The organism is Bradyrhizobium sp. LCT2 (genome assembly GCF_009931255.1).
Classification (GTDB): Bacteria; Pseudomonadota; Alphaproteobacteria; order Rhizobiales; family Xanthobacteraceae; genus Bradyrhizobium; species Bradyrhizobium diazoefficiens.
The window spans coordinates 2687299-2799711 of sequence record NZ_CP034432.1; the positions used below are offsets into that span (position 1 = coordinate 2687299).

At 65.1% G+C, this 112413-nt stretch carries 115 protein-coding genes, 2 pseudogenes and 1 riboswitch (1 of these 118 only partly in view); of the genes and pseudogenes, 81 read left to right on the forward strand and 36 right to left on the reverse strand.

The window, feature by feature from the left end; genetic code table 11:
• Positions 1–1438, forward strand: the 3' portion of a protein-coding gene (locus EI171_RS13190; RefSeq protein ID WP_161533551.1) for a porin. It extends 146 nt beyond the left edge of the window; only the last 1438 of its 1584 coding nucleotides appear in the window; its start codon lies beyond the left edge, outside the window; its stop codon occupies positions 1436–1438.
• A 1105-nt stretch (positions 1439–2543) separates the two neighbouring features.
• Here the strand turns inward: EI171_RS13190 and EI171_RS13195 are convergent.
• The 6 genes and pseudogenes from EI171_RS13195 to EI171_RS13220 all read right to left on the reverse strand — a co-directional run bounded on the left by EI171_RS13195 (position 2544) and on the right by EI171_RS13220 (position 9630).
• The gene (locus tag EI171_RS13195; protein WP_161533552.1) at positions 2544–3191 is read right to left on the reverse strand and encodes a MarR family winged helix-turn-helix transcriptional regulator; all 648 of its coding nucleotides are present in this window, start codon (positions 3189–3191) and stop codon (positions 2544–2546) included.
• Positions 3192–3675: 484 nt separating this feature from the next.
• A pseudogene (istB, locus tag EI171_RS13200) lies at positions 3676–4442 on the reverse strand (IS21-like element IS1631 family helper ATPase IstB).
• Between the two features lie 4 nt (positions 4443–4446).
• Positions 4447–6202: pseudogene (istA, locus tag EI171_RS13205) on the reverse strand (IS21 family transposase).
• 545 nt (positions 6203–6747) lie between these two features.
• On the reverse strand, positions 6748–8073 hold the full coding sequence (fliI, locus tag EI171_RS13210; protein WP_011089623.1) for a flagellar protein export ATPase FliI: 1326 nt from the start codon (positions 8071–8073) through the stop codon (positions 6748–6750).
• Positions 8074–8109: 36 nt separating this feature from the next.
• Positions 8110–8838, reverse strand: coding sequence for a flagellar basal-body rod protein FlgF (gene flgF / locus EI171_RS13215; protein ID WP_011089622.1), 729 nt, complete (start codon positions 8836–8838; stop codon positions 8110–8112).
• Between the two features lie 3 nt (positions 8839–8841).
• Positions 8842–9630, reverse strand: a complete 789-nt coding sequence (locus EI171_RS13220; protein ID WP_028175215.1) for a DUF1217 domain-containing protein — start codon at positions 9628–9630, stop codon at positions 8842–8844.
• 142 nt (positions 9631–9772) lie between these two features.
• On the opposite strand from EI171_RS13220, the gene motA reads away from it, so the two are divergent.
• The 37 genes from motA to EI171_RS13405 all read left to right on the forward strand — a co-directional run bounded on the left by motA (position 9773) and on the right by EI171_RS13405 (position 40538).
• Complete coding sequence (gene motA / locus EI171_RS13225) at positions 9773–10669, forward strand: flagellar motor stator protein MotA (RefSeq protein WP_028175216.1); 897 nt, start codon at positions 9773–9775, stop codon at positions 10667–10669.
• Complete coding sequence (locus tag EI171_RS13230; protein WP_011089619.1) at positions 10666–11607, forward strand: flagellar motor switch protein FliM; 942 nt, start codon at positions 10666–10668, stop codon at positions 11605–11607. The genes motA and EI171_RS13230 overlap by 4 nt, the downstream gene beginning before the upstream one ends.
• Positions 11588–11902: a hypothetical protein gene (locus EI171_RS13235; protein ID WP_011089618.1), complete on the forward strand. Its 315-nt coding sequence runs from the start codon at positions 11588–11590 to the stop codon at positions 11900–11902. Before EI171_RS13230 ends, EI171_RS13235 begins: the two co-directional genes overlap by 20 nt.
• Before the next feature lie 76 nt (positions 11903–11978).
• A complete protein-coding gene (gene fliN, locus EI171_RS13240; protein ID WP_011089617.1) occupies positions 11979–12353 on the forward strand; it encodes a flagellar motor switch protein FliN in 375 nt (124 codons plus the stop codon).
• A 2-nt stretch (positions 12354–12355) separates the two neighbouring features.
• Entirely contained in the window at positions 12356–13396 is a 1041-nt protein-coding gene (locus EI171_RS13245) for a flagellar motor switch protein FliG (protein WP_161533553.1), read from the forward strand.
• 13 nt (positions 13397–13409) lie between these two features.
• Positions 13410–14495, forward strand: coding sequence for a flagellar biosynthesis protein FlhB (gene flhB, locus EI171_RS13250; RefSeq protein WP_161533554.1), 1086 nt, complete (start codon positions 13410–13412; stop codon positions 14493–14495).
• A gap of 65 nt (positions 14496–14560) precedes the next feature.
• Positions 14561–14953 carry a flagellar basal body rod protein FlgB gene (gene flgB / locus EI171_RS13255; protein WP_161533555.1) on the forward strand — a complete coding sequence of 131 codons (393 nt, stop codon included), beginning with the start codon at positions 14561–14563 and terminating at the stop codon, positions 14951–14953.
• Between the two features lie 11 nt (positions 14954–14964).
• On the forward strand, positions 14965–15381 hold the full coding sequence (gene flgC / locus EI171_RS13260) for a flagellar basal body rod protein FlgC (protein WP_011089613.1): 417 nt from the start codon (positions 14965–14967) through the stop codon (positions 15379–15381).
• Between the two features lie 2 nt (positions 15382–15383).
• Entirely contained in the window at positions 15384–15713 is a 330-nt protein-coding gene (locus tag EI171_RS13265; protein WP_011089612.1) for a flagellar hook-basal body complex protein FliE, read from the forward strand.
• A gap of 17 nt (positions 15714–15730) precedes the next feature.
• Entirely contained in the window at positions 15731–16519 is a 789-nt protein-coding gene (gene flgG / locus EI171_RS13270) for a flagellar basal-body rod protein FlgG (protein WP_011089611.1), read from the forward strand.
• Between the two features lie 13 nt (positions 16520–16532).
• Positions 16533–17009, forward strand: coding sequence for a flagellar basal body P-ring formation chaperone FlgA (gene flgA, locus EI171_RS13275; RefSeq protein ID WP_161533556.1), 477 nt, complete (start codon positions 16533–16535; stop codon positions 17007–17009).
• Positions 17006–18136, forward strand: a complete 1131-nt coding sequence (gene flgI / locus EI171_RS13280) for a flagellar basal body P-ring protein FlgI (RefSeq protein WP_028175222.1) — start codon at positions 17006–17008, stop codon at positions 18134–18136. Before flgA ends, flgI begins: the two co-directional genes overlap by 4 nt.
• A 67-nt stretch (positions 18137–18203) precedes the next feature.
• Positions 18204–18965: a MotE family protein gene (locus EI171_RS13285; RefSeq protein ID WP_161533557.1), complete on the forward strand. Its 762-nt coding sequence runs from the start codon at positions 18204–18206 to the stop codon at positions 18963–18965.
• Positions 18966–19661 (forward strand): flagellar basal body L-ring protein FlgH, encoded by a 696-nt coding sequence (gene flgH / locus EI171_RS13290; RefSeq protein ID WP_011089607.1) that lies wholly within the window; start codon positions 18966–18968, stop codon positions 19659–19661.
• A 42-nt stretch (positions 19662–19703) separates the two neighbouring features.
• Positions 19704–20147 carry a flagellar basal body-associated FliL family protein gene (locus EI171_RS13295; RefSeq protein ID WP_028175224.1) on the forward strand — a complete coding sequence of 148 codons (444 nt, stop codon included), beginning with the start codon at positions 19704–19706 and terminating at the stop codon, positions 20145–20147.
• Positions 20144–20884 carry a flagellar type III secretion system pore protein FliP gene (fliP, locus tag EI171_RS13300; protein WP_011089605.1) on the forward strand — a complete coding sequence of 247 codons (741 nt, stop codon included), beginning with the start codon at positions 20144–20146 and terminating at the stop codon, positions 20882–20884. The genes EI171_RS13295 and fliP overlap by 4 nt, the downstream gene beginning before the upstream one ends.
• Before the next feature lie 265 nt (positions 20885–21149).
• On the forward strand, positions 21150–22091 hold the full coding sequence (locus EI171_RS13305) for a flagellin (protein WP_011089604.1): 942 nt from the start codon (positions 21150–21152) through the stop codon (positions 22089–22091).
• A 272-nt stretch (positions 22092–22363) separates the two neighbouring features.
• Complete coding sequence (locus EI171_RS13310; RefSeq protein ID WP_011089603.1) at positions 22364–23308, forward strand: flagellin; 945 nt, start codon at positions 22364–22366, stop codon at positions 23306–23308.
• A gap of 305 nt (positions 23309–23613) precedes the next feature.
• Positions 23614–25242: a flagellar basal-body MS-ring/collar protein FliF gene (fliF, locus tag EI171_RS13315; protein ID WP_028175225.1), complete on the forward strand. Its 1629-nt coding sequence runs from the start codon at positions 23614–23616 to the stop codon at positions 25240–25242.
• The gene (locus tag EI171_RS13320) at positions 25239–25934 is read left to right on the forward strand and encodes a hypothetical protein (protein ID WP_161533558.1); all 696 of its coding nucleotides are present in this window, start codon (positions 25239–25241) and stop codon (positions 25932–25934) included. The genes fliF and EI171_RS13320 overlap by 4 nt, the downstream gene beginning before the upstream one ends.
• A 6-nt stretch (positions 25935–25940) precedes the next feature.
• A complete protein-coding gene (locus EI171_RS13325; RefSeq protein WP_161533559.1) occupies positions 25941–27278 on the forward strand; it encodes a MotB family protein in 1338 nt (445 codons plus the stop codon).
• Positions 27275–28468 carry a chemotaxis protein gene (locus EI171_RS13330; RefSeq protein WP_028175227.1) on the forward strand — a complete coding sequence of 398 codons (1194 nt, stop codon included), beginning with the start codon at positions 27275–27277 and terminating at the stop codon, positions 28466–28468. Before EI171_RS13325 ends, EI171_RS13330 begins: the two co-directional genes overlap by 4 nt.
• Positions 28465–29772 carry a flagellar hook-length control protein FliK gene (locus tag EI171_RS13335; protein ID WP_161533560.1) on the forward strand — a complete coding sequence of 436 codons (1308 nt, stop codon included), beginning with the start codon at positions 28465–28467 and terminating at the stop codon, positions 29770–29772. The genes EI171_RS13330 and EI171_RS13335 overlap by 4 nt, the downstream gene beginning before the upstream one ends.
• Positions 29723–30304 carry a lytic transglycosylase domain-containing protein gene (locus EI171_RS13340; RefSeq protein WP_161533561.1) on the forward strand — a complete coding sequence of 194 codons (582 nt, stop codon included), beginning with the start codon at positions 29723–29725 and terminating at the stop codon, positions 30302–30304. Before EI171_RS13335 ends, EI171_RS13340 begins: the two co-directional genes overlap by 50 nt.
• A 90-nt stretch (positions 30305–30394) precedes the next feature.
• On the forward strand, positions 30395–31627 hold the full coding sequence (locus EI171_RS13345) for a flagellar hook protein FlgE (protein ID WP_161533562.1): 1233 nt from the start codon (positions 30395–30397) through the stop codon (positions 31625–31627).
• Positions 31628–31658: 31 nt separating this feature from the next.
• A complete protein-coding gene (gene flgK / locus EI171_RS13350) occupies positions 31659–33134 on the forward strand; it encodes a flagellar hook-associated protein FlgK (protein WP_161533563.1) in 1476 nt (491 codons plus the stop codon).
• Between the two features lie 3 nt (positions 33135–33137).
• Positions 33138–34196 carry a flagellar hook-associated family protein gene (locus tag EI171_RS13355; protein WP_011089594.1) on the forward strand — a complete coding sequence of 353 codons (1059 nt, stop codon included), beginning with the start codon at positions 33138–33140 and terminating at the stop codon, positions 34194–34196.
• A 66-nt stretch (positions 34197–34262) separates the two neighbouring features.
• Positions 34263–34607 carry a flagellar biosynthesis regulator FlaF gene (flaF, locus tag EI171_RS13360; protein ID WP_028175231.1) on the forward strand — a complete coding sequence of 115 codons (345 nt, stop codon included), beginning with the start codon at positions 34263–34265 and terminating at the stop codon, positions 34605–34607.
• Positions 34607–35017 (forward strand): flagellar biosynthesis repressor FlbT, encoded by a 411-nt coding sequence (flbT, locus tag EI171_RS13365; protein WP_011089592.1) that lies wholly within the window; start codon positions 34607–34609, stop codon positions 35015–35017. Before flaF ends, flbT begins: the two co-directional genes overlap by 1 nt.
• Positions 35018–35032: 15 nt before the next feature.
• Positions 35033–35455, forward strand: coding sequence for a flagellar hook assembly protein FlgD (flgD, locus tag EI171_RS13370; protein WP_011089591.1), 423 nt, complete (start codon positions 35033–35035; stop codon positions 35453–35455).
• Positions 35452–35718: a flagellar biosynthesis protein FliQ gene (fliQ, locus tag EI171_RS13375; protein ID WP_008130649.1), complete on the forward strand. Its 267-nt coding sequence runs from the start codon at positions 35452–35454 to the stop codon at positions 35716–35718. Before flgD ends, fliQ begins: the two co-directional genes overlap by 4 nt.
• Before the next feature lie 77 nt (positions 35719–35795).
• Positions 35796–37877, forward strand: a complete 2082-nt coding sequence (gene flhA / locus EI171_RS13380; RefSeq protein ID WP_110117233.1) for a flagellar biosynthesis protein FlhA — start codon at positions 35796–35798, stop codon at positions 37875–37877.
• Entirely contained in the window at positions 37874–38626 is a 753-nt protein-coding gene (gene fliR, locus EI171_RS13385; RefSeq protein ID WP_028175233.1) for a flagellar biosynthesis protein FliR, read from the forward strand. The genes flhA and fliR overlap by 4 nt, the downstream gene beginning before the upstream one ends.
• A gap of 5 nt (positions 38627–38631) precedes the next feature.
• On the forward strand, positions 38632–39051 hold the full coding sequence (locus tag EI171_RS13390) for a hypothetical protein (protein WP_028175234.1): 420 nt from the start codon (positions 38632–38634) through the stop codon (positions 39049–39051).
• Positions 39048–39527, forward strand: a complete 480-nt coding sequence (locus EI171_RS13395) for a rod-binding protein (RefSeq protein WP_028175235.1) — start codon at positions 39048–39050, stop codon at positions 39525–39527. The genes EI171_RS13390 and EI171_RS13395 overlap by 4 nt, the downstream gene beginning before the upstream one ends.
• 43 nt (positions 39528–39570) lie before the next feature.
• Positions 39571–40083, forward strand: coding sequence for a hypothetical protein (locus EI171_RS13400; protein WP_011089587.1), 513 nt, complete (start codon positions 39571–39573; stop codon positions 40081–40083).
• Complete coding sequence (locus EI171_RS13405) at positions 40080–40538, forward strand: hypothetical protein (RefSeq protein WP_011089586.1); 459 nt, start codon at positions 40080–40082, stop codon at positions 40536–40538. The genes EI171_RS13400 and EI171_RS13405 overlap by 4 nt, the downstream gene beginning before the upstream one ends.
• Before the next feature lie 214 nt (positions 40539–40752).
• Here the strand turns inward: EI171_RS13405 and EI171_RS13410 are convergent, their stop codons facing one another.
• Entirely contained in the window at positions 40753–41523 is a 771-nt protein-coding gene (locus EI171_RS13410; protein WP_028175236.1) for a response regulator transcription factor, read from the reverse strand.
• Between the two features lie 822 nt (positions 41524–42345).
• On the opposite strand from EI171_RS13410, the gene EI171_RS13415 reads away from it, so the two are divergent.
• The gene (locus EI171_RS13415; RefSeq protein ID WP_161533564.1) at positions 42346–43296 is read left to right on the forward strand and encodes a hypothetical protein; all 951 of its coding nucleotides are present in this window, start codon (positions 42346–42348) and stop codon (positions 43294–43296) included.
• A gap of 13 nt (positions 43297–43309) precedes the next feature.
• Here EI171_RS13415 and EI171_RS13420 read toward each other — a convergent pair whose 3' ends face one another.
• Entirely contained in the window at positions 43310–43888 is a 579-nt protein-coding gene (locus EI171_RS13420) for a MarR family winged helix-turn-helix transcriptional regulator (protein ID WP_011089582.1), read from the reverse strand.
• Between the two features lie 665 nt (positions 43889–44553).
• On the opposite strand from EI171_RS13420, the gene EI171_RS13425 reads away from it, so the two are divergent.
• Positions 44554–45441 (forward strand): dienelactone hydrolase family protein, encoded by an 888-nt coding sequence (locus tag EI171_RS13425; protein WP_161533565.1) that lies wholly within the window; start codon positions 44554–44556, stop codon positions 45439–45441.
• A gap of 110 nt (positions 45442–45551) precedes the next feature.
• Here the strand turns inward: EI171_RS13425 and EI171_RS13430 are convergent, their stop codons facing one another.
• A complete protein-coding gene (locus tag EI171_RS13430; protein ID WP_161533566.1) occupies positions 45552–46820 on the reverse strand; it encodes a serine hydrolase in 1269 nt (422 codons plus the stop codon).
• Between the two features lie 117 nt (positions 46821–46937).
• Positions 46938–47789 (reverse strand): SDR family oxidoreductase, encoded by an 852-nt coding sequence (locus EI171_RS13435; RefSeq protein ID WP_161533567.1) that lies wholly within the window; start codon positions 47787–47789, stop codon positions 46938–46940.
• 156 nt (positions 47790–47945) lie between these two features.
• On the opposite strand from EI171_RS13435, the gene EI171_RS13440 reads away from it, so the two are divergent.
• Positions 47946–48662, forward strand: coding sequence for an HAD family hydrolase (locus EI171_RS13440; RefSeq protein WP_161533568.1), 717 nt, complete (start codon positions 47946–47948; stop codon positions 48660–48662).
• A 67-nt stretch (positions 48663–48729) separates the two neighbouring features.
• Here the strand turns inward: EI171_RS13440 and EI171_RS13445 are convergent, their stop codons facing one another.
• Both EI171_RS13445 and EI171_RS13450 read right to left on the reverse strand, forming a co-directional pair.
• Positions 48730–49137: a nuclear transport factor 2 family protein gene (locus tag EI171_RS13445; RefSeq protein ID WP_028174485.1), complete on the reverse strand. Its 408-nt coding sequence runs from the start codon at positions 49135–49137 to the stop codon at positions 48730–48732.
• A gap of 100 nt (positions 49138–49237) precedes the next feature.
• Positions 49238–50722 carry a mannitol dehydrogenase family protein gene (locus EI171_RS13450; protein ID WP_161533569.1) on the reverse strand — a complete coding sequence of 495 codons (1485 nt, stop codon included), beginning with the start codon at positions 50720–50722 and terminating at the stop codon, positions 49238–49240.
• Between the two features lie 144 nt (positions 50723–50866).
• Here EI171_RS13450 and EI171_RS13455 point away from each other — a divergent pair, with 144 nt between their 5' ends.
• The 6 genes from EI171_RS13455 to uxuA all read left to right on the forward strand — a co-directional run bounded on the left by EI171_RS13455 (position 50867) and on the right by uxuA (position 57089).
• Positions 50867–51688 (forward strand): FadR/GntR family transcriptional regulator, encoded by an 822-nt coding sequence (locus tag EI171_RS13455; protein WP_161533570.1) that lies wholly within the window; start codon positions 50867–50869, stop codon positions 51686–51688.
• An 87-nt stretch (positions 51689–51775) separates the two neighbouring features.
• Positions 51776–52735 (forward strand): sialic acid TRAP transporter substrate-binding protein SiaP, encoded by a 960-nt coding sequence (locus EI171_RS13460; RefSeq protein WP_161536997.1) that lies wholly within the window; start codon positions 51776–51778, stop codon positions 52733–52735.
• A 112-nt stretch (positions 52736–52847) separates the two neighbouring features.
• Positions 52848–53426 carry a TRAP transporter small permease gene (locus EI171_RS13465; RefSeq protein WP_161533571.1) on the forward strand — a complete coding sequence of 193 codons (579 nt, stop codon included), beginning with the start codon at positions 52848–52850 and terminating at the stop codon, positions 53424–53426.
• Positions 53427–53430: 4 nt separating this feature from the next.
• Positions 53431–54837: a TRAP transporter large permease gene (locus EI171_RS13470; protein WP_011089571.1), complete on the forward strand. Its 1407-nt coding sequence runs from the start codon at positions 53431–53433 to the stop codon at positions 54835–54837.
• Positions 54834–55883 (forward strand): L-idonate 5-dehydrogenase, encoded by a 1050-nt coding sequence (locus tag EI171_RS13475; RefSeq protein WP_028174490.1) that lies wholly within the window; start codon positions 54834–54836, stop codon positions 55881–55883. The genes EI171_RS13470 and EI171_RS13475 overlap by 4 nt, the downstream gene beginning before the upstream one ends.
• Positions 55884–55898: 15 nt before the next feature.
• Complete coding sequence (gene uxuA / locus EI171_RS13480; protein WP_161533572.1) at positions 55899–57089, forward strand: mannonate dehydratase; 1191 nt, start codon at positions 55899–55901, stop codon at positions 57087–57089.
• A gap of 47 nt (positions 57090–57136) precedes the next feature.
• Here the strand turns inward: uxuA and EI171_RS13485 are convergent, their stop codons facing one another.
• Positions 57137–58075 (reverse strand): LysR family transcriptional regulator, encoded by a 939-nt coding sequence (locus EI171_RS13485; protein ID WP_028174492.1) that lies wholly within the window; start codon positions 58073–58075, stop codon positions 57137–57139.
• A gap of 211 nt (positions 58076–58286) precedes the next feature.
• Here EI171_RS13485 and EI171_RS13490 point away from each other — a divergent pair, with 211 nt between their 5' ends.
• The 6 genes from EI171_RS13490 to EI171_RS13515 all read left to right on the forward strand — a co-directional run bounded on the left by EI171_RS13490 (position 58287) and on the right by EI171_RS13515 (position 64203).
• The gene (locus EI171_RS13490) at positions 58287–59369 is read left to right on the forward strand and encodes an ABC transporter ATP-binding protein (protein ID WP_161533573.1); all 1083 of its coding nucleotides are present in this window, start codon (positions 58287–58289) and stop codon (positions 59367–59369) included.
• A 35-nt stretch (positions 59370–59404) separates the two neighbouring features.
• Complete coding sequence (locus EI171_RS13495) at positions 59405–60121, forward strand: HAD family hydrolase (protein ID WP_110117220.1); 717 nt, start codon at positions 59405–59407, stop codon at positions 60119–60121.
• A gap of 16 nt (positions 60122–60137) precedes the next feature.
• Positions 60138–61445, forward strand: a complete 1308-nt coding sequence (locus EI171_RS13500) for an FAD-binding oxidoreductase (RefSeq protein WP_161533574.1) — start codon at positions 60138–60140, stop codon at positions 61443–61445.
• Between the two features lie 28 nt (positions 61446–61473).
• Positions 61474–62523, forward strand: coding sequence for an ABC transporter substrate-binding protein (locus tag EI171_RS13505; protein WP_202633145.1), 1050 nt, complete (start codon positions 61474–61476; stop codon positions 62521–62523).
• 85 nt (positions 62524–62608) lie between these two features.
• Positions 62609–63421, forward strand: coding sequence for an ABC transporter permease (locus EI171_RS13510; RefSeq protein WP_038965674.1), 813 nt, complete (start codon positions 62609–62611; stop codon positions 63419–63421).
• Positions 63418–64203, forward strand: coding sequence for an ABC transporter permease (locus EI171_RS13515; protein WP_110117217.1), 786 nt, complete (start codon positions 63418–63420; stop codon positions 64201–64203). Before EI171_RS13510 ends, EI171_RS13515 begins: the two co-directional genes overlap by 4 nt.
• Before the next feature lie 159 nt (positions 64204–64362).
• Here EI171_RS13515 and EI171_RS13520 read toward each other — a convergent pair whose 3' ends face one another.
• Entirely contained in the window at positions 64363–65013 is a 651-nt protein-coding gene (locus tag EI171_RS13520) for a TetR/AcrR family transcriptional regulator (protein WP_028174499.1), read from the reverse strand.
• A gap of 207 nt (positions 65014–65220) precedes the next feature.
• Between EI171_RS13520 and EI171_RS13525 the strand changes: the two genes are divergently transcribed.
• The 4 genes from EI171_RS13525 to EI171_RS44735 all read left to right on the forward strand — a co-directional run bounded on the left by EI171_RS13525 (position 65221) and on the right by EI171_RS44735 (position 69222).
• Positions 65221–66561 carry an MFS transporter gene (locus tag EI171_RS13525; RefSeq protein ID WP_161533575.1) on the forward strand — a complete coding sequence of 447 codons (1341 nt, stop codon included), beginning with the start codon at positions 65221–65223 and terminating at the stop codon, positions 66559–66561.
• 17 nt (positions 66562–66578) lie between these two features.
• Positions 66579–68087: a carboxylesterase/lipase family protein gene (locus tag EI171_RS13530; RefSeq protein ID WP_161533576.1), complete on the forward strand. Its 1509-nt coding sequence runs from the start codon at positions 66579–66581 to the stop codon at positions 68085–68087.
• A 23-nt stretch (positions 68088–68110) separates the two neighbouring features.
• A riboswitch (SAM riboswitch) is annotated at positions 68111–68189 on the forward strand.
• A 47-nt stretch (positions 68190–68236) separates the two neighbouring features.
• Positions 68237–68983, forward strand: a complete 747-nt coding sequence (locus EI171_RS13535) for a metallophosphoesterase (RefSeq protein ID WP_011089558.1) — start codon at positions 68237–68239, stop codon at positions 68981–68983.
• 80 nt (positions 68984–69063) lie between these two features.
• On the forward strand, positions 69064–69222 hold the full coding sequence (locus EI171_RS44735) for a hypothetical protein (protein WP_165448172.1): 159 nt from the start codon (positions 69064–69066) through the stop codon (positions 69220–69222).
• 45 nt (positions 69223–69267) lie between these two features.
• On the opposite strand, the gene EI171_RS13540 is transcribed toward EI171_RS44735, so the two are convergent.
• Genes EI171_RS13540 through EI171_RS13550 form a run of 3 tightly spaced genes read right to left on the reverse strand, consistent with a single transcriptional unit; the run spans position 69268 to position 71047 of the window.
• Positions 69268–69996, reverse strand: a complete 729-nt coding sequence (locus EI171_RS13540; protein ID WP_161533577.1) for an aspartate/glutamate racemase family protein — start codon at positions 69994–69996, stop codon at positions 69268–69270.
• Between the two features lie 39 nt (positions 69997–70035).
• Complete coding sequence (locus tag EI171_RS13545) at positions 70036–70176, reverse strand: hypothetical protein (protein ID WP_244647694.1); 141 nt, start codon at positions 70174–70176, stop codon at positions 70036–70038.
• 34 nt (positions 70177–70210) lie between these two features.
• Complete coding sequence (locus EI171_RS13550) at positions 70211–71047, reverse strand: transporter substrate-binding domain-containing protein (protein WP_011089555.1); 837 nt, start codon at positions 71045–71047, stop codon at positions 70211–70213.
• A gap of 113 nt (positions 71048–71160) precedes the next feature.
• Here EI171_RS13550 and EI171_RS13555 point away from each other — a divergent pair, with 113 nt between their 5' ends.
• The 8 genes from EI171_RS13555 (at position 71161) to EI171_RS13590 (ending at position 79015) form a co-directional block, all read left to right on the forward strand.
• Positions 71161–72078 (forward strand): NAD(P)-dependent oxidoreductase, encoded by a 918-nt coding sequence (locus EI171_RS13555; protein WP_161533578.1) that lies wholly within the window; start codon positions 71161–71163, stop codon positions 72076–72078.
• Between the two features lie 147 nt (positions 72079–72225).
• Positions 72226–73887 carry a thiamine pyrophosphate-binding protein gene (locus EI171_RS13560; protein WP_028174504.1) on the forward strand — a complete coding sequence of 554 codons (1662 nt, stop codon included), beginning with the start codon at positions 72226–72228 and terminating at the stop codon, positions 73885–73887.
• Positions 73888–73890: 3 nt separating this feature from the next.
• Positions 73891–75156, forward strand: coding sequence for an FAD-binding oxidoreductase (locus tag EI171_RS13565; RefSeq protein ID WP_110117211.1), 1266 nt, complete (start codon positions 73891–73893; stop codon positions 75154–75156).
• A 9-nt stretch (positions 75157–75165) separates the two neighbouring features.
• Entirely contained in the window at positions 75166–75909 is a 744-nt protein-coding gene (locus EI171_RS13570) for an aspartate/glutamate racemase family protein (protein ID WP_161533579.1), read from the forward strand.
• A gap of 120 nt (positions 75910–76029) precedes the next feature.
• Complete coding sequence (locus EI171_RS13575; RefSeq protein ID WP_231166568.1) at positions 76030–76719, forward strand: GntR family transcriptional regulator; 690 nt, start codon at positions 76030–76032, stop codon at positions 76717–76719.
• A 325-nt stretch (positions 76720–77044) separates the two neighbouring features.
• Complete coding sequence (locus tag EI171_RS13580; protein WP_161533581.1) at positions 77045–77587, forward strand: thiamine pyrophosphate-binding protein; 543 nt, start codon at positions 77045–77047, stop codon at positions 77585–77587.
• A complete protein-coding gene (locus EI171_RS13585; RefSeq protein WP_161533582.1) occupies positions 77587–78177 on the forward strand; it encodes a thiamine pyrophosphate-dependent enzyme in 591 nt (196 codons plus the stop codon). The genes EI171_RS13580 and EI171_RS13585 overlap by 1 nt, the downstream gene beginning before the upstream one ends.
• A gap of 58 nt (positions 78178–78235) precedes the next feature.
• Positions 78236–79015 (forward strand): SDR family NAD(P)-dependent oxidoreductase, encoded by a 780-nt coding sequence (locus tag EI171_RS13590; protein WP_161533583.1) that lies wholly within the window; start codon positions 78236–78238, stop codon positions 79013–79015.
• A gap of 194 nt (positions 79016–79209) precedes the next feature.
• Here EI171_RS13590 and EI171_RS13595 read toward each other — a convergent pair whose 3' ends face one another.
• The 3 genes from EI171_RS13595 to EI171_RS13605 are packed head-to-tail and all read right to left on the reverse strand — an operon-like array spanning position 79210 to position 82979.
• Positions 79210–80004: an IclR family transcriptional regulator gene (locus EI171_RS13595; protein ID WP_161533584.1), complete on the reverse strand. Its 795-nt coding sequence runs from the start codon at positions 80002–80004 to the stop codon at positions 79210–79212.
• A 19-nt stretch (positions 80005–80023) separates the two neighbouring features.
• On the reverse strand, positions 80024–81757 hold the full coding sequence (locus EI171_RS13600) for an FAD-dependent oxidoreductase (RefSeq protein ID WP_161533585.1): 1734 nt from the start codon (positions 81755–81757) through the stop codon (positions 80024–80026).
• Between the two features lie 7 nt (positions 81758–81764).
• Positions 81765–82979: an ABC transporter substrate-binding protein gene (locus tag EI171_RS13605; protein WP_011089543.1), complete on the reverse strand. Its 1215-nt coding sequence runs from the start codon at positions 82977–82979 to the stop codon at positions 81765–81767.
• Between the two features lie 113 nt (positions 82980–83092).
• On the opposite strand from EI171_RS13605, the gene EI171_RS13610 reads away from it, so the two are divergent.
• On the forward strand, positions 83093–83341 hold the full coding sequence (locus EI171_RS13610; protein WP_039185869.1) for a hypothetical protein: 249 nt from the start codon (positions 83093–83095) through the stop codon (positions 83339–83341).
• A gap of 27 nt (positions 83342–83368) precedes the next feature.
• Positions 83369–84667 carry an MFS transporter gene (locus tag EI171_RS13615; protein WP_161533586.1) on the forward strand — a complete coding sequence of 433 codons (1299 nt, stop codon included), beginning with the start codon at positions 83369–83371 and terminating at the stop codon, positions 84665–84667.
• A gap of 9 nt (positions 84668–84676) precedes the next feature.
• Here the strand turns inward: EI171_RS13615 and EI171_RS13620 are convergent, their stop codons facing one another.
• Together EI171_RS13620 and EI171_RS13625 are read right to left on the reverse strand one after the other, a co-directional pair.
• Positions 84677–86167 (reverse strand): hypothetical protein, encoded by a 1491-nt coding sequence (locus EI171_RS13620; protein WP_246740537.1) that lies wholly within the window; start codon positions 86165–86167, stop codon positions 84677–84679.
• A 215-nt stretch (positions 86168–86382) separates the two neighbouring features.
• Entirely contained in the window at positions 86383–86679 is a 297-nt protein-coding gene (locus EI171_RS13625) for a hypothetical protein (RefSeq protein ID WP_038965684.1), read from the reverse strand.
• Positions 86680–86961: 282 nt separating this feature from the next.
• Between EI171_RS13625 and EI171_RS13630 the strand changes: the two genes are divergently transcribed.
• Positions 86962–87753: a fumarylacetoacetate hydrolase family protein gene (locus EI171_RS13630; protein WP_028174516.1), complete on the forward strand. Its 792-nt coding sequence runs from the start codon at positions 86962–86964 to the stop codon at positions 87751–87753.
• 264 nt (positions 87754–88017) lie between these two features.
• Entirely contained in the window at positions 88018–88440 is a 423-nt protein-coding gene (locus EI171_RS13635; RefSeq protein ID WP_161533588.1) for a hypothetical protein, read from the forward strand.
• A gap of 10 nt (positions 88441–88450) precedes the next feature.
• On the opposite strand, the gene EI171_RS13640 is transcribed toward EI171_RS13635, so the two are convergent.
• The 4 genes from EI171_RS13640 to EI171_RS13655 are packed head-to-tail and all read right to left on the reverse strand — an operon-like array spanning position 88451 to position 91781.
• On the reverse strand, positions 88451–89194 hold the full coding sequence (locus EI171_RS13640) for an IclR family transcriptional regulator (protein WP_060908720.1): 744 nt from the start codon (positions 89192–89194) through the stop codon (positions 88451–88453).
• A 37-nt stretch (positions 89195–89231) separates the two neighbouring features.
• Positions 89232–90083 carry a CoA ester lyase gene (locus EI171_RS13645; protein WP_161533589.1) on the reverse strand — a complete coding sequence of 284 codons (852 nt, stop codon included), beginning with the start codon at positions 90081–90083 and terminating at the stop codon, positions 89232–89234.
• Positions 90083–90598, reverse strand: coding sequence for a MaoC family dehydratase (locus EI171_RS13650; protein ID WP_323922755.1), 516 nt, complete (start codon positions 90596–90598; stop codon positions 90083–90085). The genes EI171_RS13645 and EI171_RS13650 overlap by 1 nt, the downstream gene beginning before the upstream one ends.
• Entirely contained in the window at positions 90579–91781 is a 1203-nt protein-coding gene (locus tag EI171_RS13655; RefSeq protein ID WP_161533590.1) for a CaiB/BaiF CoA-transferase family protein, read from the reverse strand. The genes EI171_RS13650 and EI171_RS13655 overlap by 20 nt, the downstream gene beginning before the upstream one ends.
• A gap of 226 nt (positions 91782–92007) precedes the next feature.
• On the opposite strand from EI171_RS13655, the gene dctP reads away from it, so the two are divergent.
• The 5 genes from dctP to EI171_RS13680 are packed head-to-tail and all read left to right on the forward strand — an operon-like array spanning position 92008 to position 97414.
• On the forward strand, positions 92008–93036 hold the full coding sequence (gene dctP / locus EI171_RS13660) for a TRAP transporter substrate-binding protein DctP (protein WP_161533591.1): 1029 nt from the start codon (positions 92008–92010) through the stop codon (positions 93034–93036).
• 35 nt (positions 93037–93071) lie between these two features.
• Positions 93072–93626 (forward strand): TRAP transporter small permease, encoded by a 555-nt coding sequence (locus EI171_RS13665; protein ID WP_011089532.1) that lies wholly within the window; start codon positions 93072–93074, stop codon positions 93624–93626.
• 12 nt (positions 93627–93638) lie between these two features.
• Entirely contained in the window at positions 93639–94928 is a 1290-nt protein-coding gene (locus EI171_RS13670; protein WP_011089531.1) for a TRAP transporter large permease, read from the forward strand.
• A gap of 40 nt (positions 94929–94968) precedes the next feature.
• The gene (locus EI171_RS13675) at positions 94969–96135 is read left to right on the forward strand and encodes an acyl-CoA dehydrogenase family protein (RefSeq protein WP_011089530.1); all 1167 of its coding nucleotides are present in this window, start codon (positions 94969–94971) and stop codon (positions 96133–96135) included.
• A gap of 31 nt (positions 96136–96166) precedes the next feature.
• Complete coding sequence (locus tag EI171_RS13680; RefSeq protein WP_161533592.1) at positions 96167–97414, forward strand: acetyl-CoA hydrolase/transferase family protein; 1248 nt, start codon at positions 96167–96169, stop codon at positions 97412–97414.
• A 53-nt stretch (positions 97415–97467) separates the two neighbouring features.
• On the opposite strand, the gene EI171_RS13685 is transcribed toward EI171_RS13680, so the two are convergent.
• The 10 genes from EI171_RS13685 to EI171_RS13725 form a co-directional block, all read right to left on the reverse strand.
• Positions 97468–99042: an AMP-binding protein gene (locus tag EI171_RS13685; protein WP_161533593.1), complete on the reverse strand. Its 1575-nt coding sequence runs from the start codon at positions 99040–99042 to the stop codon at positions 97468–97470.
• A gap of 33 nt (positions 99043–99075) precedes the next feature.
• A complete protein-coding gene (gene upp / locus EI171_RS13690; RefSeq protein WP_028174525.1) occupies positions 99076–99711 on the reverse strand; it encodes a uracil phosphoribosyltransferase in 636 nt (211 codons plus the stop codon).
• A gap of 164 nt (positions 99712–99875) precedes the next feature.
• The gene (locus EI171_RS46425) at positions 99876–100004 is read right to left on the reverse strand and encodes a hypothetical protein (RefSeq protein WP_018641127.1); all 129 of its coding nucleotides are present in this window, start codon (positions 100002–100004) and stop codon (positions 99876–99878) included.
• A 90-nt stretch (positions 100005–100094) separates the two neighbouring features.
• The gene (locus tag EI171_RS13695) at positions 100095–100481 is read right to left on the reverse strand and encodes a hypothetical protein (protein ID WP_028174526.1); all 387 of its coding nucleotides are present in this window, start codon (positions 100479–100481) and stop codon (positions 100095–100097) included.
• Between the two features lie 17 nt (positions 100482–100498).
• Entirely contained in the window at positions 100499–100687 is a 189-nt protein-coding gene (locus EI171_RS13700; protein ID WP_028174527.1) for a hypothetical protein, read from the reverse strand.
• Between the two features lie 110 nt (positions 100688–100797).
• Positions 100798–101193, reverse strand: coding sequence for a hypothetical protein (locus EI171_RS13705; RefSeq protein WP_161533594.1), 396 nt, complete (start codon positions 101191–101193; stop codon positions 100798–100800).
• 27 nt (positions 101194–101220) lie between these two features.
• Complete coding sequence (dapA, locus tag EI171_RS13710; protein ID WP_161533595.1) at positions 101221–102138, reverse strand: 4-hydroxy-tetrahydrodipicolinate synthase; 918 nt, start codon at positions 102136–102138, stop codon at positions 101221–101223.
• Between the two features lie 25 nt (positions 102139–102163).
• Positions 102164–102418, reverse strand: a complete 255-nt coding sequence (locus EI171_RS13715; protein WP_060908712.1) for a hypothetical protein — start codon at positions 102416–102418, stop codon at positions 102164–102166.
• Positions 102419–102549: 131 nt separating this feature from the next.
• Positions 102550–102810, reverse strand: coding sequence for a hypothetical protein (locus tag EI171_RS13720; RefSeq protein WP_060908711.1), 261 nt, complete (start codon positions 102808–102810; stop codon positions 102550–102552).
• A gap of 40 nt (positions 102811–102850) precedes the next feature.
• Positions 102851–103318 carry a hypothetical protein gene (locus tag EI171_RS13725; RefSeq protein WP_161533596.1) on the reverse strand — a complete coding sequence of 156 codons (468 nt, stop codon included), beginning with the start codon at positions 103316–103318 and terminating at the stop codon, positions 102851–102853.
• Positions 103319–103751: 433 nt separating this feature from the next.
• Between EI171_RS13725 and EI171_RS44740 the strand changes: the two genes are divergently transcribed.
• The 7 genes from EI171_RS44740 (at position 103752) to EI171_RS13755 (ending at position 112305) form a co-directional block, all read left to right on the forward strand.
• Complete coding sequence (locus EI171_RS44740) at positions 103752–103910, forward strand: hypothetical protein (RefSeq protein ID WP_162185871.1); 159 nt, start codon at positions 103752–103754, stop codon at positions 103908–103910.
• 11 nt (positions 103911–103921) lie between these two features.
• Positions 103922–104011, forward strand: coding sequence for a K(+)-transporting ATPase subunit F (locus EI171_RS13730; RefSeq protein WP_038965694.1), 90 nt, complete (start codon positions 103922–103924; stop codon positions 104009–104011).
• 112 nt (positions 104012–104123) lie between these two features.
• Entirely contained in the window at positions 104124–105827 is a 1704-nt protein-coding gene (gene kdpA / locus EI171_RS13735; protein ID WP_161533597.1) for a potassium-transporting ATPase subunit KdpA, read from the forward strand.
• 50 nt (positions 105828–105877) lie between these two features.
• Positions 105878–107992 carry a potassium-transporting ATPase subunit KdpB gene (gene kdpB, locus EI171_RS13740; RefSeq protein WP_161533598.1) on the forward strand — a complete coding sequence of 705 codons (2115 nt, stop codon included), beginning with the start codon at positions 105878–105880 and terminating at the stop codon, positions 107990–107992.
• Positions 107993–108169: 177 nt separating this feature from the next.
• On the forward strand, positions 108170–108775 hold the full coding sequence (locus tag EI171_RS13745; RefSeq protein ID WP_161533599.1) for a K(+)-transporting ATPase subunit C: 606 nt from the start codon (positions 108170–108172) through the stop codon (positions 108773–108775).
• Positions 108776–108895: 120 nt separating this feature from the next.
• Positions 108896–111619: a sensor histidine kinase KdpD gene (locus EI171_RS13750; RefSeq protein ID WP_161533600.1), complete on the forward strand. Its 2724-nt coding sequence runs from the start codon at positions 108896–108898 to the stop codon at positions 111617–111619.
• Positions 111616–112305, forward strand: coding sequence for a response regulator (locus tag EI171_RS13755; RefSeq protein WP_011089514.1), 690 nt, complete (start codon positions 111616–111618; stop codon positions 112303–112305). Before EI171_RS13750 ends, EI171_RS13755 begins: the two co-directional genes overlap by 4 nt.
• The last annotated feature ends 108 nt before the right edge of the window (positions 112306–112413 follow it).

Consider the following 112413-nt stretch of genomic DNA (forward strand, 5'->3'; position numbering starts at 1 on the left):
CCCGGGCACCGACACCTGCATCAAGCTGGGCGGCTATTTGCGTGCCGACGCGAACCTCAATACCAACTCGGACTTCAATCCGAACCAGGGCGGCGTTGCCGGTGCTCGCAACCGCCTGATGAACTACTACACCTTCCGCGCTCGTGAAGACCTGAACATCGACACCCGCACCGCGACCGAGTACGGCGTCGTCCGTACCTTCTTCGACGGCGTGTTCACCTGGACGACCGGCAACTATACCCCCACCGGTTCGGCAACGGGCGGCACCCAGTACAGCGGTACGCTCGGTCTCAATGCTGCGGGCACCGGCCTCGTCGGTTCGAACGGCTCCGGCTCGGTGAACGGCACCGACGGCAACACCTCGGCCGGTGCGCTCGGCGTGTACTACGCCTTCATCCAGTTCGCCGGCTTCACGATGGGTAAGGCCGTGTCGCAGTTCGACGCGCCCTGGACCAACTATCCCGGCAACATCACCGACAACCTCGTCGGTGGCTCCGGCACCGTTACCGGTGTGACCCAGTTCACGTACACGGCCGACTTCGGCCAGGGCGTGACGGCGTCGTTCTCGGCTGAAGATGCGACCCAGTACTATCAGGCCGGCAACCTCAACATGACCGGCGCGACCGCGGCCGGCATCATCGGCGGTTCGTACGGCACCAACGCCATCGGCGGCTCGCGTTCGCCGAACCTCGTCGGTCAGGTGCGTGTCGACCAGGCCTGGGGCCTCTTCCAGGCGTCTGTGGCTGCGCATGACAACCACGTCGGCTACTACGGTGCGAACGAGACCACCGGCCACCCCGACGACAAGTGGGGCTGGGCGGTTCAGCTCGCTCTCTCGATCAAGAACATCCCGACCGGCGCGGGTGACACGATCAACATCCAGGCCGTCTACACCGACGGTGCGACCCGCTACAACTTCCAGAATCTGTCGGGCAGCTCCTACGCGCTGTACGGTAATTCGGGCGTTGCTGGCGCCTACGGCAGCATCGGCTTCGCCAACGCTCCCGACACGGTGTTCGTGACCGGCAGCTCGCAGGAAACCGTCAAGACCTGGGGCTTCCGTGGCGCTTACACCCACAACTGGGATGCGGCCTGGAACACCGCGATCTACGGCGCTTACGCTCAGGCGCAGTTCGGCACCTTGGCCAAGACCACCCTCTGCGGCGCCGGTGGTGCTGGCGGCGTGTTCGGTGGCCTGGCTGGTGTCACCTCGTGTAACCCGGACTTCGCGATTGGCCAGCTCGGTCTCGTCACCCGCTGGACCCCGGTCAAGAACCTGACGTTCTCGGCCGACCTCTCCTGGACCCATCTCGACCAGAAGTACTCCGGTACGGTTGGCGTCACCCCGAACGTCGTGACCGCCAAGCCGGCCGCGACCTACGAGCTGAAGGATCAGAACTCGATCGCCATGATCCTCCGCGCTCAGCGCAACTGGTAAGATCTATCGAGCCACGCGAACGAACACCCGGCGGGAAACCGCCGGGTGTTTTTTTGCGCCTGGATTGCTTCCGCCTTCGCTAGAGCTTCGGCGGACAAGTCGCTGCGCTCGCAATGACGAGGCGGAGACCGCCTCGTTTGCCCGACGGCAAAACACCCGCAAAGCTGTCAATCCGCCTCGACAAAAATATTCCACTTTACCGAAATTCGGATTTGTCGTATGTGTCGCCCATCCCGGTTTGACCTTGAGGGGCGATCTTGTGTCGTCACGTTTCGCGAGCCGGGCTGCGGTGGACGCGGCAGCGTCGGCACGACATGGTGCGGGCAGGGCGGGTAGTCCCTGTGAGCCCGAAACCGCGTGCGGATGAGCGGCGCTGAAAGCTCGTCTCGCCAACATTTTTCCCGCGACGTCGACAGCGCGGGAGAACCCTGTGGCGGTCGGCGAATGCGCGTACGGCAAAACCGTGTGGTCCTGGCCGTCGTTGCTACGGTCAAGCCTTTCGCGGAGGTGCACGCGAGCCCGACCGGGCGGACGGCATCGTCAATTCGCGGGGTGAGGGAGGCCAGAAGGAACTCGGCTCCCGGGAGATCACGGCATAAGCCGTCAGACCACTGCGCAGGGAAGGCCGAGTGTTTTGGCTGCACCTGTATGCCGCTGTGCATCTTTTCATGCGCTACACGCGCACAGCGGACCGTGGGTGCCAGCCGGCACCCGGCCTTCCCTGCGCCCTCTTGGCTGAAAGAGGGTGGAGCGATGAAGCAAAGCTCGGGCGAAATGCGCCGCGGGGACGTGAAGGCGTGTCTGCGAGTCGAGAAGCGAGCCAGAAGATGACGACGATTCGTCTTGCTCCGTCCTTGCGAGCGCAGCGACTTGTCCGCCGAAGCCTTAGCGAAGGCGGAAGCAATCCAGAGTCTTTCCGCGGAGGGATTCTGGATTGCTTCGCTGCGCCCGCAATGACGATGTGGAAACTACGGGCGCTTATCTCTCGCCGTTGTGCGGGGATGACGGAGCTGATACTGCCGTCATTGCGAGCGCCGCGAAATCTTACGCAAGCTTTGGCCGCGCCATCGGTGCGGAAGTTGCGCTCAGGCTGCGGGCCTTCGCCTCATCCCTGGCTCGCCACGCGCGCACGGTCGAGATGCGCCTCGATCTTCGGGCGGTCGCGGGTGCGCTCGAAACTGGTGCAGAGCAGCTCGGTCTCCTCGAGCGAGACGGGGGCGCGATACAGCCGGCACATGAATTCGGCGGTTGCGCGTCCCTTCGCGGCGGCCGGGCCGATGCCAGGGCTGCGTTCGGCGAGAAACATGCAGTCCCGGCAGATGCTGGCATCGAGCCGCTGGTGAGCTGCGTCGAGGTGATTGAGGATCTCCCGCAGCGAGTCGCGCAGCCTGATGCACTCCTCGGTTCCGAGCGCCGTGACCGCATTCACCACGTGGTTGATCGGGTCGTGCTGGCTCAGGCACTTCTCGCCCTGCGCGGTGACGTGGAGCACCACGGAACGCTTGTCCTCGTGCGAGGGCTTTCGCACCAGGAAGGACCTGCTCTCGAGCGTCTTCACGATCTGCGATGCAGTCGCCCTGGTGGAGCCGATGAAGCCGGCGAGCGCGGACGGTGTGCGCGAAAACCTGTTGGCGCGGCCGAGAAAGCGCAGCGCCATCCATTCCCGATCGCGCAATCCATGCTGATTGCCTTCGAAATACCAAGCCCTCGCCGCCTGGACCAGCAGCTCGACGGCCTCTCGTGCCAATGGCATGGATTTACCTCGTCCCCGGAACTTCGTCTGCGGCGTCCCGAAGCCGCCTTGCGCCCTGGTTCGCGATTAATTCGAAAGAGGTCAGACCTCCGGAGATGCCCGATGAGTACGTCGTGCCCGATTCCTGCTCGAAGGCACGGACCGCAACGCGCCCGAGCTGAACCAGCGCGCGTCGCGTCGTCCGGAGCGACAGGCCGCGTCGCCGATGACATGCCAATCGCGTCGTCGTCGCACGGGAGCCCGAGTTGCCGTCACGAACGGACGATGGACGGGAATTGTTCAACCGAAGCCCCTGAGTTCAAGTCACAAGCAGACGTTTCTTGATATTCCGCCGAAACGATGAATGAGCTTCTCAACAAAATCAAGTAGAGACGCTCTCGGAGACTGGATGTCGTTGCAGGCGAATGTAACCCGCGGGTCACTTCAAATTCCTCCGGGTGTGGTCAGTCAAATTCCTCCACCCGCGAGGCAGGACAAGGGACTGTTAGTTTGAGTTTGTTTCCCGGGCAAGAGCTTCAGCGGCTTCTTTGAGCCGATAGCTGCGTCCGTCGAACTCAAGCAGATGGCAATGATGCATAAGGCGATCGAGGATCGTCGTGCTCATAGTGTTGTCCCCAAGGTATGCCCCCAATCCTGCACGACGCGATTGGAGGTGACGATGACGCTGCGGCGCAGTTTGTAGCGCTGATGGATCAGGGTCTGCAGCAAAGTGCCGGCGTCGTCGGGGATGGCGCGTGCGAGGAATAGATCGTCCAGCACGAGGAGATCGCAGTCGATGATGGTTCGCAGCCGGACCTCGCGTTGTGCCGGAGAGTTCAGGGCGTAGCGGTGGAAGAAGTCGTCGGTCTCAAGATACTGGACCTTGTGGCTTTGCAGGATCGCCTGATAGGCAATCGCCTTGGCGATGTGCGACTTCCCGGTGCCAGGTTTGCCGACAAGCAGAGCGTTCTCGCCAGCGGCAATGAACGCCAGGGTGTGGAGCTGGAAGCAGGTCTGACGTGGCAGTTTGGGATTGAAGGACCAGTCGAACTCGGCGAGCGTCAGCTTTTCGTCGAGCCCGGATTGCTGGTATCGCCGCTCGATAAGACGGGACTGACGACGGTCCAGTTCATCCTGCAGGATAAGGGAGAAGGTCTCGAGGAAGGGCTGGTTGGCGCCCTGCGCCTGGAGCACGCGCGTCTGCAGCGTGTCGCGGACACCCGACAGGCGCAGCTGTCGTAGGCAACGCTCAATTTCCGGCATGGTCATCATGTGGCTAGGTCTCCAGTTTAAGGTGAGAAGGTGCAGCGGGAGCGCTCGTGGCGCCGGAGCTGGCCGGGGTTGCGCAGGCGACACGAGCGCGGATTGCCGTGGCGTGATCGTCGTGAGCCTCGGCCTGCCGACCATTATCGTCGGCGTCGCGCCGCACAGCGCGGCTGAAGAGGTCGCCGTATTCCGCGGGGGTACGGATCAGCGGATGATCCTGGGTGAGCGGCGATGCCGGCTGTGGCGTCACTCCAACCTGCTCAATCGCCTGTTCGAACAACCGCTCGACGGTCGCACGCACGTGCTTGTAGCGGTAGATGCGGTTGTCGATGGCGTGCGCGCAGGCCTGCTCGACCAGCCGCGCCGGATACTTCCGGCCCAGCCCGACAATGCCCCACATCGCGCGCTGTCCGGGGCGCCCCTCGGTGTCGAACACTTGCTGGCATAGCGCCCTGGTCTGCGGCCCGATGCGCTCGGCGCTCGCCAGCAGCACGGCGGTTTGCCGCGACGGATTGAACGGCCGTTCGCTGGTCGGCAGGACAACAGAACCGGGGTGCGTCATCCGGGAATGAACACGCAGCAGCGCACGGGTGTGGCGATCACGGATCTCGATCGTGGAGGCGTAGATCCGCACCACGACCTGACTGCCGATCGGCGCGGGCCGCGCGGCGTAATAGCTGTTGTCGACGCGTACGGTGGTGTCGTCGCAGACAGTCCGGACGACTTCGGTGAAGATGCGGAAGGGAGCGACAGGCAGCGGCCGCAGGTGCGGCTTCTCTTCCTGGAACATCGCCTCGACCTGACGGCGCGTGCTGCCGTGGATGCGCTTGGAGGCCCAATTCTCCTCCCAGTGCCTCAGGAACTCGTTCTGGGCTTCCAGTGTCTCGAAGCGCCGTCCGGCCAGCGCGGTGCCCTGGGTATGTTGAATCGCACTCTCGACGCAGCCTTTCCGATTGGGATCGGCCACCCGCGCGGGATCGGCGACCACGGCGTAATGAGCCAGCATCGCGCTGTAAATCGGGTTGAGCTCGGGCTCGTACAAATCCGGCTTGAGGACGCCTTCCTTCAGATTGTCGAGCACGACATAGCTGGGGACCCGCCAAAATACCGGAACGCCTCTTCGTGGAGCTGCGCCCAGACGTGTTGGCTGGACTTCCAGACCACCCGCCGGAAGCTGCGCCGCGAGTAGCGCAGCGTCATCACAAACAGGCGGGGACGGCGGTACCGGCCGCTCCTGGGATCAATCGTCAGAGCGCCCTCGCCATAGTCGACCTGGGCCTCCTCGCCAGGCAGGAACTCAAGTCGATCAAACTGCTCGGGATCGCTGTGTCGCAACGTGCGCACAAACCGCTTGACGCTCTGATAGCTGGACGGAAAGCCAAATCGATCGACCAGGTCCTGGTAAATCGCCTGCGCATTCCGCTTCAGGCGGACCTGTTCTTCGATCCATGCCCGATGCGGTTCGCAGGCCGAGCGGGCCAGGCTGCAGGCGGCTGTCGCTTCCGACACCCAAAAGCCGGTGGTCGGGGTGGGGGAATTTGGTCGTCCGCGCTCACCGTGCCGGTGGTCACTTCCCCGGGGGAATTTGCCTCCGCACCAGCCCGCAGCGCCCGGTAACGCCGGATCGTCTTGCGATCGACCCCCGTCAGCCTGTGGATCTCGCGCTGGCTGGCGTTGCGATCAAGTAATGTAAATACCGTGCTTTGCAGATGTCGCTTCAAGACGTTCAACTCCCCGGCCCCTTGCTGGCTAAAGGGGTCGAACATAAACGTCCTGCCTGACCGGCTACTGCTGTTCAGCGGCGCTGACGGCGATCATCAGGTGGGGGAGTTTCAAGTGACCATACCCGGGGGATTTTGACCGACCCACGGGGATGTAACGTTCAAGACAATCTCGCTCTTAGGGACACATGGTAGTGAACGCAATACGTTGTCCTACGGGCAGCATGCCCGCAAGTATACGACGGTTTAATTGCAGGGCACGTCGTTGTCCGCCGTTGATGCAAGTTGATGGAAGCTTGTGCATGACAAAAGCTGATGCGCGTTGATGAGTCATCCACAACTTGTGCAATGCGTCCGGAGAATCGCCGAGAGAACTTGTAGGGATTACACGCGGCGGTTGTTCCGCTCGCGGAGCCGTCTCCGCTTCCGTCGCGGCCGCCCGATGAGTCATCCGAACGGTTGATGCGCTCACGACGGGTCGCGGTGGCGGTGATGGGGGGGATGCGCCGGCCGCGTGACTGGATGCGCGACCGACTGTAGAAACAATGAGAAGGGCGAGATCGCGGGCGCGTCGCGCGCCGTCTCACCTGCTACTCGCCCTTGAGCATGTCCCTCAGCTCGCGGAACGGATCTGCGCTCGGCTGAGCCGATGCGTCTTGCCGCATTGCGCTGTAGATTCTCGGAACCAGGTCGATCGCCTGGTCGAGGCCCGAATCACGTCCCGACTGGTATCCGCCCATCAGGCGAAGATCGCGCGTGTCCTCGTATTTGGCGATCATGGTGCGCAGCTTGCTCACCAATTCGCGCTCTTCGGGGTCCCAGACGTTATGGGCGAGGCGGGAGACCGAGGCCAGAACGTCCACGGCCGGATAGCGCGCCTGGTCGGCGATGTGCCTGGAGAGCACGATGTGCCCGTCGAGCGTGCTGCGGATGGTGTCGGCGATCGGCTCGTTGTGATCGTCGCCGTCGACCAGCACGGAGAAAATCCCGGTGATCGTTCCGGATCCCTCCTCGCCGGGGCCGGCGCGCTCCAGAAGGCGCGGCAGGTCCGTGAAGACCGTCGGCGCGTAGCCGCGCGCGACCGCGGGTTCGCCGGCGGCGAGCGCGACCTCGCGGGCGGCGTGGGCGAAACGGGTGATCGAATCGACCACGAGCAGAACCGATTCGCCCCGATCGCGGAAATATTCGGCTACCGCCATGGCCGTCTTCGGCGCCAGCCGCCGCATCATCGGGCTTTCGTCGCCCGTCGATACGATGGTGACCGCACGATTGCGATTGGCGCCCAGCACGTCCTCGATGAATTCGCGCACTTCGCGGCCGCGCTCGCCGACGAGCGCCAGCACGACGGTGTCGAAGCCCTGGCTGCGGGCAAGCATCGCGAGCAACGTCGATTTGCCGACGCCGGAGCCGGCAAAGATGCCGACGCGCTGGCCGGCGCAGATCGGGGCGAACAGGTCGATGACGCGCACGCCGGTGCGCAGCGGCTTGTGGACGCGCGCGCGCTTCATGGCCGAGGGCGCCTCGGCCTCCGCCGAGACGGCGCGCGATCCTGGCGTCAGCGGACCTTGTCCGTCCAGCGGGGCGCCGAGCGCGTTGATGACGCGGCCCTTCCAGCTCGGATCGGGCGCGAAAGACAATGGCGGCATGCGGTAGGCGACGGAACCGAGGCCGCCGGCAAATTGCCGGTCGAACGGCTTGGCGATGATGCCCTCGCTGTCGATCCGCACCACCTCGCCGATCTGGGGCTTGCCGCCGGAGTTGACGCCGATGAGTTCACCAAGCCTGACGAAGCGCGACAGGCCGGAGACACGGAAATGCGTCGGCGCGATCTCGGAGATCGCGCCGCTGACGCTTGCCAGGGGAGTGCTCTGCTGAAGCTCCAGCAGCGCCCACTCGAGTTGCCGAAGAGCGTTCAAAGAAACCGTCCACCCTCATTGCGCACGGGGCGCACTCTACTTGCCGGGCTCGCCCAGCGTCCGGATTGCGTTCTGGAGCGAGCTCTCGGTGCCCTCGATCATCGAATTGGTGCCGTCGAAGGCGCGCGAGGCCGCCATCAGCTTCGTCAATTCCATCATCGGATTGGCGCCGGAGCCCTCGACATAGCCTTGCTTGAAGCCGTCGCGGGAGAAATCGGCGATGGCGGTCGCAGGCCGGTCGGGCGTCACGCCCGAATTGCCGTAGCGCTCGAGATTGGCATCAGTGGGAATGTTGAACAGGCCGATGGTGCCGATCTCGTTGTTGTCCTGGGTGATCGCGCCGCTGCGTGCGATCGAGACCGGCCCGCCGTTCGGGTCGAGCGTGATCTGCGCGCCGCCGGCATCGATGACGGGGAAGCCGGCCACCGTCTGAAGGTCGCCGTTGGCGGCGATCTGGAGCCGGCCGTCACGCGTATAGACCGTGCCGTTCGGGCCGGCGAAGGCGAGCCAGCCCTGACCGACCACGGCGACGTCGAGCGGATTGCCGCTCTCGGTGATGTTGCCGGTCTCGCGCGAAATGATGTTGTCGCCGGGCGAGGAGAACGCGACCGGGTTCGCGCCGGCCTTGGACAGCACGGTCTCGAACTTCACCACGTCGGTGCGGAACGCCGCCGTGTTGACGTTGGCGACGTTGTTGGCGATCGTCTGGAGGCGCTTTTCGAGGGCGACCTGCGCCGACAATCCCACATAGAGAGCCGATTGCATGACTTACTTCCCGAACCGGATGGATTGAAGCTTCGTGAGCATGTCGGTATCCAGGCTGGCCGACGTCGCCGCGCCGCCGATCAGGACCAGCGCGGGGTTGGTCGAGTTGTCGCTCTGGGCCTGGGTCGCGTCCCACATCGCCGCGAAGCGCTGCACGAACTTGGTGACCTTGGTCGGGTCTTGGAAATCGGTGAGGTCGATCTTGTCCGTGATCATCTTGGCCTGGGCATCGATGTCGGACGAGCTGATCGTCGACGACCAGCCCATGGCGGTCTGGACGACCTGGGTCAGCGCCTTGTCGGCGAGGATCTGGTAGGCATTCGTGATCGTGGACGCCTTGCGGGTGAAATAGAGCGCCAGCCGCAGGCCTTCGTTCTGGTCGCCGGCCTTCTGCTCCATCGTCTGCGTGACGTACTGGGTGGCCGTGCCGGTCGTGGCTGCGGTGGTCTGGGTCGCCTTGTCGCCGAGGGCGGCGAAATTGAAGGCGGTGGCGAATTCCCGGTAACGGGCGTCGGTGAGCTTGTTGGCGAAGGCGTCCTTGTTCGAGACCCCCTCGGTCAGCACCTTGCGCATGAACGCCTTGGCGTAGGTCATGTCGCTGAGGCCATAGGCCTTCATGGCATAGGTGTAGAGGCGGTAGTCCTTCAGGAAGTCGTCGATCGTCTTCACGTTGCCGATATGGCTGAGGAAGTAATCGGTCTCGCGGCTGACATCCGGCTGGGTCGCGACCTGCGTCATCGACTTGCCCAGGTCCTTGGTCAATCTGGTGTAGTCCGCGATCGTGGATAGCATGACCCGCGCCCCTCTGGTCGCCATTGCGACATCGTCCCAAGCTGCCGTGAATTGCTTGCGCGGGGCTGGCGAGCGGGAAGCCAGCTTCGCGCAAGCGTCGCCGACTAGATATTCCCGGTGGGATCGGCGATGGAGTGGCGCGTTGCTCAGTTTCGTGGGGATTTTCATCACGGTGGCGGCGCTGCTTGGCGGATTTGCCGCCATGGGCGGGCATCTGGCCGTGCTGATGCAGCCGTGGGAGTTCGTGATCATCATGGGCACCGCGGTCGGCACCTTCATCGTCGCCAATCCGTGGAAGACGGTCGTGGATACCGGGGTAGCCTGCATGCAGGCCATCACCGGCGCGGTGCCGGGCCAGCGCTACTATCTCGACCTGCTCGGGGCGCTGCATGCCCTGATGCGCGAGCTGCGGGGCAAGGGCCGCAACGAGGTCGAGGCGCATATCGACGACCCCGCGTCCTCCGAGATCTTCAAGGCGTTCCCGAGCGTGCTCGGTGACCCGTCGCTGCTCCAGTTCATCTGCGACTATGTCCGTCTCATCATCATGGGCAATGCGCGCACGCACGAGATCGAAGCGCTGATGGACGAGGAGATCCACACAATCGTGAAGGGCAAGCTGGCGCCCTACCATTCGCTGGTGACGGTCTCCGAGGCGTTGCCGGCGCTCGGCATCGTCGCCGCGGTGCTCGGCGTCATCAAGGCGATGGGCGCGCTCGACCAGTCGCCGAAGTTGCTGGGTGGCTTCATCGGCGCCGCCCTGGTCGGCACCTTCGCCGGCATCTTCCTGTCCTACGGCATCATTTCGCCCTTCGCGATCAAGATCAAGATGACGCGCGAGAAGAAGTGCCGGCCCTACATCATCGTCAAGCAGACGCTGCTGGCATTCATGAACGGCGCCATGCCGCAGATCGCGGTCGAGCACGGCCGCAAGATGATCTCGAGCAGCGAGCGTCCGTCGATCGATGTCGTCGAGAACGAGACGATCGCGGGTCCGAAGGCTGTCGTGGCTGACGCTGAACCGAAGGCGGCACGCGCATGACGATGGAAGACGTCGAGGTCGATCAGCGGAAGCAGTTGCCGAACTACCTGCTGGACGCGGCCGGCATATCGATCGAACGCATGCCGATGCTCAATGTGATCTTCGATCGCATGGCGGCATCCTGCACCGACAGCCTCCAGCCGATGGCGGGAACGCCCTGCTATTTCTCGGTCAACGGCATCACCAATGATCGGGTCGGCGACATCATCAAGGACTACGAGGCCAACGCGGTCGCCGCCGTGCTCTATGCCGAGCAGTGGGACTCCCGCATCATCATCATGCTCGACCGCGACTTCGTGTTCACGATGGTCGAGGCGATGTTCGGCTCCGATGGTGCCGAACCGCCGCTCGACGTCGAGCGCTCGTTCTCGAACATCGAGATCCGCCTGGTCCAGGCGCTGTTCGAGCGCTTCGCCAAGGCGCTGCAATCCGCCTTCGCCGGCACGTCCAACGTCACCTTCCGTGTCGAGCGGGTCGAGACCGCGATGGCCTCGCTGGCGATCGGGCGGAGCGGCAACATGTCGATCTGCGCGAACATCATGCTGCAGGCGCTCTACCGCGGCGGCCAGATGTTCCTCATCATTCCGCACTCCGCGCTCAACCCGCTGCGCCAGAAGCTCGCCCATGTCGTCGTCAGCGACGGCCGTGCGTCCGATCCGCGCTGGCGCGAGCAGATGGAGAGCGAGGTCCACCGCACCGAAGTGACGTTGAGCGCGGTGCTCGATGAGAAGATGGTGACCCTCGGCGACGTCGTGAAGTTCCAGGTCGGGCAGGTGCTCGAGCTCGAAGCCACGCCGCGCACGCTGGCCCGTCTCGAAAGCAACAACCAGGTGCTGTTCTGGTGTCAGATCGGCCAGCTCGATGGCTATTACGCCATGCAGGTGGCAGATCCCGTGGATCAGAAACGGGAGTTCGTCGATGATATCCTATCTCGTTGATGCGGTGCTGCTGATTGCGCTTGCCTTCACCAGCATGCGGGTGACGCGGATGCACCGCGAGCTGGCGCGGCTGCGCAGTTACCAGGGCGAATTCTCGACCATCGTCCACGAGACGGCGGGCGCCTTCGACACGGTCATCACCGCGGCGCATGATTCGACCGCAAATCTCGGACGGCTCGCCAACGTGCTGAGCACGAAGATCGACCAGGCCCACGAGGCGATCGCGGCGCTCGACGCCAGGAGCGGGCTCGCGTCCGCAGCGACCGGGAGCGGCGCCGACGTGAACAAGCACTGAAGCCGGGGCCAGCGAACCAGATACGACCGGAACGCCGTGGCGCTCCGGGAGCGGAAATACCAAGAGGCGATACCAAATGGCGCAATCCTTCGACTATGAGTCTGCATCTGCATCGGAAGAGACCGAGACGTCTCCGCTGGAGCGGCTGGCCGAGATCGCCGCGCGCACGGCGGAGGAGAGCGGCAAGTTCGCCAATGTCGATGCCATCCTGCGCATTCCCGTCACCATGCAGGTGGTGCTGGGTTCGGCTACCATCCCGGTGGCGAACCTGATGAAGCTCGGGCGCGGCGCGGTGGTTCCGCTCGACCACCGGGTCGGTGAGCCCGTCGACGTCGTCGTCAACGGCCGTATCGTCGCCCGCGGCGAGGTGGTCGTCGTCGAAGAGGACAATTCCCGCTTCGGTGTCTCGCTCACGGAGATCGTTGGACCGCTGGGGCAGGGTGATACCTGACCATGGCGGCACAGGTCGGCATCGCTCCCATCAAGCAGCGAGGCGTTGCCACGCTGGGCGGAACGGAGAAGGTCGCGGCACTCCTGCTGGCCATGGGCCGGCAGGCGGCCGCGAGCGTGCTCGCGCAGTTCGAGCCGCAGGATATCCGCATCGTGACCAAGGCCGCGGCCGAGCTGCGGCCGATCACCGCGCAGGAGCTGGAGGGGATCGTCGAGGAGTTCGCCCAGCAGTTCTCGATGGGTGCCAACATTCTCGGCACGCTCGGCGGCCTCGAGGCCGTGCTTGGCGACGTGCTACCGGCCGACCAGGTCTCGGCGATCATGACGGACCTGCTCGGCAATTCGAGCCGGTCGGTGTGGGATCGTGTCTCGTCGGTGTCGGAAAATTCGCTGGCCACCTACCTGTCCAAGGAGCATCCGCAGACCGCGGCCCTCATCCTGTCCAAGGTCAAGCCGGCCTGTGCCGCCAAGGTGATGAGCCAGTTGCCGTCCAGCCTGCGCAACGAATTGATGCGGCGCGTGCTCAGCCTCAAGCCGATCGCCGACGACGCGATGAAGGTTCTCGAGAAGACGCTGCACGAGGACCTGACGCTGAACTTCGCCCGCAACCTCGGCGCGGACACCTATGCCCGCGTCGCCGACATCATCAACAAGATGGAGCGCGGCCACATCGAGGACATGCTGAAGAGCCTGTCGGAGAAGCGGCCGAAATCGGCCGAAGTGCTGAAGGAGCTGCTGTTCACCTTCGACGACGTGATCCACCTGACGCCGAAGGCGCGCACCATGATCTTCGATCAGGTGCCGACCGATCGCATCGTCATCGCGCTGAAGGGGACCGACAAGAACTTCCGCGAGCTGATCCTGTCGTCGGTCGCATCGCGCGTCCGCCGCGTCGTCGAGCACGAGCTCGCGATCGGCGAACCGTCGAACCAGCGCGAGGTGCTGGAGGCCCGGCGCGTGATCACCGATCTCGCGCTCGACCTCGCGGAGAAGGGCGAAATCGAGCTCAACCCCGAGCAGGAGGATGAGCTGGTCTTCCGCTGACCGCTGAACGGGCATGGCAGAAACAACCGATCAGGAGAGCAAGACAGAAGAGCCGACCGAGAAGAAAGTCCGCGATTCGCTCGAACAGGGCAAAATTCCGGTCTCTCGGGAGGCTTCCATCTTCGCGTCGATGGCGGCGCTGATGGTCATCCAGATGTTCCTGATCGGCCAGGGCGTGCAGCAATTGACGCCGACCCTGAAGAGCCTCCTCGACGATCCCGAGGGCTTCCCCCTCACCACCGGGGCGGACGCGCAGAACCTCCTCACCGTGGTGGGACTCGAGGCGCTGCGATTCCTGGTGCCGCTGCTGGTCGTTTTGCTCGTGTTCGGGCTGGCATCGTCGCTGCTGCAAAACGCGCCCAACCTGGTGCTTCAGCGCATCATGCCGGACCTTTCGCGAATCTCCCCGGTGAGCGGCTGGAACCGGCTGTTCGGAACGCAGGGTCTCGTCGAGTTCGCCAAGTCGCTGTTCAAGCTCGCCTCGGTGACCGTCGTCGTCGCCTTCGTGCTGCGCTCGTCCGAAGCGAAGGCGTTCGAGGCGATGTACACCGACCCCGTCGCGCTTCCGGAGATGATCCTCAACATCGCGATGCGGATCGTCTCGGCGATCTGTATCGCGACCATCGTCCTGGTCGCGATCGACCTCGCCTGGGCGCGCTTCCACTGGCGGCGCGAGCTGCGCATGACCCGGCAGGAGATCAAGGACGAGCACAAGCAGGCCGAAGGCGACCCGCTGGTCAAGGCGCGCCTCCGCTCGCTGGCGCGCGACCGCTCGCGACAGCGGATGATCGCCTCCGCATCGCGCGCGACGCTGGTGATCGCGAACCCGACGCACTTTGCGATCGCACTGCGCTACAACCGCGAGGAAAACCCGGCGCCGCTCGTGGTGGCCAAGGGCATGGACGTGATCGCGCTGAAGATCCGCGAAGTCGCGGAGAAGAATAGAATCCCCGTGATCGAGAACAAGGTTCTGGCGCGCGCGCTCTACGAGGCCGTTCAGGTCGATCAGGTGATTCCGGCCGAATTCTTCCGGCCCGTCGCCGAGATCATCTACTTCCTGCAGTCGAAGCAGACGACCCGGCCCGAGAAGGTCCAGTAGATTTCCGAGGATGGTGCTTCGCCCAACAGCTTGACGAAAGCTTAACGCCCTAGGCTTCTCCTCGAATGGACCAGAATGGGACTGTCGTGGGACCGCTTTATCTCTTCGAACTCGCATCGTCGCAAGCGCGGTACCTCGAACTCCGCCAGTCGACCATCGCCACCAACGCGAATACGCCGGGCTTCAAAGCGCGCGACGTCGAGCCGTTCAACAAGGTGCTCGACGGAATGCCGGTCAGGCTCGCGACGACGTCACCGACGCACATGCAGCTTTCCGCGACCGAGACCGACACGCGCGCGACCTCCAAGAAGGACAGCTGGGACGTGGTTCACTCCGGAAATTCCGTCAGTCTCGAGCAGGAGATGATCAAGGGCAACGACGTCAATCGCGACTACTCGATGAACTCGGCGGTCGTGCGGTCGTTCCACCGAATGCTGCTGTCGAGCGTGAAGACCTGAGGTGAATTGACATGCTGGACTCATTGAGCGCCTCCCTGACGGTTGCGAGCTCCGGGCTCGAAGCGCAGTCGACGCGCATGCGCATCGTCTCGGAAAACCTCGCCAACGCGACGTCGACGGGACGGACCGCCGGCGCCGATCCGTATCAGCGCAAGACGATCACCTTCGATGCCGCGATGGACCGTGCCTCGGGCGCGCAGCTCGCGAAGGTCAAGGAGGTCGGCGTCGATACCACGCCGTACCGCGTGGAGTACGATCCTGGGCATCCCGCCGCCGACAAGTCCGGCTACGTCAAGCTGCCGAACGTCAACATGATGATCGAGATGGCCGACATGCGGGAAGTCAACCGGTCCTATGAAGCCAATCTCCAGGTCGTGAAACAGGTGAGGTCGATGCTGGGCATGACCATCGACCTTCTGAGGAGCTGACAATGCTTGAGGCAATTTCGTCCACGGCGATCTCCGCAGGCCAGGCGGCGAGCCGCGCAACCGAGACGCAGGCGATCGCGCCCGCGGCGCCGACCGCGATCCAGTCCGGCGGCGACGTCGGCTTCGATTCGGTGATGAAGCAGGTGACGACGGACGCGATCGGCACGCTGAAGGCGGGCGAGGCGGCGTCGATCTCGGCGATGCAGGGCAAGGAATCGACGCGGCGCGTCGTCGAGGCGCTGATGTCGGCCGAGCAGGCCTTGCAGACGGCGGTCGCGGTTCGCGACAAGGTCGTGCAGGCCTACCAAGAAGTCGTTCGTATGTCGATTTGATCTGAAGGAGTCACATTGTGAAATCGCTTGCCATTGCGGCCACGGGCATGAATGCCCAGCAGACCAATATCGAAGTCATCGCCAACAACATCGCCAACATCAACTCGACGTCGTACAAGCGGGCGCGCGCGGAGTTCACCGATCTGTTCTACCAGATGGACCGGATGCAGGGCGTCGCGAACGTCAACGGCTCGTCGCCGATTCCGGAAGGCGCCAATCTCGGCCTCGGCGTCAAGTCGGCGGCGATCCGCAAGCTGCACATCCAGGGCGCGCTCACCCAGACCGGCAATCCCTACGACCTCGCGATCAACGGCCGCGGCTGGTTCCAGGTGCTGGGCCCGAACAACGAGGTGCAATACACCCGGGCGGGTTCGTTCAACACCAATGCCAACAGCCAACTCGTCACCACCGACGGCTACCTGCTGGATCCCGCAATCACGATCCCGCAGGGGACGGTCGAGGTCACGGTCAACCAGACCGGACAGGTGTTCGCCAAGCTGGACACGGAAGTGAACCCGCGGCAGATCGGCCAGCTCAACCTCGCCAACTTCGCCAACGAGGCGGGCCTCGAGCCGCTCGGCAGCAATCTCTATCGCGAGACCACGGCGTCCGGCACGCCGGTCGTCGGACTGCCGGGCGATGCCGGCTACGGCAAGATCAACCAGAAATATCTCGAGGCCTCGAACGTCGATCCGGTCAAGGAAATCACCGAGCTGATCTCGGCGCAGCGCGCCTACGAAATGAATGCCAAGGTCATCCAGGCCTCGGATGAAATGGCCTCGACCGTATCGAAGGGCCTTCGCTAGTTCCGGTGTGTCCATGTTGAACAGGGTGGGCCTGATCGTGCGCGGGTTGGCCGCCGTGCTGCTGGTTCTCGTCTCGGCGCGCGTCGCTGCAGCCGAGGAGAAGCGGCTTCCCGTGCCGGCCGTGTCGATCCGCGCCGGCGAGCTGATCCGGGACGACATGATCACGGAGCGCGCCTTCGCGCCGAACCTGCTCGGCGTCGCCCAGTTCATCGAAGGGCGCCAGATCCTGGTCGGTCGCATGGCCCGGCGCGCGCTGCTGCCGGGCCAGCCTATCCCGACCAACTCGGTGGAAGATCCCTGGACCGTCGCCCGCGGCGCCATGGTCAAGGTCGTCGTCGAGGACAGCGGCCTGTCGATCGTCACCTACGGCTCGGCGATGCAATCGGGCGCCGCCGGCGCACTGATTCCAGTGCGAAACACCGACACCGGCGTGATCATCAGGGGCGTCGTCCAGCCGGACGGCACCGTCAAGGTCGTGGACGGATCATGACCAGGCTCCTGCTTGCGCTCATCCTTGTCGTTTCCGCGGCCAGCGCCCAGGCCGCCGTCCGCATCAAGGACATCGCGGACATCAAGGGATTGCGTGAAAACCAGATCGTCGGCTACGGCCTCGTCATCGGCCTGAACGGCACCGGCGACACGCTTCGCAATGCTCCGTTCACGGAGCAGTCCCTGCAATCGATGCTCGAGAACATGGGTATCAATGTCAGGAACGAGACCACGAGCACCACCAACCCCGCGCGCCCGACCACCCTGCGCACGCGCAACGTCGCCGCCGTGATGGTGACCGCGGACCTGCAACCTTCGATCGGGGCAGGCGAGCGGATGGACGTGACCGTGTCGTCGCTCGGCGATGCGACCTCGCTGCTCGGCGGCACGCTGGTGATGACGTCGCTGCGCGCGGCGGACGGCGCGGTCTATGCGGTGGCACAGGGCGCGGTCACGGTCGCCGGCTACAGCGTGGGAGGTCAGGCGCAGAACGTCAGCCAGGGCACCCCGACCGCGGGCCGCATTCCGAACGGCGCGCTAGTCGAGCGAGAGGTGCAGGGAAGCCTCCATGAGATGGAATTCCTGGTGCTTGAGCTCAAGAACCCGGACTTCGTCACCGCAACGCGCATCCTCGATGCAATCAACCGCTACGCCGGCGGCCGCTATCGCGCGCAGATCGCCTTCGAGCGCGACTACCGCACCATCGTCTTGTCGAAGCCGCGCCATATCGGCCCGGTCCGCTTCCTCGCCGAAATCGGCGAGCTGACGGTCGAGCCGGACACGCCGGCGCGGGTGGTGATCAACGAGCGCACCGGCACGGTGGTGATCGGACGGGACGTGCGGATATCGACGGTTGCGGTGACGCACGGCAATCTGACCGTCCGCGTCACGGAGATGCCCGTGGTGTCGCAGCCGGCGCCGTTTTCGCGCGGGCAGACGGTGGTCGTTCCCCAGACCGTGGTCGAGGCCAACGAGGCCGGATCGCAGGTGGCGATCCTGAGCGGCGTCGATCTCCAGCGCCTGGTGCGTGGATTGAACCAGATCGGCCTCAAACCATCGGGCATCATCGCGATCCTCCAGGCGATCAAGACGGCCGGCGCGCTCCAGGCCGATGTCATCGTCCAATGACGCATAAGCGTCGTGCAAGCTTGGTCGCTCAATGCTCAGGTCTCGACCGAGAATCGCACGCGGCCCGATGTTGAAGCTGGATCACAAAGCCAAACTCCTCCTCCTGGCCGCGGCGCTTGCGAGCGCTTCGCCCGTGCTGGCGCTGGATGAGGCCAGATCGTCGAAGCCGCTCAACCTGCTTTCCTTCGCGCGCGCCCGCGCGCCCGGACCGCAGAAGCCGCGCGCGCCGATCCAGGGTGACAATGCGGCCACCCGGGCGACGGCGTGGGCGGCCGAAGATACCGGACCGGCGATCACCGGTGCGGTGCCGGCTTCCGAGACGCCTGCACCGGCGCCAGCGCCTGCACCCGCGCCGGTACGTCCGGCCAAGCCCGGCAGTGTCACGGCGCCGCCAAAGCCCGCACCGCCGCAGGCCGCTGCGACCGCGGACAACGAGGTCGCGCTGTTCTGCAGCAACGTGGCCGATCCCGCCGTCGATGCGAGATTGGCCTGGCAGCTCAAGGAGCTGGAGAAGGCCGAGACCCAGCTCCGCGAGCGGATCGCCGAGGTCGAGGCCAAGCGCGCCGAATACGAGAAGTGGATGGCGCTGCGCGACGACTTCCTGAAGAAGGCCGAGGCCCAGGTCGTCGAGATCTACTCGCGCATGAAGCCGGACGCCGCGGCCACCCAGATCGCCGGCATGGCGGACGAGACCGCCGCCGCCGTGCTCGCCAAGCTCAGCCCGAGGAGCTCGAGCGCGATCTTCAACGAGATGGATACGGCGCGCGCCGCGCACCTCGCCGATTTGCTCGGCGGAATGCGCCGCGTGGATGACGGAAAGACCAAATAGATGAAGAATCTGATCCTCATCCTGCCGCTCTTGATGCTTACCGGATGCGTCGGTGATCCGGCGGACGCCCTGACCGGCCCGCGCTTGTCGCCGGTCGGAAGCGGCCTGAGGACGCAGGCCGACCCGATCCCGGTGACGCCGCGCATGCGCACGCCGGTCAGCTATCGCTCGACCTGGGACGACGGCACCGATCTCTACCGCGATCCCCGCGCCCGGCGCACCGGCGACGTCGTGACGGTGATCATCTCGATGCAGGACAAGGCCAAGCTCGACAACAAGACCGGCCGCTCGCGCGATTCGCAGATCAAGTTCGGGCTCGACTGGCTGATGGACGTCGCAGGATGGGCCGACAAGGGGCAAACCACCGCCAACCTCAGCACCAACACCCAGATCAAGGGCAACGGCCAGATCGATCGCACGGAGGACATCAAGCTGTCCATCGCCGCCATCGTCACCGACGTGTTGCCGAACGGCAATATGATGATCAGCGGCTCGCAGGAGTTCCGCGTCAACACCGAGATGCGCGTGCTCAATGTCGGCGGCATCGTGCGTCCGCGCGATATCTCGCGAACCAACACGATTTCCTACGAAAAGATCGCGGAGGCGCGCGTGTCCTATGGTGGTCAGGGAAATCTGTCGGATGTGCAGCAGCCTGGATGGGGACATCGGATCTATGACGCCGTGGCACCGTTCTGAGGTTCGCGCCGGCCGGGCCGCGTCGCGAGGGCAGGGGACGTGATGCGCCTGATTGCCGCCATCGTGGCGCTGACCCTGGTCGCGATCGGTGCCGGCGCCCTTGCCGGCCTGCATCTGTTTGCAGCCGCCGAGCGCGTCGCCGACGCGAAGAAGAGCCCTACGCCGCCGCCGCTTGCGTCGAGCTACGCCGGCAGCGCGCGGCTTCGAAAACTGTCCCCGATCGTGACCAATCTCGCCGCGCCGGCCAACAACTGGGCCCGTGTCGAGGCCTCCATGGTGACCGACAGCATGAGCGACGAGGACGCCGGCATCCTGGCCGCCCATATCAGCGAAGACATCGTCACCTATCTGCGATCGGCCTCGGCTGCGCAGTTCGAGGGATCGCGCGGGCTCCAGCATCTGCGCGATGACCTCGCCGAGCGCGCCAATGTCCGCTCGTCGGGCAAGGTCCGCGAATTGATCATTGAGACGTTGGTGATTCAGTGAAATTGAGAGTCCTGCTGCTCGCGTTGATTCTGGCGGTGCTGCCCGAAATGGCGTTCGCCCAGATTCCGGACCTCAACTCCCTGCTGCCGCCCGGCAACGGCTCGACCAGCGGCCGCATCATCCAGCTGATGGCGCTGATCACGGTGCTGTCGGTGGCGCCGGGACTGCTCATCATGGTGACGAGCTTCACGCGGTTTGCGGTGGCGCTGTCGTTCCTGCGCTCCGGTCTCGGCCTCCAGACCACGCCGGCCAATCTGGTGCTGGTCAGCCTCGCGCTGTTCATGACGTTCTACGTGATGGCGCCGACCTTCGACCGCGCCTGGGAGACCGGCGTCCAGCCTCTCATGAAGAACGAGATCTCGGAGGAAGAGGCTTATCTGAAGATCACCGATCCGTTCCGCGAGTTCATGCTGGCGCACGTTCGCGACAAGGATCTCCAGACCTTCGAGGCGCTCGCCGCGGAGAGCTTTCGCAAGAAGTTCGACGACAAGCGCATCGATTTGCGCGTCATCATTCCGGCCTTCATGATCTCCGAGCTCAGGCGTTCGTTCGAGATCGGATTCCTCATCATGCTGCCGTTCCTCGTGATCGACATGATCGTGGCGACGCTGACCATGTCGATGGGCATGATGATGATGCCGCCGACGATCCTCGCGCTGCCGTTCAAGATGCTGTTCTTCGTGCTGATCGACGGCTGGAACCTGCTGGCCTCCGGACTGGTGCGGTCGTTCTCGTAGCGGCGGCGACCGCCGGCCGGCCGGGTCATGGTTAGCAAGAAGTACCGACTTATGGTTACCGGAGGGTAATGGTAACCATATGATATTGCTGAGAAATTCAAGCTGATCTTAATCTCGGCGCAAGATTTCGCGTGCTAGCAATGCGTCACGGCGGGTTGGACCCCACCCACAACAGTCCAAAGGCATGATGCCGCCCCTCCGTACCGGTGAAAGCCCGGTATGTCCCCTCGTGAAAATGTAACGCGTACATAAAGGGACATTCGCAATGTCAAGCCTGCTTACGAACTCGACCGCCATGACCGCGCTCCAGACCCTGCGGTCTGTCAGCTCGCAGCTCTCCACCACGCAGACCCGCATCTCCACCGGCCAGCGCGTGTCGACCGCTTCGGACAACGCTGCCTACTGGTCGATCGCAACCTCGATGCGCTCCGACAACGCGGCGCTCTCCGCGGTTTCCGACTCGCTCGGTCTGTCGGCTGCGACCGTCGACACCGAATACACCGCTCTGAACACGGTCATCGGTGACAAGGACTCCGGCCTGACCAAGCTCCAGGCGCTGCTGGTCGAAGCCAAGACCGCCGGTATCGATCGCTCCAAGATCCAGGCCGACGTCACCCAGATCCAGAATCAGCTGAAGTCGACGGCCGACTCGGCGACGATCAACGGCATCAACTGGCTGAGCATCGACACCACGCCCTCCTCGTCCACGGCCACGCCGACGAGCTTCAACCTCGTGTCGTCGTACTCGCGTGTCGGCAATACGCCCACCATCGGCTCCATCACGGTGACGACCGCCACCTACGCGCTCTACACCACCGGCGGCTCATCCACCACCGGCATCCTGGATGCGGTGGTCGGCGGCTCCACCGGCGCGTCCGTCTCCTCGATCAACATCGGCGCGCTGACCGACTCGGCGACCGACCAGACCAAGCTCGATGGTTACATCGCGCAGGTCACCGCTGCGATCGGCTCTGTCGCCTCGGCCGCCGCCAATCTCGGTGCCGTCAAGAACCGCATCTCGACCAACACGGAATTCGTCAAGAACCTGATGGACTCCGTGGATCGCGGTGTCGGCCAGCTCGTCGACGCCGACATGAACCAGGAGTCCACCCGCCTTGCGGCCCTCCAGGTCCAGCAGCAGCTCGGCGTTCAGGCGCTCTCGATCGCCAACAACAGCAGCCAGAGCATCCTGTCGCTGTTCCGCTAAACCTCAACTCATCTGGGGGAGGGCCGCGCTTCTCGCGAAGCGCGGCCCTTTCTTTTGTCAGGCGTGACGCCGCGTCGACGCCATGGCTCGGTGTTGCAACCGAGTCACAGGGCCACAAGCCTCGCACAAGCTTCGGCGGGTAACCTCACCGCTACGACAGATTGGGTCCATCACACGCATTGCCGTGGCCCAAAGGCATGATGCCGCCCTGTCGTACCGGTGCAAGTCCGGTATGTCCCCAAACTCAATTCAATCGTCAAAGGGACATCAAAATGGGTTCTAGCCTCCTCACCAACTCGTCTGCAATGACCGCGCTGCAGACCCTCCGCAATGTCAGCACGCAGCTCGCGACCACGCAGAACCGGATCTCGACCGGTCAGCGCGTCTCGACCGCTTCGGACAATTCGGCCTATTGGTCGATCGCAACCTCGATGCGCTCCGACAACGCCGCGCTGTCCGCAGTCTCCGATTCGCTCGGTCTGTCGGCCGCGATGGTCGACACCGAATACACCGCTCTGAACACGGTCATCGGCGACAAGAACTCCGGCCTGACCAAGCTCCAGGCGCTGCTGGTCGAAGCCAAGACCGCCGGTATCGACCGGACCAAGATCCAGGCCGAGGTCACCCAGATCCAGCAGGATATGAAGCTCAAGTCCGACTCGGCAACGATCAACGGTATCAACTGGCTGAGCATCGACATCACGCCCTCGTCGTCCACGGCCACGCCGACGACCTTCAACCTCGTGTCGTCGTACTCGCGCGTCGGCGGTACGCCCACCATCGGCTCCATCACCGTGACGACCGCCACCTACGCGCTCTACACCACCGGCGGCTCATCCACTACCGGCATCCTGGATACGGTGGTCGGCGGCTCCACCGGCGCGTCGGTTGCCTCGATCAACATCGGCGCGCTGACCGACTCGGCGACTGACCAGACCAAGCTCGACGGCTACATCAACCAGGTCACCGCTGCGATCAACTCGGTCGCCTCGGCCGCCGCCAATCTCGGTGCCGTCAAGAACCGCATCGCGACCAACACGGAATTCGTCAAGAACCTGATGGACTCCGTGGATCGCGGTATCGGCCAGCTCGTCGACGCCGACATGAACGCGGAATCGACGCGCCTGCAGGCGCTTCAGACCCAGCAGCAGCTTGGCGTTCAGGCGCTCTCGATCGCCAACCAGAACAGCCAGAGCATCCTGTCGCTGTTCCGCTAAGCCGCGGCTTCGAAAACGACCGTGCTCCCTCGGGAGCACGGTCTCCGCCATGAACGGCGGATATGACGGCACAAGATGTGCCCGCAATCGATCCCCTGACGCCAGATTTCAAGTAACACGCCGCAGCCGATCGCACCGCGGTGCATCCGGCCGTGCACCTGTTGCCGATCCTCGCGATAGCGTCCCCCGACTTCTTGTAAAATTACAACGCCTCGCCCGCGAACCGACACATTCGTGTTCCTGCGCAACCTTCAGACAAGGTTGGCAGCGGAATGTCCCATATGTTCGCATTGGTACGAGGTCATATGCTGTTCAGTCGTGCGCAGATACAGCAACTGCTCAACAATCTGCTGGAGCTTGGGCCGCGACGCCTGATGGCCCTGGGATTGATCGGCTTTGCCGTTCTCGTCACCGTCGTCGGCGGCGCCTATTATCTGAGCCGGCCTGAATTCGAAACGCTCTATACCGGCCTCTCCCGCGAAGATGTGACGCGCATGGGCGCTGCTTTGCGCGAGCAGAATATTGCCTTCGACGTCAATACGGCCGGAGACGCGGTCTCGGTGCGTCCGAGCCAGACCATGCAGGCGCGAATGCTGCTCGCCGAGAAGGGGCTGCCGACCAGCGCCAATTCCGGTTACGAGCTGTTCGACAAGATCGGCTCGCTCGGTCTGACCTCGTTCATGCAGGAAGTCACGAAACTGCGCGCGCTCGAAGGCGAGATCGCGCGCACGGTGCAGTTGATGAAGGGCGTGAAAGCGGCGCGGGTGCATATCGTGATGCCGGTGCGCGGCTCGTTCCGCGCGACGCAACAGCCGCCCTCGGCGTCGGTCGTGCTCCGCACCGACGGCGCGATCGAGGCTCGTACGGCGCAGTCGATCCGTCATCTCGTCGCGGCCGCCATCCCCGGCATGAGCCGCGACAAGGTGACGGTGCTGGATGCCGACGGTTCGATGCTGCTGGCCGAAGAGGACGAAGCCACCGCTGCCCCGACCAAGATGGCAAGCCTCCAGAAGACGGTCGGCGGGATGGTTCAGGAGAACATCCGCAAGGCGCTGACGCCGTATCTGGGTCTCGACAATTTCGAGGTGAGCGTCGCGCCGCAGCTCTCCACCGACAAGCGGCAGACCAACGAGACCGTCTACGATCCGGAGAGCCGCGCCGAGCGTTCCGTGCGGAACGTGCGCGAGAAGGAGTCGTCGCAGAACGCCGACCGATCGACGCCGACCACGGTGCAACAGAACCTTCCCGACCAGCAGGTCAACGCCGGCGGCAGCAAGAACTCCAGCGAGGACAAGACCCGTCGCGAGGACGTCACCAATTTCGAGGTGTCGTCCAAGACCACGACGACGGTGAGCGACGGCTATCTGGTCAAGAAGCTCTTCATCGCCGTGCTGGTCAACCGCGCGCGCCTCGTTGCCGATCTCGGCGACAAGAGCAATCAGGCCATCGTCGACAGCAAGCTCGCCGAGATCAGCCAGCTCGCGGCGACGGCCGGCGGACTGGACAAGCAGCGCGGCGACCAGATCCAGGTCACGGCCGTCGACTTCATCGAGGGCTCGCGCGAACTGGCGCCGGTGCCGCCGATCAGCTTCGTCGAGATGATCAACAAGCAGCTCGGCAGCGTCATCAACGCGGTGACGATCCTGGCCGTGGCTTCGATGCTGGTCTGGTTCGGCCTTCGCCCCGCGGTCAACGGCATTCTGACCCACCGCGCGGCGCAGGAGCAGACCGAGGCGGCGGAGGCCGCTGAGCTTGAAGCTGCCACAGCCCTTGCATTGGCCGAGAGCCAGGACCCCGAGCTCAACCTCGTCGAGGACCTCGAAGGCAAGATGCAGCGCACGCCGCAGAAGCGACTGGAGCAGATCGTCCGGCTCGATCAGGCGCAGGCAGCAGCGATCCTTAAAGACTGGATGCGACGCGAGGAGGCGGCATGAACGCGGCAATCGGAAAACTCCTGACGCAGTTCGACGCGAACGGCCGGGTCAAGTCGTCGCCGCCGCCTCCGCCGCCCAAGATTCAGGACGTGCTGACCAGGCCGAAGGAAGTCCGGTGCGAGCCTCAATCTCAACCGCAGCCTCAGGCCCAGTCGCAGCCTCAGTCGCCGCCTCCGGCGCCCGCGACGGAAGCCCCGCCGGTCAATCTCCTGGACGATGCCTATCGGCGCGGCCATGCCGCCGGCGTCGCGGAAGGCGATGCCAGGGTTGCCGAGGAACGGGTGCGCAGCGCGATCCGGCTCGGCGAGGAGCGGGCCAAATGGTCCGATCAGCAGGCGGTCGCGATCGTGAGCGGCTTCGAGGCGGCTTGCCGCGAGATCGAGACCAACATTGCGAGCTCCGTTGCCCGAATATTGCTGCCGTTCCTCGCCGATGCGGTCCGCGACAAGGCGATCGGGTCGCTGGTCGAGCAAATCGCGGCGCTGACCGGCAATTCGCCGGTGCCGGTATTCAAGATCACCGGGCCGAGCGAACTGCTTGACCTGGTGAAGACGCAGCTTGAGACGGCCCGGCGAACGGGCATCGAGTACGAGGCCGCCGAGACTTTCGAGGTCCGTGTCGTGGCCGACCAGACCGTGATCGAGACGAAGATCGCGGCCTGGAGCGACCGCCTCAATGAGGCGCGCCGGTAGCCCGCCATGGAGGAGGTCAAGCAAGAGCTCGTGATCGTCCGCCGGCGCAGTGCCTTCGCCGAGGAGGCGCATCATGGTGGCGTATGGAAGATCGCCTATGCGGACTTCATGACCGCGATGATGGCGTTCTTCCTGGTCATGTGGCTGCTCAACGCGCTCAACCAGGACCAGAAGCAGGTGGTCGCGAGCTATTTCAACCCGATCAAGCTCGCGGAGAACGCACCCGCCCCGAAGGGCCTCAAGGATCTCTCCAAGAAGGAGCCGACGACGTTCGAGGGTCAGGACGGCAGGCGTCAGCCGGCTGGGCCGAGCGAGGAGCGGCGCGGTGACTCCCCGACGGCCGAGAAACCGCCCTTCTACGAAGAGAAGGTTCTGTTCCGCGATCCCTATGCGACGCTTGCCGAGATCGCCAATAGCGCGAACCAGGCCTCGGGCCAGCGCCGCGCCGGCGCCCTGACGTCCGCGGAAGAGGACGGCCTCAAGGGCGGCGACGCCTACCGCGATCCCTTCGATCCCGGCTATTGGAAGCTGGCGCCGCAGGCGTCCAAGGATTCGGATCGCATCATCGAGAGCGAGCCCAAGCCGAATGCACCCGTGCGCGACAACGCGACCGGGACGGGCCAGGGCGAGCCGCAGGCGCGCCGTTCCAAGACGGACGATGCCGGCGGAAGCGTGGCGCCGAACGCCGATGCCTCGTCCGCAAGCCTGTCGCCGCTGCTGCCGCCGGGGCCGGCGCCGGCGCCATCGCCGTCGCAGTCTTCGCGCGAAGGAAGCGCGCAGGCGAACGCGCAATCGGGTGCTCAGGCCAGTGCCGCTGCGCAAGGGCGTCCCGGCGATACGCCGAAGGATTCCGAACCGCGCGACGCCGCGCAAACGCAGCAGCCGACCGTCAAGCAGCTCCAGTCCGCGATCGCGGAAGCGCTGTCGGACATCAAGGCGGGCGCCGGACCGGCGGCCGAGGTGCGTCAGGTCGAGGAAGGTCTGCTGGTCAGCCTGACCGACGATGCGAGCTTCGGCATGTTCGCGGTCGGCTCGGCCGAGCCGAGGCCCGAGCTCATCCGCGTGATCGACAAGATCGGGCCGCTGCTGATGAAACGACAGGGCATGATCATCGTCCGCGGCCACACCGACAATCGGCCGTACAAGTCGGAGACCTACGACAATTGGCGGCTGTCGACCGCCCGTGCGCAGATGGCCTATTACATGCTGGTCCGCTCCGGCGTCGACGCGCAGCGGATCGAGCATGTCGAGGGCTACGCCGACCGGCGGCCGAGACTTCAGAACGACCCGGCGGCCGCGCAGAATCGCCGGATCGAGATCTTGATCCGGGAGAAGCGCCCTTGATCAGGCCGCTCCTCCGTGCCGCCCTGCTGGTGCTGCTGCCGTTCGCGGCGGCACGCGCGTTGGCCGATCCGGCGCCGGCTCCGGCGTCGACATCGGGCGAGCCCTATGAGCTCGTGCGCGCATTGCAGGCCGTGCAGGACGGTATCGCCAACGGCGACACCGCGGCGCATGGCAGCCACATCGCGCTGATCCGGCAGATCGGCGAGAAATTTCTCGCCGCCGATGCGAGCGTGTGGAGCAACGCGCAGAACGGCCAGGCCGTCGTCATCTACCTGCTCAGCGGCGGCGCCCCGCAACTGGTCCGCAAGCTGCCGCGCGACAAGATGAATGTCGACGGACGGCTGTTCGATGGCGCGCTCGCCTATGTCGAGGGCCGACAGGACGAAGCGCGCGAGCTGCTCAAGGACGTCAAGCCCAGGACGATTCCGTCGGGCCTGGGCGGACAGGTCGCGCTGGTCCAGGGCGCGCTGTTCGCTCGCACCGAGGCCTCGCTCGCGATCGAGCGTCTGGACGATGCGCGCCTGCTCCTGCCCGGCACGCTGGTGGAGGAGGCGGCGCTGCGGCGCGAGATCCTGCTGGTCGGGCAGGCCGAGGATTTCGACAAGTTCGAGTTCCTGACGCTGGCCTATATCCGCCATTACCGCAACTCGATCTATGCCGGCGATTTCTGGCAGCGCTTCTCCACCGGCCTGACGCAATCGAGCCTCGCTCTCGACGAGCGCCGCTTTGCGCGGATCGTCACCATGCTGGAGCAGATCGATCGCGGAAGCCGCCTCAAGCTCTATCTCGTGATCGCGCGCTCCGCGATGGTGCGTGGACGGATGGCCGTGACCCGGCTCGCCGGCGAGCGGGCGCTGACGCTCAGCGCCGATGCCTCGGCAGAGCGCGAGCGTGCGCATTTTTTCCGTGGCGCCTCGCGGGTACTCACCGACGAATATGACGGCGGCCTCGCCGAGCTGAAGGCGCTCGACCGGTCGAAGCTGCCCGAGCGCGATCTTCCTCTCCTGAATGCAACGGTCCAGCTTGCGCTCGATGTGCGCAAACCGTTCGCGAGCGGATCTGCCGCCACCGCCGACAAGCCTCCGGCCACGCCGGCGCGTCTCGATCTCGCATCGTCGACCGCGACCCTCGCGCGTGCGCGGAAGGAGCTCGGCGAACTCGAACTTCTCACCAGGGATCGCCGCCCATGACCAAGCTCAGCGGAACCGCCGGACAGGCTTTTTCGGGGCTCGCCGAGAGTCTCAATATGCGCGGGACGTCGCGCTCGGCGAAGAGCGCCGGGACGAAATCGCAGGCTGATTCGTCGTTCAACGATCTGCTCCACACCGTCTCGAACCTGGCCAAACGGGCGCTCAAAGACGAGGGCAGCGATACGGCCGTGAAGGCGGGAACGCTGCGCACGCGCCTTTCGCATCCGGCCGAGAAGGACGAGACGGTGCATGATCGCACCGAGGCGGCCGACGAGACCAAGTCCAGTCACAAATCGTCCGACGAGCCGGAGACGCAAGATCCGCTCGACCAGGCCGCGAAGGCTGACGTTTCGAGCCGGCCGGGCATTGCCGCGATCGTCGGACAGGAGCTCGCCGCCGTGCCGGCCGTGAAGCTGCAATCGCCCGCGGGGGACAGGAAGGATGCGTCGGCGCGCGACGGGCGTTCCTCCACGAAGGGCGAGGTTCAGGCGACGGGCATGGCGAAGGCCGCCGCCGCCGATTCCGCGCCGCTCTCGGCAGGTCCGACAGGCGCGCGCTCACAGGCCGCGGCCTCGCAGGCGGCAGCCGCGCAGCAGGGCAACGAGAGTTCGTCAAAGGCAATGCCCGCGACGTCGGGCTTCGAGGCCGTCACGGCCAATGTCGAACGCGCCGTCAAGGCCTCGGCCCGGGACGCATTGCCGGAGGCGACCAAGGTCACCGTGGTCCAGCAGGAGACCCATCTGCCCCCGGCGCAGTTCAACGCTCCGCAACAGGTCGCCAATGCGGTGGTCGCCGAGCTGAAGGAATCCTCGGCGCCGACGGCGTCCGCAGCCCCCGATCTCGCCGGGTCCCAGACCAATGCGCCGGACCAGCCGCTCAAGATCCTGACCGTCAACCTCGAGCCGCCGTCGCTCGGCAATGTCACCGTGCGCCTCCGCCTCGTCGGCTCGGAGGTCTCCGTCCACCTCGCGGCCGAGCGCAAGGACACGAGCCAGATGCTGGACCAGCAGCGCGACTCGATCCGCGAGCTGATGCAGTCGGCCGGCTACGTCGCCGACGTCGCCCCCGTCCAGCATGGCTCGCTGGACGGATTCCAGAGCGGCTCCGGCCAGTCGCAGCCGCAGCTCTCGGGCCAGCAACAGCCCTCGTCACAGTCGCAAGGCACGTTCGACGGCGCCGGCACGTCGTCGGGACAATCGGACGGCGATGCGAGACAGGCCCGGCAGGAGCGCCAGTCCAACCAGGAGACGCGTCATGACCAGGACGTGGCGCCGCAGATTCGTCGCGGCCCTGTTTATCTGTAACGCCAGCGCCGCCGAGGCGGCCGCCGACAGCGCGCGCCCCTGCGAGCGCGAGATGGCGCGTGCGGCCCAGCAGCACGGGATTCCGCTCGGCATTCTCTATGCCGTCGGCCTCACCGAGACCGGACGGCGCGGGGCGCTCTATCCTTATGCGCTCGGCGCCGACGGTCAGACCGTGTTCGCCAAGGACATGGAGGACGCGATCGCGAATTTCGAGGCGATGCGAGCCAAGGGCATCAAGCTGATCGACCTCGGCTGCATGCAGATAAACCACTACTACCACGGCGACAAGTTCACCTCGGTGCGGGCGATGTTCGATCCCGCCCGGAATGTCGACTACGCCGCGCGCTTCCTGAAGGAGCTGAAACAGCGCGAGGGAAGCTGGACCATGGCGGTCGCCCGCTACAATGCGGGCCCCAACAACCAGCCGGCGCAGAAGCGCTATGTCTGTCACATCGTCGCTCATCTCGTCTCGAGCGGTTTCGGCGCGTGGACAGACAAGGCGCGCTCGTTCTGTCAGCCGAAAACGACCTGACAACATGAAGTTGTGCACGGTTCCCAATCATCAGCCCCGCGCAAGCAAGAACCCTCATTGTAGCTGCAACCTACCAAAGGAGCCCAATTCATGAGCCTGTATGGTGTTATGCGCACCGGCGTTTCCGGCATGTCTGCGCAGTCCAACAAGCTGTCGACGGTCTCGGACAACATCGCGAACGTCAACACGACCGGCTACAAACGGGCTTCCACCGAGTTCTCCTCGCTGATCCTGAAGAGCGGATCGGGCAATTACGATTCCGGCGCCGTCGAGACCACCGTGCGCTATGCCATCAGCGACGCCGGCCATACGCAGTTCACCACGTCGACCACGGACCTCGCCGTCCAGGGCAACGGTTTCTTCGTGGTGTCGAACGCCGCCAACACGCAGCAGTATCTGACGCGGGCCGGCTCGTTCGTGCCGGACGCCCAGGGCAATCTGGTCAACGCGGCCGGCTACTACCTTCTGGGACAGCCCGGCGTCGTGAGCAACTTCTCGCAGAACAGCCTCACTGGTATGCAGATCGTCAACGTCGCGCAGGTCTCGCAGGTGCCGGTGCCGTCGACGGCGGGGACACTCACGACCGGCAATCTGGATCCGAAGGCGGCTGTCATTGCTGGCCCGCCCGGTCCGGCGTCATATTCATCGAAGAGCTCGATCGTGGCCTACAACAATATCGGCCAGGCCGTTACGCTCGACGTGTATATGTCCCACACGGCGACGGCTGCCGGCTTGGACACCTGGCAGGTGCAGCTCTATAACTCCGCGACCGGTGCCTCACTCGCTCCCGCAACCACCTTCACCTTCGATACCACGGCGGTTGGAAAAGGTAAGCTGGCCGCGTTGAGCCCGACCGGTCTCACCGTGACCGTCCCCGGCGGCGCGTCGCTGGCCTTGGACCTGTCGAACATGACGCAGGTCGGAACCGACTTCAGCTTCAAGGCGAACGTCAACGGCAGCGTCCCCGCGCCCATCGACAAGGTTGACGTCGACACTGCGGGCCACGTGACGGCGATCCTCAAGAACGGGCAGCAGCTGACGCTCTACACGATCATGCTCGCGGACGTCGCGAGCCCCGACAATCTGACGCCCGAGCCGGGCAACGTCTATTCGACCAATATGAAATCCGGCAACGCGCAGGCCGGGAATGCCGGCACCGGCGGGCTCGGCACGGTCCAGTCCGGCGCGCTGGAAGACTCCAACGTCGACCTCGCGGACGAGCTCACCGGGATGATCGAGGCCCAGCGCGGCTTCACCGCGAACTCGAAATCGTTCCAGACCGGTTCCGACCTGCTCGACGTCGTCGTCAACCTGAAGCGCTGAATTCAGCGCCCATTCCGGGCAAGAGCAAATCATGTCGCTTACCGCCGCTCTCGACTCCGCCCGCGCTTCGCTCATGGCGTCGGGCATCCAGTCCTCGACCATCTCGCGCAACATCGCCGGTGCCAGCGCCGCCGGCTATTCGCGCAAGATCGCCGTGCTGGACAATCTGCCCGGGGCCGGCGTCTATGTCGCGGCGATCCAGCGCGCCGCCAGCTCAGGTCTCTACAACAACGTCCTGACCGCGACCTCGTCGTCGGCCAAGCAGGGCGCGATCTATGACGGTCTCCAGAAGATCGCATCTGCCACGGTGGACGATACGGAGCTCGACCAGTCGCCGACGGCGCAGCTCAATGCGCTGAAGAAGGCGCTGCAGCAATATGCCAACGCCCCCGACAACACCACGCTGGCGCAGGCGGCGATCACGTCCGCCAAGGACATGGCGACGGCGCTCAACCAGGCGACCAATACCGTGCAATCGGTCCGTGAGGGCGCGGACGCCGACATGGCGACCTCGGTCGCCAACATCAACCAGCTCCTTACGCAGTTCGACAAGGTCAACAACGCGGTCGTGAGGGGGACGATTGCCGGTGACGACGTCACCGACTACCTCGACCAGCGGGACAGCATCGTTTCGAAACTGTCGGAGGAGGTCGGCGTCTCGATGTCGATCCGCGCTAACGGCGACGCTGCGCTTTACACCGATAGCGGTGTCGTGCTGTTCGACAAGACGGCGCGAACGGTCAGCTTCACGGCGACCAACATCTATACGCCGGGCACCACCGGCAATGCGGTCTATATCGACGGTGTGCCGGTAACCGGCGCCAATTCGGTGATGCCGCTGAAGTCGGGTAAGCTCGCCGGCCTCGCTCAGCTGCGTGACCAGGACTCCGTCACCTATCAGAGTCAGCTCGACGAAATCGCGCGCGGCCTGATCAACACATTCAGGGAGAGCGATCAGACCGCGGCGGCGCTGCCCGACGTTCCCGGTCTCTTCACCTATCCCGGCGCGCCGGCGATACCGGCGAGCGCCACCGTCTCGGTCGGCCTTGCCGGCCTGATCAGTGTCGCGGCGTCGGTCGATCCGGCGCAGGGCGGCAATCCAAATCTGCTGCGTGACGGTGCGATCAGCGGTAACGTTGCTTACCGATACAACACCGCCGGCAACGCCGGCTACTCGGCCCGGCTACAGCAGCTCATCGGGGGCATGGATGCGTCGCAGCCGTTCGATGTGACCACGCAAGGCAAGCCGAGTGGCAGCTTGATCGACTTCGCGTCGTCGTCGACGAGCTGGATCGAAAACCAGCGCAAGACCGCGGACTCCAACGTAACCTACCAGAAGACGCTGCTCGACCGCAGCACCGCGGCGCTGTCCAACGTCAGCGGCGTCAACATGGACGACGAGATGTCCTTGATGCTTCAGGTCGAACGCACCTATTCGGCCTCGTCGAAGATCATCTCGACCGTCGACCAAATGTTGCAGAGCCTGCTGGCCGCCGTGGGGAATTAAGCCATGATGAGCGCGAACTACATCTCGACCTTGATGCTGTCTTCGTCGTTGAGAACCTCGATCACGAACAACCAGGCTGCGCTGAGCAAGGCGTCGAAGGAGGCGACCACCGGCCGTTTCGCCGATGTTGGCCTCGAGCTTGGTGCCACGACGGGAGGCGACCTCACCCTGCGGGCGGACTGGAGCTTCGCCGATCAGCTCGTCGATACCAACGAGCTCGTCTCGGGACGCCTCGACGTGACGCAAACCCGGATCACCCAGCTCGGCACGACCGCAACGTCCTTTCTCAAGGACCTGATCGCGGCCCGCAGTACCGACAATGGCGGGCGGATCGTCCTGCCGCCTGCGTCCGCCAACCTCCAGGATCTGATCGGCGCGCTCAACGTCTCGTATAACGGCTCGTATCTCTTCTCGGGCATCAACACGCAGAACATGCCGATCACGGCCTACGCCACGGGCTCCGCCAGCAAGAACCAGGTCGACGCGGATTTCGCCGCAGCGCCGCCCACGGGCTTCGGATTTCCGCAATCCTCGGCGAGCGTGAGCAGCATTACCCCGGCCCAAATGCAGACCTTTCTCAACACCACCTTCGATGCCGAGTTCGCGAGCCCGGCCTGGAATACCAACTGGTCATCGGCCACTGACCAGGTCATGCAAAGCCGTATCTCCACGACCGAGGTCGCCGATACGTCCGTCAGCGCCAACCAGACCGGCTTCCGCAAGCTCGCCGAGGCCTACACCATGATGGCGGATCTCGGGAATGCAAAACTCAGCCAGGAGACGTTCCAGGTCGTCGTGGACAAGGCCATCGGCCTCATTGGTGGTGCGATCACGGACCTCGCCACGCTCGGCGGCGGCGTCGGCACGGTCCAGCAGCGGATCACCTCAGCAACGAACAAGCTCAAGACGCAGCAGGACATTCTGAACAATCAGATCGTCGGTATGGAGAAGGTCGACCCAACCGAGGCATCGGTCCGGGTCAACACCTTGCAGACCCAGATCCAGACGGCGCTGGCGCTGACCTCGCAGCTCCAGAAGATCAGCCTCATCAACTATCTCTGAGCCAAGGCTCATTGCAAGGTTCGCTCCTTTTGTCTTGCTATTCGGTTTCCCCGCAGAGTGGTCCTGATGACGTTTGAAGCCTATGAAGCTGTCGTTGAAGAGAGCGGCTATCAGGAGAGAGGCCGCGAGCGACAGGCGCTCAGCCTCGGCATCGACCGGCTCGAGCGGATCGAGAAGGGGCCCTTTAGTTTCGAGGATCTGGTCCAGAGCCTGCTCTATGTGCGCCGGCTGTGGACGATCTTCATCGAGGATCTCTCGCACCCGGAGAACGGCCTCCCGGACAAGCTGCGCGCCGACATCATCTCGATCGGCTTGTGGGTCATCAAGGAGGCGGATCGCCTTCGCGAAGAGAAGTCGGGCGACGTGATGCAGCTCATCGAAATCAACCGCCTGATCCGAGACGCACTTTAATGAAGATCTCCTTGCGGGCGGGCGAACGGATCTACATCAACGGTGCGGTGCTGCGCGTGGACCGCAAGGTCTCCGTCGAGCTCGTCAACGACGTGATGTTTCTGCTCGAGGGGCAGATCATGCAGGCCTCCGACGCCACCACGGCGATGCGGCAGCTGTATTTCATCGTCCAGCTCATGCTGATGAACCCCACCGATGTCCGCGATGCCTCGGCGCTCTACGGCCAGCATCACGCGGCCCTGGTTGCGGTGTGCGAAAGCCGCGAGATGCTGGACGGGCTTGTCGCGATCGACGAGCTGGTCGGGGCAACCCGTTACTTCGAGGCGCTGAAGCGGATCCGGGCGCTGTTCCCGGTGGAGCAGGCTATCCTGGCCGGCGTCGCCACCGACATCCCATTCGAGGCTGCCTGACAGCGGAGAGGCTACATGAACGTCACCAGCGCGACCGACAGCACCAGCAAGTCGTCCAGTTCGACCAGCTCCACGACGTCCACGTCGAGCAACAGCGTCGACTACAATACCTTTCTTCAACTTCTCGTCGCCGAGATGAAGAACCAGGATCCGACCAATCCGATGGATACCTCGCAATATATGAGCCAGTTCGCCCAACTCTCGACGGTCGAGCAGGCCATGCAGACCAACACCAAGCTGGATGCGCTGCTGTCTTCGCAGTCGTTGTCGCAGGCCGACGGGCTGATCGGAAAGACCGTCAGCTTCACCGACGCGACCGGAGCGACCTTCTCAGGCAAGGTCAAGTCGATCTCCATCAACAGCGACGGCTCCGTCGCGACCCTCGAGAACGGCACGAAAGTCGCGGTCGGGCCTGGCCTCACGATCAGTCAGTCATGAACGAGAGAGACGCCCTCGACATCGTCCAGGCGGCGATCTGGACCATCATCGTCGCCTCGGGGCCTGCCGTCGGCGCGGCGATGCTGGTCGGCACCATCATTGCACTGATCCAGGCCCTGACCCAGATCCAGGAGGTCACGCTGACCTTCGTTCCGAAGATCATCGTCATCCTGGTGGTCGTCGCCATCTCCGGCTCCTTCATCGGCGCGCATCTCTCTACCTTTACCGAGATGGTCTACTCGCATATCGAGCGCGGCTTCTGATCCGCGGGCCGACCGGCCACCACCCTCGCGTAAGCTTTGCACGGCAGATTACCGGGCGGACCCTCTGCCGGTGACTCATGGCCGATACGTTAGCTGCTAGCCTGCCAAACCCGCGACGACTCGGGGCGGATGCCTTTTTTGCGGGCGGCATCGTGGCCATGCTCACGATCCTGTTCCTGCCGATACCGCCGATCCTGATCGATCTCGGCCTGGCGTTCTCGATCGCGCTGTCGGCGCTGATCCTGATGGTCGCGCTGTGGATCCAGCGGCCGCTCGACTTCTCCGCATTCCCGACCGTGCTGCTGATCGCAACGATCCTGCGGCTGGCGCTCAACGTCGCGACCACCCGCCTGATCCTGTCGCGCGGCGGGGAGGGCGAACAGGCCGCGGGCCATGTCGTCGCCGGCTTCTCGAAATTCGTCATGGGCGGCGACTTCGTCATCGGCCTGATCATCTTCGCGATCCTGGTCACGGTGAATTTCGTCGTGATCACCAAGGGTGCTACGCGTATCGCGGAAGTCGGCGCCCGTTTCACCCTGGACGCCATCCCCGGTAAGCAGATGGCGATCGACGCGGACCTGTCCGCGGGCCTGATCGACGACAAGGAGGCCCAGCGCCGGCGCCGCGAGCTCGAAGAGGAGAGCGCGTTCTTCGGCGCCATGGACGGTGCTTCGAAATTCGTCCGCGGCGATGCCATCGCCGGCCTGATCATCACCGCGATCAACATCTTCGGCGGCATCATCATCGGCGTCACCCATCACGGCCTGACGCTGTCGCGCGCGGCCGACGTCTATACGAAGCTCTCTGTCGGCGACGGCCTGGTGTCGCAGATGCCGGCGCTGATCGTGTCGCTGTCGGCGGGCCTGCTTGTTTCCAAGGGCGGCACCAGGGGCTCGGCGGAGCAGGCCGTGCTGCGGCAGCTCAGCGGCTATCCGCGCGCGGTGTCGGCCGCCGCATTGATGATGTTCGTGCTCGCCATCATGCCGGGGCTACCGATGGCGCCGTTCGTGCTGCTCGGCGGCGTCATGGCCTTCGTCGGCTACACGCTGCCCAGGCGTCAGGCGGCGCGGGATCGGAAAGAGGATGCGCGCAAGGCCGACGAGCGCGCCCAGACCGCGGCCAAGGAATCGGTCAAGGAATCGCTCAAGACCGCCGAGATCGAGCTGGCGCTCGGCGGTCATCTTTCGGTCCATCTGCTGGGATCGCGCACCGAGCTCGGCCATCGCGTGGCCAAGATCCGCAAGAAGTTCGCCAAGCAATACGGCTTCGTCATTCCCGAGATCAAGCTCACCGACAATCTGTCGATCGATCCCAAGGGATACCAGATCCGGATCCACGACACCCGCGTCGCGCATGGCGAGCTCAGGCTCGGCGAGGTGCTGGTGCTGGTCGACAAGGACGGCAAGCCCGACGTGCCCGGCGAGGAAGTGATCGAACCCGCCTTCGGCATGAAGGCGTTGTGGGTGACGGAGGCTTTCACCGACGAAGTCAAGCGACAGGGCTGCAAACCGGTCGACAATCTGTCGGTGCTGCTCACGCATCTGAGCGAGGTGATCAGGGCGAATCTCGCCCAGCTCCTGTCCTACAAGGACATGCGCGGGCTGCTCGACCGGCTCGATCCCGAATACAAGCGCCTGATCGAGGATCTCTGCCCGTCACAGATCTCCTATTCGGGCCTGCTGGCGATCCTGAAGATCCTGCTGGCCGAGCGCGTGTCGATCCGCAATCTCCACCTGATCCTCGAGGCGATCGCCGAGATCGCGCCCCATGTGCGGCGCTCCGAACAGGTGGCGGAGCATGTCCGCACGCGGCTTGCCCAGCAGATCTGCGGCGACCTCTCCGACAGCGGCGTGCTCAACGTGGTCCGCCTCGGCAATCGCTGGGATCTCGCCTTCCACCAGAGCCTGAAGCGCGACGCCAAGGGGGACGTCGTCGAATTCGACGCCGATCCGCGCCTGATCGAGCAGTTCGCGACGGAAGCCAGCGCCGCGATCCGCAAGTTCACCGAGAACGGCACCAGCGTGGTGCTGGCGGTGACCCCGGAGGCCCGTCCCTATGTCCGGATGATCCTGGAACGGGTGTTCCCGACACTGCCGGTCCTGTCGCATGTGGAGGTCGCGCGCAGCGCCGAGATCAGAGCGCTCGGAGCCATATCGTGATCAGCAGCCTCGCCGACAGCGTGCTGGTGACCTTCATCGTGTTCTGCAGGATCGGCGCCTGCCTGATGTTCGTGCCCGGCTATTCCAGCGTCAACGTTCCGGCCCAGGTCCGCCTGTTCATCGCGCTCGTCACGACGTTTGCACTGACGCCAATCCTGATCGCGGTCCTGAAACCTCTGACGGACCAAGCGGCGCCGCTGACGCTGGCACTCCTGATCGGCACCGAGGTCCTGGTCGGAAGCGTCATCGGCCTCGGCGGGCGCGTGTTCTTCCTGGCGCTTCAAACCATGGCGACCGTGATGGCAAGCGCGATCGGGCTCAGCAATATCCCGGGCACGCCGATCGGCGACACCGATCCGGCGCCGGCTCTGGTGCCGCTGATCATGGCGTCCGTCACCACGCTGTTCTTCATGACCGACCAGCACTGGCAGGTGCTGCGCGGGCTGATGAACTCCTACGACGTCTGGCATCCCGGTGCGAGGCTCGGCGGCAGCATGGCGCTCGACCAGCTGGTCAGCCGCCTGTCGGAGGCGTTCGTGCTGACGCTGCGGATCGCCAGCCCGTTCATCGTCTATTCGGTCATCGTCAACCTCGCGGTCGGCCTGATCAACAAGCTGACGCCGGCGATTCCCGTCTACTTCATCTCCGTGCCGTTCGTGCTGTTCGGCGGCTTCCTGCTGCTCTATCTCACCAGCGACGAGCTCCTGACGCAATTCATGCTGGGCGTCTCGTCCTGGCTGTCGGAATGACCGTCATGAGGTCGCGCGCAGACAAGCTCGGTCGGATGGTCTCGCTCGTGAAGCTCCAGCTCCGGCTGTCCGAATGGCAGCTCGCGCACTTGCGGCAGCAGGAGCGCAGCCTGCAGGACGAACAGGAATGGCTGGTCGGGGCGCTGAACGAGGGCAAGCCGCCGGCGGGGTCGTCGAGCGCGTCGATCGCGCGGCGCCTCAACAGGACGAGCGTCGGCGCGCGCGCCGTGAATGAGCAGGCTTCGCGGCAGCTCGACCAGGTTCGTGCGGAGAGCCGGCGCGTGAAACAGCTCGAGGAAGTCGCCAAGGCGGCGCTCGCGGACAAGCTTCGCGAGGCGGAGAAGCGCTCGCTCGAGGAGATGACGGGAACAAGCCTCACCGTGCGCGAGTGGACGCCACGGCCAGCCAGCCGGAACAAGACATGATCGTGACAGCGACACCCGACCTCGTTCTCGACGTTATCGAGGCCGCCGATCCCGTGACGCAACGCGCGGCGACCGCGAAGCTCGATGCGCTGAAATCATCCGCCGCCGATTTCGCCGCGACGATGGACGCGGAGGCCGGCAAGGCCGCGGCGGCTGGTGCCGATCAATCCGCGGCGAAGGTTTCCGAAGCGCAGTCGGGTGCGGTGAACGGGGCGCCGGTGCAGGTGATCAAGGCGCCAGCGTCCGGCGAGGTCTATCGGAAGTTCGAGGCGTTCATCCTCCAGACCTTCGTCGAGACGATGCTGCCGAAGGAATCCGAGGAACTCTTCGGCAAGGGGACCGCCGGCAGCGTCTGGAAGTCGATGCTGGCGGAGCAACTCGGCAACCAGCTCGCGAAGGGCAAGGGCATCGGCATTGCGAGGCAGCTTGCCGGCGCGCATCCGGCGGGGCCGGACGTGACGGGGAAGGCCGGATGATGATCCGAGGAATGGGTGACAGAAGTTGAGGGGTGAATTTCCAATGCAGGCACAAGAAGGCGCGGCGGTCCTGGTGATGGAGCAGCCGGTCGTGGACGCCGAGGCGATGACGGTTGAAGCGGCATCGAGCAATGCGCTGTTGCCCGTGCTGCTGCCGAATGTCGGCGGCGAGGCGGTGGTCGACAGGGCCGAGGCGGCGAGAGCGGACGAAGTGCGCGGCCTGCTGGCGGCGATCCGCAGGCTCGAGAGTATCGTCGAGGAGGAGACGGTTGCGCTCGCGACGGGCAAGAAGATCGATTTCGACGATTTCAGCGCCCGCAAGAGCCGGAGCATGCTCGAGTTCGTCCGCCTGATGCGGGCGCGGATGCATCTCGGCAGCGAGGTCGAGATCACCGAGGAGGTCCAGCGGCTGCGCGAGAAGCTGGAGCGGAATCGTTCCATCCTCGAAATGCATTACGACGCGGTGCGCGAGGTCGCGACCATCATCGTCAAGGCAATCAAGGATGCCGATTCGGACGGCACCTATACCGGTCGCGCAACGCAGGACGGAAAATGATCAGACTCGTGCTTGCCGGGCTCTGGGTCTGCATCCTCACGGCAGGCACGAGCTACGCCGTGGCCTATTGGAAGGAAAACGGCAGCCTGCTGCCGGCAAAGGACGCATATCTCGACGGGCTCCAATACCAGAAGACGCGGGCGCTGAGCGTGCCCATGGTCGAGAACGGCAATGTGCAGGGCTACATCGTCGCGCGCTTCGTCTACACCGTGGAGGCGCGGACCATGCACCAGCTCAACGTTCCGCCGGAGCCGTTCGTCGTCGACGAGGCCTTCCGCAGGATCTATGCCGACGACCGCCTCGATTTCAGGAAGCTCGCGCGCTACGACCTCTCCATCCTCACGACGGGCATCAAGCAGCGCGTCAACGAGCGGATGCAGGCCGACGTCGTCCAGGACGTCCTGGTCGAGGACTTCAACTACGTCTCGAAGGAAGAATTCCAGCAGAAACCCTAGCGCATGGCCCGGACAGGCGCGAAGCGGCTTTCCGGAAGGATCGTGCTCGACCAGGAGACCAAAGCGCGCCCCCGATCTCGCAGCGCTTTGGTATGGCGGCGCCTCGCGCCGCGGGGCCTTGAGTTCTGCCGTCTCAGCCGCTGAAGGTACAACGGCCTCTGCGAAGGTGCTCCGCAGAGGCCGTTGTCGTTTTTCGCGGCAGCGCTCAGCCGCGTCAGTTACCGGCCGGATAGGCCGCCGGGGCGATGTGCGCCCGGTTGAGGAGGATGCCGACCTCGTCGAGCTCCTGCATCGGCACGTCGACGGTCTCGCCGGCGGGAATGTTGAGGCGGTATCCGACATAACGCCGGGCCACGATCGCGTCGAAGCCGAGGCGGTCGCGGAGCTTCTTGCGCAGTTTGCTGACGTGGCTCTCGATCACACTCTCGTCGAAGGTCGACTCGAAGATGCCGTAGACCGCGTTGAAGATCTGCGTCTTGGTGATCCACTTGCCGTGGTTGCTGACCATATATTCGAGAATACGCAATTCACGGCGGGGCAGGGTGAGGGCGTGGCCCGCGATCTCGGGGTCGCGCCCGTTGAAGAAGACCTGGATCCTGGTCTCGCAGGGTCTCGGCAACTCGCCCACCCGGCGGCGCGCGATCGCGGCCGTTCGGGCGAGGATCTCGCGCAGGTGAATCGGCACGTACACGACGTCGTCAACGCCCGATTCGAACAGCTCCAGCGTGTTCTTGAGCATCTTCTGGCCGCTCATGGCGATGATGGGAGCCGAGGAGCGCTTGCGCATCGCCCGCGGCAGGCTTCCGCGGGCGTCGCAATCCCCGAGGAGGAAGGCGTCGACCGCTGCCAGGTCCGATTCACTCGCAGATTGCAGCCAGTCCCAGAATTCTCCGGAGGAGAAGCCGATCGACGATACGCCTTCGCGAACGAGCCCTCCAACGTAGCTGTTCGTGACGCTCTCACGATCATCAACGATAATATACATCAGTCTTTCGCCCCTGTTTCGCACTTATCGCGGCCGGTTGGTTGTTGTGATGCCCGGCTCGGCGACCATGCTGTTTGACGATATTTCCATCCCGCGAACCGTTGTTATGGTTTCGATATTCGCGGGCAGCCCTACGCATTCAGTGCCTGCGTTTTCCGCGGGCCTGTTACTTCGACTCGATACTGAACGCTTACTGCGTGAGGCTCGGCGGGTGTCTTACGGATCACCTCGCGGAGCGGATTGAGACAGCGACCTAGAACAGTTGCGCCAAGTTGCTTATCGCGTCCGAACGCTACTGAACCTTGCCGATCTCCTCGCCAACTGGCGAGAATCACTTGGATAGGACCGTAACAATTGCCGATTTCCGATCAAGCGCGCGCATCAAAGCGATTGCTATGTGTGTTTGATGCTGTTGGTTTGTTTCGAGTTGTTTCTTGATATATTCAATCGCATCAGTTGATTTGGATTTTGAACTAGTTTTGCACCGTGACGGATCTATAGTTCCGCATCCCCGTATAATCACAGCTATTTCGGGTGGTGCTGCGGGGTAGGCGTATGGAGGGGTTTTCAACCCCGGATTGACTCTCTCCACCGGTTTTCCACATGCGACAATTCGACTCATGTGTGGCGAGGCGACTCCAGCTTGGCGAAATCTTGGCGAGGGTGTGTCTTTCGAGTCGCACTCTCGCCACGTGCGTGACGCGTTTGACTCATGCAACGTCGCATCGTGCGTGATGAAAAGTTTTCGATGCGCACGTTTCGGGCAAGCTTCGACAAATAAATTCGTCGTTCGATAGATCTAACCGAACGGAGCATTCTCGCATGTTGTCCGATGGAAAAGCTCGTCCCAACGAGACCGCTGACGTTTCCTCGGCGGCGAAGCCGGCTCCGGAGCCACGCAATACAAGGGACAGCGCGACGCAAACGGCCAAGCCTGCCGCGAGCGCAAAGCGTGCGTCGGCTGCGGCGAGCGACGAAGCGCTGGCGAAAGAGGCGCTCGAGGGGCTGAAGCGCATTCGCGCCAAGGCGCGCCTCGACAAGATGGCGATACCCAAGCCCGCGCCGGTCGTGATGAAGCCGGCCGTGATCGTGGCCAAGCCGCCGCCGCCCCGTCCGACCTGGGTCGCGCCGCTCGCAACGTTGGCGGTCGCCGCCATCCTGGTGGTCTGCGCCTGCACCGGTGTGATCGCCTATCTCACCACGCAGCCCGCCCAGAACAATGTCGCGGTCAATACGGAGATCAGGAATCTGCGCGAGACGGTCGCCCAGCTGCGCAAGCAGGTGTCGGGCGTGTCCGAAAATCTCGACGGCCTGCGCACCGCGGTCGATCAATCGAGCAAGGCGACCAACGATCGCTTCGGCAGGTTTGCCGAGAATCTGGACCGCATCGAACGGGTGAGCTCGTCCTCGACGGTCAAGCTCGACAAGCTCGCCCAGGCGCAAGCCCAGGCTCCGGCGCCGACAGTGGCGCAATCGCAGCCGTCGTCGCAGGCCGCGCCGATGATGGCTTCGCTCGCAGCGCCCGAGGTCACGGGCTCGGTGTCTCCCTCCGAGCGCGCATCTGTGCCGCGGAAGGTGGTCAAGGGCTGGTCGGTGCGCCAGGCCTATGAGGGGATTGCGATCCTGCAAAGCCCGAACGGCGTCATCGAGGCCGTGCTGGGGCAGCAGGTGCCCGGCCTTGGCCGCATCGAGGAGATCCGGAACGAGAACGGGCGCCTTGTGGTCGAATCCAGCGGGGGCGTGATCTATTCGTCGCGCAAGGCGACGCCGTGATCGAGCGCCGCCTCTATTGGCGGTGATGCTCGAAGCTGGTGCATAGCAGATCGACCTCCGGCTCCGCGATTGGCGCGCGAAACAGGCGGCAGCTGAACTCGACCGTCGTCTTGCCGTCCGCCGCGGTGCGATCTTCCCGGAGGAAGATGCAGCGCTTGCAGACGTCGGTATGGTGCCGCTGCTCGGCCGCGTCCGACTGGTCCAGCACGTGGCGGAGCGCGTCGCGGAAGCGGATCTTGGCCTCGTCGTCGAGCACAGCAATCGCCTCGACGAGAACGTTGACGGGATCGCGCGCCAGGAACTTCTTGCCCGGCTGCGTGACGCTCAGCATCACCGACCGCTTGTCCTTGGCCGAGCGCTTTCGCTCGAGATAGCCGAGCCGTTCCAGCTCACCGATGATGAACGAGGCGGTGCCGCGCGTGGTGCCGACGTAACTCGCGAGCGCCGAGGGCGTGCGGGAAAACCGGTTGGCGCGGGAGAGGAAGCGCAGCGCCATCCACTCGCGATCGCGCAAGCCGTGCTTGGTGCCTTCGAACCAGAGGATTCGTGCGACCTGCTCCAACAGTTCAATCGATTCGCGAGCCAAATTCATTTCACTTCCAAGTCGGATAAAGCTTTATTCAACTGAGCCTTCGGGGGAGCGCAATCGGGGTGGACGAGAATGAAACCCGCGGGCGATCCTTGGTCGGACGGCGCGCCCACTGGGAAGACGTCCTCCGTTTCCGGAGATGGAACTTCCGGCCGTGGAACTAGAGCGTCACAAAGAAAGTTCGAGTAAACCGCGCGGCTCAACTCTTCTGAAAATTTCAGTCAAATGACGGCGGCTCGCGTGCGGGATTCCGATAGCTCGCAACATCCCGGCAACATGATGTGTCGTTGCGGCCACCATGCAGCCCATTTGTTGCGGCGATTCGTTTCGAATTGCGCGAGGGGGCGGAGCGTCTGCAGCTTCTGACCGCGTGAGGTGCGGCGGAAGAACCCCTATTTTCGGTTAATGGATGTTGCGCCGCAGCGCAGCCACGCGGTTAAATCGGGCACACGATCAAATCCGGAAAGCTTGCGCGTGGCCTTGCGCGGACGATCGCCGGCCAGCGGCATCATCTCGATTCAGCTCAGGCAGGACATGGGGGAGCGGCGTCAGGGACATGCCTGAAGACCGCATGCTCGCAGGCTGGTGATTTGCGTTTCCCCGGCGACTCTTGGCGAATGCGTCGCCCCCCGGGGGTACCATTGCAGGCAGCAGGAAGGGATAGACTGATGAGTTTCGAAACGATCATGACATCCGACGTCGTCGGGCTGACGAAAGTTGCCCCGGTCTCGCGTCGCGGATTCATGAGCGCCACCGCGGCCGTCGCCGCCGGCTACACGCTTGCGGCAGGTCCCGTCCGTGCCGAGGTGATCGCGACGGATACCAAGGGCCTCCAGGCCGGCGACGCCAGGATCAAGGTCGGCTCCGAGGAGATGCCTGCCTATTTCGCCCGCCCCGCCGGCAACACCAAGGCGCCGGTGATCATCGTGGCGATGGAGATTTTCGGCCTGCACGAATACATCAAGGACGTGACGCGGCGCCTGGCCAAGCTCGGCGCATTCGCAATCGCGCCCGACTATTACTTCCGCAAGGGCGTCGACCTGACCAAGGTGACCGACATCAAGGATCTGTTGGCGGTCGTGAATGCCAAGCCGGACGCCGAGCTGCTGTCCGATCTCGACGCGACGGTGGCGTGGGCGGGATCGCAGGGCGGCGATACCGCCAAGCTCGGTATCATCGGCTTCTGCCGCGGCGGGCGCACCGTCTGGGAATATGCCGCTCACGGCGGTACTCTCAAGGCGGGTGTCGCCTTCTATGGGACGGTGGTCGACCCCGCCAATCCACTGTGGCCGAAGAGCCCGCTCCAGCTCGCACCCGAGATGAAGACGCCGGTGCTCGGCCTCTATGGCGGCGCCGATACCGGCATTCCCGTTGCGCAGGTCGAGCAGCTCAAGGCGGCGCTCGAGCAGAACAAGAAGACGGCCGAATTCAAGATCTACCCCGAAGCGCCGCACGGCTTCCATGCCGACTACCGCGGCAGCTACCGCAAGGACGCCGCGGAAGATGCCTGGAAGCAGGCCGAGGCCTGGTTCAAGAAATATGGCGTCCTGAGCTGACGCCGGAGCATGATCCGGAAAAGTGTGCAGCGGTTTTCCGACAAGATCATGCTCAAGCAATTCAAGAGGGCGGCCCCCACGGCCGCCCTTTCTGTTTCAGCGTGCCGATCTCACTTCACCATCGCGCCATAGACGATGTCCTGGACCTGCTCGCGATAGTATTTCCTGAGCTCACCGGGCGCCGCCGTTCCAACCACCACGACGAGACGCTCCTTGGGATCGCAGAAGAACTGCGTTCCGAACGCGCCGTTCCAGGTGAACTCGCCGGGGTTGCCGGGGACCGACGACACCCCTTCGCCGGTGCGGACCGCAACCGCGAGGCCAAAGCCGAAACCGGCGCGATGCGGCTCGATGACCGCCACGTTGTTCTTGATCTCGGGGCCGAGATGGTTGGTCGTCATGTGATGCACGGTCTTCGGGCTGAGGATGCGCTGGCCGTCGAGCTCGCCGCCGTTGAGCAGCATCTGCCCGAAGCGGATGTAGTCGCCGACCGTCGCGAACGAACAGGCGCCGCCGCAGTCGAACCTGGTCGGCGTGTCCAGCAGCTTGATGGCTTGCGGCTTCCCCGTCAGCGGATCGTTGGCGAACGGGCGGGCGAGGCGAGGGCGCTGCGCGTCGGTCGGGTGGAAGGTCGCGTCCTTCATGCCGAGCGGCTGCCACACATTGGCGGCGAGATAGTCGCCGAGCCGCTGTTCGCTCACCTTCTCGACGACGGCGCCGAGCACATCGATCGAAAAGCCGTATTCGAACTCGGTCGAGGGCTGATGCGCCAGCGGCAGCTTTGTGATGCGGTCGATGAAGGCCTGCGTGTCGCCTTCGATCGCCGGCGCGACGCCATCAGGGTATTGCCGCGCCACCGGGCTCGAACTGTCCGGGCGACCGCCATACATCAATCCGGACGTATGCCGGTAGAGATCGTGGATGAAGATCGGCGAGGCCTGCGGCTCGAGCTTGAGCGAGCCGTCGGCCTGCTGAACGCCGACCTTCATGTCGGCAAAGCCGGGATAGTAGTCGGACAGCCTGGCCTGGAGCGGCAACTGGCCCTTCTCCATCAGCGTCAGGCCTGCGACTGCGGCCATCGGCTTGGTCATCGAGGCCAGCGCGAAGATCGCGTCGACCGACATCGGCGTGCCCTTGTCCGGATCGAGCAGGCCATAGGCCTTGTAGTGCACGAGCTTGCCGTCACGCGCCACTGCGACGACGGCGCCGGGCACGCGCTTTGCGGCGATTTCGCGGGCGAAGAAACTGTCGAGCCGTGCAAGACCCTGCTTCGAGAAACCGGCGTCGTCAGGATTGGCTTCGGGCAGCGGTGCGGCGCGCGCTGCACCGAATGCGATGACGGCAGCCGCCGCCGCGATCATGGCGATCGTCTTCTTCATTGTATCCTCCCAAGGCGAGCTCGTTTCGTTGTGGCTCGCGCGGCACCTAGATCACGATCGCACTGGGGCGAAGTCAAGCGCAGGCAGGGCATGTCTGGGAGGCGTCGGAGGTGGATCCTATCGTCCTTCGCCCGCGCGCCACAGCGCATCCAGGGCGTGGCGGTAGGTCGGATAGGCCAGCGTGACGCCGAGCTCGCGCTTCAATTTCGCGTTGGAGACGCGGGCGCTGCTGGCATAGAAGCTGCGCGCCATCGCCGACATCTCGGCGGTCTCGAACGCCTCTTCGGGCGGCGGCGCGACGCCCATGAGCTGGGCGGCATAGGCGAACACGTCCTGCGGCGGCGCGGGCTCGTCGTCGCAGACGTTCCAGGTGCCGCTGCCCTGGTGACGAACCGCGGCCATGATCGCGCTTGCAATGTCGTCGGTGTGGATGCGGTTGAAGACCTGTCCGGGCTTGATGATGCGCCGGGCCGTTCCGGCGCGCAGCGTCACCAGCGCGTTGCGGCCGGGACCGTAGATGCCTGCAAGCCGCAGGATCGCGACATCGCCGCGCCCGATATCCGTCCAGGCCTGCTCCGCTGCGAGCCGCATGCGTGTGCGGTCGAGGGCGGCCTGCGGCGGCGTGCTTTCGTCCACCCAGCTACCTGCGTGATCGCCATATATGCCGATCGTGGACAGGTAGATGATCTTGCGCTGACGGCCCCCGGCCAGCACGTCCGCGCAGGCCGCGATTGCGGGATCGCCGGCGCTGCCGGGCGGGATCGAGATGAGAAGGACATCGGCGTCGCTGATACGTTCGGCCGTCTCGCGAGCCGGGCGGCTGCCGGAAAACGGGTGCACCTCGATGCCTGCAAGGTCATCCCGTTTCGCGGGATCGCGCACCGTGCCGGCGATGTGCGAGAACGTTCCGCCGAATTGGCGGACGAAATGCCTGGCGCTGTAGCCGAAGCCTAGAATGAAGAGCCGCATGCCTCTCCCGTGCAGGTCGGAGTTCCCGTCGCGCCAGCTGCGCGCCTCCGCTCATAAGGGATTTTTGGGTCCGGCAAAAGATATTGCAATTTTACGCGCCCGCCAGTGCGGGCGATGATCGCTCGTCGCGGAGATGTCATCAGGGAAGCGTCGATCATGCAGGCAGAAGCGGCCACTATGCCGCCATTGGACGCCGCGGAGCTGATCCGGCGCGCGGCCGCGCTGATCTTCGATGTCGACGGCACCCTGGCCGAGACGGAGGAACTGCATCGGCAGGCCTTCAACCATGCCTTTGTCCGCCACGGTCTCGACTGGTATTGGGACCGCGCCGTCTACAAGGACCTGCTGCGGGTGACAGGCGGCAAGGAGCGAATTCGCGCTCACCTCGCCCGGCTGCGGATTGCCCGGCCATTGTCAGACGAAGACATCGCCGAACTCCACCGCGTCAAGACCGCGCATTACGCCGAGCTGATCGAGACCGGCTGTTGCCCGCTGCGGCCGGGCGTGACGGACCTTCTCGCCGCGGCGAAGGCGCGCGGCCAGCGGCTTGCGATCGCGACCACCACCTCGCACGGCAACATCGATGCGCTGCTGTCGCGGGCGCTGGGGATGCGCTGGGCCGCGGACTTCGATGCGATCGTTGCCGGTGACGACGTCCGCTACAAGAAGCCTGCGCCGGATGTCTATCTCGAAGTCCTGGCGCGGCTGACGCTGGAGGCCTCCGACTGCGTCGCAATCGAGGATTCCGCCAACGGCCTGATTGCGGCATCGCGGGCGAACATCCCGGTTCTGATCACCCGCAGCATGTTCTTCCGGGACGATGATTTCGGCGCGGCGCGGTTCGTGCTGGACGATCTGTCGGGGCTTCGATGAGGTCGCCAACTAAAAAACTGAAAAACAACCCCATGCACAGTAGAACGGGCCGGCGGGCCTGCCGCCTTCAGTGGACGCGGTGACTCGTTCTATCGTCTTCAGCCTGCTCGACAATCTGCGCAATCGGGCTCGACTGATGGTGAACCAGGCGCCAGTCGTCGCCGACGCGGCGAAAATGGTTGGCAGCGGCCAAGGCGGTGCCGTCGACGATCTCGATGCAGAGCACGCGCGCGCAGTCGCCGTCGACGATGGCCTGCGGCTCGGCGCAGACGATCTGCGGTCGCTCCGGATTTTGCAGGATGTCGCGCCAGCTCCCGATCACGGTGGCCCGCCCGATGATCGCAGGCCAGCCGGGATGGATGCAGGAGATGGCGTCGTCATCCGCCCACATCTGTTCCATTCCGGCGAAGTCGCCCGTTGAAAAGGCGGCGTAGAAGGCCGCGTTCGCGGCGATGACCTTGCTGTCCTTTGCCATGGCTCTCGGGTGAGGCAATGACAGGCAAAAATCAAGCGCGACTTCCGTCGACTTTGCGTTCGATTTGGACCGCAGTGCAGCATTACTGCCCAGTTTGTGGTCACGCAGAAACGTGCGTCTCCACTGCCCGCCGCGCGCCGTCCGTATAGAGACGGCCGAGCGCCGCGATCACGGCCTCGCGCAGGCGCGGCTCGGCACCCAGCGGCCCGAACACTTGTCCGACCCCGAGCAGTGCGGGCGCGAGCCGTTCGGCGACAGGGCCCGCCTCGCGCGCCAAGCCTGCGAACTCGCCGGCGAGGGGATCGCGCACGTCGATGGCGCGGCCGTGCTCGTCGCGCGCGGTGACGTAGCGCATCCAGCCGGCCACCGCGAGCGCATGCGTCGCGATCGGCAGGTTCTTGGCGAGGCGATCCCGCATCGCGCCGAGCAGGCGTTGCGGCAGCTTCTGCGAGCCGTCCATCGCGATCTGCCACGTGCGATGATGCAGCGCCGGATTGGCGAAGCGCTTGAGCAGCGAGGCGCGATAGGCGGCAAGGTCGGTGCTCGCCGGCATCGTCAGCGTCACCGCGGCCTCTTCCATCACCTGCGCGGCGAGACGCGCGAAGTGCGGATCCTGCATGGTGTCGGCGATGGTCTCGTAGCCGGCGAGATAGCCGAGATAGGCGAGCGCGGAATGGCTGGCGTTGAGCAGCCGAAGCTTCATCAGCTCGAACGGCTTGACGTCGGTGACGAGCTCGACGCCCGCGGCGGCAAGATCGGGCCGGCCCGCCGCGAAGCGGTCCTCGACCACCCACTGCGTGAAGGGCTCGGTCATCACCGGCCAGGCGTCGCGGAAGCCCAGCGCGGATGACACCGCATCGCGGTCGGCATCCGTCGTCTCCGGCACGATGCGGTCGACCATGGTCGAGGGAAAGGCTGCGGTATCCGCGATCCACTTGCCGAGATCCTTCGAGCGCAGCGCCGCGAACTGCGTCACGATCCGTTGCACGGTGTGGCCGTTGGCGGCGAGGTTGTCGCAGCACAGCACGGTGAAGGGCGCAAGCCCCTGCGCCCGGCGGCGCGCCAGCGCGGCCACGATGAAGCCGGGGGCCGAGCGCGGCGCGTCAAAATTGTTGAGATCGTGCACGACATCAGGGTGCCGCTCGTCGAGATCGCCGGTCTGCGGCGTATGGCAATAGCCTTTCTCGGTGACGGTGAGCGAGACGATGCGAATGGCGGGATCGGCCATCCGCTCGATCAGCCGCGCCGGGTTCTCGCGTGCGACGACGCTGTCGAGCAGCGCGCCGATGACGCGGTGCTCGGTGCCCTCAGTGGCACGAACGGCAACGGTGTAGAGATGATCCTGCGGGGCGAGGGCATCGCGCGTGTCCGGGCTGCGCAGGCTCGCGCCGACGATGCCCCAGGATGCGGCCCCGGTGGCAAGGCAATCGTCGATGACGACGGCCTGATGCGCGCGATGAAAGGCCCCGAGGCCCAGATGCACGATGCCGGGCGTGACGCGCGATCGGTCATAGGCCGGGCGGCGGATGGCCGGCGGCAGCCGGTCGAGATTGGCGCGGCCAAGACGCGTTGAATTATGGCGCATGGTCGTCTCTCCCTGTCTTTGGCCGCTGCTTGACATGGCGCCCGTCCTCGGTCAATGCTCCGGTCAATTGGTAAGGCCAATTATCCAAAATTGGCGGGCGGCGGGTTTGGACGACCCCGCGCGACCCTTTCGGGGAGGACCAGCGTGCCGCTGGAAGCTGTGGAGGCGAGACGGCTCTATCGCCAGGTCGCCGATCAATTGCGAAGCCTGATCGACAGCGGCGAGTACGCGGTCGGCAGCCGCTTGCCGACCGAGCGCGAGCTCGCCGAGCAGCTCAAGGTGTCGCGGCCGACGGTGCGCGAAGCCCTGATCGCGCTCGAGGTCGAAGGCCGCCTGCGCATCCGCGTCGGGTCCGGCATCTATGTGATCGAGCCCGCGGCCGTTGCGGCGCCTGCGACCGCTTCCGTCATCGAGGGGCCGTTCGAGCTGTTGCGCGCCCGAGAATTCCTGGAAAGCGCCATCGCCGAGCAGGCCGCGCGCGTCGCGACCAAGGACGACGTCGCGCGCATCGACGCGTCGCTTCTCGCGATGGAGAATGTCGAGCACCCCGGCGAAGCCTCGATGGTCCACGACCGCGCGTTCCATGTCGCGATCGCCGGAAGTCTCGGCAATGCCGTCCTGGTGCGCGTGGTCGGCGAGCTGTTCGACCAGCGCCTCAATCCCTATTTCGCGCAGCTTGCGCATTATTTCGAGAACCCGGGCACCTGGCGCACCGCGCTCGACGAGCATCGCGCCGTGCGCGACGCGATCGCCGCGCATGATCCGGACGCCGCGCGCGAGGCGATGCGCAATCACCTGGCGCGCTCGCAGGAGCGCTTTGCGCAGAATTTCGGCGCCGTGGCCGCGGCAGGATCGTCCCCGGCACGATCTCCGGAAACGCCGGCAAAACCAGAACGAACACCGAAGAAGCAGGCCGAAAAACAGGCCAAGAAGCAAGCCAAGAGCGGCAGCGCGCGGCGGCGATGAGATTGGGCGGCCCGCATTCCTTGGAGGCGGGCGAACAAGAAGCAGACTTGAACGATGGAGGAAAAGTCAGTGTTGAAGAAGATGACGATGATGCTCGCGGTCTCGGCCGCGGCGATGTTTGCAACGACCCACGCCGGCATGGCGCAGACCAAGCTGAAATGGGCCCATGTCTACGAGACCTCTGAGCCGTTCCATACCGCTTCGGTCTGGGCCGCGCAGGAGATCGGCAAGCGCACCAACGGGCGCTATGCGGTCGATGTCTATCCGGCGTCCCAGCTCGGCAAGGAAGCCGACATCAACCAGGGCCTTTCGCTCGGCTCGGTCGACATCATCATCTCCGGCTCGAGCTTCGCGGCCAAGAGCTTCCCGCCGATCGGCGTGACCTACTATCCCTACACCTTCCGCGACGCCGATCATCTCCTGGCCTACACCAAGAGCGACATCTTCAAGGAACTCGCCAAGGGCTATGAGGACAAGAGCGGCCACCACATCGTCGCCGTGACCTATTACGGCGTGCGCCAGACCTCGTCGAACAAGCCGATCAAGAGCTGCGCCGACCTCAAGGGCCTGAAGATGCGCGTGCCCGACGTTCCGGCCTATCTCGCAATGCCGCGCGCCTGCGGCGCCAACACCGCGCCGATCGCGTTCGCCGAAGTCTATCTCGCGCTCCAGAACGGCACCGTCGAGGCACAGGAGAATCCGCTGACCACGATCGAGGCCAAGAAGTTCTACGAGGTGCAGAAGCACATCGTGCTGACCGGCCACATCGTCGACCACCTCAACACGGTGGTGGCGGGCGCGCTCTGGAAGAAGCTCTCCGACGAGGACAAGAAGATCTTCACCGACGTCGCGCAGGAGGCCGCCGCCAAGGCGACCGCGGAGATCAAGCAGAACGAAGCCAAGCTGGTCGCCTTCTTCAAGGAGAAGGGCCTGACCGTGACCGAGGTCGACAAGAACGAGTTCCGCGACACCGTGCTGAAGAACGTCGCGTTCGAGACTTTCGGTTACCGCAAGGCGGATTGGGAACGGATTCAGGACGTTAAGTGACGACGTAGTCGTCATTCCGGGGCGGCTCGAAGAGCCGAACCCGGAATCTCGAGGTTCCGGGTTCGACGCTGACGCGTCGCCCCGGAACGACGATTTGGAGAGAGGTAACCCCATGTCGACCGCCGAAATACACCGGCAGATCACCGCGGACGAGATCGCCCACACCTTCGAGGAGGAGGCGGCGCCGAAGGTCGATCTCGGCATCTACGCTTTCGAGGACTGGGTGGCGCTGGCGATCTTCTGGGTGATGGCGCTTGCCGTCTTCCTCCAGTTCTTCACCCGCTACGTCCTCAACGACAGCTATGCCTGGACCGAGGAGATCGCGACCTACTGCCTGATCGGCGTGGTCTTCATCGGCGCATCGATGTGCGTAAGGCTGTCGCGGCACATCCAGGTCGATCTGATCTACCGCTATCTGCCGCATCTCGTCGCGCGCACGCTGTCGACGGTCATCGACCTGATCCGGATCGCCTTCTTCGGCTACGCCATCAAGCTGGTCTGGGTCTACATCCAGATCATCGGCGACGAGTCCATGACCACGATCAATCTTCCCAAGGACTACGTCTATTACGCCGTGCTGGCCGGCTTCGTGCTGATGTTCGTGCGCTCGGTGCAGGTGGCGCTGCAACATCTGCGACAGGGCTACTCGATCCTCGAACGTCCCGGCGCCTACGACGGTTTTGAAGGGTAAGGTCATGCTGCTGTTGCTTGGTGGTTTTCTCCTCCTGATGCTGCTCGGCGTTCCCGTGGCGATCGCCATGGCCGCGTCGTCGCTGCTCTACATCCTGGTCAGCGGCGTGACGCCCGACGTCACGCTGGCGCAGCGCATGATCGCCGGTGTCGAGAGCTTCCCGCTGCTCGCCGTGCCGTTCTTCATCCTGGCCGGCAATCTCATGAACATCGCCGGCGTGACCGGCCGCATCTACAAGTTCGCCGTCGCGCTGGTCGGCTGGATGCGCGGCGGCCTCGGCCACGTCAACATCATCGGCTCGGTGATCTTCTCCGGCATGTCCGGCACCGCGATCGCGGATGCCGCCGGTCTCGGCACCATCGAGATCAAGGCGATGAAGGACCACGGCTACTCGACCGAGTTCTCGGTCGGCGTCACCGCGGCGTCCGCGACGCTCGGGCCCATCATCCCGCCGTCGCTGCCCTTCGTGATCTACGGCATGATGGCGAACGTCTCGATCGGCGCGCTGTTCCTGGGCGGCGTCATTCCCGGCATCGTCATGACGCTTCTGATGATGGCCACCGTCACCTACTTCGCGCACAAGAACAAATGGGGCAGCGACACGCCGTTCTCCTGGCCGCAGCTCGGCTCGGCCGGCCTCGAGATCGCCATCGTGCTCGCTTTCCCGCTCGCGATCTGGCTGATGGTGGTTGCCGGCATGTCGACCAACATGGCGGTCGTCATCGGGCTCGGCGTGCTGCTCGCGATCGACTGGTACTTCGACTTCTCGGCGGTGATGGCGCTGATGGCGCCGGTGATCCTGATCGGCGGCATGACGCTGGGCTGGTTCACGCCGACCGAGGCCGCGGTCGCCGCCGTGATCTGGTCGCTGTTCCTCGGGCTCGTGCGCTACCGCACCATGACGCTGAAGACGGTGGCGAAGGCGACTTTCGACACCATCGAGACCACGGCCTCGGTGCTGTTCATCGTGACAGCTGCGTCGATCTTCGCCTGGCTGCTGACGGTGTCGCAGGCCGCCCAGATGCTCTCGGACTGGATGCTCAGCATTACCCACAACAAATGGGTGTTCCTGGCGCTTGCCAACGTGCTGATCCTGTTCGTCGGCTGCTTCATCGACACCACGGCGGCGATCACCATCCTGGTGCCGATCCTGCTGCCAATTGTGCTCAAGCTCGGCATCGATCCGATCCATTTCGGCCTGATCATGACGCTGAACCTGATGATCGGCCTGCTGCATCCGCCGCTCGGCATGGTGCTGTTCGTGCTCGCCCGCGTGGCAAAGCTCTCGGTCGAGCGCACGACGGTGGCGATCCTGCCCTGGCTGGTGCCGCTGATGCTCGCGCTGATCGCGATCACCTACATCCCCGAACTGACCCTCTGGCTGCCTAAATACATGGGACTCTCCAAATGACCTCCACTGCTCTCGCCGCAACCCTGTTCGGCCCCGAAGACCTGCGCATGATCGAGCATCCCCTCGACAAGCTCGCATCAGGCATGGTGCGCATCCGCTTCGGCGCCGGCGGCATCTGCGGCTCGGACATGCATTATTTCCGTCATGCGCGGACCGGCGATTTCGTGGTGAAGTCGCCATTGGTGTTGGGGCATGAGATCTCCGGCGAAGTCGTGGAGATCTCGGGCTCCGCAGCCAATCTGAAGGTCGGCGACCGCGTCGCCGTCAATCCGTCGCGCTGGTGCGGCCATTGCGTCGCCTGCCGCGAGGGCCGGCCGAACCTCTGCGAAAACATCTATTTCATGGGCTCGGCCTCGAAGACCCCGCACATGCAGGGCGGCTTTGCCAATTACTTCGACGCGATCCCCGCGCAATGCGTCAAGATTCCCGATCACGTCTCCTATCAGGCGGCAGCGCTCGCCGAGCCGCTCGCAGTCTGCCTGCACGCGGTGGCGCGCGCCGGCAACATCGAGGGCAAGCGCGGGGTCATCTTCGGCGCCGGCCCGATCGGGCTTCTGACCATGCTCGCCGCGCACCGTGCCGGCATGGCCGACGTCACGGTGGCCGACATCGCGCCGGCGCCGCTCGCCTTTGCGAGCCGGCTTGGCGCCACTCATGTCGAGAACGTATCGGGTGGGGAAGAAGGCCTGAAGGCGCAGGCTGCTTCACGACCCTATGACGTCGCGTTCGAGGTCTCTGGCACGGCCGCGGGTCTCGCCAGCGCGATCGGCATCGTCCGGCGTGGCGGCGTCGTGGTGCAGATCGGCAATCTGCCGGGTGGCCAGATCCCGACGCCGTCGAATGCGGTCATGGCCAAGGAGATCGACCTGCGCGGCTCGTTCCGCTTCGGCTTCGAGTTCATGACGGCGGTGCAACTGATTTCCGCTGGCAGCGTCGACGTGCTGTCGCTGGTCACGGCCGAGCGGCCGCTCTCGACCGCACCCGATGCGCTGCGGCTGGCGCTCGACCGCTCGCAGAGCGTCAAGGTCGTGCTGACTGCGAACTGATCCGGGAGAATCTCGATGATGTTGCAAGGATGGCGCTGGTACGGACCGGACGATCCGGTCTCGCTCGATGACGTCAGGCAGGCCGGGGCGACGGATATCGTCTCGGCGCTGCATCAGGTGCCGATCGGGGAGGCCTGGACGCGCAAGGCGGTCGAGGAGCGCAAGAACTTCATCGAGCGCGGCCAGCCCGGCCGCTCGCAACTGACGTGGTCGGTGGTGGAGTCGATTCCGATCCCTGACGACGTCAAGCGGCTCGGCGGTAAGGCGACGAAGTCGATTGAGGCGTGGATCGCGAGCCTTGAGGCCGTGGCCGCTTCCGGCATCAATATCATCTGCTACAATTTCATGCCCGTGGTCGACTGGTGCCGTACCGATCTGGAATGGGAGCTGCCGAACGGCGCCCGCGCCATGCGGTTCGACCAGGATCGCTTTGCCGCGTTCGAGCTGCACATCCTTAAGCGTCCGGCCGCCGCGCAGGAGTATTCACCGGAGCAGCAAGCGCGCGCGAAAACGCTGTTCGACCAGATGAGCCAGGCCGACATCGACTATCTCGTCATGGTCATCGCCAGCGCGCTGCCCGGCTCGACAACCGAGCCGATGACGGTCCCGCAATTCCGCGACCGGCTCGAAACGTACCGCGATATCACGCCAAAAATCCTGCGACAGCATCTCGCCGAGTTTTTGGAGCGCGTCACCCCCGTTGCGGAACAGCTCGGCGTCTCGCTGACCCTGCATCCCGACGATCCGCCGCGTCCGCTGTTTGGACTACCGCGCATTGCCTCCTCGGCCGACGACTATCAGGCGCTGTTCGACGCCGTGCCGTCGAAGGCCAACGGCATCTGCCTGTGCACGGGCTCGCTCGGCGTGCGGCCCGAGAACAATCTGCCTGAAATGGCCGAGCGCTTCGGCCCGCGCATCGCGTTTGCGCATCTGCGGGCGACCAAGCGCGAGGCCGACGGCCTGTCGTTCTACGAATCCGATCATCTCGACGGCGACGTCGACATGGTCGCGGTGCTGAAGGCGCTGCTGAAGGAGAACGCCCGCCGTTCGCCCGACAAGAGAATCGTGTTCCGCCCCGATCACGGCCACCGCATGCTGGACGATCTCGCCGCCACCAAGCGCACCAATCCCGGCTACACCGCGATCGGCCGCCTGCGCGGCCTCGCCGAGCTCCGCGGCGCCATCAGGGCGATCGAGCATCGGTGACGGCGTGGTGCGCTTCGCCTCTCCCCGATTGCGGGGAGAGGGGGCAACTAATAGCACGCGGCCATCGCGCCGAGTTTCGGATAGAGCTTGTCGATCGCGGCGATCTCGCTTTTCATCTGCGCGATGATCCAGTCGCGGATTTCAGTGGCGATGGGGCGCATCGGCCGGTTGCGCGGCGGCAGGAATTCGCAGATGCGGCGCGTGGTGGTGAGCGTGTCGGACGCCGGCACCAGCGCGCCGGTCAGGAGCCAGTGCGAAGCGACCGTCAGCCAGCCGAGCGCAATGCCCTGGCCGAGCAGGGCAGCCTGCATCACGACGGCATAGTCGGTGAAGCTCAGCGCCTTGGCCGCGCCGCGGCGCCCGGTGAGAAGCGAGGCGTAATCCGCGGCCCAGTCGCCCGGCGTCTCGGCGAGGCGGATGATGGTGTTGCCCTCGGCAGGATCGGTCTCGTCGAGATAGCTGGGGCTGCACATCGGCAGCATCACTTCCTTCATCACCAGCGTGCCGCCAGACGACGGCTCGTCGCGGTCGCGAAAGCGCATGCCGAGATCGACATTCTCCACCGGCCCGCGCAGCGCGCCGGAGATCAGCTGGAAGCGCAAATCGACCTCAGGAAACTGCCGCTGCAGCTTGTCGATGCGCGGCATCAGCCAATGCGTGGTGAAGGCGGAGGAGACCGACAGCGTCACCGTCTCGGTGCCCTTGCGCCGCCGTTCGATCTCCACGAGTCCGCTCTCGATGCTGCGAAAGCCTTCGAGCACACGGCGATAGAGCAACTCGCCTTCCTCGGTGAGCACCGCGCGGCCGGCCTTGCGGTCGAACAGGCGGACGCCGAGATGCTGCTCGAACTGGCCGAGCATCCGGCTCACCGCGGGCTGCGTGACGTTCAATTCGGCGGCCGCCGCGGTGAAACTGCCATTGCGCGCTGCTGCGTCGAAGACGAACAGGGCGTTACTGGACGGCAGCATCCGGCGGAGCTCGGGCATAAGGTCATGTTATGAGCCGGGTGAGAATTTGGCAATTGCCGAGTTTTGCCAAGTCTGGTGTCATTCGCATGACAGCCTAAAGACAGGGGCTTCGAGCAAAGGATTGGTTGCAGTGCACGCTGCAACCAGGAGTGCTCCAAATCCCTGTCTATAAAGCAGGCTTATGGCGCGCAGTGAGGCACGCCGGCTCAGGACATGGCGAGGTCGATCGTTGGACAAACGAGCGGAAAGCGTCGAGATCAGGTCCGCAAGCAAGGCTTACGGCGCGGTTCGCGCCCTCGACGACGTGTCCCTCAATGTCGGCGCCGGTGAGTTCGTCTCCCTGCTCGGCCCCTCCGGTTCCGGCAAGACCACGCTGCTCGGCATCCTGGGCGGCTTCATCCTGCCATCCAGCGGCACCATCCTGTTCGGCGGCCGCGACGTCACTTACATGCCGCCGCACAAGCGCGACATCGGCGTCGTATTCCAGAACTACGCGCTGTTCCCGCATATGAGCGTCGGCGAGAACGTCGCCTTCCCCTTGCGCGCGCGCCACCTGCCGAAAGCGAGCTGGCCGGAGAAGGTGCGCGCCGCGCTCGCGATGGTCGGCCTCGCCGGCTACGAGGAACGCGGCATCGCGCAGCTCTCCGGCGGCCAGCGCCAGCGCGTGGCGCTGGCACGCGCCATGATCTTCGAGCCGCGTCTGATCCTGATGGACGAGCCGCTATCCGCGCTCGACAAGCAGCTGCGCGAATCCATGCAGATCGAGCTGCGCGCGCTGCACCGGCGCATCGGCGCCACCATCATCTACGTCACCCATGACCAGCGCGAGGCGCTGACCATGAGCGACCGCGTTGCCGTGATGAAGGACGGCCGGCTGATCCAGATCGACGAGCCGGCGCGCCTGCACGACCATCCCGCCGATTCCTTCGTCGCAAGCTTCATCGGCGAGGCGACGATGTTGCCCGTCCGCCGCGTCGATGCCTCCAGCGTGGCGCTCGGCAGCGCCTTGTTGCGCAGTGCCCGCGCCATTCCCGACGGCGACGCCCTGATGCTGGCCGTGCACAGCGAGAAGCTGCTGATCGACGACGGCGCGCAGGATGCCGCCTGCAACCGGCTCAGCGGCACCGTCACCGACATCGTCTACCAGGGCGAGAGCCTGCGCATCTTCCTGGCGCTCGAAGGCGGCGTCGCGCTCAGCCTGCGCCAGCCGAGCTACCACCAGGCCTACAGCCGCATCCCGCCGCTCGGCGGCAGCCTCACCGTCACCCTCCACCCCGAGGACACCATCGTCGTGCCCAGGGTAGGGGACTGAATCCAGCCTAGTCCAACCCGAGAGAAGAGACCAACATGTCGTCCCAAGCCGCGTTCAGCAATTTCAAGGTCCTCACCTTCGACGTCGTCGGCACCTTGATCGATTTCGAGGCCGGCGTGCTCTCCGCCGTGCGCAAGATCTCGGGCAAGTCGCCGGCCGAGCTCAGCGACGAGCAGATCTTCGAACCCTACAAGCGCGGCCGCGACAGGCACTATGAGCGCTCCAGCGAGGCGATGTTCCACGTCTATCGCCATCTGGCCAAGGAGCTCGGATTGCCTTCCGACGATGCGTCCTGCGACGTCTTCCAGCTGTCGGTGCTGCGCTGGGGGCCGTTCGCGGACTCGGTCGAGGCCCTGAAGCGCCTGCGCACGAAATTCCGCCTTGTGGCGATGACCAATGCGGATCGCGTCGCGCTGTCCTGTTACGCACACGCGCTCGGCAATCCCTTCGACGACACCGTCTGCGCCGACGACACCGGCGTCGCCAAGCCGAACCCGGAGTTCTTCGCCTACAACAAGGGTCGCCAATCGGCCTTCGGCTACAAGCAGTCCGACATCCTCCACGTCGCGCAGAGCCAGTACCACGACATCGGGATCGCTCGGAAGCTCGGCTACAAGGTGTGCTGGATCGAGCGCCGCCAGGGCATCGCGGGCTTCGGCGGCACGCCGGCGGTGGAGACGCTGACGAAGCCGGACTTCCATTTCCCGACGTTGAAGGCACTTGCCGACGCGGCGATCGGGCCGGCGGCCTAGATCGGTGAGCGCGGGCATGACACGGGACTGGAGCGCGCTGCCATCGGCCAATTCGCTGTGGGAAGCCACGGCGGAACCGGCGCGCGCGTTTCCGGTGCTGTCGGGCGAGAGCCAGGCGGACGTGGTGGTCATCGGTGCGGGCTATACCGGCCTCTCCGCCGCGCACCACATCGCCAAGAGCGGCCTATCGCCGATCGTGCTCGAGGCCAACCGCCCCGGCTGGGGCGCAAGCGGGCGCAATGGCGGGGTGATCACCGCAAAGTTCCGCCTCTCGTTTCGCGAGATCGACGCCGTGCACGGCCGCGCCATGGCGCGGCGCATGTACGAGATCGCGCATGAATCCACCGACATCGTCGAGGAGCTGGTGTCCGAGTTCGGCATCAGCAGCGCCGCGTTGACGCGCGCCGGCCAGGTCAAGGCGGCGCACAACGAGACGACCTTGAGGGCCGCGATCGACGAAGCCAACTGGATGACGCGCGAGATGGGCGATGTGGAGGTCCGCATCCTCGACAAGCGCGGGGTGCGCGAGGAGACCGGCTCCGACATCTTCGTCGGCGGCGTGCTCAATCCCGGCTCCGGCGGCATCCATCCGCTGAACTATCTGCGCGGTCTTGCCGACGGCGTGGCGCGCCGCGGTGTTCCCATCTTCCAGGAATCGCCGGTGCTCAGGCTGAGGCGAGAGCAGGGCGGCATCGTCGCGGAGACGCCGCGGGGCGCGGTGCGGGCGAAGCAGGCCATCATCGCCACCAACAGCTACTCGGACCTCACCACCGCCACCGCGCAGATGCAGCGCACGCTGATCCCGTTCCGCAGCGCCATCATTGCGACCGACAAGCTGCCGCGCAATCTCGCCGGAAAATTGATGCCGACGGGGCGCACCTACACCGAGACCAAGCGCATGATGCGCTGGTTCCGCATGGTCGACAATCGCGTGATCTTTGGTGGCCGCGGCGCTTTCGGCAAGCAGGACTCCGAAGCCGCGTTCGACGCCTTGCGCAAGGCGATGGTCGGCATCTTCCCCGATCTCACTGAGGTGCCGCTCGCCTACAAATGGTCGGGCCTCGTCGCCATGACGCTGGACTCGGTGCCGCATATCGGCCGGCTCGACGACCGCACGCTGTTCTCGATGGGCTACAATGGCGCCGGCGTTGCGATGTCGAGCCTGATGGGGCGCTACCTCGCCGCCTTCGTGCGCGGTGAGACGCCGGATGTCGGCCTCCTCGACGCGCGGCGCATGAAGGCGATTCCGTTCTATCCACTGCGCGAGCCCGCCGTGCGCATGGTCGCCGGCTGGTACCAGTTTCTCGATGCGATCGGTCAGTGAAATCACTTTGGCGATGGAGGAGGCGAGGATGACGACGAAACAGAATTCCGCATTGGGCTACGCCCTGTTGGGCGCGATCGCGTTTGGCGGCACGGCGGCAAGCGCGGCCGAGCAGATCACCTTCGTCTCGCAAGGCGGCGCCTATCAGGCGGCGCAGACGGTGGCGATCCTCGATCCCTCCGCCAAGAAGCTCGGCATCACCATCAACCAGGATTCCATTCCCGATGCCTGGCCCGCGATCAAGACCCAGGTCGGCAGCGGCAAGCCGATCTGGGATGTCGTGGACACGCCCACCGGCTATTGCCTGCGCGGCGGCGAGCAGGGGCTGATCGAGAAGCTCGACTTCTCGAAGATCCCGAACGCCGCGGCGATGCCGGAGGCCTATCGCAGCCCTTATTCGGTGTCCTACGAGTTCTATTCCAGCGTGCTGGCCTACAGCCAGAAGACCTTCCCGAAGGACGCGCCGAACAGCTGGGTCGATTTCTGGGACGTCAAGAAATTCCCCGGCCGCCGCGCGCTGCGCAACCATCCGATCGCCACGCTCGAAGCGGCGCTGATGGCCGACGGTGTCGCGCCCGACAAGCTCTACCCGCTCGACGTCGATCGCGCCTTCAAGAAGCTGGAGGAGATCAAGCCGCACATCACGGTGTGGTGGACGTCAGGCGCGCAGTCGGCGCAGCTGCTCAACGACGGCGAGGTCGACATGGAGATGGCCTGGAACGGCCGCGTCAGCGCGGTGGCCAAGGAGGGCGCAAACGTGTCCTTCACCTACAACCAGGGCATCCTTCAGAGCACCTCGCTCTGCATCCTCAAGGGCGCGCCGAATCTCGAGACCGCGGTGAAATTCCTCAACGAGGCCGTCGATCCCGTGCACCAGGCCAATCTGCCGCTGCATATCGACTACGGTCCGGGCAATCCCAAGGCGTTCGAGACCAATGTGATCAAGCCCGAGCGCGCGGCGCAATTGCCGAGCGAGCCGGCCAACGCGGCCAAGCAGGCGCTGATGTCCTACGCCTGGTGGTCCTCGCCGGCCGGCGAGGCGGCCGAGAAACGCTGGGCCTCGTTCATGCAGAAGTAGACGAAGAGCCAGGCGAAGCGAGGCAGCGTTGACGATATCAGTGCCAGATCCCTCCCAAAAGCATCGGCGCCGCGAGCACGGCCTGATGCTGGCATTGGTGTCGCCGGCGCTGCTGGTGATCCTGGCTCTGATCGTGCTGCCGGTCGGCTGGCTCGTCTGGCAGTCGATCTACCATGACGGCTTCACGCTGGAGAACTATCGCCGTGTCTTCACCGAAGACATCTACTGGCGCAGCTTCGCGCTGACCTTCGAGATCAGCCTCGCGGTCACGGGAATCGCGCTGCTGCTCGGCTATCCCGTGGCCTATCTTGCCAACTCTGTCCCGAAAGGGTGGAGCATCCTCATCCTCTCGCTGGTCGTGCTGCCGTTCTGGACCAGCGTGCTGGTCCGCGCCTATGCGTGGCTCGCGCTGCTCCAGCGCACCGGCGTGATCAACCAGTTCCTGCGCTATCTCGATGTGATCTCCGAGCCGCTCGCGCTGGTCCACAACACCTTCGGCACGGTGGTGGCGACCGTGCACATCCTGCTGCCGTTCATGGTGCTGCCGCTCTATGCCACCATGCAGAAGATCCCCGGCGACCTGATGCAGGCCGGCGCCAGCCTGGGGGCGAGCCCGTCGCTCACTTTCGTCCGTGTCTTCCTGCCGCTGTCGCTGCCGGGCGTGCTCGCCGGCTGCACCATGGTGTTCGTGCTCTGCCTCGGCTTCTACATTACGCCGGAGTTGCTCGGCGGCGGCCGCACCGTGATGGTGTCGATGCTGGTGAGTCGCAATGTCGAGCTCTACAACCAGTTCGGCGCGGCGAGCGCCGTCGCGGTGGTGCTGCTCGTCAGCGTGCTCCTGATCTTCCTCATCGTCAGCCGCTTCATTTCGCTCGATCGCATATTGGGGCAGAAATGACCCGATTGTCCCCCGCACGGATGGCCCTCTACGTGATCAGCGCGCTGGTGCTGGTCTATCTGATCCTGCCGGTGCTGATCATCGCGCCGATCTCCTTCTCCAGCGCGCGCTTCTTGACCTTCCCACCGCCGTCCTTCTCGCTGCGCTGGTACCAGCAGTATTTTTCAAACCCGGCCTGGATGCAGGCGACGCGGGTGACGCTGACGGTCGCGCTGCTCACCGTGGTGATCGCGACGCCGCTCGGCGTTGCCGCCGCCTACGCCATCAGCCAGTCGAAGCTGCGCATCATGCGCCTCATCCACATGATGCTGCTGCTGCCGCTGGTGGTGCCGATCATCATCACCGCGGTCGGCATCTTCTTCGTCTATGCCAAGGTCGGCCTGGTCGCGACCCTGCCGGGCCTCGTGCTCGCCAATGTGATGCTGGGCCTGCCATACGTCATCATTTCGGTGCTCGCGGGCTTGCAGAGCTTCGATCCGGCGCAGGAGATGGTGGCGCGCAGCCTCGGCATGAACCGGCTGCGCAGCTTCTTCGCGGTGACGCTGCCGCAGATCAAGTCCAGCGTGGTGGCCGGCGGCATCTTCGCCTTCATCTCGGCGATGGACGAGACCATCGTCGCGCTGTTCATCTCCGGCGGGCAGTACCAGCCGCTGACCAAGCGCATGTTCACCGCGCTCCGCGACGAGATCGACCCGACCATCGCCGCGATCTCGACGCTGATGACGGCGGCCTCGTTCATGCTGGTGCTGCTGGCGAGCACGCGGGGGAAGAGGAGTGGGTGATTCTTGTTCGTCGTCCTGGCGAAAGCCAGGACCCATTATCCCAGGGAGATGTTGCCGCACGAGCAGGTAACCCCGAGTTTTCGCCAAACTGCGTTCGGTGGTTATGGGTCCTAGCCTTCGCCAGGACGACACCGAATGTTTGGCGCTATTCTCGCCGCTTTACCCCTTCGCCCCCAGCCACGCCAAAATCATCTCCACGATCTGCGTCCGGCTCCTCGCCAGCATCCTGGGTTCGCTCAGGTCGCGGTCGAACAGGGCGCCGAAGGTGTGGCGGTTGGCGACGCGGAAGAAGCAGTAGGAGCTGATGGCCAGGTGCAGGTCGATGGCGTCGACGTCGTCGCGGAAGACGCCCTCAGTGCGGCCGCGCTCGAGGATGCCGTCGAGCGTCGCGATCACGCTGGCGTTGAGCTGGCGCAGTTGCAGGTTCTGCTTCAGGTGCTTGCCGTGGTGGATGTTCTCGATTGAGACGAGGCGGATGAAGTTCGGATTGCGCTCGTCGTGGTCGAAGGTCGCCTCGATCAGCCGGCGCAATCCCTCGCGCGCGTCGCAGCTTTCGATGTCGAGCTGATCCTCCAGCGCGCGGATGCTGCGATAGGCCTCCTCCAGCACCGCGAGGTAGAGCTGCTCCTTGCCGCCGAAATAATAGTAGATCATCCGCTTCGACGTGCGCGTGCGGGCCGCGATCGCATCGACGCGGGCGCCGGAATAGCCCTCCGAGGCGAATTCGGCCATCGCCACTTCGAGGATGTCGCGCTTGGTGCGCTCGGGGTCGTTGGTGCGCTTCGATGGGGGCGGCATGCGCTCGAGCATCACTGTTTCTCTCGCCAGTTTCCACGGATCACCTTGAAGGTGAAGGCAAATTTCACCCGTCCGGGCCTGGATCCAACGCGTATTGCATAAACGTACTAGTTCGTACATTATCCCTCCAAACCAAGGTTGCGGCAACCAGAACCACAAAACGCGCGCGCGGCGGACCGCCTGACGCGAGCCGCACCGGACACATGGGGAGGACTTGCAATGACGTTGACGTCAACCGCATCGCTGCACGCGTCATCCGCAGCGGAGGCAACACCGGGCAAGCTGCCGAAGCGCGCCGCGCTGGTCAGCTTCGTCGGCAGCATGCTCGAATACTACGACTTCTTCATCTACGGCACCGCGGCCGCGCTGATCTTTCCAAAAGTGTTCTTCGCCAATGTCGATCCCTCGACCGGGACGCTGCTCGCGCTCCTCAGCTTCGGCATCGGCTACATCGCGCGCCCCGTCGGCGCCGTCATCCTCGGCCATTTCGGCGACCGCATTGGTCGCAAGACGGTGCTGCTGTTCACACTGGTACTGATGGGTGGCTCGACGCTTGCGATCGGCGTGTTGCCGGATGCCAAGGCGATCGGCAATGCCGCGCCCGTCATCCTGACGCTGCTTCGCCTGTTACAGGGCCTCTCGGCCGCCGGCGAGCAGAGCGGGGCGAACTCGCTGACGCTGGAGCATTCGGCCAACTCCAACCGCGCCTTCTTCACGAGCTGGACCCTGAGCGGCACCCAGGCCGGTGCGATCCTGGCGACGCTGGTATTCATTCCGGTATCGAGCCTGCCGGAGGACCAGCTTCTGAGCTGGGGCTGGCGCGTTCCGTTCCTGCTTTCCGCTCTGGTGCTGCTGGTCGCCTACCTGGTGCGGCGGACCATGCCGGAAACGCCCGTGTTCGAAGACATCAAGGGCAAGGCGCAAGTTGCGCGCTTCCCCGTCGTCGCCCTGCTGCGCGACTACTGGCCCGACGTGCTGCGCGTCATCGTCTGCGCGCTGATCGCGACCGTGAGCACGATGACCGCCGTGTTCGCACTCGGCTATGCCACCAGCAAGTTCGGCGTCGCGCGCCCGACCATGCTGTGGGCCGGCGTGCTCGGCAACGTCACGGCGCTGCTCACCCAGCCGCTCTGGGCCCTGCTCGCCGACAAGATCGGCCGCAAGCCGGTGTTCATCGGCGGCGTGCTCGGCTGCGCGGTGCTGCTGTTCCCGTACTTCATGCTGGTGACGTCAGGCAACACGATCGCGATCTTCGCCGCCGCGATGATCCTGTCCGGCATCGTCTACGCCGCGCCGAACGCGATCTGGCCGTCGTTCTACGCCGAGATGTTCGAGGCGCGCGTGCGCTATTCCGGCACCGCGATCGGCACGCAGCTCGGCTTTCTCGTCGCCGGCTTCACGCCGCTGGTGAGCGCGAGCCTGGTCGGGGAGGGGCCGAACGGCTGGATCCCCGTCGCGATCTTCGTCGCCTGCTGCTGCGTGATCTCGGCAGCCGCTGCGGCGACGGCGCGCGAAACCCACACCGTCGACATCGCCGATCTCGGCAAGCGGCGCGCTTGAGTGAAGACGAGGCACGCATGCTGACCAGCGCAGTTCAGACCACGAGTGGCCCCGTCGTCGGCACCACGCAGGCCGGTATGCGTGCCTTCAAGGGCGTGCCGTTCGCAACCGCGCCGCGCTTTGCCAAGGCAATGCCGCCGAAAGCGTGGACGGAGCCGCTCCGCTGCACGGGCTACGGTGCTTACGCGCCGCAGCCGGGCCATCTCGATCATGCGGACGAGGCTGCCTGTCTCAGCCTGAACATCTGGACGCCGGCAGAGGCCGATCGGCCGCTGCCGGTGCTGGTCTTCATCCATGGCGGCGCCTTCGTCACCGGCGGCGGCGCCGACTATGACGGCGCATTCCTCGCCGCGCACGGTCCGGCGGTGATCGTCACCATCAACTACCGGCTCGGCCCGCTCGGATTCCTGCAATTGCATCGCCTTGGGCTCGGCGAGGCCAACAACCTCGCGATCTCGGATTCGCTCGCCGCCCTCGACTGGGTGCGCGCCAATATCGCGGATTTCGGCGGCGATCCTGACGCGATCACGCTGTCCGGCCAGTCGGCCGGCGCCTCGATGGTGATCGCGCTCGCAACCCTGCCGCAGGCCAGAGGCAAGTTCATTCGCGCCCTCGCGCTCAGCGCGCCCGGGCGGAACATCATGAGCGCCGATCATGCCGACGACGTTGCACGCCGCGTGCTTGCCGAGCTCGAATTAGCGCACGACCCAACCGCGATTGCCTCTTTGCCACTGCCAAAGCTCTTCGCGGCGGTGGAGCGCGTCAGTCGCAGGCTTGCGGACGAGACCGAACAAGGCACCGTGTTCGGCCCGGTGCTCGACGGAATCGTGATTCCGCGCGAGCCGCGGGACGTCTTCGCCGAAGGAACCTTGCGCGACATTCCGCTCTGGCTCGGCTCCTGCCGCGACGAGATGGTGATGTTCCTGAAGAGCACGCCGCCGGCCGCGATGATCCGCACCACCGAACGACAAGTGCGCGCCGCAGTCGGCGATGCCGGCTGGCAACGTCTGCTGGCGTATTACCGCGCCACAGCGCGCGTCGACGAGGATCCGTACGAGGCGCTGCTGTCCGACGCGTTCTGGCATCGCCCCATGGCAGATCTTGCGCGGCTTCATGCCGCGGCTGGCGGCGCGGTGTGGCTGAGCCGGTTCGACCATCGCCCGGCGCTGGAGCCGTTCCTGTCGCAGGGGCCGACCCACGGTGCCGACAATGCCTGCCTCTGGGCGCACCCGCCGGATTTCATCGACCGCCCGATCCTGAAGCGCAAGGGCGGGCCGATGACGCCCGAGGATATCGAGGTCGCCGCGCGGTTTCAGGCAAGCGTGCTGCGCTTCGTCACATCCGGCGCGCCCGACATCGCGGAAGCCTGGCCGCGGTTCGAGCCGGCCAAGGAGCCGCTCGCAATCTTCGGCCAGCCGTTCCACATTGTGCCTCTCAATGAAGGCGTGCGCTCCCGCCTGTGGGCGGAGCTGTCGGCCCAACGCGGCGCGCCGCAGGCTCCGGCCGCGCGAGCGAAGATCGGTTGATCGCAGCACCTTGGTCATGTAAGCGTTCGTCCAGCGCCGATTTGATCCTCAGCTTGCGGGCGCTTCTAAAAATGCAGCTAAAGAGACCCGCTATCCCTGCATCGTCCCGCATTGGGTGAATCGTCGGCCATCTCGAATGGAGAGGCCAAGTGAAATTTGCTGCCATCGCGGATGTGCACGGAAATCGTCCGGCGCTCGAAGCCGTCCTTGCGGACATTGCTGCGCTCGGCATCAACGAGGTCGTGAACCTGGGCGACCATGTTAGCGGTCCGCTCGAAGCGGCCCGAACGGCTGACCTGCTGATGGAGCGAGGCTTTCCGTCCATCAAGGGCGATCAGGACCGCATTCTCGTGGAGCTGTGGCAGGCCGGCACATCGGCGCGCAGCGATTTCCGAGAGCTCGAACGCAAGCATTTCGAGTGGATGGCAAGCATGCCGTCCACGCTCATGTATAGGGGGCGGGCGTTCCTGTGCCATGGATCGCCAGGGAATGATGCTGCGTTCTGGCTCGACCACATCGCGGGCGACGGCTGCCCGCGTCCGAGCCGGATTGATTCTATTGAGGCCGGCGCCGAGGGGATCGACGCCGAGATCATCCTGTGCGCACACACGCACATTCCGCGCGTGGTGCGTCTGAAGGATGGCCGGCTGGTCGTCAATCCCGGCAGCGTTGGATTGCCCGGTTACGACGGGAAGATGCCCGTTCCCTACGTGGTCGAGGTCGGCACCCCTCATGCGTGTTACGCAATTCTGGAGCATGCCAACAGAGGCTGGTCCGCGACGCTCCGCTACGTGGCCTACGACACCACGGCCATGGCAGCATTGGCGCGGGCCAGGGGAATGCTCACCTGGGCGAGCGCGATTGCAACGGGCTGGGTGCAGCGGGATCACCTGTAATCTGCTTCACACGCGAATGCGCCGAGTAACGCTAGATGAAGTGAGGCCTCGCTTCCGCGCGGCCCGCTTCGGAGCTGGCGATGATTGCTGCACTGGCAAGAGCAATATCCCGCGCGACGGGAACCAATGTCGATGTCGAGACTCTGAAAGTCGTCGTCATATTCTCGGGAGCGGGCCTGCTGCTCTCACTCGTTGCCGCAATGATCTACGGACAGGCTGTCAACGCCGCCTTATTTTAGGCTCCTGCGCGTTCATCGCGCGCCTCGGCGCCCGTCCCGGCTGGTTCAGCGCAGGAACGGCACGGGATGGGCCGCGCGATGGAAGAAATTGATCAGCGTGTTGATGTCGAACACCGGCAGACCCGACACCTCGGCGACGTCCCGCGAGAATGGGCACATGTTGGTGCACTCGAACAGGATCGCGCCGGGATTTTTGCAGGACGCCATGAAGGCTTCCGTCATCTCGATCATCTCGGCGCGCAGCACGTCAGTGTCCAGCTCTTCGCGGCCGAGAATGTAGGTTGCGGGAAACTGCGCATCGGGCTTCATGCCCTGGATTTGAACGAGAATGTCGTCCGGCGACCAGCCGACGCCGCGGAAGTGCCCTTCGTTCACGTGGTGGCCGCGTTCGGTGAAGATGCCGATGACCTTGCCGGGCGGCAGCATGGCGTGGATCAGCGGCGCCTGGATCAGGCTCGAGGTGAAGACCGGGATGTTCACGGCAGCCGCGAGCTGCTTCTGGAACGGCGCGAGGAAGCCGCAACTCGTCGTGATCGCTTTGACGCCGTCTGCTTCCAATTCGCGGGCCGCGGCGATGAACGGCTCGAGCAGGGTCGGATCGGGTTGGTCGCCCATGATCCTTGTGGCGTGCGCGCCGCGCACGATCTTGTAGCGCACCGGGAAGTCGTAGGAGAGCGCGTTGCCGATGTCGCCGCGCGGGCGCGGGAAGCGGGTATCGAGCATCAGAATGCCGATCGTCTCGCCGTAATTCGTGAAGCCGCCGCGGAGTTTCATGGTTCGCCCCACCGATTCGGGATGGTCGTGGCCGGCAGTCTAGTGCGTTTCGTGAAACCGGCTGAGGAGGGACTTCCGCCGTTCGCTGCGCGGCTGGCGGATCATCTCCTCTGGCGTATCGATCCCGGCCATGACGCCATCATTCATGAAGCCGACGCGGGCCCGGTACGGCTTGAGCACCGCGAATCCCCAGACATACATCGCGGATTGGCGCTCAGAACTGCACTTCGCCGGGAATGTCGTCCGCGCCGAGACCTACGGCTTCAAAACCCTTCAACATCCATTCGCGGGTCTGGCCCAGCGAGCGGTTGTAGTCGGCCCAGGCGCTGAGGAAGTCCTTGTAGCGCCGGTCGCTTTCGGCGCGGATGCCCATATTGGTCGGCAGCGTAAGCAGCGGACGTGGCACCGCGAGCTCACCGAGCGTCGGGTTCTTCTTCAAGGTCGCGACCGAAAGCACCGCCAGCGAAATGTTGCAGTCCGCGCGTCCGGTTGCGACGGCGAGGATCGCCTCGTTGCGCTCCTTGAAGCCGAGGATCGTCGCCTTCGGGCAATAGCGGCGCGCGATCGTCTCGTGGGTCGAGCCGATGTCGACGGCGATCTTGACCTCGGGCTTGTTCAGCTCGGCCCAGGTTTGCGGCTTGGCAAAACCCTTCTTGGTGATGACGGTGAAGGAGTGCACCAGGATAGGCGTGGAAAAGTCGATGACCAGCGAGCGCTCCGGCGTCGGGTTCACGGCGAAGGCAAGGTCGATCTTCTCGGCCTGGAGATCCAGGATCTGGTTGCCCCAGGTCGATTCCAGCGTCTCGACCTTGGCACCGAGCTTGCCGGCGATGTCGTTCGCCATGTCGATGCAGGCGCCCGACCATTGATTGGTGGTGAGGTCCTTGTGGAAGTAAGGATCCTGGCCGGCGATGACGGCGATCCGCAGCACGCCGCTCTTCTTGATCCGTTCGAGCGTCGAGCCCGGCGCGGTGTCGGCCTTGGCCGAACCGGTTGCGGCGATCGCGGCTCCGGCGAGGGCGACAGTGGTGAGTGCATCCCTGCGATTCATGGCAGTTCTCCTGGGCAGTCGCTTCTGGACATTCGAACCCGGCGTCTGGACTATTTCTGTATTCAGATTAAAATGCAATACGGTATTTTAAACTGGACAGGAAAGACAGGCCCGTGCGCGCTCTCTTCGTCGATGCCAATGACACCCTTGCCGCGGTGACCGAGAAACTGCTGCGCGGGGACAGCCTTCCGGTCGGCATCAACCGCAACCCCGCGATCACTGCCGACGACCTGCCACGCCTTCTTGACGGTGTTGAGATCATGATCGTCGACCATACCGCGGTGCCGACGGCGATTGCCCCGAAATGTCCTGCCCTGAAGCACGTCGTCTTCCTCGGCACCGGCGCGCGCAGCTACATGAATCCGGAGGAGCTGGGCCAGCGCGGCATCTCGGTTCACACCATCAAGGGCTATGGCGACACCGCCGTCGCCGAATGCGCGATCGCCCTGATGTGGGCCTCTGCAAAGAGCTTCGGAGAGATGGATCGCGGCATGCGCGAGGGCAATTGGCTGCGTCGCGACGCGCTGCAGCTCACCGGCAAGACGCTCGGCCTGATCGGCTTCGGCGGCATCGCGGCGGAAGCCGCGCGCATGGCGCTTGGCTGCGGCATGAAGGTGATCGCCTGGAACAGATCGCCGAAGACGCATCCCGGCGTCGAATTCGTCCCGCTGGAGAAGCTCCTCGCGGACAGCCACGTCGTCTCGCTGCATCTGCTCCTCAACGACGAGACCAAGGGTTTCCTGTCGCGCGAGCGCATCGGGATGATGCGCCCCGGCGCCATCCTGATCAACACCGCGCGCGGCGCCGTGGTCGACGAGGACGCGATGTGCGATGCGCTGCGTTCGGGCCACATCGCCCATGCCGGCCTCGACGTCTTCACCGTCGAGCCGCTGCCCCCGGGCCATCCGCTGACCAAACTGCCGAACGTGACGCTCTCGGCGCATTCGGCGTTCCGCACGCCGGAGGCGAGCGACAACCTGATCGGCGCGGCGCTGGATCATTGCCGCCGCATCATCGCGAATGGGCGGTAGTGCAAACAGCAGGGGCGGGCATGACGCCTGCGCAGGGAGCGGGAAGCCTTTCGATCTTGCGCCTCCTGTTGGCCTGTCCTACGCCACCCGCGAACGACATTTTCGCGAGGCGCCCGAGCGCGTCGCCAAAGCCTGCAGGGAGCTGTCATGACCATTCGTAACACCCGCACCGGGGGCCAGATCCTGATCGATCAGCTCGTCGCCCAAGGCGTCGAGCGCGTCACCTGCGTGCCGGGCGAGAGCTATCTGGCGGCGCTGGACGCGCTGCATGACAGCCCGATCGACGTGATGATCTGCCGCGCCGAGGGCGGCGCTGCGATGATGGCGGAGGCCTATGGCAAGCTCACGGGGCGTCCGGGCGTCTGCTTCGTCACCCGCGGCCCCGGCGCGACCAATGCCAGCCACGGCGTCCACATCGCGATGCAGGATTCGACGCCGATGATCCTGTTCGTCGGCCAAGTCGATACCGGCATGCGCGAGCGCGAGGCGTTCCAGGAGCTCGACTACAAGGCCGTGTTCGGCACCATGGCGAAATGGGCGGTCGAGATCGATCGTCCCGACCGCATCCCGGAGCTGGTCGCGCGCGCCTTCCGGGTCGCGATGCAGGGCCGTCCGGGCCCCGTGGTGATCTCGCTGCCGGAGAACATGCTGACCGAGACCGCCGCCGTCGCCGATGCCATGCGCATCGAGCCGGCGGTGAGCTGGCCCGCGCCCGCGGACATTGAGCGTGTCAGCGCCATGCTCGCGAGCGCCAAGGCGCCGCTCGTCATTCTCGGCGGCTCGCGCTGGACCGATGAGGCGACCAGGAGCATTGCGCGCTTTGCCGAGCGGTTCGACCTGCCGGTGGCGACCTCGTTCCGCCGGGCCTCGCTGATCGACGCCGACCATTCGCATTATGCCGGCGATCTCGGCATCGGGCCGAGCCCGGGCCTGAAGGCGCGCATCGACGGCGCCGATGTCGTTCTGCTCATCGGCGGCCGCATGTCGGAGATGCCGTCCTCGTCCTACACGCTGCTCGACATTCCGACCCCGCAGCAGAAGCTGATCCACGTGCATCCGGGCTCGGAAGAGCTCGGCCGCGTCTATCAGCCGGCGCTCGCGATCCAGGCGACGCCCGCCGCGTTCGCCGCGGCGGTCGAGACGTTGAAGCCCTCCGGGGCGGTTGCCTGGAAGGGCGAGGCCGCCAAGGCGCATGCCGATTATCTCGCCTGGACCGAGAAGGCGCGCGAGCTGCCGGGCACGTTCCAGTACGGCCAGGTCATGACCTGGCTGCGCGACCGGCTGCCGAAGGACGCGATCGTCTGCAACGGCGCCGGCAATTATGCCGGCTGGATCCATCGCCATCACCGCTTCCACAGCTTTGCCTCCCAGCTCGCCCCGACCTCGGGCTCGATGGGGTACGGCGTGCCAGCGGCGGTGCTGGCAAAGCGCCAATATCCGGATCGCACCGTCGTCGCCTTTGCCGGCGACGGCTGCTTCCTGATGAACGGCCAGGAGTTTGCGACCGCCGTGCAGTACGACGCGCCGCTCGTCGTCATCGTCGTCGACAATTCGCAATACGGCACCATCCGCATGCACCAGGAGCGCGACTATCCCGGCCGCGTCGTCGGCACCCAGCTCAAGAACCCGGACTTTGCGATGTACGCCAAGGCGTTCGGCGGCCACGGCGAGCGCGTCGAGCGCACCGAGGAGTTCGCGCCGGCGTTCGAGCGCGCGCTGGCTTCGGGCAAGCCGTCGATCCTCCACTGCATCATCGATCCGCGCGCGATCTCGGTCGGCAAGGATTTTGTGCCGTCGGTGAAGGCGTAAGCGATGTCCGAAGGCCGCCACGTCGCCATCATCGGAGCCGGCGCGGTCGGTGTGATCAGCGCCATCGAGGCGCTGCGCGAGGGCCATCGCGTCACGCTGATCGATCCCGGCGAGCCCGGTGGCGAACAGGCGGCGAGCTACGGCAACGCCGGCTGGCTCTCCTCGCATTCGGTGATTCCGCCGGCCGAACCTGGCATCTGGAAGAAGGTGCCGTTCTATCTGATGGACCCGCTCGGCCCGCTCGCGATCCGCTGGTCGTATTTGCCGAAGGCGCTGCCCTGGCTGATCAAGTACCTGCTCTCGGGCTGGACCGAGGCGCGCGTGGAAAAGACCGCCTTCGCGCTCCGCGATCTCCTGAAGGATGCGCCGCTGCTGCACCGGAAGCTCGCGGAAGAAGCCGGTGTCCCCGAATTGGTCGAGCGCAACGGCGTGATGCATGTCTTCCCGTCGCGCGGCAACTTTGACCACGATCTCGGCTGGCGGCTGCGCAAGCGTGTCGGGGTCGAGTGGCTGGAGCTCAATGCCGACGAGATGCGTCAGCGCGAGCCGGACCTGCATCCGCGCTACAGCTTTGGCGTGGTGGTGGAAGAAGCCGGCCGCTGCCGCGATCCCGGCGCTTACGTTGCAGCACTGGCCAATCACGCGTTGGCAAGCGGCGCCAAGCTCGTGCGCGCCAAGGCGACGGGGCTGAAGCTTTCCGGCAACAAGCTCGTCGCTGTCGTCACCGAGACTGGTGAGATTGCTTGCGATGCTGCGGTGGTCGCCGCCGGCGCCAGATCGAAGCAGCTCACCGCGTCCGTGGGCGATTCATTGCCGCTCGAGACCGAGCGCGGCTATCACGTCATGATCGAGAACCCGGAATCCGGTCCGCGCAGCTCGATGATGGCGTCCGACGCGAAAATGGTCGTGAACTGGACCAACAAGGGCCTGCGCGCCGCCGGCACCGTCGAGATCGCCGGCCTCGAGGCCGCGCCGAACTGGAAGCGCGCCGAGATCTTGCGCGACCATCTCTTCAGCATGTTCCCGAAACTTCCGAGGGACATTCCGGCCTCGCGCATCAAGACCTGGTTCGGTCATCGTCCGAGCATGCCGGACGGACTGCCCTGCATCGGCCACGCGCGCGCCTCGCGCGACATCGTCTATGCCTTCGGCCATGGCCATGTCGGCCTGGTCGGCTCGGCCCGCACCGGGCGTCTCGTCGCCCAGCTTCTGAGCGGCAAGCAGCCCGAGATTCCGCTCGCGCCGTTTTCGCCCACTCGCTTCCTCTGAGGTCGCACCATGACCACTCCTGCCAACTCATCCTCCCGCATCGCCCGTGGCGGCAAGGCCATCTATGGCGCGCCGCTCGGTATCCTGATGTTGGAAGCGCGCTTTCCGCGCATTCCCGGCGACATGGGCAACGGCACGACCTGGCCGTTCCCCGTGCTCTATCGCGTGGTGAACGGCGCCTCGCCGGAGAAGGTGGTGCTGAACGGTGCGGCCGGCCTGCTGCCTGATTTCATCGACGCGGCCAAGGACCTGGTGCGGCTTGGTGCGGAGGCCATCACCACCAATTGCGGCTTCCTCTCGCTGTTCCAGAAGGAGATCGCGGCGGCCGTCGGCGTCCCGGTTGCGACCTCGTCGCTGATGCAGGTGCCGTGGGTGCAGGCGACCTTGCCGCCCGGCAAGCGCGTCGGCCTCGTCACGGTGTCGGGCTCGACGTTGACGCCGGCGCATCTCGAAGGTGTCGGCGTGCCGCTCGACACGCCGCTGGTCGGCACCGAGAACGGCAAGGAATTTTTCCGCGTCCTGATCAAGGCCGAGAAGGACGACATGGACGTCGACTTGGCCGAGCGCGACGTGGTCGAGGCGGGCAAGCTGCTGGTCGCGAAGAACCCCGACGTCGGCGCCATCGTGCTCGAATGCACCAACATGCCGCCTTATGCGGCGGCGTTGCAGGCCGAGGTCGGGCTGCCGGTCTATGATATCTATTCCATGATCACCTGGTTTCATGCTGGACTGCGCCCGCGCGTCTTCGCCTGATTCCGGGTGTCGTAAAGCTCTGAACAAACGCTGCTAAGCTGTCCTTTGCATTGCAATCGTCTTCACAGCCCCGGTATATTGGGCTGTGTTCGGGCATGAATGCAGCTTAAGAAGAGCAACGTGGAACTGGCTTCCGATAGCATCGTCGATCGCGTCTATGAGCAGCTCAAGGCGATGGCCGTGAGCTACGAGTTCAAGCCGGGCGAACGGCTCAACGAAGGCGAGCTGGCAAAACGCCTCGGCGTCAGCCGCACGCCGCTGCGCGAGGCGCTCAACCGTCTCAACACCGAAGGTTTCCTGCGCTTCACGCCGGGCAAGGGCTTCTTCTGCCGCGAGCTCGACGCACACGAGATCTTCGATCTCTACGAGCTGCGCAAGTCGATCGAGGTCGCTTCGGTGCGTCTCGCCATCAAGCGCGCCAAGGACGAGGATATCGACGCGCTCCTGAAATTCCTCGAGGCGACCGGTCCCGATCCCGGCGAGCGCTCCTCGGTGGAGCTGGTCGAGCTGGATGAGACCTTTCACGAACGGCTGATGGCGATGTCGAACAACGCCGAGATGCTGCGCGTGCTGCGCAACGTCAACGCCCGCATCCGCTTCGTGCGCTGGATCGACATGGACCGCGTCAACCGCTCCAACACGCAAGCCGAGCACCGCGCCGTCGTCGAAGGGTTGAAGGCGCGCAATGAGGAGGCCTGCGTCTCCGTGCTGGAGAAGCACATCGACCGCCGCCTCGACCGCATCACGTCCGCGATCAAGGAAGGCTACGCGCAAATTTACATGCCGGCCGCGAGGTCGGCGGCGAATTGAGCAGCAAGCCTCGATGATGGTGCCCTCCCTTCTCCCCTTGTGGGAGAAGGTGGCGCGAAGCGCCGGATGAGGGGTATCTCTCCGGGAATTACAAACGCGCATGAGTGCGCGGAGACAAACCCCTCACCCAAGTGAGCTCGCGTCAACCTGCGGTGATGCCCTCTCCCACAGGGGGAGAGGGCGCAGCAATGCGCATCGCGCTCGTATTAGATTCATCCGAAAGAGCGTCAGCTATACAATCCGTCGATACCAGATCGTGCCAGACGGTCAGAGCTTTCGCGCGCGAACATCGCTAGCGTTCATCCGAGACTCACGGAGACAAGCGGTGCACAGCCCTCAACCTCATCTCGAAACGCGGATCAGTGACGATTGGCCGTCCGAGCTCTATCGCGTCCTGAAGGCCGCCGACGTCAGGCAGATGTCATACGTCCCCGATGCCGGCCACAGCCAGCTCATCCGCATGTTCTCGGCCGACCGCGACGTCACCACCAACGTGCTGACGACGGAAGAGGAGGGCGTCGCGATCGCGGCCGGCGCCTGGCTCGGCGGCCAGCGCAGCGTGCTGCTGATGCAGTCGAGCGGGGTCGGCAATTGCATCAACATGCTCTCGCTCTCGGCGATCGGCCGCTTTCCGCTGCTGATGCTGGTGACGATGCGCGGAGAGTGGGCCGAGTTCAATCCCTGGCAGGTGCCGATGAGCCGGGCCACGCAGCCCTCGCTGGAGGCGATCGGCCTGAAGGTGATGCGGGCGGAGACGGCGGAAGATCTGGTCGAGACGGTCGAATCGGCGGCATCGCTCGCCTACGATGCCGATCAGCAAATCGCAGTGCTGATCGGGCAGCGCCTGATCGGCAAGAAGAAGTGGTGATGTCAATGCAAGCTCAACTCGATCGCCGTGCCGCCGTCGCTGCGCTTCTCAGGAACCGCAAGGACTCGCTGGTCGTCGCCGGTCTCGGCTCCCCGACCTATGATCTTCATTCCGTCGGCGACCACGATGGCAATTTTTATCTCTGGGGCGCGATGGGCGGCGCCGCGCTGATCGGGCTTGGACTGGCGCAGGCGCAGCCCGGAAAGCGCGTTCTCGCTTTGACCGGGGACGGTGAGCAATTGATGGGGCTCGGCGGTCTCGCCACCATCGGCGTCGCGCGCCCGCGCAATCTCGACATCGTCGTGATCGACAACCAGCATTTCGGCGAGACTGGGATGCAGGCGAGCCACACCGGGCGCGGCGTCGATCTCACGTCCATCGCCATGGCCTGCGGCTTTGCCGCGACCGGAACCGCGCGGACGATTGCCGAGGTGGAACGTCTCGCGGCGCAGATCGCCTCCCCGGGCGAGGGGCCGCGACTCTTCGTCATCAAGGTTCTGGCGGAAAATCCGCCGCGCTCGCTGCCTTCACGCGATGCCGTCTTTATCAAGAACCGGTTCCGTGCTCATCTTGGATTTGCGGCGGCCTGAGCCGGGTATCTCACCCGGCGATAGCCTGCTGCCTAAGCAGCTACTCTGGAGTGAGACCATGAAACTATCCGGCAAGGTCGCCGCCATCACCGGCGCCGCACGCGGCATCGGCAAGGCCTGCGCGAAGAGGTTCCTCGACGACGGCGTCAAGGTCGTGATCTCGGACGTCGATGCCGAGGGACTTGCCGCGACGGCGGCCGAGCTTGGACGGCCGGATGCCTTGCGCACCGTCGTCGGCAATGTCGCCAAGCGCACTGATGTGGATCAGCTCGTGACCACCGCCGTGAAGGAGTTCGGCCGGCTCGACATCATGGTCAACAATGCCGGCGTCGCCCGCAACCGGGACATCCTCGAGATCTCCGAGGAGGAATTCGACGAAATCATCGGCATCAATCTGAAAGGCGCCTTCTTCGGCGTGCAGGCGGCTGCAAGGCAGATGATCGCGCAGGGCGGCGGCGGGGTCATCATCAACATGTCCTCGGTGAACGCGCTGCTGGCGATCCCTGCGCTTGCGACCTACGCGATGTCGAAGGGCGGCATGAAGCAGCTGACCTCGGTCGCGGCCGTCGCGCTCGCCCCGCACAACATTCGTGTCGTAGCGGTCGGGCCGGGCACGATCCTGACCGACATGGTGGCATCCGCGATCTACACGTCCGAGGATGCGCGCAAGACCGTGCTGTCGCGTACACCGATCGGCCGCGGCGGCGAGCCGAGCGAAGTGGCCTCTGTTGTTGCGTTCCTGGCGAGCGACGATGCGTCCTACATCACGGGGCAGACGATCTATCCCGATGGCGGCCGGTTGATCCTGAACTACACGGTGCCGGTGAAGGAGAAGTAGGGGGCGCGCGGCATCGCGAGCGGAGGACGAAGCAGTCGGCGATGTCTTCGATGTCGTCCTGGCGAAAGCCAGGACCCATTACCCCAGAAAGATATTTGGCGAAAACTCGACGTTCGGTACGACGACCAACCGCGCTCGATAGATCACGCGGTATGGGTCCTGGCTTTCGCCAGGACGACTCGGAGAACTATCGCTCACTCCGCCGCAACCGTCATCCCGTAGCCAAGCCGCTTCGAAATCCCGCCGGCGCAGTCGCGCAAGGCATGCGCGATCGGGCTGTCCCAGCGGGCATCGAACGTGCCTTCCGGCCCCATCGCGGTGATGACCAGCGCGACATGGCCGGCGTGATCGAACACTGGTGCCGAGAACGCATTGACGCCGGGCAGGGGATCGCCCAGCGCGCGGGCGAGGCCGTGCTTGCGGACCTCAGTGAGCATGTCGGCGACCTTCGCGCCTTTCACCGCCCGCTTCGGATTGTAACCGACGCCGTGACGGTCGAGGCCGCTTTCGAGCGCGGCATTGACGGTCTTCTCCGGCAGGAAGGCCGCAAAGGCGCGGCCGGTTGCGGTCTCCAGCAGCGCCATCACCGAGCCGGCCCGCATCACGATGTGCACGGGCTGACCCGGCTCTTCGAGCTGCACCACGGTCGGACCATGCGTGCCCCAGACGGCCAGCGAGACCGCATGGCCGATCTGGCTCGCAAGCGCCGCGATCTTTGGTCCGGCGATCCGCACGCCGGAGAGGCGGCGCAGGCTGATGAGGCCGAGCTCCAGCGCCAGCGCGCCGATATCGTAGCGGCCGGTGGTCTCGTCCTGCTCGATCAGTCCGATGCGCGAGAAACTGGCGAGATAGGGATGCGCCTTGGCCGGCGTCATGCCGGCCTCGCGTGCGAGATCGCGCAGCATCATCGGCTCGCCGCTGCGGGCGAGGGCGCGGAGCAGTTCTCCGCCGACCTCGATCGACTGGATGCCGCGGCTTTCTCTCTTCATGCGCCTCCTGGCGTTCCGCTTACGCCGCGTTGCGCTTGGCGGCGCTGTCGGCAAGATGACGGCCGGCAATGTAGCCGAAGGTCAGCGCCGGCCCAAGCGTGATGCCGGCGCCGGGATAATTGCCCCCCATGATGCTCGCCATGTCGTTGCCGGCGGCATAGAGGCCGGGGATGACCCGGCCTTCGGCGTCCAGCGCCCGCGCGTTCTCATCGGTGATGATGCCGGCATAGGTGCCGAGGTCGCCGATCACCATCTTGATGGCGTAGAACGGACCGTTCTCGATCGGCGCGACGCACGGATTGGGGCCGTGCAGCGCATCGCCCTGGTAGCGGTTGTAGGCCTTCGAGCCCTTGCCGAAGGCGGCGTCATGTCCCAGCGGCGCGGTCGTATTGAACTGCCTGACCGTCTCGGCGAAGGCCGTGGCGTCGATGCCGGCTTTCGCCGCAAGCGCCTCCAGCGTGTCGCTGCGCATGAGATAGCCGGTACTGAGGTGATGACCCAACGGCATCGGGAAGGGCGGCACGCAGCCGAGTCCGTATTTCCGCAGCGTCTTGTGATCGCAGACGAGGTACGCCGCGATCTCCTCGCCGGGCTTGGCCGCCTTGACCATGGCCTGGACGAAGTCGTGGTAGGAATTGCCTTCATTGGCAAACCGCCTGCCGTCGCGCATCACCGCGATCACGCCGGGCTTGGCGCGGTCGATGAAATGCGGCATCACGCCCTTCGAGCCGTCCTTGCGCGTGGTGAGCGACACCGGCACCCAGGCCGCGGCATTCGGCAGACGGTCCTCGACATGTCCGCCGGCGCTTTCCGCAAGGCGCAAGCCGTCGCCGGTGTTGCCGGTGGGACCCGGCGAAAAATGCTCGTTGCCGGTCGGCGCATGCGGAAACATCTTCTTGCGCCGTTCGACATCGTGCGGGAAGCCGCCGCAGGCGAGCACGACGCCCTGCCTTGCGCGAACACGCACCTTGCGTCCCTCGCGCGACACGATCGCGCCGGTGACAGCTCCGTTCTCGACCGTCAGCTCGCGCACCGGAGAAGACAGCCACATCGGAATCTTGAGATCGAGCGCGGATTTCGCCAGCCGTCCCGCCAGCGCATTGCCGTTGGTCAGCGTCATGCCGCGGCCGTAGCGCAGCACGTCCATCAGATGCCGCGACAGGCGCTTTGCGACATACACCGCCGAAGTCAGCGATTTCGTCACCCGCATGAAATGGATGATCTCCTTGCCGGAGCCGAGCATCATGCCGAATACGGTCAGCTCCGGCAGCGGCATGCCGAGCGTCCTGATCTGCTCGCCGAGTTCGCGGCCGTCGAACGGGCGCGTCACCATGGAGCGGCCGCCCTGCGCGCCGCCCGGTGCTTCGGCGTGATAGTCCGGGAACACCAGCGGCATGTCGAAGCGCAGGGCTGTTTTGGTGGTGAAGAAATCCACCGCCTCGGGGCCGGCGCTCAGGAATGCATCGATGCGCGCGCCATCGAAATTGTTGCCGGCCTCGTGTCGCAGGTATGTGCGGGCCTGCTCCGGCGTCTCCTCGATGCCGTAGGCCTTCGCCAGCGAGGTGCCGGGGATCCAGAGCCAGCCTCCGGAGCGGGCAGTGGTGCCACCGAAACGCGGCTCCTTCTCGACGATCAGCACGTCGAGGCCGCGATAGCGCGCGGTGATCGCGGCCGACATGCCGGAGGCGCCCGATCCGGCCACGAGCACATCGCACTCGTAAGTCTCAGTTGCGCTATGCTCGTTGCCGGTCATGCGTGCCTCATTTCTTCAGCAGCGGACATTTGGACTCGGAGACCGGACGGAAGGCGTCCTCGCCCTTCACCGTCTTGATGATCTCGAGGTAATCCCAGGGCTCCTTGGACTGCTCGGGCGACTTCACCTTGGCCAGATACATGTCGCGGATGACGCGGCCGTCCTCGCGCAACTTGCCGCCATGGACGAAGATATCCTCGATCGGCAGCTCGCGCATCTTGGCCATCACCTTGGCGGGGTCGTCGGTGCCGGCCGCCTTGATGCCTTTCAGGTAATGCAACACCGAGCCGTAGACGCCGGTGTGGATCATGGTCGGCATGACCTTGGTGCGCTCGTAGAACTTCTTCGACCAGGCGCGGGTTGCCTCGTCCATGTTCCAGTACGCGGCCGTGGTCATGTAGGTGCCCTGCGCGGCCTTGAGGCCGATCGCATGCACGTCGGTGTCGAACATCAGGAGGCCGACGAGCTTCTGGCCGCCCTGGACCAGGCCGAACTCGCCGGACTGCTTGATGGCGTTGTCGGTGTCCTGGCCGGCGTTGGCGAAGGCGACGACGTCGGATTTCGAGCTCTGTGCCTGGAGGGCGAAGGACGAGAAGTCCGCGGTGTTGGTCGGGTGCTTCACGCCACCAAGCACCTTGCCGCCCATCTCGTTGATGAAGCGCGTGGCGTCCTTCTCGAGCTGCTGGCCGAAGGCATAGTCCGCGGTGATGAAGTACCAGGATTTTCCGCCCTCCTTGATCACGGCGGAGGCGGTCACCTTCGACAGGGCGTAGGTGTCGTAGGTGAAATGCACGGTGTTCGGGCTGCACAGCTCGTCGGTCAGCGAGCTCGCGCCGGGGCCGGAGAGCAGGGCGATCTTGTTGCGCTCGCGCACCATGTTGTGCACGGCGATCGCGATGCCGGAATTGGGGATGTCGACGACGGCGTCGACCTTGCCGTTGTCGAACCAGCCGCGCACGATCTGGACGCCGACGTCGGTCTTCATCTGATGGTCGGCGCTGATGATCTCGATCGGCTTGCCGAGCACGGTGGGGCCGAATTCCTCGACCGCCATTTTCGCGGCTTCGACCGACCCCGGCCCGCTGTTGTCGCGGCCCCAGCTTGACAGGTCCGTCAGCACGCCGATCCGCACGGCGTCGTCGGAGACCTGCGCGGTCGCGGTTGACGTCATGGCAGCCGAAGTCATGGCCGCGAGCATGGCGCAGGCCAAAAACCCTCTCATCGTCGTTCCCTCTCTTTTTGTGGGCCGCTTGGCGCGGCCGATTATCATGGCGACAAGTTAGATATTAGCGAATGAATTTGTCAATGGCGAATTAAAGCCCGGAAGGTTCCTCCGTGCTGGCGGACGACGGGAAGCGCAACTGCTTCAACACCCGTCATTGCGAGCGCAGCGAAGCAATCCAGACTCTTTCCGTGGAGGCAGTCTGGATTGCTTCGTCGCATCAGCGCAAAATTGCCACGCAATTTTGTCGCGAGCTCCTCGCAATGACGGCGTTGATGCAGTTGTGCGCCACCATTCCCGCTGTGGTCATCGCCAGCAGCAACACCCCCGCAGGTTGCAACCGCCACCGCGATTGGCCATGATGCCGCCGGGAATCTTTGGGGCATGGAATGACGGCAGCAACGGGGGTCTCCGGCGCGACGGAGCGATCGACGACGGCGCATGTGGTGTGGGCGAGCGCGCTCGGCACCGCGATCGAGTGGTACGACTTCCTGATCTACGGCACGGCGGCGGCGCTGGTGCTGAACAAGCTGTTCTTTCCGAGCTTCGATCCCTTTGTCGGCACGCTGGTGGCATTCTCGACCTATGCGGTCGGCTTCGTGGCGCGGCCGATCGGCGGCGCGATCATCGGGCATTATGGCGATCGGCTCGGCCGCAAGACAATGCTGGTCGCGACCATGATCGCGATGGGGCTCGGCACCTTCCTGATCGGCTGCCTGCCGACCTACAGCCAGATCGGCGTGTGGGCGCCGATCCTGCTCATCATCCTTCGCTTCGTCCAGGGCATCGGGCTCGGCGGCGAATGGAGCGGCGCGGTCGTCATGGTGATCGAGCATGCCGGCAATCGCCGCGGCTTCTACGGCAGCCTGGTGCAGATCGGCTTTCCTGTCGGCGTTGCCGCATCCACCGGCATCTTCGCCCTGATGACGAAGCTGCCTGAGGCCGACTTCCTGAGCTGGGGCTGGCGCGTGCCGTTCCTGATCAGCATTGTGCTCGTCGGTGTCGGTTTCGTCGTGCGGCTGAAGCTTGCGGAGACACCGCACTTCAAGGAGGTGGTCGAGCGCAAGGAGGTGCTGGCGCAGCCGGTCTGGGAAGTGCTGCGCCGCGACTGGCGCAGCTTCCTGCTGGCGATCGGCATCACGGTCTCGGAAGTCGGGCTCGCCTACCTCCTCACCGTCTTCACTGTGGTCTACGCCACGACAAAGCTCGGCCTGCCGCGCCAGGTGATCCTGGATGCGGTGGTCTATGCGGCGATCGTCGAATTCGCCACATTGCCGCTTGCAGGCTGGTTGTCCGATATCTTCGGCCGCAAGGCACTGTATCTCGCCGGCGGCGTGTTCTCGGTGGCGCTGGCGTTTCCGCTGTTCTGGTTCCTCGACACCAGGGACCCGGCGCTGATCACGCTCGCGCTCGTGGTCACGATGACGCTGACGCATGCGCTGCTGTTCGGGCCGAAGGCCGCGTTCATGCCGGAACTGTTCCGCACCCAGGTGCGCTACAGCGGCGCGTCGCTTGGTGCCAACGTCGCGGCCGCGCTCAGCGGCGGCTTCTCGCCGTTGATCGCAACCGCGCTGCTCGCGTGGGCCGGCTCCTATTGGGCGGTGTCGGTCTACATCATCGCGCTGTCGATCATCACGATCGTCGCGACGCTGATGGCGCCGGAGACGGCGCGCGACGCGCTCAAATAGTGAGCGCCGTCATCGGCAGGCGGAATTCGCGGCGCCCGGAATGGCGAGGAAAGTGATGGTTTCGGGTGCAAGGTGCACCGGGCCGGCCGCGGTCGTGCGCCCGGCGAGGTGCGGCAGCCCATCTCCGTCGGTCAGCGCCAGCGTCTTGCCGTTCAGTTGCACGGTTGCGCCCTTCAGCCCTGCGGCCTGCAAGGTGTAGCGCTCGGCGGGTAGCGGCATCATGATCGTGCGCGCTGTGCTGCGCGAGATATTGATCGCGAGCACGGTCACGGCGCCGCGCTTCGACGGATGACAGTGCGCGTAGACATGGAGGCCGGACGCCATCGCGGCGCCTGCGTCGAGTACCGTCGTACCCATCAACCGACGCCAGAGCAGCGCGCCCCAATAATTCGGCCGCGGGCGGAACGTCTTCTCGTCCAGCAGTCCGTAATCGCTCGCGGCCAGCGTGTTGTGCATCACCACTTGAACGCCAGCCCTGGCCAGGCGTCCGAGCTGGTCGAGATAGCGGAACGTATCGAGGAAAGTCTTGTCCCAGCGGTTGCCGCCGCAGGCGGCGTCGGCGGTTTCCGTCAACCAGATCGGCTTGCCCGGCGCGAATTCGTCGCGCAGCGACTTGTAGGTCGACAGCGCGGCATCGGTGTGGGCGAGCCATTCTTCGGACAGCGCGCGTGCCGGCTCATCTCGGCCGCCGCAGCGCGGCGAGATCGTGTTGTAGTGATGATAGGAGAAGCGATCGACACCGGCGCCCGAGGCGGCGAGCAGGTCGCGCGTGCGGAGGCCGGACGCGCCGGCGGAAGCTGAGTCGCCGACCGAGCCTGGTCCGACGATCAGCGTCTGCGGCGCGGCGCGTAGCATCCACTCGTGAAAGATCCCGACATCGCGAACATAAGCCTTCGCATCGTATCCAGGCGGCGCACCGCTCGTGGCCGCGAGCGTCGGCTCGTTCATGAATTCGACTGCGGCGATGTGGCCGCCCAGCGAACGCGTGTAGTCGATCAGGCGTTGCGCCTGATCCGGTCTCCAGAGGCCACCCGCATCGCGGCTGCCCGGGCTGACGGCAAGGGAGGTGACGATCTCCGCACCAGTCGCACGCGCAAAGTCGACGACGCCGCGCCACTGCGCGCGGCCCAGCACCGCGTTGAATCCCGGTGGCGGCGCGGCCGGCGCGCTCTCGGTGTCGGCGAAGAACGTCGCATTGGCCCAGGTGCCGCTCACGCGCAGATAAGCGGGCGACAACGCCACCGCGAGCCCGCGCAGACGCGTGTTGCCGAGATCGATTGGAGGCCTGTAGCTGTAGCGATCCTTGTCAGCCCACGCGCGCATCGCTTGCGGATAAGGCTTCCAGAACCGCCCGCCGGTCACCTCCACCATCTCGATGTTGTAGGACTGAAAGCGGGGATCGATCGTACCGATCGCTCGCAGCCCCGCAGGCGCGATCGACACCGTGCCGGCGTGCGCGGCGCACGATGTCCCGGCTGCGAGCAGCGCAAGCCCTGTCACCCGTGCTGCGTCAAGAAGCCCGCCGCGTGGCATTCGCCGTCTTGTATGCACGTCCTGACGCCTTCTTATGCGTGCTGCCAAAAGCAAATGCAGCCGCCCGAACCATTAGCCCCGCCGCGTTCGAAGCGGCGCAGCCCTGGGCAAAGTTCTGGCCATAGCTGGCGTTGCGCGAGCAGAGCTGGCGCATGTCAAGGCGTGAGTAGCCATGCGGGCATCTACGCGGCAGATTCTATATTCACCAGGACTTCTCCGGCGATGATTTCGGGATCCCCGAGATCAAGGTCATGCATGCTTGCTTGAACGAACTCCATCACCTTGTCGTTCGCCGCATTGGCGCATTCGCGGTCCTCAAATATCATCACGGCGACACCAACGCCTTCGCCCCCATCCAGCACATAGTAAGACTTGAAGCCGCGCGACTCCCTCAGGATCTGACCGACGCCGCTTTTGGCGCGGCGGGCAGCATCCGCGACCGAACGAACCTTGGTGTATTTTCGAATGAGTATGTACATCAGGCCACCCTTGCGTCTCGGTTCCTCCCCCACGCATCAAAGCATACCGGGCCGCTGCCGGACTAGGGCCTACTTATGGAATGGCCCAAAAGTGGAGGTCAACGCAGGCGCTGACAATGTCCGTCCTGCCGCATGACGGGTTGGATGCGGTTGAAGTTGGCTCATCAATAAGACGATGTCTCGTCGCGCCCGTCCAGCGTTGCTGGCATATTGAATATCGTCTAAGCAGACGGATCGGCGCGCATGAACGCCGACCTGCGAAGCAAAAAGGGAGCACAAAAGATGAAAAAGACCACGCGCCGGGATCTGCTCGCAACAGCCGCCGCAGCCACCGCAGCTTCCATCGCGGAGGTTGCGCCCGCCGCAGCGCAGGCCGGACCGAAGCCGATCTTCCCGGTGCCGATGGTCGCGATCCCGATCGTCGGCGAGACCCAGGTGTTCCAGGTCCGCCGCATCTATTGCATCGGGCGCAACTATGCGGCGCATGCGATCGAGCGCGGCTCGGATCCGAACCGCGAGCCGCCGTTCTTTTTCCAGAAGCCGACGGACGCGATCCAGAACGTCGCGGTCGGCGAGGTCGCCGACCATCCCTATCCGTCGCTGACCAAGAATTATCATCACGAGGTCGAACTGGTTGCCGCGCTGAAATCCGGCGGCACCAATATCCCGGCCGAGAAGGCGCTCGACCACGTCTATGGGTACGCGCTCGGTCTCGACATGACCCGGCGCGATCTCCAGAACGGCATGGCCGCGGAGAAGAAGCCGTGGGAAATCGGCAAGAGCTTTGACCACGCCGCGGTGCTCGGTCCGATCCACCCCGCGAGCAAGACCGGCCATTTCGAGAAGGGCGCGATCTCGCTCGCAATCAACGGCACCGTGAAGCAGAGCTCGGATCTCAGCAAGATGATCTGGAGCGTCGCCGAGCAGATCGCAAAGCTCTCGGAAGCGTTCGAGCTGAAGGCCGGCGACATCATCTATTCCGGCACGCCGGAGAATGTCGGCCCGGTGGTGAAGGGCGACGTGCTGCTGTGCAAGCTCGAGGGACTGCCGGACATGTCGATCAAGATCGTCTGATTGTCTTCGCCTCTCCCCGCGTGCGGGGAGAGGCCGGATTGCACCGTCAGATGCAATCCGCGTCGCGCGCTCGACGCTAACGGGTTTACCAGCGACAAGGTCGCGCCGTAGTTGCGCCGCGCGACCTCCGCTGGAACCGCGGTTTGAAGGCGAGGCCTCTGAATTGCCGGAGTTCCATCGGCGATTGCCCCGTGTTTGGCAACGAACAAACGTTCTGCAGCCATATTTCAGTAAGAAGTGATCTCCCGTGAGGGAGGCGCTCCGATGAACAAAGCTTTGATCACTGCCGTCGTGCTGCTGGCTGGCGTGCCTGCAAGCGCCGCCGCGCAAGAGCGCGCCGGTGCTGCAGCAATCGGAGCCGTATCAGGCGCTGTGGTGCTGGGGCCGATCGGTGCCGTCGCGGGCGCGGTGGTGGGCTATACCGCCGGACCTGCAATCGCCCGGTCCTGGGGCGCGAGAGATTCACGTTCGGCGAGACATCGGCAGCCGCCGCGCCGCGAGACGTATCGCGCAGCCGCAACCGTCGCTCCGCCGCGCGCACGCGAGGCGATGAATGCCAACGGCCAAATCAGGGCTGCCGGCAATCCGCCGGCCCAAGCCGCGCCTGCGGAGCAGCCTGTTGAAGCTGCACCGGCGCAGGCTGCGCCGGCGGAGACTTCGACGCCGCCGATTCAGGGATTCGAATGAAACTTCGGCGCTAGGCCGCGGTGGTCTTCGGCCGCAGCCGGTCGACCGTGCGCGCGATCAGCGCCGCCACCTCGGCGACCTTCGGCCCAATCCGGAACTCCGGCCCCGCGACGACGACGGAGAGCCTGCGGTCGCCGATCGGCAATGGAATCGCAGCGCCCGCGAGGTCGCGGCTGTAGTCGCCAAAGCTCTGGCAATAGCCGCGCTCGATCGAGTTGCGCAGTTCGGCTTCCACCGCATCGATGCTGATCGGCGTTGACGGACCGTACTGCTTGAACTCGATCTTGCGATAGACGGAGTCGCGCTCCTCCTGCGAATATTGCAGCAGCAGGGCGCGGCCGCTCGCGGTCGCGTGGATCGGCACGCGGTGGCCGATGGTCGCGAAATAGCGGATCGCCGCCTTGGACTCGACGACGTCGATGAACACGGCCATCACGCCCGCGGGCGCCACGATCGACGCCGTCTCGCCGGTCTCGGCCGAGAGATCGGCAACCAGCGTATGCGTCCATGGCGGCAGCGGCTCGACCTCCGAGATCATCCGCGCCATGGCGAGCCAGCGCGGTGTCGGATAGAAGCCGGCGCGCGGCCGCGGCTCGTACAGATAGCCCTTCTCCGAGAGCGTCGCGAGCAGGTTGAAGGTCGACGAGCGCGGCCAGCCGAAATGATCGGCGATCTCCGCAAGCGTCGCCGGCTTCCTCGTCTGGGCGAAGAATTCCATGATCTCCAGGACGTTTGCGGCTTGGCGAACGATCATGATCCGGTCCCGTCTGTCGCAGCGCGATGCCCTTGATCTAGGACTGGCCGAGGATCTTCTTCGCGGCGCGAAGATGCGGCTTGTCGATCATCTGGCCGTCGAGCCGCAGCGTGCCGGAATTGGGATTGCTCGCGAACGCCGCGATCACCTTCTCCGCCCAGCTGCGCTCGGCTTCCGTCGGCTCGAATGCCGCGTTGACGACATCGACATGCTTGGGATGGATCAGCGCCTTCGCCGAAAACCCGTCGCGCCGCGCCGCCCGGGTTTCCTGCTCGAGGCCGGCCAGATTGTCGATGTCGGTATAGACAGTGTCGATCGGCGCGACCTCGGCCGCGGCGGCTGCCATCAGGCAGAGATCGCGCGCGAGGCGATAGGGACTGTGGAACACGCCGCCCGAGGACTTCTCCGTGGCACCCAAAGAGGCGGAGAGATCCTCCGCGCCCCACATCAGGCCGGCGAGGCGAGGGGAGCAGCCCTTGTAGCTGCCGAGCCCGAAGATCGAGCCGGCGGTCTCCGTCGCGACGCAGACGATGCGGGTTGCGCCGACCGTGATGCCGGCCGCCGCCTCGAGTGCTTCGAGCCAGGTCGCGACCTGCCGCACATCGTCGCCGCCTTGCGATTTCGGCAGCACGATGCCGTCGGGCCTGCCCGGCATCACCGCGGCGAGATCGGCCAGCGTCATGCCGGTGTCGAGTGCGTTGACGCGGACATAGAGCTGCTGCGGGCCGGGACGGCTCTTCAGCATCGCCAGCGTCAACCCGCGTGCTTCCGCCTTCTTCTCGGTGACGACGGAATCCTCGAGATCGATGATCAGCGCGTCGGCCTTGCCTTCGCTCGCCTTCTCGAATTTGCGCTGGGAATCCCCCGGCACGAACAGCATCGAACGCATCAGACCGGCCTCTTGTGCATCATCGCCATGCGGCGGCATTTTCCGACGATCTCGTCGTTCTGGTTCAGGGCGTGGTGCTCGAACTCGACGATGCCCGCCTTGGGGCGCGATTTGGATTCCCGCAACGAAAGCACCTTCGTCGTTGCCCGCAAGGTGTCGCCATGGAAGACCGGTTTCGGAAAGGTGACGTCGGTCATGCCGAGATTGGCGACGGTGGTGCCCATGGTCGTATCATAGACCGTCATGCCGATCATGATGCCGAGAGTGTAAAGGCTGTTGAAAATGCGCTGGCCGAACTCGGTCTTTTCGGCGAAATGCGCGTCGATATGCAGCGGCTGCGGGTTGAGCGTCAGCAGGCTGAACATGGTGTTGTCCATCTCCGTGACGGTCCGGGTCAGCGGATGCCTGAACTCCTGGCCCACGGAAAAGTCCTCGAAATAAAGTCCGGCCATCGCGATTTCCTCCCTGTATCGTGCGGTTTGGCTGGCGCTGCCGTTAAGGCGGCGCCGCCAGATGAACTGCTTTCTGCTGCGCGAGCGCTTCGATCTCGTCTGCCGAGAAGCCGGCCTCGTGCAGGATGTCGCGGCCATGCTGGCCGAGCGTCGGCGCCGGGCCGGCCGGCTCCGGCTGGGTCACGCTCCAGGTCGAAGGCACCCGCATCTGGCGGATGCGGCCTTCCACGGGGTGATCGACCGTCCTGAAGAAGCCGACCGCGTTGAGATGCGGATCGTCCAAAATCGTCTCCAGGGTGTGCATCGGGATCACCGGAATGTCGGCGTGCTCCAGCAGCTCGCGCCACTCCGCGGTGGTGCGGGTGAGGAAGATGTGGCCGATCTCCTCATAGATCTCGTCGATATGTTTCGTGCGTGACGCGTGGTTGGCGAAGCGCGGCTGCTGCAGGAATTCCGGCTGCCCGATCGCCTCGAAGAAGCTGCGCCAGTGCTTGTCGTTGTAGATCAGGACGCAGAGATAGCCGTCGCTGGTCTTGTAGGGCTTTCGGTAGCGCGAGAGCAGGCGGACATAGCCGCCATGGTCGAGCGGCGGATCGTAGGTGAGGCCGCCGAGATGATCGACCAGCACGAACTCGGTCATCGATTCGAACATTGGCACGTCGATGCGCTGGCCCTGGCCGGTGCGCTGCTGGTGCATCAGCCCGCCCATGATGGCGTTGACCATCATCAGACCGACGACGCGGTCGGCGATGGTCACAGGGACGTAGCGCGGCGTGCCGTCACCGGCGGCTGCGAGCAGCGTCGGAATGGTCGCTGCGCCCTGGATCAGATCGTCGTAGGCGGGCTTTGCGGCGTAGGGGCCGGATTGGCCGTAGCCGAAGGCGCCGACATAGACGAGGGCGGGATTGACCGCGGCCAGCGTCTCGTAGTCGAGGCCGAGCCGCGCCATCGCCTGCGGGCGCACATTATAGACGAGCGCGTTGGCGCGCCTCGCCAGCCGCAGCAGCGTGTCGCGGCCTTCCGTCTTCTTGAGGTCGAGGACGATGCTGCGCTTGCCGCGATTGGCGTTGTGAAACATCCCGCCCATGCCGGGCGTGCGGCCGGGACCGATCTGGCGGACGATGTCGCCCTCGGGGCTTTCGACCTTGATGACGTCGGCGCCCATGTCCGCCAGCACCTGGGTGCCGTACGGGCCCATCAGGACGGAGGTCAGGTCGAGAACGGTGAAGCCGGCGAGCGGTCCCATGGGGCCTCGTTGGGTGCATTCATATTCGTGGAGTTAGAATTCATAAATCTGAGGTGTCAATTCGACCGTCCCGATGTTCCGTGCATGGGCCCATGCATAGTTCATATACTTGACTTATAAATTCACGTATATGTACATTTTCCTCAAGCAAGAAGTGGAGTGAGGGCCGGACGGATGGCAGCCGAAGGCTGCCGCCTTCGGCATGGGACGCGTCAGGGAGAACGAAATGAAGAAGAACAAGGTCTGGGCCGCAGCAGTGTTCGCGCTCGCGCTGCCGGTCTCGACGTTTCAGGCGCAGGCGCTGGAGCTGAAGGTCGCCGATAGCTTCCCCGCCGGCCACTATCTGGTTCGCCTGCTGCTCAAGCCCTGGATGGACGACGTCACCAAGCGCACCCATGGCGCGGTAACCTTCACCTATTATCCGAACCAGCAGATCGGCAAGGCCGCCGACATGTTGCGGTTGACGCAGTCCGGTGTGGTCGACATCGGCTACATCGGGCCGTCCTATGTCTCCGACAAGATGCCGCTGTCGGAAGTCGCGCAGTTGCCGGGGGCCTTTGAGACGAGCTGCCAGGGCACGCTCGCCTATTGGAAGACCGCGCGCGAGGGCGTTTTGGCCAAGCAGGAATACGCGCCGAACAAGATCAAGCTGCTGTTCGAGGTGGTGCTGCCGCCCTATCAGGTGTGGACCGCAAAAACCAAGGTCGACACGACCAAGGACATGCAGGGCCTGAAGCTGCGCACCACCGGCGGCGCGCAGGATCTGACATTGCGTGCGCTCGGCGCCGTGCCGGTGCGCATGGCGGCGCCCGATGCGTATGAATCGCTGTCGCGCGGTACCATGGACGGCCTGCTGTTCCCGATGGAAAGCGTCGTGGCCTATGGGCTGGACAAGCTGGTCAAGCACGCCACCGAAGGCGTCAGCTTCGGCAGCTTCATCGTCGCTTATTCCATCAACCAGTCGGTTTGGGACAAGCTGCCCGACGACGTGAAGAAGGCGATGAACGAGGCGTCCGAGGCGATCGAGCCGACCGCCTGTGCGCAGGTCGACAAGGAGACGGAGACCACCAGGAAGCACCTTCAGGACCAGGGCGTCAGCTTCGAGCCGCTGCCGGAGGCGACGCGTGCCGAGATGAAGGACAAGCTGAAGGGCGTCGGCAAGGAGTGGGCGAGCGGGCTCGACAGCCGCGGCAAGCAGGCGTCCGCCGCGCTGAAGGAGTTTGAAGATCTGCTCGCCTCCGGTGGCGCCAAGTAACCGTCCATGAAATACGGCAAAGGGAGGCGCTGGAGGTGATCAAGCGGGCGGGAGATGTGCTCGGCGCGCTGGAGCGCGCGCTGACGGTGATCGCGGTGGTGTTCCTGTTCGTGATCATGCTGCTTGTGGTGACCGACGTGTTCATGCGCTACGCGCTGAACCGTCCGTTTGCCTTCACCTATGATCTGATCGGCCTCTATCTTCTGGCCGGCGTGTTCTTCTTCACGCTGTCGGACGGGTTGCGCGAGCATGCGCATGTCGGCGTCGATATCCTCCTGTCGCGCTTCTCGCCGGCGGGACGGCGACTGTCCGAGATCATCACCGCGCTTGCCGGCCTGTTCGTGTTCGTCCTGATCTGCAAGGTCGGGTTCGAGCGTGCGCTGGAGAATTACGAGCAGCACGACGTGCTGGCCGGTGCGATCGCCTGGCCGACCTGGATATCGGCGGCGCTGGTGCCGTTCGGCTGCGGCGTGCTGGTGCTGCGGCTGGCGCTCCAGCTCGTCGGCAATGTGCTGAGCCTCGTCAGCGGGCGCGACCTCTATCCGCTGCCGCCGGTGACCGGCGTCGGCGAAACGCGAAGCTTTGAGTAACGGCAGGCATCCATGACACCTTTCATCGTTCTCGCCCTGCTGTTCGGCCTGCTGGCACTCGGCACGCCCGTCGGCTTCGCCATGGCCTTCTCCGGTTCGGTCGGCCTCGTGATGGTCGGCGGATGGGGCACATTGTTCGGCATCCTGCAAACCGCGCCGCTGTCGACTGTCTCGTCCTACGAGCTGATCACCATCCCGATGTTCCTGCTGATGGCGGACCTCGTGCTGCTGTCGGGTGTCGCGGACGACCTGTTCAAGACGGCGTCGGCCTGGGTCGGGCGCATTCCCGGCGGGCTCGGCATGGCGACGGCACTGGCCGGCGCAGGTTTTGGCGCGATCTGCGGCACCTCGACGGCCTCCGCCGCGACGCTGTCCTCAACCAGCCTTCCCGCGATGATCCGCCAGGGCTATGAGCCCAAGATGGCCGCCGGCGTGGTCGCGATATCAGGCACGCTGTCGATGCTGCTGCCGACCAGCGTCGCGCTCGTCATCTTCGGCCTGCTCGCCGAGGTGAACATCGGCAAGCTCCTGATCAGCGGCATCATCCCCGCGATCCTCGTCACCATCACCATCATGGCCACGATCTACTTCCTGGTCTGGCAGGATCCTTCGCGCGCCCCCGCTGCGAAATCGGTGCCGTGGCGCGAAAAATTCGCGCTGTTGTGGCAAGTCTCGCCGATGGTGGTGCTGTTCTCGATCGTGACGGGCACGATCTATCTCGGCGTCGCCACGCCGACGGAGGCTTCCGCCTTCGGCGCGTTCGGCGCCTTCCTGCTCGCGATCGTCAAGGGCAAGATCACGCCGTCATCGCTTTACCGGACGCTGCTGCGGGCCTGCCACGGCACCTGCATGATCATCATGATCCTCGTCGGCGCCTCGATCTTCGGCTACTTCTTTACGCTCACCCACGTCACGCAGGACCTCGTCGCCTGGATCGGCAGTCTGCCGACTTCGCGCTGGGTGATCATCACGCTGATCCTGTGCGGCTACATCGTGCTCGGCTCCTTCATGGACCAGATCGCCATTCTGGTGCTGACCGTGCCGATCGTGCTGCCGCTGATCAAGACGCTCGGCTTCGATCCGATCTGGTTCGGCGTCATCAAGATCGTCACCGCCGAGGTCGGCATGATCACGCCGCCGGTTGGGCTGAACTGCTTCATCGTCGCCCGCTATGCCAAGCGGCCGGTGGCGGAAGTGTTCCACGGCACTTTCCCGCATTTCATCGCCCATCTGATCGCGATCGCGATCCTGGTGGCGTTTCCGAGCATCATTCTCTGGCTGCCCTCGCAGATGGGGCGCTAGGATCGGAGCCTCTGCTGCTCCCAATCAGGAGATCAAGAACATGGATTTCGCGCTCACCGATCAGCAGGAAGCCATTCGCGATGCCATCGCCAAGATCTGTGAAGGCTTTCCCGATGCCTACTGGTTGAAGAAGGACCATGACGGCGGCTTTCCGCACGATTTCCACAAGGCACTGGCCGACGCCGGCTGGCTCGGCATCTGCGTGCCGGAGGCCTATGGCGGCTCGGGGCTCGGCATCACGGAAGCGGCGATCATGATGCGTACCATTGCCGAATCCGGCGCCGGCATGTCCGGCGCCTCGGCCGTGCATATCAACGTGTTCGGGCTCAATCCCGTCGTCGTGTTCGGCACCGAGGAGCAGCGCAAGCGCATGCTGCCGCCGATGGTCGAGGGCCGCGAGAAGGCGTGCTTCGCCGTCACCGAGCCCAATACCGGCCTCAACACCACCCAGCTCAAGACCCGCGCGGTCGCCAAGAACGACCGCTACATCGTCAACGGCCAGAAGGTATGGATCTCGACCGCGCAGGTCGCGCACAAGATCCTGCTGCTGGCGCGCACCACGCCGCTGGAAGAGGTGCGCTCGCCCACCCACGGCCTCAGCCTGTTCTACACCGACTTCGACCGCAAGAAGATCAAGGTCCACGAGATCGAGAAGATGGGCCGCAAGGTCGTCGATTCCAACGAGCTGTTCTTCGAGGATTTCGAGATCCCGATGGAGGACCGCATCGGCGAAGAGGGCAAGGGCTTCCAGTACATCCTCGAAGGCATGAACCCCGAGCGCATCCTGATCGCGGCGGAAGCCGTAGGCCTCGGCAAGCTCGCGCTGGCGCGCGCGACCGAATACGCCAAGACCCGCGTCGTCTTCAATCGCCCGATCGGCAAGAACCAGGGCATCCAGCATCCGCTCGCGGTGAACTGGGTCGAGCTCGAGGCGGCCTGGCTGATGGTGATGCAGGCGGCCTGGCAATACGACAAGGGCTTGCCCTGCGGCGCTGGCGCGAATGCCGCGAAATATTTCGCAGGCGAAGCCGGCTACCATGCCTGCGAGCAGGCCGTGATGACCCATGGCGGCTTCGGCTATGCCAAGGAGTTCCACGTCGAGCGTTATCTGCGTGAGGTGCTGATCCCGCGCATCGCGCCGGTCAGCCCGCAGCTCGCGCTCAGCTTCATCGCGGAAAAGGTGCTGGGGCTGGCGAAGTCGTACTAGGTTGCCCGCGGATCGGCCGGGAGGATTGCCGATGCCTGAGGACAGCTCGCCGATCGATTTTGCCGGCCTGGTCCGGAACGATGATCTGGTCGTGTGCGGGCAGGCGACGGCGGAGCCGGTCACGCTGACGGAAGCGCTGATGGCGCAGGCAGCACGGCTTCCGCCCTTCCGCATGATGATCGGGCCAGTGTTCTCGGAGACGTTTTCGGCGTCGTGCGCGGGAAATGTGTCGTTCCAGAGCTACGGCGTGATCGGCAATTCGCGGCGGCTCGCGAAAGCGGGGCGGCTCGACGTGATCCCGAGCAATTACAGCGCCTTCTGTGCCGACTTCGCGGCGCGCCGCTACAAGGCCGATGTCGTTCTGGTGCAGCTTGCGGAGTTCGAAGGGCGGCTCAGCGCCAGCCTCTCCAACGACTACGTCATCGATGCCGCGCGCGGCGCACGCCTCGTCATCGCCGAGATCAATCCGGATGCGCCCTTTACGTTCGGCGCCGAATGGCCGGAGGACGTGCCGATCCATGTTCGCGTGGCAGCCCGCAGGCCGCCGATTGAATTGACCTCGACGCCGCTCGATGACGTTTCGCGCCGCATCGCCGCGCATGCGGCAGGCCTGATCGCCGACGGCAGCACGCTCCAGTTCGGCGTCGGCCGAATTCCGGATGCGATGCTGTCCTCGCTGTCGCATGCGCGCCGTCTCGGTATCCATTCCGGCCTGATCAACGATGCCGTCGTCGACCTGATCGAGCGCGGCGCGGTGACGAATGCGGAGAAGGGCATCGATGTCGGCATCACTGTCACCAACCAGGTGATCGGGACCCGGCGGCTCTATCGCTTCGTGCACGAGAACAAGGCGGTCGCGGTGCGGCCGACGTCCTATACGCACGGCCAGAACGTGCTGGCGCGGATCAACCGGCTGGTCGCGATCAATTCGGCGCTTCAGGTCGGCCTCGACGGCAGTGTCAATTCCGAGACGCTGAATGGCGTCGCGATCGGCGCCATCGGCGGGCAGCTCGATTTCGTGCGCGGCGCCAACGCCTCTTGCGGCGGAAGGGCGATCATCGCGCTGCCGGCGACGGCCTCCGACGGGACCAGCCGGATCGTCGCTGACGTCGAGACGGTGACGACACCGCGCGCCGATGTCGATGCCATCGTCACCGAATGGGGCGTTGCGGAGCTGCTTGGCTGCGGCCTTCCCGAGCGCGCGCGCCGCATGATCGCGATCGCGGCGCCTGAGCATCGCGACGCGCTTTCGGCGCGGCTTCGCGGGCCCGCGCGCTAGCTCAGTTCATCATCGCGAGCGTCCATGACGAGATCGTCGAGGAGGTGGCCGGCCTATTCGGCGGTAATCCGCTCCATCGCCATGGCACGAAGCCGGGCGCGCTGGATTTTCACACCGTTGGCGCTGTCGGTGACGGGGAAAGCATCGACGATATAGATTCGTGCCGGCACCTTGTACCCGGCGAGCCGCTCGCGCAGGTGCGCGACCAGCATCTCCTGTTGAGGCGGCTCCGCTGCTGGAATCACAAAAGCGACGCAGCGTGCGTTTCCCTTCAGGTCGACCGCGACGACCTGGGCGTCGGCAACACCTGCGCAGGACTTGAGCTCGTCCTCGATCTCGCCGGGCGCGACAAGGAAGCCGCCGAGCCGCATCGCATCGCCCGCGCGGGTCTCGTAGACGAAGGAGCCGTCGCCGCGCAGCCGGCCGATGTCGCCGGTGCGGAAGAAGCCGTCCGCGGTAATCGCGTCGCGCGTGGCGCCGGGATTGTTGAAGTAGCCGAGGAAGCGTGACGGCGCGCTGATCTCGATCTCGCCCGAGACGCCGGGAGCCACGAGTTCGCCGGTCTCGGTGTCGCGCACGCGGACCCTGGCCTCCGGCGACATCGGCCAGCCGCCGCCCTCGATCCGGTCGGCGAACGCGTCGCTGGCGCGGCCGATCGAGAACAGGGCCTGCACCTCGCTCGAACCGTAGAGGCCGTAAAGCGGCATGCCGCGCGCCTCGGCCTCCGCGGCAAGCTCGCGCCAGCCGGGCTGGAACGCGGCGAAGCCGAACACCTCGGCACGGGGAAAGGGCTGGGCCACGTCGGTGAGGGCGAGGATGCGGCGAAACATCTCGTCGGAGCCGAAGGCGTGGGTGATCTCATGCTCGCCGAGGATCTTCAGCGCCGGCGCCGCTTCGAAGGCGTCGAGCACATGGATGGTCGCGCCCGCCGCGATGAAGCCGAGCAGGCTCGTCATGCCGAAGGTGCCGCAGAACGGCAGCATGGCGAGGAGCGAATGGTCTTGCGGCGCGAGGCTTAGCGCCCTGGCGACGGCGGCGGCGTGCGCGGCCAGCGTCCGCTGCGAATGCGCGACGAGCTTCGGTCCCTTGGTCGTGCCCGACGTGGTGTAGAGCAGCACGGGGAGGCCGACGTCATCCTGGGCGGGCGGGGCCGGCGGATAGGGTTGGTCGAACGCATCGAACCGTACACACGGCCAGTGCGCCGGGATCGTATCCGCGCCGACCACTGCAAGCTGTCGCAGCGCGGGCACCTCGTCCTTGGCGATATCGGCGAGGATGGCGGCAAAGTCGATCGAGCGGAACGCGGCCTCGACCACCATCAGCCTGGCGCCGGACAAGCGAAGCAGATGGGCGACTTCCGCGCTGCGGTAGCGGGTATTGACGGCGGAGACGATCGCACCGAGGCGGGCGGCGGCGAACAGCAGCGCGACCCATTCGATCCGGTTGACCAGCCAGACCGCGACGACGTCGCCCTTGCCGACACCCTGCGCAGCAAGCCAGGCCGCGGTCTTTTCGATATTTGCCGAGAATTCCGCGCGCGAGACCGGCGTGCCGTCGAACACGAAGGCGGGATCCGCGAAGGCCTCGGTGCAGATCAGCGATTGCAGCGAAAATTCGTTGGAGCTCATGGCGCCCGGAGTAACCCGATCGCGCAAAACTGTCTACTTGGTGCCGAACATCCGGTCGCCGGCATCGCCCAGGCCCGGCACGATGTAGCCGTGGTCGTTGAGCCGCTCGTCGATTGCGGCGGTCCAGATCGGCACGTCGGGATGTTCGCTCTGGAACTGCGCGATGCCTTCCGGCGCGGCCAGAAGGCACACGAAGCGGATGTCGCGGGCGCCGCGGTTCTTGAGCAGGGACGCGCCGGCGCAGGCCGAGTTGCCGGTCGCCAGCATCGGGTCCATCAGGATCACGGTGCGGTCGGACAGGTCCTGCGGCGCCTTGAAGTAATATTCCACGGCCTGCAATGTTTCGGGGTCGCGGTAGAGCCCGATATGGGCAATGCGCGCCGAGGGCATCAGCGCCAGCATGCCGTCGAGGAAGCCGACGCCGGCGCGCAGGATCGGCGCCAGCGTGAGCTTCTTGCCGGCGATCTTCGGCGCCCGCATCGATGCGATCGGCGTCTCGATCTCGACCAGCTCCAGCGGCAGGTCGCGCGTCACCTCGTAGCCGAGCAGCATCCCGATCTCGTTCAGGATCTCGCGAAAGCTCTTGGTCGAGCGGTCCTTCTCCCGCATCAGCGAGAGCTTGTGCTGGACCAGAGGGTGGGCGACGACGTTGACGCTGCTTGTGCTCATGAAACCGCTCTACACGGTTCCGTGAAATTGCGCCAGATCGGCCGGGTATTTTCCGCGGGATACGTGGCCTCAAGCCGGCATCGCGACCTCCTTGCGGGCACGGCTGCTCGCCTCGTAGGCAGCCATGGTCACGGCGGCGGAACTGGCGCGTGAAGAGGTAAAGGCTAGACCCCGAGCCCCCGCGCGACGAGCGTGATCACGATCGTCAGGACCGCGCCCCAGACCAGGCTCAGCGTCATGGTCAGGATCGTCGTGGTGACTGCGTGCTCGAGATTTCCCTTGAGGAGCTGCACGCTACTTGTCCGGGGCGGGCGCCGCGCCGATGCGCATGCCGAGCAGCAATGCTCCCATCAACACAACCAGGATCGCGATCTTGAGCTCGATCATGTCCGCCGTCTCGCGGTCACGCGTGCAAGAAGCTGCCTCGCTCCCTCCGCGAGCACAATCAGCGGATTGCCGCGGTTCTCGATGTCGAGCTCGAAGGTCTCGGCGGGAAACACCAGCGCGCACCGCGCCGGCGCGCTCTGACGGTTGGCGAAATCCACCGCCGAGCTCTTGAACAGGAACAGGCCGCCGACGCGTCCGTTCGCTTCGCGCGCCACCCAGAGGCCGGCGCTGTTGCGTCCAATGAAGAAGGCGGGAATGGCGGCGCTGACGACATCCGGATCGAGTGGCTTGAGCGCCGCCGCCTGCCTGGTGTCGGGGCGGCGACGGGAAGCCTGAAGCGCAATTGCGGCCATGGCGGCTTCCTCACACATCTGCAAGGTCATAGGGGCCTCCCTGCGGGTCAGCCGTGCATGTGCCAGACATAGATTGCGGTCCTCAGCGCGATCAGCGCGGTGAGCACGCTACCCATCGAGAGCAGCGTCAGTGTGCCGAGAGCGAAACCTTTGAGCTGCGCCTTGCGTGCCTCGGAGATGCGCGCCGAACGCCCAGGCACGAAGGGGCGGTCAAGGCCATGTGTCAGGATCGACATTTTTTCAGTCCTTATCCGGAGTGGCGAGACGGCCGCTCCGATCTGTCCCGTATGATGGCCACCGCTGCGTATGATTGCGAGGTGACCGCCGCAGTTGCCGTATAGGAAAGTCATAAAGGCGCCGGCGGTCGCGCCAGCAGTCCTCTGAAGAGGTTTTGGTCGCGTTTCGGTTGCGGTTTGGATCGCGCAGGCTTCGAACGCGCCAGCCCGACGGCGGCGGCGAAGGCGAGCCGCAGCCGCGGCTCCTCGATCTGCTTGCAGAAGCCGTCCAGGGTCGCCTGCGCGTCTTGCTGCCGGCCGTCGATGGCCGCGCAGAGACGGGAGCTGGTGCGCCGGAAGAAGTGCAGCGAGTCCTCGCCGCTGCGCCGGCCGCCGAGACGATCGAGTTCAACCGCGAGTGCGGCGACATTGTGCCTGTCGGAGTCGCTCAGCGTCACGGCAAAGCGCAGGATCGCCAGCTGCCAGGCGCCGAGCAGCCTCCGATGATCTTCAACTGATGGCGGCATGCGAGATCCGAACGACTGCGCGAGGCGTCAGGCGCCGACGCGGTCGATCAACTCCTCGTCGGCGATCGCGGCGAAGGCGTGTACCACCTCCCGCTGCGCGGCCGCGTCCAGCGGCACGATCGGCAGCCTCGTCGCCGGTGACATCAGGCCCAGCACGCTCAGCGCGCTCTTGAGCGCCGCCGGGCCGTCCTTGGAGAGGCATGTGATGAGCGGGATGAGGCGCCTGTGCAGGTACCGTGCCGATTGCAAGCGGCCTTGCCTGACCTGCGAGAAGATCATGCGGCACAGATCGGGGGCGATGTTGGAGACTTCCGAGATCGCGCCGTCGCCGCCGCTTGCGATGTAGCCGAACGCGGTGACGTCGTCGCCGGAGAGCAGGCGAAAGCCGGCCGGGAGCAACCGGGCGAGGCGCATCGGACGGGCGATGTCGCAGCTTCCATCGCGCAGGCCGACGAACTGGCGGGATTCGACGAGACGCACCAGCGTCTCGTCGGCGAGCGGGCGCAGCGTGCGAGAGGGAATATCGTGCAGGATCACGGGCAGGCCGGTTGCACCGGCGATGGCCCGGAAATGCGCGAGCATCCCCTCCTGCATCGGCTTGTTGTAGGCCGGCACCACCGCCATCACGGCATCGGCGCCGGCGGCCTCCGCACGCCGCGCGAGCGCGATGGCCTGGCTGGTCGCGTTCGACATCGCGCCGGCGATGATCCGCACCCGGCCGCGGGCGACGTCCGCCGCGGCGCGAATGACGAGCTCCTGCTCGGCCGCGGAGAGCGTCGGCGCCTCGCCGGCCGTCTCGCAGACCACGATCTCGGGGACGCCAGCCGCGACCTGGCGCTCGCAGAGCGCGGCGAACGCCTTGAGATCGATTGCGTCAGCCGCGTCGAGCGGCGTCGGCAGGTCCGGAATGAAGCCTGTGAACCAGGCAGCAGGAGGAGTGAACATGGCTTTTCCGCCGGATGGCGCCGGCTCAGGCGGCGCGCTGCGAGACGATGGCGTTGGGGCTCTTGCCCATGTCGAGCTCGATCTCGCGCGGCAGCTCGACGATGGTCTCCGGATGCTGTCCGTTCTCGAACAGCGCATATTTGACGGCCTGGGCGCGGCTGACGAACAGGCCGCCATAGAGGCCGTTCTGCTCCTGCGCGACCCATTGTCCCCGGCGGTTGCGGCCGATGAGGACGATGGTTGAGGTGGAGGTGCACGAGGGAGGGTCGACGAGTTTCACGGATGTATTCCTTCTGAACGACGCCGGCGCGGGATGCACGTCCCTGCCTGCGCGCTCAATATCCCGTCTCGCGAATATGATTTCGAGGGCGGGTGCGCGGTGATCTCATAGGAAGGTCATAAGCCGACCGCTCAGGTCACATCATTGGCAATGTGGACCAGCGCGAAGAGCGCACCGAATGCAGCAGCTTCGTCCCAATGATTGAGGGCAGGGCCGAACAGCGCTTCGCGTCTGACGAGGCCGGCGAGCGCGCACAGGATGATCGACATCCAGAGCAGAACGGCAAGGCTTCGGCCGAAACCGACGCTACCGAATGCGGCAAAGGCGGCGAGCAGCGCGATGCGGACGGCGAAGCGTGCGATCACGCGCGCCGGGCTCAGCTTGTGCGGCATGTCCGGAGCTTGCGACAAGGTGTGAACCCGTCAAGCTGCTCTAGCCGAAATTGTCGCAGGCGACCGGCTCGTAGAGCGGATCCGGCACAGGACGAACGGAGGGAACGCTCGGCCGCGATACGTCCACGGCCAATGCCCGGACCTCGACGAAGGCCGACAGCAAGGCCAGTGCGAGGTCGGCGTGGCGTGCCTCGACCGCAGCGTCGAGCCAGTCCGGCAGCTCACGCTCGCGCGAGAGCGCGCAGTGCCACTCGCCCACGTCATAGGCGATGCGGCGGACCTGCCATAGCGGCAGCTCGAGCTCGATCAGCGCCAGCGCCGCATCGGCCCAGGCCTCGGCGTCGATCAGGCGCATGACGCGCGTGGTGCGTTCGTTCTGGCCGAGCGAGGGGATGCGCCGGCAAGCATAATCGATGACGTCGTGCATCAGCGGTCGCGTCATCGCCGGCGCCGCGTGAAGCCGCTGGCTGAGGGATGGTGGGTCGAGACGTCGGAGAGCGGCGGTCATGTCAGGCCTCCCGGAGTTGGCGTCGGTCAGTCGGCCGGCATTGCCAAGATGGCCGGGAGGGCATTTGAAAACGAGATGGGGATCGGGCGAGAGATATAGGGATTTCATAAGTGCCCGGATTCTTCCGTGTAAGACCGACAGATCCTCGCCTGCCGTCTCGGTCGTAGGTGGAGGCTTATAGAAGCAGGGCTTTTTGAAAAGACCTCGGCGCCGGCCCGCCGTAACAACGGGAGGCGAAAGCGTTGGTGGATCGCGTCGCTGCGCGGCCTGCCTGGAACGATCGCCTGGAATGCGTCGTCCGTGTCGTACGGCCGGCGGCTACGACGGGCCGGCCTTTATGAGATTCCTATAACGTCGCCATAGGCCTCATCTCGAAAACCTATGTGCGCGGTGGCACTTCGGCGCGGTGACGTTTCCCGGCCGGGAGAGACACGTGTTGCATTCGCCCGCAGCAAGCGGCCCGCCGGCGGGCAATGCCGGAGATCGTCTCGCATTGAGGAGTATCGCCATGATGGACATTCTGATGCTGGCGCTGGGCTTCGTCTTCTTTGCCCTCGCGATCGGCTACACCTACGCCTGCGAACGGCTGTGATGGAGCACACCATGATCTTCGATTATGCGCTCGCCGGTGCCGTCTCGTTCGGCCTCCTGTTCTACCTCACTTATGCACTGCTGCGGCCCGAGCGGTTCTGAGCCGTGCCGCTGCTTGCCGAATTGCTGCTGGCCGACGTCGCACTCGTCGCGGGCCTGCTTGCGCTACTCCTGCCACTGTTGCGGCGGACACAAAGCCTGAAGGGTTAATGCCATGACCATGATCGGTTGGCTCCAGATCATTCTTTTCTGCGTCATTATCGTCGCGCTGACCAAGCCGCTCGGCTGGTACATGACGCGCGTGTTCAACGGCGAGCGGACCTTCCTGTCGCCGGTGCTGCGTCCGATCGAAGCCGGGATCTACTGGATCTCCGGCGTCGATGAGAGGCGCGAACAGCATTGGCTGACCTACACGGTCGCCATGCTGCTGTTCCATGTCGGCGGCTTCCTGGTCATCTACGGCGTGATGCGGCTCCAGGCCGTGCTGCCCTTCAATCCGGCCGGGCAGTCGGCGGTGGCGCAGGATCTCTCCTTCAATACCGCGATCTCCTTCATCACCAACACCAACTGGCAGAACTACGGCGGCGAGAGCACGCTGTCCTATCTCGTGCAGATGCTCGGCCTGACGCACCAGAACTTCCTGTCGGCGGCCACCGGCATCGCGCTGGCGATGGCCCTGATTCGCGGCTTCTCGCGCGCCTCGGTGCGCACGGTCGGCAATTTCTGGGTCGACGTGACGCGCTGTACCCTCTACGTGTTGCTGCCGATCTGCGTCGTCTACACGCTGTTCCTGGTCTGGCAGGGCATGCCGCAGACGCTCGGCGACTATGTCGAGGCCACCACGCTCGAAGGCGCCAAGCAGACCATCGCGGTCGGCCCGGTCGCCTCGCAGGTCGCGATCAAGATGCTCGGCACCAATGGCGGCGGCTTCTTCAACGCCAATGCCGCGCATCCCTTCGAGAACCCGACGGCGCTGTCGAACTTCGTGCAGATGCTGTCGATCTTCGCGCTCGGGGCCGCGCTCACCAACGTGTTTGGCCGCATGGTCGGCAACCAGCGCCAGGGCTGGGCGATCCTCGCCGTGATGGGCGTGCTTTTCGTCGCCGGTGTCGCGGTCACCTACTGGGCGGAAGCCAACGGCACCTCTACCATGCATGCGCTGGGCCTGACCGGCGGCAACATGGAAGGCAAGGAGGTTCGCTTCGGCCTCGTCGCGTCCTCGCTGTTCGCCGTGATCACGACGGCCGCCTCGTGCGGCGCCGTCAACGCCATGCATGACAGCTTTACCGCGCTCGGCGGCATGATTCCGCTGATTAACATGCAGCTCGGCGAGATCATCGTCGGCGGCGTCGGCGCAGGCCTCTACGGCATGCTGCTGTTCGTCGTGCTCGCGATCTTCGTGGCCGGCCTGATGGTCGGCCGCACGCCGGAATATGTCGGCAAGAAGATCGAGGCGCGCGAGGTCAAGATGGCGATGCTCGCGATCCTGGTGCTGCCGCTGATGTATCTCGGCTGGACCGCGGTCGGTGTGGTCTATCCGGCGGCGGTTGCCTCCATGGCGAATGCCGGCCCGCACGGTTTCACCGAGGTGCTCTATGCCTTCACGTCGGCGACCGGCAACAACGGCTCGGCCTTCGCGGGCCTGACCGGTAACACCCTCTTCTACAACCTCACGCTGGCAAGCGCGATGTTCGTCGGCCGCTTCTTCATGATCGTTCCGGCGATGGCGATCGCGGGCTCGCTCGCCGCCAAGAAATCGATCCCTCCGTCGGCGGGCACCTTCCCGACCACGGGCGGGCTGTTCGTCGGCCTTGTCGTCGGCGTCATCCTGATCATCGGCGGCTTGACGTTCTTCCCGGCCCTCGCACTCGGCCCCATCGTCGAGCACCTCGCGATGAATGCCGGCCAAGTCTTCTGATCGACAAGTCTTCTGATCGACAATCTTCCGATTGGTTTGGAGTGACCTCCATGGATACGATGAAACTGCAAAAACGTGCTGCCGTATCGGCGATGCTCGATCCCAGGATCGTAGTGCCCGCGATCCGTGCCTCCTTCACCAAGCTCGATCCGCGACTGATGGTGAAGAATCCTGTGATGTTCGTGGTCGAGATCGTGGCCGCGCTCACCACCGTGATCTTCCTGCGCGACCTCGTCACCGGTGGCGCGAATCTCGGCTTCACGTTCCAGATCATCCTCTGGCTCTGGTTCACCGTGCTGTTTGCGAACTTCGCCGAGGCGGTCGCCGAAGGCCGCGGCAAGGCGCAGGCTGAATCGCTGCGCAAGACCCGGACCGAGAGCCAGGCCAAGCTGCTCACCGGCACCGGCCAGGCCTTCAAGCTGGTTCCGGGCACGAGCCTGAAGGTCGGCGACATCGTGCTGGTCGAAGCGGGGGACACCATTCCCTCCGACGGCGAGGTGATCGAGGGCGTCGCCTCCGTCAACGAGGCCGCCATCACCGGCGAATCCGCGCCCGTCATTCGCGAGTCCGGCGGCGACCGCTCGGCGGTGACCGGCGGCACGCAGGTGCTGTCGGACTGGATCCGCGTTCGCATCACCGCCGCGCAGGGCTCGACCTTCATCGATCGCATGATCAAGCTGGTCGAGGGCGCCGAGCGGCAGAAGACGCCGAACGAGATCGCGCTCAACATCCTGCTCGCCGGCCTCACCATCATCTTCGTGTTCGCCACCGTCACCATCCCGAGCTACGCGGCCTATGCCGGCGGCTCGATCTCGGTGGTCGTGCTGGTCGCGCTGTTCGTGACGCTGATCCCGACTACGATCGGTGCGCTGCTGTCGGCGATCGGCATTGCCGGCATGGACCGCCTGGTGCGCTTCAACGTGCTGGCGATGTCCGGCCGCGCCGTCGAGGCGGCCGGCGACGTCGACACGCTGCTGCTCGACAAGACCGGAACGATCACGCTCGGCAATCGTCAGGCGACCGCGTTCCGTCCCGTTCGCGGCGTGGCCGAGCAGGAGCTGGCGGACGCGGCTCAGCTCGCCTCGCTCGCCGACGAGACGCCGGAAGGCCGCTCCATCGTCGTGCTGGCGAAGGAGAAGTATGGCATCCGCGGCCGCGACATGGCCGAGCTCGGGGCAACCTTCATCCCGTTCACGGCGCAGACCCGCATGAGCGGCGTCGATGCCGGCGGCTCGTCGGTGCGCAAGGGCGCGGTCGATGCCATGCTGAACTATGTCGGAGGCGGCGCGCCGCTGGCGGTGGCTTCCGGCAACACCGCACGGGCGATCCAGCCTGCGGAGCTCTCGGAGGTCGGCCGCGAGATCCAGATCATCGCCGACGAGATCTCGAAAGCCGGCGGCACGCCGCTGGCCGTCGCGAAGGACGGCAAGCTGCTCGGCGTCATCCAGCTCAAGGATATCGTCAAGGGCGGCATCCGCGAGCGCTTTGCCGAGCTGCGCCGCATGGGCATCCGCACCATCATGATCACCGGCGACAACCCGATGACGGCCGCCGCGATCGCGGCGGAAGCCGGCGTCGACGATTTCCTGGCGCAGGCAACGCCCGAGGACAAGCTCAAGCTGATCCGCGACGAGCAGGCCAAGGGCAAGCTGGTGGCGATGTGCGGCGACGGCACCAATGACGCGCCGGCGCTGGCGCAGGCCGATGTCGGTGTCGCCATGAACACCGGCACGCAGGCGGCCCGCGAGGCCGGCAACATGGTCGATCTCGATTCCAACCCGACCAAGCTGATCGAGGTGGTCGAGATCGGCAAGCAACTGCTGATGACGCGCGGCGCGCTGACGACGTTCTCGATCGCCAACGACGTCGCAAAATACTTTGCGATCATCCCGGCGATGTTTTTGGCGTTCTACCCGCAGCTCAACGTGCTGAACGTCATGAACCTGTCGAGCCCGCAGAGCGCCATCCTGTCGGCGATCATCTTCAACGCGCTTGTCATCATCGCGCTGATTCCGCTCGCGCTGAAGGGCGTCGCCTACCGCGCCGTCGGTGCCGGCGCACTGTTGCGACGTAACCTGCTGATCTACGGGCTTGGCGGCATCGTCATTCCCTTCATCGGAATCAAGGCGATCGACCTCGTCGTCGTCGCCTTGCACCTGGCCTGATCGTTGTCATGCGAGGAGCAAATTCTCTCTGTCATTCCGGGGCGCCTTGAAGAGGCGAACTATGGTGCGCAATTGCGCACCTGAGAATCTCGAGGTTCCGGGTTCGATGCCTTGCATCGCCCCGGAACGACGACAGAGATGCTTCGCCCGCAATGACGAAATAACCGGAGACCTAACATGCTCAGAGAAATTCGCCCCGCCATCGTCCTCCTGCTGGTGCTCACTGCCATCACGGGCCTGGCCTATCCGCTCGCCATGACCGGCATCGCGGGCATGCTCTTTCCCGCCCAGGCGCAAGGCAGCCTGATCGAGAAGGATGGCAAGGTGATCGGCTCCGCCCTGATCGGGCAGGAGTTCAAGGACGACAAATATTTCCACGGCCGCCCCTCGGCGACCCTGGCGCCGGACCCGAATGATTCTACCAAGACCGTCTCGGCGCCCTACAACGCCGCCAACTCGGGCGGCTCCAATCTCGGCCCGACCAGCAAGGCGCTGGCCGACCGGCTGAAGGAAGACGTGGACAAGCTGAAAGCGGAGAATCCGAACGCGGCCGTGCCGGTCGACCTCGTCACCACCTCTGCCAGCGGCCTCGATCCGGATATCTCGCCGGAAGCCGCGCAATTCCAGGTGCCGCGCGTTGCCAAGGCCCGGAATATGCCGGAAGAGGCGGTGAAGCAGCTTGTGGCTTCCAACGTCCAGGGCCGTCTGCTCGGCCTGCTTGGCGAACCGCGCGTTAACGTATTGGCGTTGAATCTCGCGCTCGACCGCTCAGCCGCGAAGTAGCGGTCTAGGCTCGCGGCATCAGGATGATTATAGTTGTGGCGAAGCCTTCGTTTTCCTCTCCCCGCTTGCGGGGAAGGCGAAGTGATAGGCGGGAATGTAACGGATGAACAAGCCGCCCTGATGGTCCGAGAGCGCCGCGATCCCGAACAACGTCCGTCCCCCGAGGCGCTGCTCGAAACAGCGCGCCGGGAGGAAAGTGCGAGCGGCAAGCTGAAGATTTTCGTCGGCGCGGCTCCCGGCGTCGGCAAGACCTACGAGATGCTGCAAAGTGCCCATGCCAAGCGCAAGGCCGGCATCGACGTCGTGGTCGGCTTCGTCGAGACCCATGGCCGCGCCGAGACCGAGGCGCTGGTGCGGGGGCTCGAAGTTGTCCCGCGCAAGAGGCTCGACTACCGCGGCCAGACGATCGAGGAGATGGACCTCGACGCGGTGATCGCGCGCCGGCCGCAAATCGCGCTGGTCGACGAGCTCGCCCACACCAACGCGGCCGGCAGCCGCCATCCCAAGCGCTATCTCGACGTCGAGGAGCTGCTCTCCCACGGCATCGACGTCTACACCGCCGTCAACATCCAGCACATCGAGAGCCTGAACGACGTCGTCGCCCAGATCACCCATGTCCGGGTGCGTGAGACGGTGCCGGACTCGGTGTTCGACCGCGCGGATGCGATCGAGCTGATCGACCTCACGCCCGACGACCTGATCCAGCGGCTCAGGGAAGGCAAGGTCTACGTCCCCAGGCAAGCCGAGCGGGCGCTGGAGCATTATTTCTCGCCGGGCAATCTGACCGCGCTGCGCGAACTCGCGTTGCGGCGGACAGCCGAACGGGTCGACGAGCAGCTCCTCACCCACATGCAGGCGAACGCCATCGCCGGCCCCTGGGCCGCGGGCGAGCGTATTCTCGTCTGCGTCAGCGAGGATCCGCGCGCCGCCGGCCTCGTGCGCTACACCAAGCGGCTGGCCGACCGGCTGCATGCGCCGTTTACCGCGATTTCGATCGAGACGCGGCGCTCCCTCCAGCTTTCCGATGAGGAGCGCGACCGGCTCGCCGACACGCTGCGGCTCGCCGAAGCCTTGGGCGGCGAGGCACTGACGATTCCCGCGGTCGGCCGCCGCATCGCCGACGACGTCGTCAATTTCGCACAGGGCAACAACGTCACCCAGATCGTGATCGGCAAGTCGACGCGTTCGCGCTGGTTCGAGATCACGCGCGGCTCGGTCGTGCATGACCTGGTGCGCCGTGCCGGCAATATCACGGTTCATGTCATCGCCGGCGACGATGTGCCGGGCGAGGCGGCGCCCAAGACCGCGGTGCAGACCGCGGCGCGGACGGAGCCGTTCGATCCGCTGCCCTATCTGAAGGCGCTCGGCATCGTGCTGATCGGCCTCGGCGCCGCCGAGCTGATTCAGCCCCGGTTCGGCATCGAGAACGTGGACCTCGTGCTGCTCACGGCCGTGGTGGCGGTCGCGGTCCGCTATGGCCTGTGGCCGTCGCTGCTCGCCACCGTCGCGGCCTCGCTGTCCTATAATTTCTTCTTCCTGCCGCCGATCTACACCTTCACGATCACCGATCCGACCAACGTCGCCGCCTTTGTCCTGTTCATGGTGGTGGCGATGATCGTCTCCAATGTCGCCGCGCGCGTGCGCACGCAGGCCGACACCGCGATCGGCCGGATCAGGACCACCGAGCAGCTCTATGCTTTCAGCCGCAAGCTTGCCGGCACCGCCACGCTCGACGACGTCTTGTGGGCGACGGCCTATCAGATCGCGCTGATGCTGAAGGTTCGCGTGGTGCTGCTGCTGCCGGAGGATGGGCTGCTCACGGTGAAGTCCGGCTATCCGCCGGAGGACCAGCTCGACCAGGCGGACCTTGCCGCCGCCAACTGGGCCTGGAGCAATGATCGCCCAGCCGGTCGCGGCTCGGACACGCTGCCGGGCGCGAAGCGGCTGTTCCTGCCGATGCGCACCGGCCGCGGCCCGATCGGGGTGATCGGCATCGACAACGACCGTACCGGCCCGTTGCTGACGCCGGACCAGCGCCGGCTGCTGGACGCGCTGGTCGACCAGGGCGCGCTCGCGATCGAGCGCGTGCTGCTGGTCGAGGACATGGACCGCGTCAAGCGCACCGTCGAATCCGAGCGGCTGCGCTCGGCACTGCTCACGTCGATTTCGCATGACCTCAAGACGCCGCTCGCCTCCGTGTTGGGGGCCGCCTCCACCATGCGCGATCTGGCAGGTGCCTTGTCCGACACCGAGAAGCGCGACCTGCTGGCCACCGTGATCGACGAGTCCGAGCGACTCAACCGTTTCATCGCCAATCTGCTCGACATGACGAAACTCGAATCCGGCGCCATCGTGCCCAACACGGCGCTGCATGATCTCAGCGAGATCGTCGGCAGCGCGCTTCGGCGGGCAGCCAAGATCCTCACCGCACACAAGGTGGAGCTGGTGCTGGCCGCCGATCTGCCGATGCTCCAGCTGGATGCCGTGCTGTTCGAGCAGGTGCTGTTCAACCTGCTCGACAACGCCGCGAAGTATTCGCCGGCGGAGACGACGATCTCGATCAAGAGCCAGCGCGAGCGAGATCAAGTGGTGCTCCAGATCGCCGACGAGGGGAGCGGCATTCCGCCGGACGAGGTCGAGAGCGTGTTCGACAAGTTCTATCGCGTGCAGAAGGGCGATCACGTTCGTCCCGGCACCGGGCTCGGGCTCGCCATTTCCCGCGGCTTCGTCGAGGCAATGCATGGCACGATCTCGGCCGCCAACCGCAGCGACCGGAGCGGCGCGGTCCTCACCATCCGTTTGCCCGTTCCGGCACAGACCCACGCATTGGATACCGCCGCATGAGTGCCGCCCCGATCAAGGTTCTGGTCATCGACGACGAACCACCGATCCGCAAACTGCTGCGGATGGGGCTGACGACGCAGGGCTATGAGATCCTGGAAGCGTCAAACGGCAAGATTGCGCTGGAGAAGCTCACCGAGGAGCCTGCGCTGATCATCCTCGATCTCGGCCTGCCCGACATCCAGGGCCACGAGCTGCTCCGCACCATCCGGGCCCGCAACGAAGCGGTGCCGATCGTGGTGCTGTCGAGCCGGGGCGACGAGGCCGGCAAGGTGCAGGCGCTCGATCTCGGCGCCGACGACTATTTGACCAAGCCGTTCGGCATGGACGAGCTGCTGGCGCGCCTGCGCGCCGCGCTGCGGCACCAGCTCCAGGTCCAGGGCGAGCGACCGATATTCCGCACCGGCGATCTCTCCGTCGATCTCGTCCGCCGCATCGTCAAGGTCGGCGAGCGCGAGGTCAAGCTGTCGCCGAAGGAGTACGACCTCCTGCGCGTGCTGGTGCAGCATGCCGGCAAGGTGCTGACCCACCGCTTCCTGCTCAAGGAGCTCTGGGACGAACTGACCGACGCGCAATATCTCCGCGTCTACGTCCGCCAGCTCCGCCAGAAAATCGAAGCCGATCCGGAACGGCCGCAATATGTGCTGACGGAGACGGGGATCGGGTACCGCCTGAAGGCGGGGGATTGACTAAGCCGTCGTTCCTGGGCGATGCGAAGCATCGAACCCGGAACCTCGAGATTCTCAGGTGCGCAATTGCGCACCATAGTTCGCCTCTTCGAGGCGCCCTGGAATGAC

Bases quoted from the DNA above. Each gene is read 5' to 3' on its own strand.
- EI171_RS13195 (WP_161533552.1), bottom strand. From the start codon at position 3,191: ATGCCATTGGCACGAGAGGCCGTCGAGCTGCTGGTCCAGGCGGCGAGG.
- flgF (WP_011089622.1), bottom strand. From the start codon at position 8,838: ATGCAATCGGCTCTCTATGTGGGATTGTCGGCGCAGGTCGCCCTCGAA.
- EI171_RS13220 (WP_028175215.1), bottom strand. From the start codon at position 9,630: ATGCTATCCACGATCGCGGACTACACCAGATTGACCAAGGACCTGGGC.
- EI171_RS13230 (WP_011089619.1), top strand. From the start codon at position 10,666: ATGACGATGGAAGACGTCGAGGTCGATCAGCGGAAGCAGTTGCCGAAC.
- EI171_RS13235 (WP_011089618.1), top strand. From the start codon at position 11,588: ATGATATCCTATCTCGTTGATGCGGTGCTGCTGATTGCGCTTGCCTTC.
- fliN (WP_011089617.1), top strand. From the start codon at position 11,979: ATGGCGCAATCCTTCGACTATGAGTCTGCATCTGCATCGGAAGAGACC.
- EI171_RS13245 (WP_161533553.1), top strand. From the start codon at position 12,356: ATGGCGGCACAGGTCGGCATCGCTCCCATCAAGCAGCGAGGCGTTGCC.
- flhB (WP_161533554.1), top strand. From the start codon at position 13,410: ATGGCAGAAACAACCGATCAGGAGAGCAAGACAGAAGAGCCGACCGAG.
- flgB (WP_161533555.1), top strand. From the start codon at position 14,561: ATGGACCAGAATGGGACTGTCGTGGGACCGCTTTATCTCTTCGAACTC.
- flgC (WP_011089613.1), top strand. From the start codon at position 14,965: ATGCTGGACTCATTGAGCGCCTCCCTGACGGTTGCGAGCTCCGGGCTC.
- EI171_RS13265 (WP_011089612.1), top strand. From the start codon at position 15,384: ATGCTTGAGGCAATTTCGTCCACGGCGATCTCCGCAGGCCAGGCGGCG.
- flgA (WP_161533556.1), top strand. From the start codon at position 16,533: ATGTTGAACAGGGTGGGCCTGATCGTGCGCGGGTTGGCCGCCGTGCTG.
- flgI (WP_028175222.1), top strand. From the start codon at position 17,006: ATGACCAGGCTCCTGCTTGCGCTCATCCTTGTCGTTTCCGCGGCCAGC.
- EI171_RS13285 (WP_161533557.1), top strand. From the start codon at position 18,204: ATGTTGAAGCTGGATCACAAAGCCAAACTCCTCCTCCTGGCCGCGGCG.
- flgH (WP_011089607.1), top strand. From the start codon at position 18,966: ATGAAGAATCTGATCCTCATCCTGCCGCTCTTGATGCTTACCGGATGC.
- EI171_RS13295 (WP_028175224.1), top strand. From the start codon at position 19,704: ATGCGCCTGATTGCCGCCATCGTGGCGCTGACCCTGGTCGCGATCGGT.
- EI171_RS13305 (WP_011089604.1), top strand. From the start codon at position 21,150: ATGTCAAGCCTGCTTACGAACTCGACCGCCATGACCGCGCTCCAGACC.
- EI171_RS13310 (WP_011089603.1), top strand. From the start codon at position 22,364: ATGGGTTCTAGCCTCCTCACCAACTCGTCTGCAATGACCGCGCTGCAG.
- fliF (WP_028175225.1), top strand. From the start codon at position 23,614: ATGCTGTTCAGTCGTGCGCAGATACAGCAACTGCTCAACAATCTGCTG.
- EI171_RS13320 (WP_161533558.1), top strand. From the start codon at position 25,239: ATGAACGCGGCAATCGGAAAACTCCTGACGCAGTTCGACGCGAACGGC.
- EI171_RS13325 (WP_161533559.1), top strand. From the start codon at position 25,941: ATGGAGGAGGTCAAGCAAGAGCTCGTGATCGTCCGCCGGCGCAGTGCC.
- EI171_RS13335 (WP_161533560.1), top strand. From the start codon at position 28,465: ATGACCAAGCTCAGCGGAACCGCCGGACAGGCTTTTTCGGGGCTCGCC.
- EI171_RS13340 (WP_161533561.1), top strand. From the start codon at position 29,723: ATGACCAGGACGTGGCGCCGCAGATTCGTCGCGGCCCTGTTTATCTGT.
- EI171_RS13345 (WP_161533562.1), top strand. From the start codon at position 30,395: ATGAGCCTGTATGGTGTTATGCGCACCGGCGTTTCCGGCATGTCTGCG.
- flgK (WP_161533563.1), top strand. From the start codon at position 31,659: ATGTCGCTTACCGCCGCTCTCGACTCCGCCCGCGCTTCGCTCATGGCG.
- EI171_RS13355 (WP_011089594.1), top strand. From the start codon at position 33,138: ATGATGAGCGCGAACTACATCTCGACCTTGATGCTGTCTTCGTCGTTG.
- flaF (WP_028175231.1), top strand. From the start codon at position 34,263: ATGACGTTTGAAGCCTATGAAGCTGTCGTTGAAGAGAGCGGCTATCAG.
- flbT (WP_011089592.1), top strand. From the start codon at position 34,607: ATGAAGATCTCCTTGCGGGCGGGCGAACGGATCTACATCAACGGTGCG.
- flgD (WP_011089591.1), top strand. From the start codon at position 35,033: ATGAACGTCACCAGCGCGACCGACAGCACCAGCAAGTCGTCCAGTTCG.
- fliQ (WP_008130649.1), top strand. From the start codon at position 35,452: ATGAACGAGAGAGACGCCCTCGACATCGTCCAGGCGGCGATCTGGACC.
- flhA (WP_110117233.1), top strand. From the start codon at position 35,796: ATGGCCGATACGTTAGCTGCTAGCCTGCCAAACCCGCGACGACTCGGG.
- EI171_RS13390 (WP_028175234.1), top strand. From the start codon at position 38,632: ATGAGGTCGCGCGCAGACAAGCTCGGTCGGATGGTCTCGCTCGTGAAG.
- EI171_RS13395 (WP_028175235.1), top strand. From the start codon at position 39,048: ATGATCGTGACAGCGACACCCGACCTCGTTCTCGACGTTATCGAGGCC.
- EI171_RS13400 (WP_011089587.1), top strand. From the start codon at position 39,571: ATGCAGGCACAAGAAGGCGCGGCGGTCCTGGTGATGGAGCAGCCGGTC.
- EI171_RS13405 (WP_011089586.1), top strand. From the start codon at position 40,080: ATGATCAGACTCGTGCTTGCCGGGCTCTGGGTCTGCATCCTCACGGCA.
- EI171_RS13410 (WP_028175236.1), bottom strand. From the start codon at position 41,523: ATGTATATTATCGTTGATGATCGTGAGAGCGTCACGAACAGCTACGTT.
- EI171_RS13415 (WP_161533564.1), top strand. From the start codon at position 42,346: ATGTTGTCCGATGGAAAAGCTCGTCCCAACGAGACCGCTGACGTTTCC.
- EI171_RS13420 (WP_011089582.1), bottom strand. From the start codon at position 43,888: ATGAATTTGGCTCGCGAATCGATTGAACTGTTGGAGCAGGTCGCACGA.
- EI171_RS13425 (WP_161533565.1), top strand. From the start codon at position 44,554: ATGAGTTTCGAAACGATCATGACATCCGACGTCGTCGGGCTGACGAAA.
- EI171_RS13430 (WP_161533566.1), bottom strand. From the start codon at position 46,820: ATGAAGAAGACGATCGCCATGATCGCGGCGGCGGCTGCCGTCATCGCA.
- EI171_RS13435 (WP_161533567.1), bottom strand. From the start codon at position 47,789: ATGCGGCTCTTCATTCTAGGCTTCGGCTACAGCGCCAGGCATTTCGTC.
- EI171_RS13440 (WP_161533568.1), top strand. From the start codon at position 47,946: ATGCAGGCAGAAGCGGCCACTATGCCGCCATTGGACGCCGCGGAGCTG.
- EI171_RS13445 (WP_028174485.1), bottom strand. From the start codon at position 49,137: ATGGCAAAGGACAGCAAGGTCATCGCCGCGAACGCGGCCTTCTACGCC.
- EI171_RS13450 (WP_161533569.1), bottom strand. From the start codon at position 50,722: ATGCGCCATAATTCAACGCGTCTTGGCCGCGCCAATCTCGACCGGCTG.
- EI171_RS13460 (WP_161536997.1), top strand. From the start codon at position 51,776: ATGATGCTCGCGGTCTCGGCCGCGGCGATGTTTGCAACGACCCACGCC.
- EI171_RS13465 (WP_161533571.1), top strand. From the start codon at position 52,848: ATGTCGACCGCCGAAATACACCGGCAGATCACCGCGGACGAGATCGCC.
- EI171_RS13470 (WP_011089571.1), top strand. From the start codon at position 53,431: ATGCTGCTGTTGCTTGGTGGTTTTCTCCTCCTGATGCTGCTCGGCGTT.
- EI171_RS13475 (WP_028174490.1), top strand. From the start codon at position 54,834: ATGACCTCCACTGCTCTCGCCGCAACCCTGTTCGGCCCCGAAGACCTG.
- uxuA (WP_161533572.1), top strand. From the start codon at position 55,899: ATGATGTTGCAAGGATGGCGCTGGTACGGACCGGACGATCCGGTCTCG.
- EI171_RS13485 (WP_028174492.1), bottom strand. From the start codon at position 58,075: ATGCCCGAGCTCCGCCGGATGCTGCCGTCCAGTAACGCCCTGTTCGTC.
- EI171_RS13495 (WP_110117220.1), top strand. From the start codon at position 59,405: ATGTCGTCCCAAGCCGCGTTCAGCAATTTCAAGGTCCTCACCTTCGAC.
- EI171_RS13500 (WP_161533574.1), top strand. From the start codon at position 60,138: ATGACACGGGACTGGAGCGCGCTGCCATCGGCCAATTCGCTGTGGGAA.
- EI171_RS13505 (WP_202633145.1), top strand. From the start codon at position 61,474: ATGACGACGAAACAGAATTCCGCATTGGGCTACGCCCTGTTGGGCGCG.
- EI171_RS13510 (WP_038965674.1), top strand. From the start codon at position 62,609: ATGCTGGCATTGGTGTCGCCGGCGCTGCTGGTGATCCTGGCTCTGATC.
- EI171_RS13515 (WP_110117217.1), top strand. From the start codon at position 63,418: ATGACCCGATTGTCCCCCGCACGGATGGCCCTCTACGTGATCAGCGCG.
- EI171_RS13520 (WP_028174499.1), bottom strand. From the start codon at position 65,013: ATGCTCGAGCGCATGCCGCCCCCATCGAAGCGCACCAACGACCCCGAG.
- EI171_RS13525 (WP_161533575.1), top strand. From the start codon at position 65,221: ATGACGTTGACGTCAACCGCATCGCTGCACGCGTCATCCGCAGCGGAG.
- EI171_RS13530 (WP_161533576.1), top strand. From the start codon at position 66,579: ATGCTGACCAGCGCAGTTCAGACCACGAGTGGCCCCGTCGTCGGCACC.
- EI171_RS44735 (WP_165448172.1), top strand. From the start codon at position 69,064: ATGATTGCTGCACTGGCAAGAGCAATATCCCGCGCGACGGGAACCAAT.
- EI171_RS13540 (WP_161533577.1), bottom strand. From the start codon at position 69,996: ATGAAACTCCGCGGCGGCTTCACGAATTACGGCGAGACGATCGGCATT.
- EI171_RS13550 (WP_011089555.1), bottom strand. From the start codon at position 71,047: ATGAATCGCAGGGATGCACTCACCACTGTCGCCCTCGCCGGAGCCGCG.
- EI171_RS13560 (WP_028174504.1), top strand. From the start codon at position 72,226: ATGACCATTCGTAACACCCGCACCGGGGGCCAGATCCTGATCGATCAG.
- EI171_RS13565 (WP_110117211.1), top strand. From the start codon at position 73,891: ATGTCCGAAGGCCGCCACGTCGCCATCATCGGAGCCGGCGCGGTCGGT.
- EI171_RS13570 (WP_161533579.1), top strand. From the start codon at position 75,166: ATGACCACTCCTGCCAACTCATCCTCCCGCATCGCCCGTGGCGGCAAG.
- EI171_RS13585 (WP_161533582.1), top strand. From the start codon at position 77,587: ATGTCAATGCAAGCTCAACTCGATCGCCGTGCCGCCGTCGCTGCGCTT.
- EI171_RS13590 (WP_161533583.1), top strand. From the start codon at position 78,236: ATGAAACTATCCGGCAAGGTCGCCGCCATCACCGGCGCCGCACGCGGC.
- EI171_RS13595 (WP_161533584.1), bottom strand. From the start codon at position 80,004: ATGAAGAGAGAAAGCCGCGGCATCCAGTCGATCGAGGTCGGCGGAGAA.
- EI171_RS13600 (WP_161533585.1), bottom strand. From the start codon at position 81,757: ATGACCGGCAACGAGCATAGCGCAACTGAGACTTACGAGTGCGATGTG.
- EI171_RS13605 (WP_011089543.1), bottom strand. From the start codon at position 82,979: ATGAGAGGGTTTTTGGCCTGCGCCATGCTCGCGGCCATGACTTCGGCT.
- EI171_RS13615 (WP_161533586.1), top strand. From the start codon at position 83,369: ATGACGGCAGCAACGGGGGTCTCCGGCGCGACGGAGCGATCGACGACG.
- EI171_RS13625 (WP_038965684.1), bottom strand. From the start codon at position 86,679: ATGTACATACTCATTCGAAAATACACCAAGGTTCGTTCGGTCGCGGAT.
- EI171_RS13630 (WP_028174516.1), top strand. From the start codon at position 86,962: ATGAAAAAGACCACGCGCCGGGATCTGCTCGCAACAGCCGCCGCAGCC.
- EI171_RS13635 (WP_161533588.1), top strand. From the start codon at position 88,018: ATGAACAAAGCTTTGATCACTGCCGTCGTGCTGCTGGCTGGCGTGCCT.
- EI171_RS13640 (WP_060908720.1), bottom strand. From the start codon at position 89,194: ATGATCGTTCGCCAAGCCGCAAACGTCCTGGAGATCATGGAATTCTTC.
- EI171_RS13645 (WP_161533589.1), bottom strand. From the start codon at position 90,083: ATGCGTTCGATGCTGTTCGTGCCGGGGGATTCCCAGCGCAAATTCGAG.
- EI171_RS13655 (WP_161533590.1), bottom strand. From the start codon at position 91,781: ATGGGACCGCTCGCCGGCTTCACCGTTCTCGACCTGACCTCCGTCCTG.
- dctP (WP_161533591.1), top strand. From the start codon at position 92,008: ATGAAGAAGAACAAGGTCTGGGCCGCAGCAGTGTTCGCGCTCGCGCTG.
- EI171_RS13670 (WP_011089531.1), top strand. From the start codon at position 93,639: ATGACACCTTTCATCGTTCTCGCCCTGCTGTTCGGCCTGCTGGCACTC.
- EI171_RS13675 (WP_011089530.1), top strand. From the start codon at position 94,969: ATGGATTTCGCGCTCACCGATCAGCAGGAAGCCATTCGCGATGCCATC.
- EI171_RS13680 (WP_161533592.1), top strand. From the start codon at position 96,167: ATGCCTGAGGACAGCTCGCCGATCGATTTTGCCGGCCTGGTCCGGAAC.
- EI171_RS13685 (WP_161533593.1), bottom strand. From the start codon at position 99,042: ATGAGCTCCAACGAATTTTCGCTGCAATCGCTGATCTGCACCGAGGCC.
- upp (WP_028174525.1), bottom strand. From the start codon at position 99,711: ATGAGCACAAGCAGCGTCAACGTCGTCGCCCACCCTCTGGTCCAGCAC.
- EI171_RS13695 (WP_028174526.1), bottom strand. From the start codon at position 100,481: ATGACCTTGCAGATGTGTGAGGAAGCCGCCATGGCCGCAATTGCGCTT.
- EI171_RS13700 (WP_028174527.1), bottom strand. From the start codon at position 100,687: ATGTCGATCCTGACACATGGCCTTGACCGCCCCTTCGTGCCTGGGCGT.
- EI171_RS13705 (WP_161533594.1), bottom strand. From the start codon at position 101,193: ATGCCGCCATCAGTTGAAGATCATCGGAGGCTGCTCGGCGCCTGGCAG.
- dapA (WP_161533595.1), bottom strand. From the start codon at position 102,138: ATGTTCACTCCTCCTGCTGCCTGGTTCACAGGCTTCATTCCGGACCTG.
- EI171_RS13720 (WP_060908711.1), bottom strand. From the start codon at position 102,810: ATGCCGCACAAGCTGAGCCCGGCGCGCGTGATCGCACGCTTCGCCGTC.
- EI171_RS13725 (WP_161533596.1), bottom strand. From the start codon at position 103,318: ATGACCGCCGCTCTCCGACGTCTCGACCCACCATCCCTCAGCCAGCGG.
- EI171_RS13730 (WP_038965694.1), top strand. From the start codon at position 103,922: ATGATCTTCGATTATGCGCTCGCCGGTGCCGTCTCGTTCGGCCTCCTG.
- kdpA (WP_161533597.1), top strand. From the start codon at position 104,124: ATGACCATGATCGGTTGGCTCCAGATCATTCTTTTCTGCGTCATTATC.
- kdpB (WP_161533598.1), top strand. From the start codon at position 105,878: ATGGATACGATGAAACTGCAAAAACGTGCTGCCGTATCGGCGATGCTC.
- EI171_RS13745 (WP_161533599.1), top strand. From the start codon at position 108,170: ATGCTCAGAGAAATTCGCCCCGCCATCGTCCTCCTGCTGGTGCTCACT.
- EI171_RS13750 (WP_161533600.1), top strand. From the start codon at position 108,896: ATGGTCCGAGAGCGCCGCGATCCCGAACAACGTCCGTCCCCCGAGGCG.
- EI171_RS13755 (WP_011089514.1), top strand. From the start codon at position 111,616: ATGAGTGCCGCCCCGATCAAGGTTCTGGTCATCGACGACGAACCACCG.